The sequence below is a fragment of the Flavobacterium sp. genome (genome assembly GCF_044357305.1).
Classification (GTDB): domain Bacteria; phylum Bacteroidota; class Bacteroidia; order Flavobacteriales; family Flavobacteriaceae; genus Flavobacterium.
This window is the reverse complement of record NZ_JBIKPS010000002.1, coordinates 115343-230685: the sequence shown is the minus strand read 5'-3', so window position 1 is coordinate 230685 and position 115343 is coordinate 115343. Positions and strand designations below refer to the sequence as shown.

The 115343-nt window shown below is 32.6% G+C and carries 111 protein-coding genes, 2 tRNA genes and 1 pseudogene (2 of these 114 running past the window's edge); 56 read left to right on the top strand and 58 right to left on the bottom strand.

What is annotated here, in order from left to right:
• The 6 genes from ACIQ2J_RS03015 to recR form a co-directional block, all read right to left on the bottom strand.
• Positions 1–562 carry the 5' portion of a nucleotide sugar dehydrogenase gene (locus ACIQ2J_RS03015; RefSeq protein ID WP_396166527.1) on the bottom strand. Its footprint begins 716 nt before the window's first position, so 562 of the gene's 1278 nt are visible here — the first part of the coding sequence; its start codon is at positions 560–562; the stop codon falls past the left edge of the window.
• A gap of 27 nt (positions 563–589) precedes the next feature.
• Positions 590–1981 (bottom strand): UDP-glucose 6-dehydrogenase, encoded by a 1392-nt coding sequence (locus ACIQ2J_RS03010; RefSeq protein WP_396166525.1) that lies wholly within the window; start codon positions 1979–1981, stop codon positions 590–592.
• Positions 1982–1987: 6 nt separating this feature from the next.
• Positions 1988–2953, bottom strand: coding sequence for an SDR family oxidoreductase (locus ACIQ2J_RS03005; RefSeq protein WP_396166523.1), 966 nt, complete (start codon positions 2951–2953; stop codon positions 1988–1990).
• A 2-nt stretch (positions 2954–2955) separates the two neighbouring features.
• Positions 2956–5421 (bottom strand): polysaccharide biosynthesis tyrosine autokinase, encoded by a 2466-nt coding sequence (locus ACIQ2J_RS03000; protein WP_396166520.1) that lies wholly within the window; start codon positions 5419–5421, stop codon positions 2956–2958.
• 11 nt (positions 5422–5432) lie between these two features.
• Positions 5433–6215, bottom strand: coding sequence for a polysaccharide biosynthesis/export family protein (locus ACIQ2J_RS02995; protein WP_396166517.1), 783 nt, complete (start codon positions 6213–6215; stop codon positions 5433–5435).
• A gap of 72 nt (positions 6216–6287) precedes the next feature.
• Positions 6288–6908 carry a recombination mediator RecR gene (gene recR / locus ACIQ2J_RS02990; protein ID WP_396166515.1) on the bottom strand — a complete coding sequence of 207 codons (621 nt, stop codon included), beginning with the start codon at positions 6906–6908 and terminating at the stop codon, positions 6288–6290.
• Between the two features lie 146 nt (positions 6909–7054).
• Between recR and ACIQ2J_RS02985 the strand changes: the two genes are divergently transcribed.
• Positions 7055–8593 carry a sodium:solute symporter gene (locus ACIQ2J_RS02985; protein WP_396166513.1) on the top strand — a complete coding sequence of 513 codons (1539 nt, stop codon included), beginning with the start codon at positions 7055–7057 and terminating at the stop codon, positions 8591–8593.
• Between the two features lie 223 nt (positions 8594–8816).
• Here ACIQ2J_RS02985 and ACIQ2J_RS02980 read toward each other — a convergent pair whose 3' ends face one another.
• Positions 8817–9182, bottom strand: a complete 366-nt coding sequence (locus ACIQ2J_RS02980) for a CoA-binding protein (RefSeq protein ID WP_396166510.1) — start codon at positions 9180–9182, stop codon at positions 8817–8819.
• Between the two features lie 32 nt (positions 9183–9214).
• Between ACIQ2J_RS02980 and ACIQ2J_RS02975 the strand changes: the two genes are divergently transcribed.
• Positions 9215–9349: a hypothetical protein gene (locus ACIQ2J_RS02975; RefSeq protein ID WP_396166506.1), complete on the top strand. Its 135-nt coding sequence runs from the start codon at positions 9215–9217 to the stop codon at positions 9347–9349.
• A gap of 62 nt (positions 9350–9411) precedes the next feature.
• Here ACIQ2J_RS02975 and ctlX read toward each other — a convergent pair whose 3' ends face one another.
• The 8 genes and pseudogenes from ctlX to ACIQ2J_RS02935 all read right to left on the bottom strand — a co-directional run.
• A complete protein-coding gene (gene ctlX / locus ACIQ2J_RS02970) occupies positions 9412–10350 on the bottom strand; it encodes a citrulline utilization hydrolase CtlX (protein ID WP_396166503.1) in 939 nt (312 codons plus the stop codon).
• Positions 10351–10366: 16 nt separating this feature from the next.
• Positions 10367–10690, bottom strand: a complete 324-nt coding sequence (locus ACIQ2J_RS02965) for a hypothetical protein (RefSeq protein WP_396166500.1) — start codon at positions 10688–10690, stop codon at positions 10367–10369.
• The gene (locus ACIQ2J_RS02960; RefSeq protein ID WP_396166497.1) at positions 10678–10875 is read right to left on the bottom strand and encodes a hypothetical protein; all 198 of its coding nucleotides are present in this window, start codon (positions 10873–10875) and stop codon (positions 10678–10680) included. Before ACIQ2J_RS02960 ends, ACIQ2J_RS02965 begins: the two co-directional genes overlap by 13 nt.
• A gap of 54 nt (positions 10876–10929) precedes the next feature.
• Entirely contained in the window at positions 10930–11844 is a 915-nt protein-coding gene (locus ACIQ2J_RS02955; RefSeq protein WP_396166495.1) for a dimethylarginine dimethylaminohydrolase family protein, read from the bottom strand.
• 149 nt (positions 11845–11993) lie between these two features.
• On the bottom strand, positions 11994–12293 hold the full coding sequence (locus ACIQ2J_RS02950) for a type II toxin-antitoxin system RelE/ParE family toxin (protein ID WP_396166492.1): 300 nt from the start codon (positions 12291–12293) through the stop codon (positions 11994–11996).
• A complete protein-coding gene (locus tag ACIQ2J_RS02945) occupies positions 12294–12527 on the bottom strand; it encodes a hypothetical protein (protein WP_396166490.1) in 234 nt (77 codons plus the stop codon). It lies immediately after the preceding gene.
• A 62-nt stretch (positions 12528–12589) separates the two neighbouring features.
• Positions 12590–13873: a citrate synthase gene (locus tag ACIQ2J_RS02940; protein ID WP_396166488.1), complete on the bottom strand. Its 1284-nt coding sequence runs from the start codon at positions 13871–13873 to the stop codon at positions 12590–12592.
• 283 nt (positions 13874–14156) lie between these two features.
• Positions 14157–14279, bottom strand: a pseudogene (locus ACIQ2J_RS02935) (hypothetical protein); the annotation flags it as partial.
• Positions 14280–14813: 534 nt separating this feature from the next.
• Between ACIQ2J_RS02935 and ACIQ2J_RS02930 the strand changes: the two are divergent.
• Together ACIQ2J_RS02930 and ACIQ2J_RS02925 are read left to right on the top strand one after the other, a co-directional pair.
• Positions 14814–15041 (top strand): DUF433 domain-containing protein, encoded by a 228-nt coding sequence (locus tag ACIQ2J_RS02930; RefSeq protein WP_396166486.1) that lies wholly within the window; start codon positions 14814–14816, stop codon positions 15039–15041.
• A 47-nt stretch (positions 15042–15088) separates the two neighbouring features.
• Positions 15089–15403: a DUF5615 family PIN-like protein gene (locus ACIQ2J_RS02925; protein WP_396166664.1), complete on the top strand. Its 315-nt coding sequence runs from the start codon at positions 15089–15091 to the stop codon at positions 15401–15403.
• Between the two features lie 102 nt (positions 15404–15505).
• On the opposite strand, the gene eno is transcribed toward ACIQ2J_RS02925, so the two are convergent.
• From eno to ACIQ2J_RS02885, 8 genes are all read right to left on the bottom strand, one after another.
• Positions 15506–16798 (bottom strand): phosphopyruvate hydratase, encoded by a 1293-nt coding sequence (eno, locus tag ACIQ2J_RS02920; protein ID WP_396166485.1) that lies wholly within the window; start codon positions 16796–16798, stop codon positions 15506–15508.
• A 290-nt stretch (positions 16799–17088) separates the two neighbouring features.
• On the bottom strand, positions 17089–20070 hold the full coding sequence (gene secDF, locus ACIQ2J_RS02915; protein WP_396166482.1) for a protein translocase subunit SecDF: 2982 nt from the start codon (positions 20068–20070) through the stop codon (positions 17089–17091).
• A gap of 224 nt (positions 20071–20294) precedes the next feature.
• Complete coding sequence (locus ACIQ2J_RS02910) at positions 20295–21227, bottom strand: malate dehydrogenase (protein WP_396166480.1); 933 nt, start codon at positions 21225–21227, stop codon at positions 20295–20297.
• A gap of 28 nt (positions 21228–21255) precedes the next feature.
• Positions 21256–22305 (bottom strand): DUF6588 family protein, encoded by a 1050-nt coding sequence (locus tag ACIQ2J_RS02905; protein ID WP_396166476.1) that lies wholly within the window; start codon positions 22303–22305, stop codon positions 21256–21258.
• Complete coding sequence (gene gyrB / locus ACIQ2J_RS02900; protein ID WP_396166473.1) at positions 22277–24217, bottom strand: DNA topoisomerase (ATP-hydrolyzing) subunit B; 1941 nt, start codon at positions 24215–24217, stop codon at positions 22277–22279. The genes ACIQ2J_RS02905 and gyrB overlap by 29 nt, the downstream gene beginning before the upstream one ends.
• A 192-nt stretch (positions 24218–24409) precedes the next feature.
• Complete coding sequence (locus tag ACIQ2J_RS02895; protein ID WP_396166470.1) at positions 24410–24781, bottom strand: sulfite exporter TauE/SafE family protein; 372 nt, start codon at positions 24779–24781, stop codon at positions 24410–24412.
• An 11-nt stretch (positions 24782–24792) separates the two neighbouring features.
• The gene (locus ACIQ2J_RS02890; RefSeq protein ID WP_396166468.1) at positions 24793–25686 is read right to left on the bottom strand and encodes a lytic transglycosylase domain-containing protein; all 894 of its coding nucleotides are present in this window, start codon (positions 25684–25686) and stop codon (positions 24793–24795) included.
• Positions 25687–25736: 50 nt separating this feature from the next.
• Positions 25737–26432 (bottom strand): alpha/beta hydrolase, encoded by a 696-nt coding sequence (locus ACIQ2J_RS02885; protein WP_396166466.1) that lies wholly within the window; start codon positions 26430–26432, stop codon positions 25737–25739.
• 50 nt (positions 26433–26482) lie between these two features.
• On the opposite strand from ACIQ2J_RS02885, the gene ACIQ2J_RS02880 reads away from it, so the two are divergent.
• From ACIQ2J_RS02880 to ACIQ2J_RS02855, 6 genes are all read left to right on the top strand, one after another.
• Positions 26483–26794 carry a GNAT family N-acetyltransferase gene (locus ACIQ2J_RS02880; protein ID WP_396166465.1) on the top strand — a complete coding sequence of 104 codons (312 nt, stop codon included), beginning with the start codon at positions 26483–26485 and terminating at the stop codon, positions 26792–26794.
• Between the two features lie 94 nt (positions 26795–26888).
• A complete protein-coding gene (locus tag ACIQ2J_RS02875; RefSeq protein WP_396166463.1) occupies positions 26889–27230 on the top strand; it encodes a hypothetical protein in 342 nt (113 codons plus the stop codon).
• Positions 27231–27301: 71 nt separating this feature from the next.
• Positions 27302–27949 (top strand): hypothetical protein, encoded by a 648-nt coding sequence (locus ACIQ2J_RS02870; RefSeq protein ID WP_396166461.1) that lies wholly within the window; start codon positions 27302–27304, stop codon positions 27947–27949.
• A 76-nt stretch (positions 27950–28025) separates the two neighbouring features.
• The gene (locus tag ACIQ2J_RS02865) at positions 28026–28553 is read left to right on the top strand and encodes an RNA polymerase sigma factor (RefSeq protein WP_396166459.1); all 528 of its coding nucleotides are present in this window, start codon (positions 28026–28028) and stop codon (positions 28551–28553) included.
• Between the two features lie 33 nt (positions 28554–28586).
• Positions 28587–29492 carry a FecR family protein gene (locus tag ACIQ2J_RS02860; protein ID WP_396166457.1) on the top strand — a complete coding sequence of 302 codons (906 nt, stop codon included), beginning with the start codon at positions 28587–28589 and terminating at the stop codon, positions 29490–29492.
• Positions 29492–31783 (top strand): TonB-dependent receptor plug domain-containing protein, encoded by a 2292-nt coding sequence (locus ACIQ2J_RS02855; RefSeq protein ID WP_396166454.1) that lies wholly within the window; start codon positions 29492–29494, stop codon positions 31781–31783. The genes ACIQ2J_RS02860 and ACIQ2J_RS02855 overlap by 1 nt, the downstream gene beginning before the upstream one ends.
• Positions 31784–31794: 11 nt before the next feature.
• Here the strand turns inward: ACIQ2J_RS02855 and mtaB are convergent, their stop codons facing one another.
• From mtaB to ACIQ2J_RS02835, 4 genes are all read right to left on the bottom strand, one after another.
• A complete protein-coding gene (gene mtaB, locus ACIQ2J_RS02850) occupies positions 31795–33114 on the bottom strand; it encodes a tRNA (N(6)-L-threonylcarbamoyladenosine(37)-C(2))-methylthiotransferase MtaB (protein ID WP_396166452.1) in 1320 nt (439 codons plus the stop codon).
• A gap of 104 nt (positions 33115–33218) precedes the next feature.
• A complete protein-coding gene (locus ACIQ2J_RS02845) occupies positions 33219–34421 on the bottom strand; it encodes an ATP-binding protein (protein WP_396166450.1) in 1203 nt (400 codons plus the stop codon).
• A 159-nt stretch (positions 34422–34580) separates the two neighbouring features.
• The gene (locus ACIQ2J_RS02840; RefSeq protein WP_396166448.1) at positions 34581–35756 is read right to left on the bottom strand and encodes a GlmU family protein; all 1176 of its coding nucleotides are present in this window, start codon (positions 35754–35756) and stop codon (positions 34581–34583) included.
• A 129-nt stretch (positions 35757–35885) separates the two neighbouring features.
• On the bottom strand, positions 35886–36137 hold the full coding sequence (locus tag ACIQ2J_RS02835; protein WP_396166445.1) for a type B 50S ribosomal protein L31: 252 nt from the start codon (positions 36135–36137) through the stop codon (positions 35886–35888).
• A 224-nt stretch (positions 36138–36361) separates the two neighbouring features.
• On the opposite strand from ACIQ2J_RS02835, the gene ACIQ2J_RS02830 reads away from it, so the two are divergent.
• From ACIQ2J_RS02830 to ACIQ2J_RS02800, 7 genes are all read left to right on the top strand, one after another.
• Entirely contained in the window at positions 36362–36901 is a 540-nt protein-coding gene (locus ACIQ2J_RS02830; RefSeq protein ID WP_396166441.1) for a DUF4199 domain-containing protein, read from the top strand.
• 5 nt (positions 36902–36906) lie between these two features.
• Positions 36907–37866, top strand: coding sequence for a glycosyltransferase family 2 protein (locus ACIQ2J_RS02825; protein WP_396166438.1), 960 nt, complete (start codon positions 36907–36909; stop codon positions 37864–37866).
• Between the two features lie 78 nt (positions 37867–37944).
• Complete coding sequence (locus tag ACIQ2J_RS02820) at positions 37945–38433, top strand: ORF6N domain-containing protein (protein ID WP_396166436.1); 489 nt, start codon at positions 37945–37947, stop codon at positions 38431–38433.
• 135 nt (positions 38434–38568) lie between these two features.
• Positions 38569–40296, top strand: coding sequence for a phospho-sugar mutase (locus ACIQ2J_RS02815; RefSeq protein ID WP_396166434.1), 1728 nt, complete (start codon positions 38569–38571; stop codon positions 40294–40296).
• Positions 40297–41349: a YhcG family protein gene (locus ACIQ2J_RS02810; RefSeq protein ID WP_396166432.1), complete on the top strand. Its 1053-nt coding sequence runs from the start codon at positions 40297–40299 to the stop codon at positions 41347–41349.
• Positions 41333–43180 (top strand): ABC transporter ATP-binding protein, encoded by a 1848-nt coding sequence (locus tag ACIQ2J_RS02805; protein ID WP_396166429.1) that lies wholly within the window; start codon positions 41333–41335, stop codon positions 43178–43180. The genes ACIQ2J_RS02810 and ACIQ2J_RS02805 overlap by 17 nt, the downstream gene beginning before the upstream one ends.
• On the top strand, positions 43180–43881 hold the full coding sequence (locus ACIQ2J_RS02800) for a hypothetical protein (RefSeq protein ID WP_396166427.1): 702 nt from the start codon (positions 43180–43182) through the stop codon (positions 43879–43881). Before ACIQ2J_RS02805 ends, ACIQ2J_RS02800 begins: the two co-directional genes overlap by 1 nt.
• Here ACIQ2J_RS02800 and ACIQ2J_RS02795 read toward each other — a convergent pair.
• From ACIQ2J_RS02795 to ACIQ2J_RS02780, 4 genes are read right to left on the bottom strand one after another with little or no spacing between them, the layout of a single operon-like run.
• Positions 43878–44609: a hypothetical protein gene (locus ACIQ2J_RS02795; protein WP_396166424.1), complete on the bottom strand. Its 732-nt coding sequence runs from the start codon at positions 44607–44609 to the stop codon at positions 43878–43880. The genes ACIQ2J_RS02800 and ACIQ2J_RS02795 overlap by 4 nt on opposite strands.
• Before the next feature lie 19 nt (positions 44610–44628).
• A complete protein-coding gene (locus ACIQ2J_RS02790) occupies positions 44629–45288 on the bottom strand; it encodes a hypothetical protein (protein WP_396166422.1) in 660 nt (219 codons plus the stop codon).
• The gene (locus ACIQ2J_RS02785; protein WP_396166420.1) at positions 45289–47757 is read right to left on the bottom strand and encodes a TonB-dependent receptor; all 2469 of its coding nucleotides are present in this window, start codon (positions 47755–47757) and stop codon (positions 45289–45291) included.
• Positions 47758–47767: 10 nt separating this feature from the next.
• Complete coding sequence (locus ACIQ2J_RS02780; protein WP_396166418.1) at positions 47768–49456, bottom strand: M23 family metallopeptidase; 1689 nt, start codon at positions 49454–49456, stop codon at positions 47768–47770.
• 193 nt (positions 49457–49649) lie between these two features.
• On the opposite strand from ACIQ2J_RS02780, the gene ACIQ2J_RS02775 reads away from it, so the two are divergent.
• The 3 genes from ACIQ2J_RS02775 (at position 49650) to rny (ending at position 52024) form a co-directional block, all read left to right on the top strand.
• Positions 49650–49940 (top strand): hypothetical protein, encoded by a 291-nt coding sequence (locus ACIQ2J_RS02775; protein ID WP_396166416.1) that lies wholly within the window; start codon positions 49650–49652, stop codon positions 49938–49940.
• A 4-nt stretch (positions 49941–49944) separates the two neighbouring features.
• A complete protein-coding gene (locus ACIQ2J_RS02770) occupies positions 49945–50235 on the top strand; it encodes a cell division protein ZapA (RefSeq protein ID WP_396166412.1) in 291 nt (96 codons plus the stop codon).
• 226 nt (positions 50236–50461) lie between these two features.
• Positions 50462–52024: a ribonuclease Y gene (rny, locus tag ACIQ2J_RS02765; protein ID WP_396166410.1), complete on the top strand. Its 1563-nt coding sequence runs from the start codon at positions 50462–50464 to the stop codon at positions 52022–52024.
• A gap of 57 nt (positions 52025–52081) precedes the next feature.
• Here rny and xerD read toward each other — a convergent pair whose 3' ends face one another.
• Together xerD and ACIQ2J_RS02755 are read right to left on the bottom strand one after the other, a co-directional pair.
• Entirely contained in the window at positions 52082–52978 is an 897-nt protein-coding gene (gene xerD, locus ACIQ2J_RS02760; RefSeq protein WP_396166408.1) for a site-specific tyrosine recombinase XerD, read from the bottom strand.
• Between the two features lie 80 nt (positions 52979–53058).
• A complete protein-coding gene (locus tag ACIQ2J_RS02755) occupies positions 53059–53835 on the bottom strand; it encodes a hypothetical protein (RefSeq protein WP_396166405.1) in 777 nt (258 codons plus the stop codon).
• A gap of 546 nt (positions 53836–54381) precedes the next feature.
• On the opposite strand from ACIQ2J_RS02755, the gene ACIQ2J_RS02750 reads away from it, so the two are divergent.
• A complete protein-coding gene (locus ACIQ2J_RS02750) occupies positions 54382–55404 on the top strand; it encodes a substrate-binding domain-containing protein (protein ID WP_396166662.1) in 1023 nt (340 codons plus the stop codon).
• A 34-nt stretch (positions 55405–55438) separates the two neighbouring features.
• On the opposite strand, the gene ACIQ2J_RS02745 is transcribed toward ACIQ2J_RS02750, so the two are convergent.
• The 8 genes from ACIQ2J_RS02745 to ACIQ2J_RS02710 form a co-directional block, all read right to left on the bottom strand.
• Complete coding sequence (locus ACIQ2J_RS02745; RefSeq protein ID WP_396166403.1) at positions 55439–56851, bottom strand: sialate O-acetylesterase; 1413 nt, start codon at positions 56849–56851, stop codon at positions 55439–55441.
• Positions 56852–56857: 6 nt separating this feature from the next.
• A complete protein-coding gene (locus tag ACIQ2J_RS02740) occupies positions 56858–57970 on the bottom strand; it encodes a T9SS type A sorting domain-containing protein (protein ID WP_396166401.1) in 1113 nt (370 codons plus the stop codon).
• An 18-nt stretch (positions 57971–57988) separates the two neighbouring features.
• Positions 57989–60460: a TonB-dependent receptor domain-containing protein gene (locus tag ACIQ2J_RS02735; protein WP_396166399.1), complete on the bottom strand. Its 2472-nt coding sequence runs from the start codon at positions 60458–60460 to the stop codon at positions 57989–57991.
• A gap of 8 nt (positions 60461–60468) precedes the next feature.
• Positions 60469–61257, bottom strand: a complete 789-nt coding sequence (locus ACIQ2J_RS02730) for a fibronectin type III (protein WP_396166396.1) — start codon at positions 61255–61257, stop codon at positions 60469–60471.
• 26 nt (positions 61258–61283) lie between these two features.
• Positions 61284–62180, bottom strand: a complete 897-nt coding sequence (locus tag ACIQ2J_RS02725) for an alpha/beta hydrolase fold domain-containing protein (protein WP_396166394.1) — start codon at positions 62178–62180, stop codon at positions 61284–61286.
• A 79-nt stretch (positions 62181–62259) separates the two neighbouring features.
• Complete coding sequence (locus ACIQ2J_RS02720; RefSeq protein ID WP_396166391.1) at positions 62260–66537, bottom strand: T9SS type A sorting domain-containing protein; 4278 nt, start codon at positions 66535–66537, stop codon at positions 62260–62262.
• Between the two features lie 405 nt (positions 66538–66942).
• A complete protein-coding gene (locus ACIQ2J_RS02715; protein WP_396166388.1) occupies positions 66943–68520 on the bottom strand; it encodes an NAD(P)/FAD-dependent oxidoreductase in 1578 nt (525 codons plus the stop codon).
• Between the two features lie 97 nt (positions 68521–68617).
• Entirely contained in the window at positions 68618–70138 is a 1521-nt protein-coding gene (locus tag ACIQ2J_RS02710) for a T9SS type A sorting domain-containing protein (RefSeq protein WP_396166385.1), read from the bottom strand.
• Positions 70139–70224: 86 nt separating this feature from the next.
• Here ACIQ2J_RS02710 and ACIQ2J_RS02705 point away from each other — a divergent pair, with 86 nt between their 5' ends.
• Positions 70225–70461, top strand: coding sequence for a hypothetical protein (locus ACIQ2J_RS02705; RefSeq protein WP_396166383.1), 237 nt, complete (start codon positions 70225–70227; stop codon positions 70459–70461).
• 117 nt (positions 70462–70578) lie between these two features.
• On the opposite strand, the gene recQ is transcribed toward ACIQ2J_RS02705, so the two are convergent.
• Positions 70579–72774 carry a DNA helicase RecQ gene (gene recQ, locus ACIQ2J_RS02700; protein WP_396166380.1) on the bottom strand — a complete coding sequence of 732 codons (2196 nt, stop codon included), beginning with the start codon at positions 72772–72774 and terminating at the stop codon, positions 70579–70581.
• A gap of 86 nt (positions 72775–72860) precedes the next feature.
• Here recQ and ACIQ2J_RS02695 point away from each other — a divergent pair, with 86 nt between their 5' ends.
• The 6 genes from ACIQ2J_RS02695 to ACIQ2J_RS02670 all read left to right on the top strand — a co-directional run bounded on the left by ACIQ2J_RS02695 (position 72861) and on the right by ACIQ2J_RS02670 (position 76217).
• A complete protein-coding gene (locus ACIQ2J_RS02695; RefSeq protein WP_396166378.1) occupies positions 72861–73826 on the top strand; it encodes an SIS domain-containing protein in 966 nt (321 codons plus the stop codon).
• Entirely contained in the window at positions 73826–74650 is an 825-nt protein-coding gene (gene tatC / locus ACIQ2J_RS02690; RefSeq protein WP_396166376.1) for a twin-arginine translocase subunit TatC, read from the top strand. Before ACIQ2J_RS02695 ends, tatC begins: the two co-directional genes overlap by 1 nt.
• A gap of 37 nt (positions 74651–74687) precedes the next feature.
• Positions 74688–74831 (top strand): hypothetical protein, encoded by a 144-nt coding sequence (locus ACIQ2J_RS02685; protein WP_396166374.1) that lies wholly within the window; start codon positions 74688–74690, stop codon positions 74829–74831.
• Between the two features lie 96 nt (positions 74832–74927).
• The gene (gene lptB / locus ACIQ2J_RS02680) at positions 74928–75668 is read left to right on the top strand and encodes an LPS export ABC transporter ATP-binding protein (RefSeq protein WP_396166372.1); all 741 of its coding nucleotides are present in this window, start codon (positions 74928–74930) and stop codon (positions 75666–75668) included.
• A gap of 137 nt (positions 75669–75805) precedes the next feature.
• The gene (locus ACIQ2J_RS02675; protein WP_396166659.1) at positions 75806–75997 is read left to right on the top strand and encodes a hypothetical protein; all 192 of its coding nucleotides are present in this window, start codon (positions 75806–75808) and stop codon (positions 75995–75997) included.
• Positions 75981–76217, top strand: a complete 237-nt coding sequence (locus ACIQ2J_RS02670) for a DUF5808 domain-containing protein (RefSeq protein WP_396166370.1) — start codon at positions 75981–75983, stop codon at positions 76215–76217. The genes ACIQ2J_RS02675 and ACIQ2J_RS02670 overlap by 17 nt, the downstream gene beginning before the upstream one ends.
• 115 nt (positions 76218–76332) lie before the next feature.
• On the opposite strand, the gene lpdA is transcribed toward ACIQ2J_RS02670, so the two are convergent.
• The 5 genes from lpdA to truA all read right to left on the bottom strand — a co-directional run bounded on the left by lpdA (position 76333) and on the right by truA (position 82101).
• A complete protein-coding gene (gene lpdA, locus ACIQ2J_RS02665; protein WP_396166366.1) occupies positions 76333–77721 on the bottom strand; it encodes a dihydrolipoyl dehydrogenase in 1389 nt (462 codons plus the stop codon).
• A gap of 113 nt (positions 77722–77834) precedes the next feature.
• Positions 77835–78374: a phosphatase PAP2 family protein gene (locus tag ACIQ2J_RS02660; protein ID WP_396166364.1), complete on the bottom strand. Its 540-nt coding sequence runs from the start codon at positions 78372–78374 to the stop codon at positions 77835–77837.
• Between the two features lie 94 nt (positions 78375–78468).
• Entirely contained in the window at positions 78469–79296 is an 828-nt protein-coding gene (locus tag ACIQ2J_RS02655; RefSeq protein WP_396166361.1) for a phosphatase PAP2 family protein, read from the bottom strand.
• Positions 79297–79517: 221 nt separating this feature from the next.
• On the bottom strand, positions 79518–81278 hold the full coding sequence (locus ACIQ2J_RS02650) for an ABC transporter ATP-binding protein (protein WP_396166359.1): 1761 nt from the start codon (positions 81276–81278) through the stop codon (positions 79518–79520).
• A gap of 70 nt (positions 81279–81348) precedes the next feature.
• On the bottom strand, positions 81349–82101 hold the full coding sequence (gene truA, locus ACIQ2J_RS02645; protein ID WP_396166357.1) for a tRNA pseudouridine(38-40) synthase TruA: 753 nt from the start codon (positions 82099–82101) through the stop codon (positions 81349–81351).
• Positions 82102–82539: 438 nt separating this feature from the next.
• On the opposite strand from truA, the gene ACIQ2J_RS02640 reads away from it, so the two are divergent.
• A complete protein-coding gene (locus tag ACIQ2J_RS02640) occupies positions 82540–83034 on the top strand; it encodes a metallophosphoesterase family protein (RefSeq protein WP_396166355.1) in 495 nt (164 codons plus the stop codon).
• Between the two features lie 172 nt (positions 83035–83206).
• Here ACIQ2J_RS02640 and ACIQ2J_RS02635 read toward each other — a convergent pair whose 3' ends face one another.
• On the bottom strand, positions 83207–83620 hold the full coding sequence (locus ACIQ2J_RS02635) for a DUF4293 domain-containing protein (protein WP_396166353.1): 414 nt from the start codon (positions 83618–83620) through the stop codon (positions 83207–83209).
• Between the two features lie 183 nt (positions 83621–83803).
• Here ACIQ2J_RS02635 and rho point away from each other — a divergent pair, with 183 nt between their 5' ends.
• Positions 83804–85528, top strand: a complete 1725-nt coding sequence (rho, locus tag ACIQ2J_RS02630; protein ID WP_396166351.1) for a transcription termination factor Rho — start codon at positions 83804–83806, stop codon at positions 85526–85528.
• 233 nt (positions 85529–85761) lie between these two features.
• Here rho and ACIQ2J_RS02625 read toward each other — a convergent pair whose 3' ends face one another.
• A complete protein-coding gene (locus tag ACIQ2J_RS02625) occupies positions 85762–86925 on the bottom strand; it encodes a helix-turn-helix domain-containing protein (protein WP_396166349.1) in 1164 nt (387 codons plus the stop codon).
• Between the two features lie 305 nt (positions 86926–87230).
• On the opposite strand from ACIQ2J_RS02625, the gene ACIQ2J_RS02620 reads away from it, so the two are divergent.
• A complete protein-coding gene (locus tag ACIQ2J_RS02620; RefSeq protein ID WP_396166346.1) occupies positions 87231–87593 on the top strand; it encodes a hypothetical protein in 363 nt (120 codons plus the stop codon).
• A 145-nt stretch (positions 87594–87738) separates the two neighbouring features.
• Here the strand turns inward: ACIQ2J_RS02620 and ACIQ2J_RS02615 are convergent, their stop codons facing one another.
• From ACIQ2J_RS02615 to hpt, 5 genes are all read right to left on the bottom strand, one after another.
• A complete protein-coding gene (locus tag ACIQ2J_RS02615; RefSeq protein WP_396166344.1) occupies positions 87739–89031 on the bottom strand; it encodes a zinc-dependent metalloprotease in 1293 nt (430 codons plus the stop codon).
• Between the two features lie 73 nt (positions 89032–89104).
• Positions 89105–90139 carry a GTPase ObgE gene (gene obgE, locus ACIQ2J_RS02610; RefSeq protein WP_396166341.1) on the bottom strand — a complete coding sequence of 345 codons (1035 nt, stop codon included), beginning with the start codon at positions 90137–90139 and terminating at the stop codon, positions 89105–89107.
• Positions 90140–90244: 105 nt separating this feature from the next.
• Positions 90245–91522 (bottom strand): hemolysin family protein, encoded by a 1278-nt coding sequence (locus tag ACIQ2J_RS02605; protein WP_396166338.1) that lies wholly within the window; start codon positions 91520–91522, stop codon positions 90245–90247.
• Between the two features lie 119 nt (positions 91523–91641).
• Complete coding sequence (locus ACIQ2J_RS02600; protein ID WP_396166336.1) at positions 91642–92214, bottom strand: adenylate kinase; 573 nt, start codon at positions 92212–92214, stop codon at positions 91642–91644.
• Positions 92215–92277: 63 nt separating this feature from the next.
• The gene (hpt, locus tag ACIQ2J_RS02595; RefSeq protein ID WP_396166333.1) at positions 92278–92808 is read right to left on the bottom strand and encodes a hypoxanthine phosphoribosyltransferase; all 531 of its coding nucleotides are present in this window, start codon (positions 92806–92808) and stop codon (positions 92278–92280) included.
• A gap of 284 nt (positions 92809–93092) precedes the next feature.
• Between hpt and ACIQ2J_RS02590 the strand changes: the two genes are divergently transcribed.
• The 13 genes from ACIQ2J_RS02590 to ACIQ2J_RS02530 all read left to right on the top strand — a co-directional run bounded on the left by ACIQ2J_RS02590 (position 93093) and on the right by ACIQ2J_RS02530 (position 102580).
• Positions 93093–93257 (top strand): hypothetical protein, encoded by a 165-nt coding sequence (locus ACIQ2J_RS02590; protein ID WP_396166331.1) that lies wholly within the window; start codon positions 93093–93095, stop codon positions 93255–93257.
• The gene (locus ACIQ2J_RS02585) at positions 93254–93472 is read left to right on the top strand and encodes a hypothetical protein (protein ID WP_396166328.1); all 219 of its coding nucleotides are present in this window, start codon (positions 93254–93256) and stop codon (positions 93470–93472) included. The genes ACIQ2J_RS02590 and ACIQ2J_RS02585 overlap by 4 nt, the downstream gene beginning before the upstream one ends.
• A 113-nt stretch (positions 93473–93585) precedes the next feature.
• Positions 93586–93831 carry a DUF6364 family protein gene (locus ACIQ2J_RS02580; protein WP_396166325.1) on the top strand — a complete coding sequence of 82 codons (246 nt, stop codon included), beginning with the start codon at positions 93586–93588 and terminating at the stop codon, positions 93829–93831.
• Positions 93821–94243: a type II toxin-antitoxin system VapC family toxin gene (locus tag ACIQ2J_RS02575; protein WP_396166322.1), complete on the top strand. Its 423-nt coding sequence runs from the start codon at positions 93821–93823 to the stop codon at positions 94241–94243. Before ACIQ2J_RS02580 ends, ACIQ2J_RS02575 begins: the two co-directional genes overlap by 11 nt.
• Positions 94244–94263: 20 nt before the next feature.
• Entirely contained in the window at positions 94264–95418 is a 1155-nt protein-coding gene (locus tag ACIQ2J_RS02570) for a 5-(carboxyamino)imidazole ribonucleotide synthase (RefSeq protein ID WP_396166319.1), read from the top strand.
• Positions 95419–95428: 10 nt separating this feature from the next.
• Positions 95429–96202 carry a TlpA family protein disulfide reductase gene (locus ACIQ2J_RS02565; RefSeq protein ID WP_396166317.1) on the top strand — a complete coding sequence of 258 codons (774 nt, stop codon included), beginning with the start codon at positions 95429–95431 and terminating at the stop codon, positions 96200–96202.
• Positions 96203–96214: 12 nt separating this feature from the next.
• Positions 96215–96700 carry a 5-(carboxyamino)imidazole ribonucleotide mutase gene (gene purE, locus ACIQ2J_RS02560; protein ID WP_396166315.1) on the top strand — a complete coding sequence of 162 codons (486 nt, stop codon included), beginning with the start codon at positions 96215–96217 and terminating at the stop codon, positions 96698–96700.
• A gap of 169 nt (positions 96701–96869) precedes the next feature.
• Entirely contained in the window at positions 96870–98897 is a 2028-nt protein-coding gene (locus ACIQ2J_RS02555) for a M3 family metallopeptidase (protein WP_396166312.1), read from the top strand.
• A 139-nt stretch (positions 98898–99036) separates the two neighbouring features.
• Complete coding sequence (locus ACIQ2J_RS02550) at positions 99037–99546, top strand: GbsR/MarR family transcriptional regulator (protein ID WP_396166310.1); 510 nt, start codon at positions 99037–99039, stop codon at positions 99544–99546.
• A 139-nt stretch (positions 99547–99685) separates the two neighbouring features.
• Entirely contained in the window at positions 99686–100396 is a 711-nt protein-coding gene (locus tag ACIQ2J_RS02545; RefSeq protein WP_396166307.1) for a YqjF family protein, read from the top strand.
• Complete coding sequence (locus ACIQ2J_RS02540) at positions 100393–101220, top strand: hypothetical protein (protein ID WP_396166305.1); 828 nt, start codon at positions 100393–100395, stop codon at positions 101218–101220. Before ACIQ2J_RS02545 ends, ACIQ2J_RS02540 begins: the two co-directional genes overlap by 4 nt.
• Positions 101217–102128, top strand: a complete 912-nt coding sequence (locus tag ACIQ2J_RS02535) for a TIGR01777 family oxidoreductase (protein WP_396166303.1) — start codon at positions 101217–101219, stop codon at positions 102126–102128. Before ACIQ2J_RS02540 ends, ACIQ2J_RS02535 begins: the two co-directional genes overlap by 4 nt.
• Positions 102125–102580, top strand: a complete 456-nt coding sequence (locus tag ACIQ2J_RS02530; protein WP_396166300.1) for a cell division protein — start codon at positions 102125–102127, stop codon at positions 102578–102580. The genes ACIQ2J_RS02535 and ACIQ2J_RS02530 overlap by 4 nt, the downstream gene beginning before the upstream one ends.
• On the opposite strand, the gene ACIQ2J_RS02525 is transcribed toward ACIQ2J_RS02530, so the two are convergent.
• Positions 102560–103333 (bottom strand): hypothetical protein, encoded by a 774-nt coding sequence (locus ACIQ2J_RS02525; RefSeq protein ID WP_396166298.1) that lies wholly within the window; start codon positions 103331–103333, stop codon positions 102560–102562. The genes ACIQ2J_RS02530 and ACIQ2J_RS02525 overlap by 21 nt on opposite strands.
• A 172-nt stretch (positions 103334–103505) precedes the next feature.
• Between ACIQ2J_RS02525 and gcvP the strand changes: the two genes are divergently transcribed.
• The 9 genes from gcvP to ACIQ2J_RS02480 all read left to right on the top strand — a co-directional run bounded on the left by gcvP (position 103506) and on the right by ACIQ2J_RS02480 (position 111882).
• Positions 103506–106349, top strand: a complete 2844-nt coding sequence (gene gcvP, locus ACIQ2J_RS02520; RefSeq protein WP_396166296.1) for an aminomethyl-transferring glycine dehydrogenase — start codon at positions 103506–103508, stop codon at positions 106347–106349.
• A gap of 283 nt (positions 106350–106632) precedes the next feature.
• On the top strand, positions 106633–106842 hold the full coding sequence (locus tag ACIQ2J_RS02515) for a DUF2683 family protein (protein WP_396166294.1): 210 nt from the start codon (positions 106633–106635) through the stop codon (positions 106840–106842).
• Positions 106833–107096, top strand: a complete 264-nt coding sequence (locus ACIQ2J_RS02510; RefSeq protein WP_396166291.1) for a Txe/YoeB family addiction module toxin — start codon at positions 106833–106835, stop codon at positions 107094–107096. Before ACIQ2J_RS02515 ends, ACIQ2J_RS02510 begins: the two co-directional genes overlap by 10 nt.
• A 108-nt stretch (positions 107097–107204) precedes the next feature.
• Positions 107205–107591, top strand: coding sequence for a group III truncated hemoglobin (locus ACIQ2J_RS02505; protein ID WP_396166289.1), 387 nt, complete (start codon positions 107205–107207; stop codon positions 107589–107591).
• 115 nt (positions 107592–107706) lie between these two features.
• Positions 107707–108765, top strand: coding sequence for a 3-oxoacyl-ACP synthase III family protein (locus ACIQ2J_RS02500; protein WP_396166287.1), 1059 nt, complete (start codon positions 107707–107709; stop codon positions 108763–108765).
• A 127-nt stretch (positions 108766–108892) separates the two neighbouring features.
• Positions 108893–109417: a methyltransferase gene (locus ACIQ2J_RS02495; RefSeq protein ID WP_396166286.1), complete on the top strand. Its 525-nt coding sequence runs from the start codon at positions 108893–108895 to the stop codon at positions 109415–109417.
• Complete coding sequence (locus tag ACIQ2J_RS02490) at positions 109418–110266, top strand: glycosyltransferase (RefSeq protein ID WP_396166284.1); 849 nt, start codon at positions 109418–109420, stop codon at positions 110264–110266.
• A 105-nt stretch (positions 110267–110371) separates the two neighbouring features.
• Positions 110372–111118: an MlaE family ABC transporter permease gene (locus ACIQ2J_RS02485; RefSeq protein WP_396166281.1), complete on the top strand. Its 747-nt coding sequence runs from the start codon at positions 110372–110374 to the stop codon at positions 111116–111118.
• A complete protein-coding gene (locus ACIQ2J_RS02480) occupies positions 111118–111882 on the top strand; it encodes an ABC transporter ATP-binding protein (RefSeq protein ID WP_396166278.1) in 765 nt (254 codons plus the stop codon). The genes ACIQ2J_RS02485 and ACIQ2J_RS02480 overlap by 1 nt, the downstream gene beginning before the upstream one ends.
• Positions 111883–112178: 296 nt before the next feature.
• Here ACIQ2J_RS02480 and ACIQ2J_RS02475 read toward each other — a convergent pair.
• From ACIQ2J_RS02475 to ACIQ2J_RS02465, 3 genes are all read right to left on the bottom strand, one after another.
• Positions 112179–112253, bottom strand: a tRNA-Val gene (locus ACIQ2J_RS02475).
• Between the two features lie 33 nt (positions 112254–112286).
• A tRNA-Val gene (locus ACIQ2J_RS02470) sits at positions 112287–112364 on the bottom strand.
• A gap of 74 nt (positions 112365–112438) precedes the next feature.
• Entirely contained in the window at positions 112439–113659 is a 1221-nt protein-coding gene (locus tag ACIQ2J_RS02465; RefSeq protein WP_396166275.1) for a bifunctional folylpolyglutamate synthase/dihydrofolate synthase, read from the bottom strand.
• 126 nt (positions 113660–113785) lie between these two features.
• Between ACIQ2J_RS02465 and ACIQ2J_RS02460 the strand changes: the two genes are divergently transcribed.
• From ACIQ2J_RS02460 to ACIQ2J_RS02450, 3 genes are all read left to right on the top strand, one after another.
• Complete coding sequence (locus ACIQ2J_RS02460) at positions 113786–114496, top strand: MotA/TolQ/ExbB proton channel family protein (RefSeq protein ID WP_396166272.1); 711 nt, start codon at positions 113786–113788, stop codon at positions 114494–114496.
• On the top strand, positions 114480–114875 hold the full coding sequence (locus ACIQ2J_RS02455) for an ExbD/TolR family protein (protein WP_396166269.1): 396 nt from the start codon (positions 114480–114482) through the stop codon (positions 114873–114875). The genes ACIQ2J_RS02460 and ACIQ2J_RS02455 overlap by 17 nt, the downstream gene beginning before the upstream one ends.
• Positions 114876–115230: 355 nt before the next feature.
• A protein-coding gene (locus ACIQ2J_RS02450; protein ID WP_396166267.1) for a helix-turn-helix domain-containing protein crosses the window boundary here: on the top strand, positions 115231–115343 show its 5' portion. The gene runs 136 nt beyond the window's last position; only the first 113 of its 249 coding nucleotides appear in the window; it begins with the start codon at positions 115231–115233; the stop codon falls past the right edge of the window.

The following is a 115343-nucleotide window of genomic DNA, read 5'->3' as shown; positions in this document are numbered from 1 at the left end:
TTACTTTAATTCCTGCTTCGGGGGTGGAACCTGCGGTAATTTTTAAAATTTTATCTACAGTATGTTCCTTATCGCCTGGGTTGATTCGTTCTGGAGAATATCCTGCAAAAAAATCAACATTGAATTGCAATCCGCTTACTTTTTCTAAAACAGGAACACATTCTTCTTCGGTTAATCCAGGATACACAGTAGATTCGTAAATTACAATATTTCCTTTTTTCAAAACCTTTCCAACGGTTTCACTGGATTTATACAATGCAGTTAAATCAGGACGATTGTTCTTATCTACAGGAGTTGGAACGGTAACAATATAATAGTTACAATCTGTTAAATCCTGCATGCTGGTGGAACAATAAAGTCCGATTTTAGAAAGTGGTGCATCAATTAATACGGATTGCAACACCTCTTTATCTACTTCTAAAGTGACATCCAAACCAGAATTCAATTCGTTCACGCGTTGTTGTTGAATGTCAAACCCTACCACCGAATATTTTGTAGCAAAAAGCCGTGCTAGAGGCAATCCAACATATCCCAAACCAATTATTCCAATTTTTATGTCCATCTAAAAAGAGATTACTCCAATATATTATTAAGAACCTATTCCTTGGTAATTAAACCCAATTGCTCGCAATTTAGCAGCATCCAAAACATTTCTTCCGTCAAAAACGAAAGCAGGTTTTAGCATACCATCGTATATTTTTTGCCAATCGTAATTTTTAAATTCCTCCCATTCGGTTAGAACAGCTATAGCATGGGCACCATTACAAGCATCGTAAGCATTATCGCAAGTGGAAATATGTTTGCTATTTTGCTCTTCACTTCTAGTTTCTAGATAATTCAAATCGAAAAGAATTTGTGTATGATTTACCTTAGGATCGTAAACGGAGATTTTTGCTTGTTCGTTTATCAAATCATCGGCAACATAAATTGCAGGAGATTCTCTCGTATCGTTGGTGTCTTTTTTAAATGCCCAACCTAAAAATGCAATTTTCTTATCGGAAATGGTATTGTAAAGTGTACTTACTATATTCTTAGAAAAACGTCTTTTTTGGTGGTCGTTCATGATAATCACTTGTTCCCAATAATCAGCAACTTCGTGCAAACCAAACGATTTTGAAATATAAACTAAATTCAAAATATCTTTTTGAAAACAAGAACCTCCAAAACCTACAGATGCTTTTAAGAATTTAGGTCCAATTCTACTATCCATTCCAATTGCTTTGGCTACTTCATTTACATCGGCACCTGTTTTTTCACACAATTCTGACATAGCATTGATAGAAGAAACACGTTGTGCTAAAAATGCATTAGCAGTTAATTTAGACAATTCGGAAGACCAAATATTAGTAGTTAATATCCGCTCTTTAGGAACCCAGTTGGCATAAACATCCACCAAACATTGAATGGCATTTTGTCCTTCGGGAGTAGTATCGCCTCCAATTAAAACCCTATCCGGACTTAATAAATCTTCTACAGCAGTACCTTCTGCAAGAAATTCTGGATTGGATAAAATTTGAAATTGCACCCCGTTTCCAGTATTATCTAAAATATTTTTTATTGCTTCTGCAGTTCTTACTGGCAAAGTAGATTTTTCTACAACAATTTTATTGTCTTTAGAAACTCGGGCAATTTGTCTTGCACAAAGTTCAATATATTTTAAATCGGCAGCCATTCCTTTTCCAGAACCATAGGTTTTCGTTGGCGTATTTACCGAAATAAAAATTAGTTGCGCATCGGCAATTGCTTTATCCACCTCCGTCGAAAAGAATAGATTTTTACCTCTTGATTGTGCAACGATAGCTCCCAATCCTGGTTCGTAAACCGGAATATTATCTACATCGGCATCGTTCCATTTGGCAATTCGTTGTTCGTTCAAATCGACAACAGTCACTTTTATATGTGGACATTTTTGGGCGATAACTGCCATGGTTGGTCCTCCAACATATCCAGCACCAATACAACAAATGTTTGTAATTTTCATTCTAATTTATTTTAAATTTTCCCAATACCATTGCACGGCCTCTTTCAAGCCATCCTGAAATGAATACTTAGGATTATAGTTTAAATTGTTTTTTGCTTTTTCTATACTTGCCAACGAATGTGGGATATCCCCTGCTCTGTTGGGTCCGTGAATAATTTCTATATCTGCAATGGAACTGTCCAATTCCGAAAGGTATTTTTTTAAATACAACACCATATCGTTTAAAGTGGTTCGGTCACCAAAGGCCGTATTGTAAACGGTATTTATCGCCAACGGATTTTGAGTAGTCATCGCCAATTCATTCATTTGAATCACATTATCAATATAGGTGAAATCTCTAGAATACATTCCGTCACCATGAATTATAGGGCTTTCGCCTTTCATGAATTGCATTACAAATTTAGGAATAACCGCTGCATAGGCTCCGTTAGGATCTTGTTTTCTTCCAAAAACATTAAAATAACGCAACCCAATAGTTTCCAAACCATATATTTTACTGAAAATCTCCGCATATAATTCGTTTACATATTTCGTAATAGCATAAGGCGACAATGGTTTCCCGATGTTCTCTTCTACTTTTGGAAGTGCTTCTGAATCGCCATAAGTCGAAGAACTAGCAGCATAAACAAATCGTTTTACACCTGCATCTCTCGCGGCAGTCAACATATTTAGAAACCCGGAAACGTTCACCTCATTCGTAGTAATTGGATCACTTATAGAACGTGGCACCGAGCCCAAAGCTGCTTCATGCAATACATAATCGACACCAGTTACTGCCAATTTACAATCTTCTAAGTTGCGAATATCTCCTTCAATCAAAGAGAATTTTTCATTGGATAAAAAAGGTGCAATATTATGCCGATGCCCTGTTGAAAAATTATCCAAACAGACCACTTCTTTTCCTTGTGCTAAAAAATATTCGCACAAGTTAGATCCAATAAATCCTGCTCCACCAGTGATTAGTATTTTCATTTTTAATTGCTATTATTAGCAAACATTTTTTTTATTTTTTGGAATAGTTTCTTCAAACTATTTTGCGATTCTTCTTCTTCATGATATCCATTAGCATAAGCCCCGTAACCATAACCATAGGCATGTCCATAACCATATTTTGCTTTGTTTTCAAATCCGTTTAGAACAATACTTACATTCACAAGCTCTTCGCGTTTTACTCTATTGTTAAGCAAGGTTACCATTTCTTTTTTGGTAAAATTTTGACGCATAATATACAGCGTTACATCGGCAAACATTGAAAGTTCTACAGCATCGGTTACTAAACCAACCGGCGGGGTATCTAGAATAATATAATCGTATTTTTTCTTTAATTCGGCCATAAATTCTTTCATGGATTCTCCCATAATAAGTTCGGAAGGATTTGGAGGAATAGGCCCGGATGTAATTACATCTAAATACGGAATAACAGAGGATTGGGTTACTTCTGCAAGGGTTTTACTTCCTATTAAGTAATCAACAATTCCTACTTTATTATCCAAATTAAAATCATCAAATATTTTTGGTTTTCGTAAGTCTAATCCTACAATAACCGTTTTCTTTTCGCTTAAAGCAAATACGGTAGCGATATTGATACAACAAAAGGTTTTTCCTTCCCCACTCACCGAAGAGGTAAGCATTAAGGTTTTAGTTCCCGTGACCGATTGCTTTTTATATAAAAATTGCAAAGACGATCTAATCGCTCTAAAGGATTCTGATAAGGCCGATTTTGGTTTTTCAAAAACAGCTAAATTACTTTCTGTATTTTTAACTCCTATTACACCTAATAATGGAAGGTTAGTTAATCTAGAAACATCCTCGGTATTTTGAATGGAATTATTGATAAAAAACAATAAGAATATTATTACCAATGGTCCAAATAATCCTACAAAAATAGCTAATACGTAATTCACACTTGTGCGTGGGCCTATTAATCCTTCGCCAATATCTTTGGCAGGATCGATAAACTGAATATCGGATAAATTGGCCGCTTTAACAATTTGAGCTTCACTTCTTTTTGCAAGATAGGTTTCGTAAATACCATTACTTAAATCATATTTTCGCATGATTTTAATGTACTCTTGTTTCTCTTCAGGAAGGGTCATGATTTGACCTTCTACTTGACTAATTTTACTTTTAACTTGGGAGGCATCCAACTGAATAGCAGCTTTGGCAGAATTAATATTTTCTAATAAAACTCTTTTTACAGAGGCTATTTCATTATCAATATTATTAAACATTACTTCACTTTTAACCGAATACACCATTTCGGATCTTCTTACGGAAAGCTCCACCAATTTAGTAACATTAAAAACAATATTAGGATCTTCAATACCCGCTACTGATGGCGCTGGAAGTTTAGAAAAATCGGTACTCTTTTTTAAATAATTATTAAGAGTAGTGTAGTAATTTAATTTGCGAGTTACCTCATTATTTGTTTTATCTAAATCTTGAATTTGATTTTGAAATATTTCTCCTCCATTTTCAATTTGGGAGATGTTTTTATTTTTGCTAAATTCTTTTAAATCAATATTGGCCTTTTTTAAATCTCCTTCCATAATCTGCAAGGTAGTATCAATGTATTTTATGGTATTTTCGGCAAATAAATTTTTATTATCTAATTGTTTTTTAATAAGCGTCTTTACAGTTTCGTTAAGATAATCTACAATCCTAGCTTTATTTGCACCATCTAAAGATAATTTCATGATAGATGGTGCTTTTTCATCTATAGTAATTTTTATATTTTTATATTTAGAAACTACTTCATCAAAAGAACTAAAAGAAACCATATACTCGCTTCCTACATAATCTCCCGGATTGCCTTTTATATTCAAAACCCAATTTAAAAATGGCAAATTTACTTGTTGCCCAACTTTAAATCTTTTAACGATTTTAGAATCTACAACAGAAACCGCATTTTTGGAATTTTCCAAATAATTAATTACCGCTAACGAATTCGAATTCGCATTTATTGTAATTTCATATTCGGTTTTAGAAAGAAATTTAATAGTTACCGGAACGTCAAACAATTGATTTTTAGACTTATCTATAGCAACTGAAAATGGAGTGTTTCCATAAACATCTTCTATAAAATATTTTTTCTGCTGCAAATATTCTACATAAAACTGTAATTTATCTACCACAATTTCATTATGAGAACGCGACTTAATAGTGGTTGCAATATTTTGCACCTGATCTGAGCTTCCTCCCCAATTAAAGACCAAACTAGTATTTGAAGTAAACAACGGATTATCTTGCTCCTTAATAGCAATTGTAGTTTCAAGGGAATAGATCTTTTGTTTGCGAATATTAATCTGGTGGGCAACTATTAAACAAAACACCAACCCAAAAACAAACCATTTCCAATAGCCTCCTATTTTGATTAAGAAACCTTTAAAATCAAAGCTGTTTTGGTTTTCAAAAAAAGAAAAATCTTTAATGTCTAACATTAATTTGTGGTTTATTTAAGTAGTAAAAATGTGGTGGTTGCTAAGGATAATATAGTAATGATGGTTCCTAATGACTCTATACCCGTTTTTCCTGTTCCCCAAGATTTTTGTTTGAGAGGTTTTACATATATATAATCGTTAGGTTGCAAATAATAACATGGCGATTGCATAGCCCTAGAATCCGTTAAATCAATGCTAAAAGTTTCGGTTCCTTGCGGAAACTGACGAATTACTTTTACATCTTTTCTATCGCCAATGATGGTAATATCTCCAGAATTAGCAATAGCTTCTAATATGGTCACTTTATCTTGGTATAGAATTTTGCTCCCTGTAGTTCCAACCTCTCCGTTGACAGTATATCGAAAACCAGATAGTTTAACATTCACATAAATTCCTGCTTCTTTTTTAAAGTGGTCTTTAAGCAATAACATTTCTATTTTTTGTCTTGCTTCTTCAATGGTGTAGCCTAATACGTTAACTTCTCCAAGAATTGGCATTCTAATATTTCCATGGTCGTCAATGGAGTATCCCTTTAAATATAATAATTGATCGGAAATAGCGGTTTGGGTTGTAGCATCACTATTAAATATCTCAACTAATTTTGGATCAATAGCTTTAACAGTTAGGCTCAAAATATCGTTGGTTTGTAATCTATATGGTTTTGAAGCAACAGGATTAATCGCGTTTTCGGTAGTAGTACCTTTTTTTTGAAGATAAATTAAATCCTGCGTTGGCACACAAGAAGTAACTATTACTCCAACAAAAAACAATAAGTACAGTATTCGATTATTCATTCTTAAAACTAATTTAGCAAACAAAGATAGTTTTTCAAATTTAAATACAAAAAAGTTGCAATAGAATATTGTTTAAATATTTTTTAGGGAATTTTCAAACGGAACCCTTTGCACAATACTTCTCCCTAAAGTCACTTCATCGGCATATTCCAATTCGTCGCCAACGGCTATTCCGCGTGCAATGGTAGAGGTTTTAATTTCGAAGTTTTTGAGTTGTTTGTAAAGGTAAAAATTGGTAGTATCGCCTTCCATAGTAGAGCTTAAAGCGAATATAATTTCTTCCACTTTGCCCGTTTGTACTTTATCTACCAAAGTAGTAATATTTAACTGACTTGGGCCAACGCCATCTATTGGAGATATTTTTCCACCAAGAACGTGGTAAACACCTTTAAATTGGTTGGTATTTTCAATTGCCATTACATCGCGAATGTCCTCAACAACACAAATTATGGCGTGGTTACGAGAAGCATTGGAACAAATTTCGCATACTTCCACATCGGAAATATTGTGGCAATTTTTACAAAACTTCACTTCTTCCCGCATAGTTGTTAATGCTTGCGACAAATATTGCGTTTGCTCTACAGGTTGTTTTAATAAATGCAAAACCAATCGAAGGGCGGTTCGCTTACCAATTCCGGGTAACTGCGCCATTTCGTTGACTGCTTTTTCTAATAGTTTTGAAGAAAATTCCATGGGGCAAAAGTAAAAAATAAAGTTGGAAGATGGAAGATGGAAGATTACCTAAATTGAAAACAAAAATGCTATTAGCAACATTCTTCTCACTCCCAACTTCGAACTTCCATCTTTTTTACTATTTTAGCACAACCAAAAAACTACTTATGTCTCCACTAGCGATATTAGCCCTTATTGTAATTTATTTCGGATTATTAATTTTTATATCCTCTATGGTAAGTAGGAAAAGTTCGGATAACGATACTTTTTTCAAGGCAAATAAAAATTCCAAATGGTATTTAGTTGCTTTTGGAATGATTGGAACTGCGATTTCGGGTATTACTTTTATTTCGGTTCCTGGAGAAGTTGGAAATCCCGATTTGCAATTTAAATATTTTCAGTTTGTATTGGGCTGTGCCATTGGTTTTATTATTGTTGCCAAGGTTTTACTGCCACTTTATTACCGAATGAATTTAACCTCTATTTATGGTTATATTGAACAACGTTTGGGCGTGACAAGTTATAAAACTGCTGCTAGTATTTTCTTGATTGGACGAACTATTGGTTCGGCATTTCGATTGTATTTGGTGGTTTTTGTATTGCAAAGATACGTTTTCGATGCCTTTCACGTTCCGTTTGCGATGACGGTTTTGGTTTCCCTTGGGTTGATTTTTGCTTACACCTACCGAGGTGGTTTGAAAACGATTATCATTACGGATACCTTGCAAACTTTTTTCTTAATATCTTCTGTGTTTTTAACGATATTCTTTATTTGCAGAAGTTTGAATTTTGATGTGGTTGAGGCTTTTGAGCAAGTAAAAAACAGTAACTATTCGAAGGTATTTTTCTTTGAAGATTATTTAAAAGGGACTTATTTTTGGAAGCAAATTTTGGGTGGAATATTTGTAACTATTGCTACCGTTGGATTGGATCAAGATTTAATGCAGAAGAATTTAAGTTGCAAAAATATTGGCGAAGCACAAAAAAACATGTTCACTTTTACAGGAATTTTTGTTTTGATTAACATCTTCTTTTTAAGTGTGGGTGCCTTACTTTATATTTATGCCGAAAAGAATGGCATCGCGGTTCCGCAAGTGAATGGGGTTGCTAGAACGGATTTACTTTTTCCAGAAATTGCAATTCACCATTTAAGTAGTATTCCGACGATAGTTTTTTTATTGGGATTGACCGCAGCTACTTTTGCTACAACGGACAGTGCTTTAACGGCATTAACGACTTCGTTTTGTGTGGATTTTCTTGGGATGGACAAAATAAAGGAAATTCCAAATAGTGAAAATCCAAATTCCAAGGAGGCAATGGAAAGAAAGGAACAAAAATTAGTTAGAACAAGACATTTTGTTCATGTTGGATTTTCGATTTTGATGTTTTTGGTGATTATTGTTTTCAACGCTATTAATGATGATTCGGTGGTAAAAATGGTTTTTAAAATTGCAACCTATACCTATGGTCCACTCTTGGGATTGTATGGTTTTGGATTGTTTATGAAATCGAAAACGGTGCACGATAAATTGGTGCCCATTGTTTGCTTGGTTTCTCCTGCAATTTGTTTTTTGATTACTCAAAATTCGGAATTGCTTTTAGGGAAATACGTAATTGACAATGAACTTATTATTGTAAACGGATTAATAACCTTTTTAGGATTGTTATTGATTAGTAAACCTGCTACTTCAGAAACAAGGTTTTAAAACAATTGCTACTTATTTTTTTTAAACCATTAAGAGATTTAAGTTCATTAAGATTGGGTTGTTTTGAACTTTTATTTTCACTCTTTATGTTTGGTTTTTAGCCCCGATTGCAGTGAAAATCCTGGCATTGTGAGATTGCTTCGCAAGCTCGCAATGACAGATTGTAACGGAAAGCGGGAATTGCCTTAATCGAAAAAGCCCAAACCATTCGCTTCTTATAAAATTAATATTGATTGGTAGTTAATAAAACCAAGGTGCAGGCTTCTTCAACCTTAATATTATTGGATTTTAACAGTTGGTAAAACTCCGGATTTTCGGTTCCGGGATTGAAAATAACCCGTTTTGGTTTTGTTTCGATGATGTAATTGTAGTATTCGCGCTGACGCAAAGGGTTTAAATACAAACTAACGGTATCGATATTTTTTAGGGGTATGTTTTTAGTTCGTATGGAAATTCCGGCAACTTCCCCTTGGTTTTGGCCTATTGCAAGCACCGAATGCCCTTTTTCAACCAACATAGTTATTGCTTTAAAAGCATACCTTTCTGGTTTGGTGGAGGCGCCAAGTACGAGTGTTTTCTTATTTTTCATGGTGCAAAAGTACGGAAAAAATTGATACAAAGTTGGGAGAGGGAAGTTGGGAGATGGGAGTTGGAAGTTGGAAGTTGGGAGATGGGAGATGGGAGATGGGAGAGGGAAGTTGGAAGTTGGAAGTTGGAAGATGGGAGATGGGAGATGGGAGATTTTGGTGCAAATAGAAAATTCCAAATTTCAACTTATAAAAATTGGAATTTGGAATTTTTCTATTGGGATTTTATTTCTAATTCTTTGGCAAGAAAATCTCTGCCATCATGCAACGGGCACTTCCACCTCCGCAGGCTTCGATGGTGTCTAAACTAGAATGCAAAATGGTAATATGCTCTTCTAGTTGTGCTATTTGTTTTTTAGTTAATGAGTTGTAGGCTGAGGAACTCATGACTAAATAGCGACGATCGTCTGACCCCAAAACTTCCAGCATGTTTCCAGCAAAGTTGTTCATTTGGGCTTCGGTAATCAAAATGATTTCTTTTTCGTCGGATTTCAAACTGTCCAGAACCATTTTGCGCTCTTTTTTGTCGTCAATACAATCGGCGCAAATCACGGCAAAAGTATCTCCAATGCACATCATTACGTTGGTATGGTAAATTAATTTTCGTTCGCCATCAACGGTTTGGTAGGCTTCAAAAATTATGGGATTTAAATCAAAATCTTCGCAGAATTCGATAAACAATTCTTCGTCAGCACGAGGAGAAAGGGCGCAATAGGCTTTTCCGTTTTCGCGGTCTAACACTATACTTCCAGTTCCTTCAAGGTAAAAACCATCTTCTTCTGCGGCTGTATAGTCCATGATTCCTTCGTTAATCTCGAAACCGTTATCTTCCAAGATGTCTAGGATGTCTTCTCTTCGTTCAGCACGTCGGTTTTCGGCAAACATTGGGTACAAAACCACATCGCCATTCTCATGGAAAGAAATCCAATTGTTAGGAAAAATACTATCGGGAGTATCTGGACTTGCGGTATCTTCTACCACGTTTACGTCAACGCCTACCATTCGAAGTTTTTTTACAAAAGCATCAAACTCTTCTTGTGCTTTGGTGTTTACATTTTCTGGTGTTAATCCGTCCAGAACCTTTTGGTAGTAGTTGTTTACGGCTGTTTGTTCGTTCATTCGAAACGCCACTGGGCGAATCATTAAAATAGAATTGGTGGTTTGGTTCATTTTTGTTTGGTTTGTTTTATAACCACTTTGCCTCTTCGCAATGGTTGTTTATAATATGGGTTATTAAATAATTCGATTTTTTATATTCAAAAAAAACATACCAAGTTGTTCGGGAATTACTTTTGTAGAAAATATAATTAGTTCCAATATTTTGAAGTTCTATTGGCGTTTTCTTAGATGGAAAATTTGCAATATTTTCTTCAATAAAATCAATTATTTTATCTTTATATTCTTCAGCATTTTCAATGTAAGAGAAATAATCTTTGTTGAAAAGAACTAAAACTAAATCAAATAAATAGTTTTCTACTTTTGGAAGATAAACTATTTTTATTTTTTCCACGGCAACGATTTTAAGCGTTCGGATAATCTTCTTTTTAGTTCTTCTCCCGAAATTCCTTTTTTAAATTCTTCCTCAAAATCAAAAGTAGCCTTTCGTTTAATGTTTTCTAATTCCAATAAAACTTCCTTGTCTTCCAATTTTGAAATCCAATCCATAAGTTCTGTTTTTGAAGTTACTGCTTCCATTTTAATTCGATTTGAATATCAAATATAGTGAATATTTCTATAAAAAAATAAAGTTTAATCTCTTATTAAAGGAAGAGTTGAGCAACGTAACAAACCCTCTTGTTTTGCTATTTCGGCATAAGGAATCTCTTCTACAGTAAAGCCTTGTTCGCGAAGCCATGTGTTTAATCTTGTGAAGTTTTTTTCGGAAACCACAACATTTGGTGCGATGGAAAACACATTGGAATTCATATTGTACATTTCCTCACGGGTGATGTGAAATAGATTTTCTTTTCCGAAAAGCTTTACCAAATAGCGGTAATCTGCTTCTTCACGGAAACCACTTTTGTAAATAATTCCTTTATTATCGCCAACGGGTTGAAAGCAACAATCGAGATGCAAGGCATTATCACGTGCTTCCATTTTAGATTTCACTAGGTCAAATTCTTTTACAATTTTGTTAGGAAACAATTCTTTGATATAATTTACCCCAGCCATATTGGTTCGGGCAGTGATATAGTCTTTATAATCCGATCCTTTATAGGTTCCTATAAAAATATAGTCATTCCAAAGCATCACATCGCCACCTTCAATATGTACTTCTTCTGGAGGACGAACAATTTTAGCGGGATTTATTTGATCTAAAACATATTGAATTGCATCTAATTCTCGTTCTCTATCGGGCAAGATATTGGCTTTGATGAACGTATCATCAATTACAAATCCGATATCGCGAGTGAAAATTTGATTATAGTTTTCAATCCTTTCTGGACGAAATACTTTTACATCGTATTTTTGGAAAACCTTATTGAAGGCTTCCATCTCATTAACCATGTCAGCTTCTACAGGATAGGTTCCTGCGAGAATGTGTTCTAAGGATTTTGGATCGTAGGCTTCTTCAGCAGTTGGAGTTGGACCGTTATCTACAGCAGATCCTAAGACCACTGCTCTTAATCTTGAAGTCTCGTTTTTTACATTTAATTGTAACATATATTTTGCTTTTGGCACTTGGCAAATATAAAAAAGCTCCGCTGAATAGCGAAGCTTTTGTTATAAGTATTTAAAGTTTTTTAATTACAAACATTTAGTTGATTCTCTTCAAAATTTCATATCCGTTTTATTACAAATATAAATACCTTTTATTTATTCATTTTCCTTAACTTTTCAGGATTTTGTCGGCTATCAAAAACTCCAAAAATTACGATTTCATTAGTAACAACTCTGTATACAATTTTAAAATGTCTAACAAAAATTCTTCTATAATTTGAATTAATTTCATCAACTTGAAATTCTTCTAAAAAAACTATTTTATCAGTTTCTAAAATTATTTCAGAAATAATTTTTAATGCTATTTTATCGGAAACTTGCAAATAAAATTCATAAATTTCATCTAAATCCTTTTCTGCTTCAAAAGTCCAGATTACATTTAAATTAAACATTTACAAAATTTTATATTTTCTTTTTAATTCTTTTTGAGATATTACATTTCGATTCAATAAATCTTCTTCCGACTTAGCTAATTTTTTGTTGAATAAATTAATACTTTCAACTGAATAATTATTTTCTTTAAAAATTTCTCCTCTTAATAATTGTTCAATTTTATCTAAAACAGAAATATCTTTAGAAAGTAAAAGTAATTCCACTAATTCCACTTTTTTTTCTGTAAATGTCATCTTTTTTATTTATTTAAATCAAATTTACAAAAAAAGTGTTTCAAATGAAACACTTTTTTTATTTATCTTTTGTCCATTGCAACAAAATCTCTCAATGGATATCCAACATAAACTTGTCTCGGTCTTCCTATTGGCTCTTTGTTGATACGCATTTCTTTCCATTGTGCAATCCAACCTGGTAAACGGCCGATAGCAAACATTACGGTAAACATTTCCGTTGGAATTCCTAAAGCACGGTAAATAATACCCGAATAGAAATCTACATTTGGATATAATTTTCTGGAAACAAAATAATCGTCAACTAAAGCGGCTTCTTCTAATTTTTTAGCAATTTGAAGAATTGGATCATCAACACCTAAAGTTCTTAAAACTTCATCGGCTGCTTTTTTAATGATTTTTGCTCTTGGGTCGAAATTTTTATAAACTCTATGTCCGAATCCCATTAAACGGAACGGATCGTCTTTGTCTTTTGCTTTCGCCATGTATTTATCGGCATCACCCCCATCTTTTTGGATGGCTTCTAGCATTTCAAGTACTGCTTGGTTTGCTCCACCATGAAGTGGTCCCCAAAGTGCAGAAACTCCTGCAGAAATTGAAGCGAATAATCCAGCATGAGAGGAACCAACAATTCGTACTGTAGAAGTTGAACAGTTTTGTTCGTGATCGGCATGAAGGATGAATAATTTATCTAAAGCGTCAATTATAACTTGATTTTTTGCGTAAGGTCCTGTAGGTAATTCAAACATTAAGCGCATGAAGTTCTCTACATATCCTTTCGTATTATCGTAATAATTTAATGGGAAACCCATCATTTTTCTATAGGTCCAAGTTGCAATAACAAGAAATTTACCCATTGTTTTACAAACGGCCTCATACATTTCTTTCTCGTTATCTACGTTTACTACTTTTGGATTAAACGCAGTTAATGCAGAAGTTAACGAAGCCAAAACTCCCATTGGGTGGGCTGTTTTTGGAAAACCATCAATGATGTTTTTCATTTCTTCATTAACAAGCGTGTATTTACGGATGTCGTTTTCAAACTGTGCTAATTGTTCTTTAGTTGGCAATTCTCCAAAAATCACTAAGTAGGAAACTTCTAAGAAATCGGCTTTGTCTGCTAGATCTTCAATAGCATAACCTCTGTAACGAAGAATTCCTTCTTCCCCATCTAGGAAGGTTATTTTGCTTTCGCAAGAACCAGAGTTTTTGTATCCTGGATCTAGAGTGATAGCACCTGTTAAATCGCGTAGTTTGTTGATGTCGATAGCAGGTTCATTTTCAGTTCCGATAATTATTGGGAACTCGTATTTTTTGCCTTCGTACTCTAAAATTGCTGTTTTTGACATGATATATTTGGAAATTAAGTCTGATAAATTTTAATTTAACAAAAATATGGAATTCTAAATGAATTATAAAAGAAAATTTCTAACGATTTCGTTAATGTTTATATAAAAAGTGCAAGATTAGTATATACTGGCTTTTGTTGTAACTAAGTTGGTGAATTGATTCTACTAATATCAGATCTTTTTAATTAATGTTGCAAAAATAAATTAGATAAAAATAATAAGCCTCAAAAGTTTAAAACTCTTGAGGCTTATTAAATTGTAAAATTTTTAAATCTTAATACTTTTATTTCTGTTTAAAAGCGTTCAATCCAGGGAAGTAAGCGGTATCGCCTAATTCTTCTTCAATACGCAACAATTGGTTGTATTTAGCCATACGATCCGAACGGGAAGCCAAACCTGTTTTAACGTCTAAATCGGCACTAGATTCTTTTTCAAAAAGTTGTTGTACTTTAGCAAAATAGGATAATGCTTTAGGATAATTCCCCGAAATAATATTGTAATTTCCAAGATTAAGATAGGCATTACCTTGAGCAATTGGAAAGTTAATTTTAGTAGATAATTCTAATGCTTTGGTGGCATAATCCAACATTTGTTTGGGGTTGGATGTTTTGTACTCATCGGCAATTGCGTTCCAAGTTTTGGCTCTATCAATATCATTTTTAGTTTGGCGGGCTACCAAAAGTAAACTATCTATGGTTTTACTCTGCGAATGAGCAAAAGAAAAATTTAGTATTACGAAAAACAAAAAAAGTTTTAGTTTCATCTATTTGAAAATTGATATTCAAATGTACTACTTCCTTTTTGTAAAAAATAAGTAAATTAGAATTTGATGGATTACGATTAGAATTTGAATGAAGAAAATGGTAAATCCAAAATATTTTATTTAATGAATATTAAATCTTATTAATAAAAAATGTAATTTTGAATAAAATAAGAAACAATGAACCTTCTAGATAGAATTACAATTAACCCCGAAATAGTTCACGGCAAACCATCTATAAGAGGTATGCGCTGGACTGTAGAAATGATTATTGACTTACTTGGTTCAGGAATGTCTAATGAAGAAATTCTAGAAGACCATCCAGAACTAGAAAAAGAAGATATTATGGCGTGTCTGAAATTTGCTAAAATGTATTTATCAGGACAATCTATTCAAAGTGTTGCTTAATGAAATTTCTCTGTGATGTTCATATTTCTTTTTAACTAGTAAAAACGATTCAAGTTTTGGGTTTTGAATGTATTCATGTAAATGATATTTTAGATAAGTGGCATACCAAAGATGCAGAAATTGCAAAATACGTTGACGAGAATAATTATATATTAATTACCAAAGATGCCGATTTTAGAGATAGTTTTTTTATTAAAAATTCTCCTGAAAAATTAATCAAAATTAATTTAGGAAATATTTCAAACAGAGAATTAATCACTATTTTTGAAAATAATTTGTCTAAAATAGACACTATTTCAAACAATAACTCCAATTTTATAATTGAAGTTAATTCAACTGAATTAACTTTTATAAAAAAATAACCTAATCAGATATTAAAAAAGCCTCAAAAGTTTAAAACTCTTGAGGCTTATCAATTTGAAAATTTTTAAATCTTAATACTTAATACTAAAATCTTAATACTTTTATTTCTGTTTAAAAGCATTCAATCCAGGAAAGTAAGCAGTATCGCCTAATTCTTCTTCAATACGCAACAATTGGTTGTATTTAGCCATACGATCCGAACGGGAAGCCGAACCAGTTTTTATTTGACCACAGTTTAACGCTACTGCTAAATCGGCAATAGTATTATCTTCTGTTTCTCCTGAACGATGTGACATTACAGAGGTATATCCAGCATTTTTAGCCATATTCACTGCTGCAATAGTTTCCGTCAAAGTACCAATTTGGTTCACTTTAACCAAAATTGAATTAGCAATTCCTTTTTCAATTCCGGTTGATAAACGCTCTACATTGGTTACGAATAAATCGTCTCCTACTAATTGTGTTTTATCTCCAATTAATTCGGTTAAATATTTCCAACCATCCCAGTCGTTTTCTTGCATACCATCTTCAATAGAAATAATTGGATATTTAGTAGCCAGTTCCGCCATGTATTCCGCTTGTTCTCTTGAAGTTCTAACTTTTCCGTTTGGACCTTCAAATTTTGTGTAATCGTATTTACCATCTACATAAAATTCAGAAGCAGCACAATCTAAAGCAATCATTATTTCGTCACCAAATTTATAACCTGCATTTTCAACAGCTAGTTTGATTGTTTCAATAGCGTCTTCCGTTCCACCAGCAAGGTTTGGTGCAAAACCACCTTCATCACCAACTGCAGTTGAAAGACCTCTATCGTGTAACACTTTTTTCAAGTTATGGAAAATCTCCGTTCCCATTTGCATGGCATGGGTGAATGAAGTTGCTTTTACTGGCATAATCATAAACTCTTGAAAAGCAATAGGCGCATCCGAATGGGAACCACCATTAATGATATTCATCATTGGAACAGGCAAGGTATTAGCAGAAACACCACCAACGTAACGGTATAAAGGCAATCCTAATTCGTTAGCAGCAGCTTTGGCAGCAGCCAAAGAAACGCCAAGAATAGCATTTGCACCCAAATTACCTTTGTTAGCAGTTCCATCTAGATCAATCATTAATTGATCGATATGATTTTGTTCAAAAACAGAAACTCCTAATAATTCGGGAGCGATTTTTGTATTTACATTTTCAACTGCTTTTAGAACTCCTTTTCCCATGTAGGCTTTTCCACCATCACGAAGTTCCACCGCTTCATGTTCTCCTGTAGAGGCTCCACTTGGAACCGCTGCACGACCAAGAACGCCGTTTTCTGTTACTACATCTACTTCAATTGTAGGATTACCTCTTGAATCCAAAATTTGTCTTGCGTGTACTTTAATAATAATACTCATTATATGTGCTAATTTATTTGTTATCTACTAATTATTTACCTTGAAAGGGAACACAAATTTAAGCATATTGAAAAACATATCGTTTATTTTTATAAAAACTTATAAACTCAAACGATTTAGTTGTTGTTTTTATAAAAATAACTATTTCTTTATAAAATCAACCAATCCTAAAGAGAAAATTCAGTTTGCATTCATTTATTTGGAAGCAACTAAACTATTGGAATAAAAAAAAGACTGTCTAAATTGACAGTCTTTTATGAATTTTTTGTTATTAAAAAATAAACTATTTATTATTCTTTAAAATGTCTCTCTTCAATATCATCAATATCACCTTTAGTCATGGTATCAACCAATACTGGAGTTGCTATGAATAAAGAAGAATAAGTTCCTACAATAATACCTACTAACATAGCAAAGATAAATCCTCGGATAGATTCTCCACCAAATAAGAACATCGTTAATAACACTAAAATCATCATTAAAGAAGTATTTAATGTTCTAGATAAAGTACTATTAATAGAAGCGTTTACTACATCTTTAAAGTGACCTTGTTTGTTTCCACCAAGATATTCACGGATTCTATCAAATACAATAACGGTATCGTTCATAGAATATCCAATTACGGTTAAGATAGCAGCAATAAAATGTTGGTCCATTTCCATATGGAAAGGCATCACTTTGTATAACAACGAGTAAAGTCCTAATACGAAAATAACATCATGAAGTACAGCAGCGATAGCTCCTAATGAATATTGCCATTTACGGAACGAAATCACTAAGTACAACCCTACAACAAGCATAGCACCAAGTACCGCCCAGTAAGAGTTTGTTTTAATATCTTCAGAAATTGCCGCTCCAACTTTAGACGCTTGCAATACTCCTAATTGTTTGCCATCATAAGAATTAATGAATTTATCATAAGTCATATTAGTATAATGTTTACCTAATACTTTAAATAATTTTTCATTTACTTCTTTATCTACTCCAGCACTTTCTTCTTTAATTTTATATTTGGTAGTCAATTTCAATTGATCTGAATCTCCAAATACTTTAGCTTCAACAGCAGTACCAAATTCTTTAGATAATTCTTCCGATATTAGTGTAGGTTCTACAGTTTTTTCAAATTTAACTTGGAAAGTTCTTCCTCCAACAAAATCAACACCTTCATCTAATCCATTTACAAAGAAAATAGAAACTAAACTTCCAATTACAACTATAGAAGAAAACAAATACGTCCATTTTTTCATTCCAACGAAATCAAAATGGAATCCTGTAAACCAATTTTTAGTTAATGGCGTTGAGAATGTTAATTCTTTATTGTTCGCTACATCTCTGTCGATGAAAATTCTAGCAATAAAAATAGAAGTGAATAATGAAGTAAAAATACCTATTAATAAGGTCGTAGCAAAACCTTGAATAGGTCCTGTTCCAAATATAAATAAGATAGCTCCTGTCAAAACGTGTGTTACGTTCGCATCAATAATAGATCGCATTGCACCTTTCCAACCATAAGAAGTTTTTACAGCATCGGTGAGGGTTTTACCATCACGTAATTCCTCCTTGGCTCTTTCATAGATAATAATGTTCGCATCTACCGCAGTACCTAAGGTTAATACGATACCTGCAATTCCAGGTAAAGTTAATACAGCACCTAAACTTGCTAAAATTCCAAATAAGAAAAGTAAGTTAACTAATAAAGCAATATTAGCATACCAACCTGCTCTACCATAATAGAATACCATCCATAAGAATACTAGTAAGAATCCAACAATAGAAGAAATAAATCCAGCATGAATTGCTTTTTCTCCTAAGGATGGCCCTACTACTTCCGATTGTATAATTTCTGCTCTAGCAGGTAATTTACCAGCACGTAATACGTTAGCTAAATCTTTAGTTTCTGCAATATCAAAGTTTCCAGAAATTTCTGATCTTCCTCCAGCAATTGGTCCAGAAGAAACCCCTGGTGCAGAATAAACAACATTATCCAAAGCAATAGCAATGTATCCTTTAGTAGTAAAAGCATTTCCTGTTAATTCTTCCCATTTTTTAGAACCTTGCCCGTTCATTTGCATAGAAACAGCAGGTTTTCCTAATTGGTCAAAAGTATCTCTTGCATCAGTAATTACTCCTCCACTTAAAGGAGCTGCATTATCTTTATTTCCTTTTAAAGCATAAAGCTCAAAAGTTTCTGTTTCTTTTTTAGTTTTTTCGTCTTTAGTTGTAGTTGGTTTTCCCCATACTAATTTCACAAAACGTTTGTCTGCAGGAATTAAAGCACGAACATCTGCTCTTTTAAAATAAGAATTGATAGTGGCAGTATCTTTTACAGAAACGATTCCTAAAACAGGACCACCACCTTGAGATACAAATTTATCCAATAATGGATTGCTTCCTTTTTTATCTGCAACAGAATCCTTCGATTTATCCGTTAACATTGCAGTTAACGAATCTTTAGCTGCAGTTTTAACTTCTTTAGCTGCAACTGGAGTTTCCGATTTTTTCAATAAATCGTTAGTAGCCATTAAGAAGCTACCCATCTCGTCTATTTTGTAAGTTTCCCAGAACTCTAATTGTGCTGTTCTTTGTAATAAAAGTTTAATTCTATCTACATCTTTAGCACCTGGCAATTCCACAAGAATTCTTCCTGTTTGACCTAATTTAGCAATGTTTGGTTGGGTAACTCCAAATTTATCAATACGTTTTCTCAATACTTCAAAAGCACTTTCTACTGATTCGTCAACTTTTTTGTTGATTACTTTTTTAGTTTGTGCATCGGTCATATTAAAATTAATCTGATCGGATAAATTTCTATTAGCAAAAATACTAGGATCTGCAAGTTTTACAGTTCCATTAGAATTTTCTTCAAATGCTTCGTAAAATGCATCCAAATAAGATTGATTTCCTTTTTGGTTATTTTTCGCATCCTCTAAAGATTTATTGAAGATTGGATTTTTGGAGTCGTTTGCAAGACCTTTTAAAACATCTTTAACCGAAATTTGAAGTATCACGTTGATACCTCCTTCAAGGTCAAGACCTTTATTGATTTGTTTCCCACTCACTTCGGCATAAGTATAGTCTACTAAACCAAACAAACTGAAAACATTTTTGTTTTTCAAATCGTTTAAATAGTTAACTTCCTTTTGCTGATTTCCTTTGGCGAATGCTTTAGCATCGTTTTGAATTCCATTTGAAACAAATGTGAATGTTAATTGGTAAATACTCACCAATGCAAATAGAATTGCGAAAAATTTAATAAGTCCTTTATTCTGCATTATTACTAAAAATTAATTAATTTTTGTTTGTTGGGTTTATAAAAACAAGTAAATATAGATTAATCTATTGATTTTCAAATGAAATCAAAAAAAAATACCGCTTACACGTTTTTACAAACGTGCAAATATATAATTTAGATAAAGATTAACAAATTATTTACCAATTAATATCAAAAAAAAGACTGCAAAAATGCAGTCTTTAAAAAGATTATACTTTTATTTTATTATAATACCGATTTTAAATCGGCATTCATAGCTCTAACAGCATCTGCACTTTTAGCAAATTTTGCTTTTTCGTCGTCGTTTAATTGAATATCTACAATTTTTTCAACGCCATTTCTTCCAATAATACATGGAACACCAATACAAATATCGCTTTGACCATATTCTCCATCAAGCATAACGGAACATGGAATCATTTTCTTTTGGTCGTTTAAAATAGAATCTACTAAGAAAGCAACAGAAGCACCTGGTGCATACCAAGCAGAAGTTCCTAATAAACCTGTAAGTGTAGCGCCACCAACCATAGTATCTGCAGCAACTTTAGTCAATTCATCTTCCGATAAAAATTGAGAAACTGGAACGCCATTATAAGAAGCCAATCTAGTTAATGGAATCATTGTAGTATCACCATGACCACCAATAACCATTCCTTGAATATCGTTAGCTGGTTTATTTAAAGCCAAAGATAAATAGGTTTTGAAACGAGAACTGTCTAAAGTTCCGCCCATTCCTATAATTCTGTTTTTAGGTAAACCTGTAGCTTTTAATGTTAAATAAGTCATCGTATCCATAGGATTAGAAACTACAACTACAATTGCATTTGGCGAATGAACTAATAAATTTTCAGCAACTGTTTTCACAATTCCTGCATTAATACCAATTAGTTCTTCTCTTGTCATTCCGGGTTTTCTTGGTATTCCAGAGGTAATTACAACTACATCACTTCCTGCTGTTTTAGAATAATCATTAGTACTTCCCACCATTTTAGTGTTAAATCCTAAAGTGGTTTGGGTTTGCATGATATCCAATGCTTTTCCTTCTGCAAAACCTTCTCTAATGTCTAATAATACGATTTCACTCGCAATTCTTCTGTAAGCAATAGCGTCTGCGCATGTAGCTCCTACGTTTCCTGCTCCTACTATGGTAACTTTCATTTTGTTGTGTATTATATTTATAAAAAAATTAAAATTCGTATTGTAAAGATAAGTTTGTGTTTACAAATTTACCAAAAGCAACGGAAGATTGCACATAAAATTTGTTAAATTGGTATCTACCGGATATTTCCCAGATGCTATTAAATTTGGCCTTGTAAATATCCTTAAGCTTTTCATTTAATATATATTGTACAGGAATAATATCTTCTATTTGCCCTTTTTCTCCAGTTAAAAAATATTTAAAATCACTTCGATTTGTAATGGAACTTAACATCAGTTCCAATTTTTTCCATTCTTTGGATGCACTAATTTGAAATTGACATGTTTCAACCTTACCAGTAATTCTATTAATACCTAGATTTCCATAAGAAGTATAAGTATCTAAAAAATCAAAACTAATATCTTCTTTAGAAAAAGCAAAGAGTGCCGCTAGGTTAATTTTATGTTTGGTCAACGAAGATATATATTGACTAAAATTGTGTTTTAATCCTAAACCATAAACTTGATAGTTTCCCCTTTTTAATTTTACTTTCGAAGAATATTTACCAACTACTTCAAATCCTTTCCACAAAGAAATAGAACCTTGTATGTATGGATATATAATAGATTCCTGACCAACTCCTTTGGGAGTCTGCATCTTAATTTGGTTATTGCTATCTAATTGACCAACTAAATAATATTGTTCTTCATTTCCTAAAGCTGTTGGAACCGTTGCAGAAGAAATTGGTTCGGAGTTGGCATTTTGAATGGTAAAAAAAGAAAAATCGGAATTTTTTATTTCAAAACTTCTATCGCTTTTTGGCACTAAGAAAGCATTTCCATAAACCCCTAAAGTCACTGCAAATAATTTTCGCTTTTTAGCTGAACTCATCCATCCAGCAGAAGACTGGTAAACAGCTGCATCCGTAGCTGGCGTGACGTATTTATCGGAATAAACAGTTGCATCATTTAAAAACAAGCCAATCTGCGCTAGGGTTTGGGGGGATTGAGAAAAGGATTTACCTGAAAAAATCAAGCAAATCCCTATCACAATATATTTTGAAAAAAGATTACGCATCAATATTTGCGTAAACTGCATTTTTTTCGATAAATTCTCTACGAGGCGGAACTTCATCTCCCATTAACATAGAGAAAACTCTGTCGGCTTCCGCTAGGCTATCAATAGTTACTTGGCGCAAAGTTCTAAAACTAGGATCCATTGTAGTTTCCCATAATTGCTCCGCGTTCATTTCTCCTAGACCTTTATAACGTTGGATCGCTGCGCTACCTCCCATTTTTTCATTGGCAATATCGCGTTGATTATCCGTCCAAGCATATTCTTTTTTATTTCCTTTTTTAACTAAATATAAAGGTGGTGCTGCAATATAAATATGTCCTTGCTCGATTAATTCTCTCATAAATCTAAAGAAGAATGTTAGAATCAAAGTTGCAATGTGACTACCATCGACATCGGCATCACACATAATAATTACTTTATGGTAACGTAATTTTTCAATATTTAATGCTTTACTGTCTTCAGGAGTTCCAATAGTTACTCCAAGTGCTGTAAAAATATTTCGAATCTCTTCGTTTTCAAATACTTTATGATGCATTGCTTTTTCTACATTCAAGATTTTACCACGTAATGGCAAAATAGCTTGAAATGCTCTATCACGACCTTGTTTAGCTGTACCACCAGCCGAATCTCCCTCGACAAGATACACTTCACAACGTGCAGGATCTTGTTCCGAACAATCGGACAACTTCCCTGGTAATCCACCACCACCAAGTACTGTTTTACGTTGTACCATTTCACGCGCTTTCTTAGCTGCGTGACGGGCTTGAGCCGCAAGGATAACTTTTTGAACAATGATACGAGCATCGTTTGGATTTTCTTCCAAATAATTCTCAATCATTTCACTCACCGCTTGACTTACTGGCGAAACAACCTCTCTATTTCCAAGTTTGGTTTTCGTTTGTCCTTCAAATTGTGGTTCAGAAACTTTAACAGAAATAATTGCAGTTAATCCTTCACGGAAATCATCTCCAGAAATTTCAAACTTTAATTTGTCTAACATTCCCGAAGCATCGGCATATTTTTTCAGAGATCGAGTAAGCCCCGTTCTAAAACCTTGTAAATGCGTTCCTCCTTCGTGTGTATTAATATTATTTACGTAAGAAAATATATTCTCGGTATAACTAGTATTATAAATCAAGGCAACTTCTACTGGAATTTCGCCCTTATCGTGATCCATTGAAATCACGTGAGAAATAATTGGCTCACGGTTACCATCCAAATAACGGATATATTCTTTCAAACCTTCATCGGAATGAAAAACTTCACTTACAAAATTACCATCTTTATCGACTTCTCTTTTATCCGTAAAAGTTATTGTAATTCCTTTGTTTAAGAAAGAAAGCTCACGCATTCTAGCCGACAAAGTATCATAAGAAAATTCAATAGTTTGAGTGAAAATTGTACTATCCGGATAGAACGTAACAATAGTTCCTCTTTTAGTAGTCTCTCCTATTTGTTTAACAGGATAAAGTGCTTTTCCTCTTTCGTATTCTTGTTCGTATACTTTTCCATCTCTATGAACTGTTGCAGTTAAATGTTCGGATAATGCATTTACTACCGAAACCCCAACTCCGTGAAGTCCTCCAGAAACTTTATAAGAATCTTTGTCAAATTTACCTCCAGCTCCAATTTTAGTCATTACAACTTCTAGAGCAGAAACGCCTTCTTTTTTATGAAGATCTACCGGAATACCACGACCATTATCTTCTACAGAAACGGATCCGTCTTCATTTATTGCCACCCCAATGGTATCACAATGGCCTCCCATTGCCTCATCAATAGAGTTATCTACAACTTCATAAACTAAATGATGTAAACCTCTTACACCAATATCTCCAATATACATAGATGGTCGCATTCTTACGTGCTCCATTCCTTCTAATGCCTGAATACTATCTGCTGAATAATTGTTCTTTTTGATTTCTTCGCTCATATATTTTTATTCTATAATGTATTTTTTGTATAACACGCAAATATATTAAATCACGAAGGATTACAAAGTCCTTTTAAGTATTTTATACAGCAAGTTATTAACATTATCCTTTAATAAATAGTGCAAAATGAAAAGTAGAGAATTAAATTAAGAAAAATTCAACTTTGTTTTTAATAAGCAGAAAAATAGCGGTTATTTCCCGAAAATCATTTTTCCGGCGATTGCTAATAAAATAAAACCGAAAATTTTCTTTAAAATTTTTTGGTCAATATTTATGGCTATTTTACTTCCAAAATAGCCTCCTATTACAAAGAATAGGGAAATTATAATAGCATATTTCCAATCAATAAATCCTGCTTTGTGATAATTGAGTACCGCTAAAATGGTAACTGGCGGTAATAAAGCAGCTAAACTTGTACCTTGAGCCTGTTGTTGTGTAAATCCAAGAAGCAATAGCATTGGAACCATTATTATTCCGCCACCAATACCTATCAAACCGCTTAATACACCAGCAACTATACCTATACAGATTAAAATTATTATGGTTTGAAAAGTCATTTTCATTGGTTGTTATATTAATATCCTTCTGTTGGGATTTCAATTTGGTATTTTTTCTTTGTTGGATTGGATAATTTTTTATCGCGCAACCACGGATTGTGAATCTTTAAAATCTTATAATTAATTCCTTGTTTTTTAGCAAAAATCGCCAAATCGGTAATGGAACTATCAACTTCTAAAGTTTTGGTTGGAATATTTTCATACAATTCATTTTTAGCAACTTCAAATCCATAAAGTTCCGGATGTTTCATGATTTCTTTAAGTGCTAAAATTCTAAAAACATATCTTGAAGTTTCATCGGTGAGTAGTAAATCATAATAATCAGAAACTTGTTGTTCGGTAATTTTGGTGTTAACGCCATTCATTCCGCTATTGTAAGAAGCAGCAGCTAGTGTCCAATTTCCAAATTTTTGTTTGGCGGCCAATAAATATTTGCAAGCTGCTTCGGTAGATTTTTGCAAATGGTAGCGCTCGTCTACGCCATCACTAACCTCCATACCTTTTTCTTTGGCAGTTTCGGGCATAAATTGCCAAACACCACGTGCTCCAGCAGAAGAAACGGCATTAGTTAAAGCGCTTTCTATAACGGCTAAATATTTAAAATCATCTGGAACTCCATATTGTTTTAATATTGGTTCTATAATTGGAAATGCGCGATTGGCTCGTTTTAATATTAAAATAGTAGAAGAATGCAGATTAGCGTTAACTAATAGTTCACGATCAAAACGCTCCCGCACATCGGCTATTTGCAACGGAGCTTTTTCGCCAGCGAAATCTACCGAAACTGGAAAATACTGGGAAGTTCCTTCGTGCAACAATTTCTTTTTATCGTCTCCCGAAAGAGCAAACACGAACAAACCACAAGCAAAAACTAGTACTGCCAAGATTCCAAAAATCTGTATCTTTTTCATTTTCATTTCTTTTTATTAGTTTGCAAAGTTACAATAATCGAGCCTAAAAATTAAAGAGCTTCTCCTAAAATTATTTTGGGTAAATTTTGATTAAACCATCTAAAACGGTTCAAAATCATAAGGTGTGTACCTCCTTTAACATTGATAAAGGATTTAATATTTTTAGAAGGAAAAACCTCATCGGCATCTCCATGAATGTGAATTACATTAGCGTCAATCTTTATTCTTTCCCAGCATACCACTTGTTCAATCGCCCAATCTAAATACTCCTTATTTCGTAAGTGCAAAAACTGTTCGTACAACTTTAACCGTTGTTTCATAACGTCTCCAAAAGCGTATTTTACAAGCTTTTCGACATCTTGCAAAAGACCGGTCGGTACTAATTTATAAGCCAAAGTGGTTTTAGCAATTTTCATTCTACGGGGCAATTCGGTATTCGATTTAACACTAGAAACGATTATTAATTTTCTTAATTCTAAAAATTGAGCCATTTCTTGAACTAAAATTCCACCAAAAGAAACGCCCAATAATACAGCATTTTCATGGACCACTTTTTCTGCCATTCGCTTGGCATAATTTGTAAGAGTTTCCTGATTTTCAGGCTGGAACCATTCTAAAAGATGGATTTCAAAAGTATCCTTTGGTAAGTCAATTCTTTCAAAAATTGAGGAGCTAGCTGCCAAACCAGGCATAAAATAAACGGGGATCTTACTCATATTTTTATCTATTTCGATGGTATTATCCATTATTTATTCCGAAATTTGCATAAAATTAATTCAATTTTATTGATTTATATATGAACACAGAGATAATTTTAGAAAAAATGGAAATTAAAGACAATACCTTCGCTAGACAATTTGAGACTTTGGTGGATGGGAAGTTGGTTTCCCTTGAATATTCTTTTCAAGAAAAGAAAATTTTTCTTACTCGTATCAACGTGCCTGAAGGTTTTACTGATGAAGAATTTATCAATGACTTATTGAAAAATATTATGGAAATAGCTTACGACCGCAAACTAAAAGTTGTTCCTATCCTTCCTAAAATTGCATTGTTTTTTAGAAAAAATGTTACTTATAGAGATTTACTACCTCCGGGGATTAAGATATAATTTATAAAATTCCAAATTTAAAAATTCCAAATTCCAATTGTATCGTCATAATTGAAATTTGGAATTTTATTTTGGAATTTATTATATTTACCAAATGAATCCTGAAGAACTAAACCTTAACATCCTTGCTTTTTTCGAATCTATCGAAAAATATTATGGTTGTAAAACGGAAATTACAGAAGGTTTATTTTCAGAATTAAACAATTTAGATGCTAATTTATCCACTTGGAATTTATCTAAATTTGATTTAATACGATCTGCCTATCGAAAAAATGGTGGGCGATTTATGTTGGAAGGCGACAGCATGTACTATGAAATATCTGGTGAACGAATTGTAGATTTTAAGCAACCCGGAAGGCATAAATTTGAATTTATAGAACAATATAGTGAAACCGTTTTTAGGATAACTAAAATTCGATTTCATAATAATTATTAATTATTTTACATAAATAAGTAGGGTGTTTACTTTTTAAGTTGTCTTAACTAAGAACATTAAAATTATTTATTATGAAAAACATTAAACTATTACTTGTATTAGTAACATTATCATCTGTTACTTTATTCTCCTGCTCTGACAACAATTCTGTTGAAAAAGAAGCTGTAGTCCCTTCAAAAAGTGTGTCGCTTAGAACGCATCTTAGCAAAATGAAAATCAACCATAACATTCATGGTAAAAGCGCAACAGACACATTTACGTTTTTATTTCCTGTAACTTTTTCTTATTCTAACGGAACCACTGTTACTGTAGATTCTAATCAAGCGTTATTGAATTTATTAGAAAATGAAACCCAAACACTTTATTTAGATGGTGTAGCATTTCCTTTTCAAATTGTTGTAGCGAGTGATAATAGTACTACAACTGTAACCACTGAAAGTGGATATGAAACTGTATTGGAAAACAACAATATTCCAACAGTTAATAGTATTGCAACGCAATCAACTTGTTTTAATTTCATTTATCCTATTTCTGTTATTAATCAAAATAATCAACCAGTAGTTATAAATAATGACACCGAACTTGCTACTTATGCAAGCACTCACAATCCAATTAATTTTGTATATCCTTTTACTGTACTTGCAATAGATAGTCAAGGAGTGACAACTGTTATAGTAGATAATTTATACGATTTCTTGAATTTAAACATTTGCAACTAATTTAGATTCTTCATAAATTAATTTAGATTACCACATATTTAAACAGCTAAATATGTGGTAATTATTTAAAAAAAATATGGAAATAATTGACATAAAACCTACACTTCCTTTATGTTCTGACACTATTTTTAGTTCGGTTTTCGAATCTTATTTCAAATTATTAAGGAATTTTTTAATTTATAGATATAAAAACACAGAATTCGCCGATGACATTGCTCAAAATGCCTTTGTTATTTTGTGGGAAAACTGCAATTCTTTAAAAACCGAACAAGCAAAAAGTTTTTTATATACCACTGCTATACGCCTTTCTTTAAATCAAATAAAACACAATAAAGTGGTTTCTAATTTTGAAATTATATCTAAACCAAAATCAATAACTGCTGAATCTCCAGAGTTTTTATTAGAAGAAAATGAATTGAAAATTTTACTAGAAAAAGCAATAAATGATTTGCCTGAAAAACAAAGAACTGTTTTTTTAATGAATAGATTTGAAAACCAATCTTACTCTGAAATTGCAATTATTATGAATTTATCTGTTAAAGCAGTTGAAAAAAGAATGCACCAAGCGTTACTATCACTAAGAAAAATTGTACAAAATGTTTAAAAGATATAAAAACTATTAAACAACCTACTATCTATGAAAAATAAAAATGACATCTTTCTATCGGATTGGTTAGCAAATAAAATTACAGATGAAGAACTTAAAAATGTTGTTTCAGAGAATGATTTTCTTGCCTATAAAAAATTAAGAGAAACCTTAGATCAGTTTGAAATTGAAAGTCCAAATATGACAGAGAATTTCAAATCTATTAATCAAAAAATAAATAGGAAAAAAAATGATTTAAAAGCAAAAAAGGCAATTTCTATTTGGCCTTATGTATCTATTGCAGCAAGTTTTATTTTACTATTTGGTTTGTACCAATTTACATATAATGCTAATACTATTGTTTGTGAGGCAGGAAAAACCAAGTCTATTGTATTAAGTGATAATTCCCAGGTTACATTAAATACAAAATCAAAAATTTCTTATCCAAATCTTTTCAAATTTCATAGAACACTACAGCTGGAAGGCGAAGCATTTTTTGAAGTCAAGAAAGGAAGCACTTTCACTGTTAAAACATCTCTAGGATCTATTAAAGTTCTTGGAACAAAATTCAATGTCACATCGGCTAATGGTTATTTTGAAGTGGTTTGTTATAGCGGTAGTGTAATGGTTGAACACCTAAATAACAAAACGGTATTAAAGGCAAACGATGCAGTACGTTTTTACGAAAAAACTAAAGAAAACTGGAAAGAAACATCCTTAGCTACACCAGATTGGATGAATGGTGAATCAACATTTAAAAATATACCCGTTAAATATGTAATTGAAACTTTTGAAAGACAATATAATGTACAGATTAATCGTCCGAAAAAAATTGATACTATAAAATTCACAGGAAGTTTTACAAATAGCAATATTGAAACTGCCTTAAAATCAATTTGTTTCCCTTTAAACTTGAAATATAATAACAACAATAACGGAACAATTACAATTTATTAATGAGAATAGTAACCATTCTTAGTTTGTTTTGTCTTCTTTTTCAAACTTCATGGTCACAAAAAACCGAAAAATACCAATTTAAATTTTCGGATACCAAAGTTGAAAAAGTACTGCTAGATATTGAACAAAAATTCAATATCCGATATTCCTATGTTGATAGTATATTAACTTCAAAAACCATTTCGATTCCTAAAAAAAGGCTTTCAATTAAAGAGATTAACCTCAGTATAGAAAACCAAACAGGTCTAAAAATAATTAATATCGACAATCATTTTTATTCTATTATAGCACCCGAAAACATTTCTAAAACATATAAATTAGAGGAAGTTCTTATTGAAGGGTTTTTATCAACTGGAATTAATAAAATTGACCAAAAGCTCACCCTTAAACCATCTAAAATAGCAGTTTTACCTGGAGTTACCGATACCGATTTACTTTTGTCCCTTCAACAATTGCCAGGCGTAAAAAGTCCTAATGAAACAGCTACTAGACTGCACATAAGAGGAGGCACTCCCGATCAAAATCAAATAACATGGAATGGAATAAGACTGTATCATTCGGGACATTTGTTTGGCATGATTTCCGGAATAAATCCAAATATTGATCAAACGGTAACTTATTTTAACAAAGCTACAAGTCCAAAATATGGCGAAAAAATAGCCAGTATCATTGACATACAAACTACCGATGCTATTCCTGAAAAAGCAAAATATAACCTTGGAATAAATGCGCTCAATACCGACTTATGCGTTCAAACTCCACTAGTAAAAAAGAAGCTTGGGCTTCAATTTTCTGCACGAAAATCATTCACAGAATGGGTACAATCGCCAACTTTTACTCAATTAGCCGAAAAGGTTTTTCAAAATACTAATTTGAACCAATTTGATACAAAAAATCAATTTAGTTTTCAAGATTTCTCTGCTAAATTAATTTATAAACCAAATACTAAAAAGGAAATTTCTCTATCAAGCATCTATATTGACAACAATTTAAACTTTACCACAGAAAATCAAGAAGGTACTATTAACAATCAACTGATGAATATTTTAAACTATGGTTTAAGTTTGAATTGGATGCAAAATTATGGTCCTAAATTCAGTCATAAGATAGTTCTCTTCTACTCCTTATACGATTTTTATTATGAAAAAAGACAAGAATATCCGTCAACAAAATTTGAAGCATTTAAAAAACTAAATAGAATTTTAGACTCTGGTATTGAATTGAATTTTTTATCTTCCTTACATAAAAATTTAAATTTAGACTATGGTTATCAAATTTTAGGAAATGATGCCTCACACCTTTTCAATAACTACAATCAAGAATTTGGAATCGATTTAAGCACCAAACATCTTTACAACATAAATCATGTTGTATATGCCGATTTAAAGTACAAACCCGAAACTTGGACTATTAATCTTGGAATGCGGTATGTGAAATTTAGCACCTTAAAAGAGCAAAATATTGAACCTAGAATTTACATTCAGAAAAAGATTTTCCGACCATTTTTTTGGCACATTTCTTACGAAAATCGAAGTCAAACATTAAGTCAAATAAGAGAAAACTTTGCCAATGATTTGAGTTTAGAAAATTATATATGGGTACTTTCAAGTAAGGAAGGCTATCCAATAATTAAATCCAATCAAACAGCAACTGGTTTCATTATTAAATCAAAAAAATGGCTTTTAGATTTAGACGCTTATTACAAAACCATTAACGGTATAAGTTCTTTCACTTTTGGATTTCAAAATCAAAACGATTCTAATATTCTAAAAGGAATTGGTTTTACAAAAGGAGTAGATGTTTTATTACAAATGACAACTCCAAGCACTAGAATATGGTCAACCTATACCTTTCAAGATTCGAAAAATAAATTTGAAAATATTAACGATGATAATTATTTTCAAACCAATACCAACATAAAACACGCTTTCAGTTTATCTATAAATCAAAAATGGACTAATTTTAACGTTGCTGCAGGTTGGTTTATTAATTCTGGGAAACCTTATGGATTATTAAATGATGCTAGTAAAATTGCTACTTACAATTCAGAAAATTTACCAAATTACCACCATTTAGACATTTCTTGTGCCTATCAAATTCGAAATTTAAAAGAAAAACAAATAAACGTTGGATTCTCTTGTTATAATATCTACAATAACCATAAAATAATTAGCAAAGAATTCCAAAGAAGGTACATTACTCAAGATGATTTTGACAATCCAAAATACACCATTCAGAATTATTATTCCTTAGGAATAACCCCAAATGTTTTTATGCGAATTATTTTCTAATCATTTACCTTTTAATTTCTAAACTCCATTCGAACGCTTCCGTCTTCATCAATTCTGGTAAGATTAATTTCGTGTAAGGTATTGACCAATTCCGGATTCCAAGGGGTTTTTACTTTTACATAATTTTCAGTGAAACCATGAATGTAGCCTTCTTTATTTTCGCTTTCAAATAAAACGGTTCTGTTGGTTCCAATTTGACTTTCATAAAAAGCACGACGTTTTTTAACGGATAGTCCGCGTAACATTTTGCTTCTTTTGGAACGCACATTCATTGCAACTACGCCTTCCATTGTGGCTGCTTCAGTATTATCCCTTTCGGAATAGGTAAAAACGTGCAAATAAGAAATATCCATTTCATTTAAAAAATGATAGGTTTCTAGAAAATCCTCATCCGTTTCACCAGGAAAACCAACAATAACATCAACACCAATGCAGGCATGCGGCATTACTTCGCGAATTTTGGCAACGCGTTCGGTATAAACTTCTCGCAAATAGCGACGTTTCATTTTCTTCAAAATTTCATTACTACCCGATTGTAACGGAATGTGAAAATGCGGCACAAATGTGCGACTTTGGGATACAAATTCTATGGTTTCATTTTTCAATAAATTAGGTTCAATAGAAGAAATACGCAAGCGCTCAATTCCTTCTACCTCATCTAATGCTTTTACCAAATCTAGAAAAGTGTGTTCGTGTTTTTTATTTCCAAATTCTCCTTTGCCATAATCGCCAATATTTACTCCGGTAAGAACAATTTCTTTGATATTTTGTTTGGAAATTTCGGAAGCATTTTTCAAAACATTTTCCAAGGCATCACTTCTAGAAATTCCGCGTGCCAAGGGAATCGTGCAATAGGTACATTTGTAATCGCAGCCGTCTTGTACTTTCAAGAAAGCACGCGTTCGATCGCCAATGGAGTAACTTCCTACATAAAAATCGGCTTCTTCAATCTCGCAGGAATGCACTTCACTCCTATCGTTTTTGGTTAGGTCGTTTATATAATCGGTGATTTTAAATTTTTCGGTAGCACCCAATACTAAATCTACTCCATCCACAGAGGCTAGTTCTTCGGGTTTTAATTGGGCATAGCAACCAACGGCAGCAATAAATGCTTTGTCGTTTAGTTTCATTGCTTTTTTAACAATTTGCTTGAATTGTTTATCGGCATTTTCAGTAACAGAGCAGGTGTTGATAACATACATATCGGCTACTTCTTCAAAGTCAACCCGATCAAATCCTTCGTCTTGAAAATTTCTAGCAATAGTAGACGTTTCAGAGAAATTCAATTTGCATCCTAAAGTGTAGAATGCTACTTTTTTTTTGTTTTCCATAAGTAAACTCAATTAATGAAATCGTTGTCAAAAAATTGAGATTGCAAATTTACAAACATTTTTTTAATAATTTGCCTAACAAATTTTGAAAATCTGTCAGGCAATTATAGTATTAAATCCATTTTTTTCCACCACCAAAATTCCAAAGGAAAATCAGGATAATTGCTAATGAATTTTTTATATTTAGATATTTTAGAATCTTGTTCATTAAACTTAACTTCTACTGCAAAACCTTTTAAATATTGGGTTTCTATTACAAAATCCACTTCATTTCCATCGGCAGTTCTCCAATATTTAACCTGATCAGCATCGTATCTTTCTAAAAGCAATCTACAACATAAATTTTCTAAAATAACACCTTTATCGGCACGTTGCTCTATTGGAGAAAAATGATTTACTAATACGTTCCTCAATCCTAAATCGTTAATATACACTTTAGGCATTTTGGTTAACTCCTTTCTAAGATTATTGTAAAATGGTTTTACCAAAGTAATATGAAAACATTTTTGTAAAACATATAAATAGTTTTCAACCGTTGCGTTCGTAATTCGTAAAGTATTTGAGATTTCATTAACATTCAATAAATTTCCCGATTGACTAGCCAAAAGCAACAACATTCTGTAAAATTTAGTTTCATCTGTAATGCCCGACTCCAAAATATCTCTTTTAATAAAGGAATCTCTAATTTCTTTAAGAAGTTCTTTTTTTTGATCTATATTATTTTCCAAAACTACGGCAGGATATCCACCATAATTTACAAACTCATCCATGTAAGTCCAAAGAAGATTTTCTTTTATAGATTTGGATTTCTTTTTATTTTGTAATGAATTTAATTCCGAAACTAAGTCCGTTCTGCCCTTAAAAAGCAAAAACTCTTCAAAATCAAGCGTTCCCATTTGGAAAATCTTTTTTCTCCCAACTAATGAATCCTTAAATTGTCTATCAATATAAAATGCAGAACTTCCTGTAGCAACTATTTTTAATTGACTAGAATATTCATCAAAAAGCAATTTTATGAAATTTGTAGCATTGTCTAAATATTGAATTTCATCAATAAATACAATGATTCGTTCTCCTTCTTGAAGCGGACAAAACTTAAATAGATTTTCTGGATTTTGATTGAGTTCGTCTAAAATATCTTTTCTATCTAAATTTAGAAAATAAGTAGGTTTATTTTGCTTTTTTAAATCTTCATGCAATTGCTTTAATAGAGTTGACTTCCCTATTTGCCTAGCGCCAATAAGGACCGTAAACTCTTTATTAGAAAGATGTTTTGCTATTATTAAAAGTTTTTTTCTTCTTACCATAATGCAAATATATTAAATTATCGGATAATTTTTAAAATTAAAATAAAAATATCTGATAATTTTATACATATATAATATAAAATATCCGATAATTTACATAGTGCACTATATAAATTATCGGATATTTTATATTATTACCCTTCCAAAAAGTAAGAAATATTACTCTTTTCTATATTTTTTAGTTTCTTCAAAAATGTGTTCCAATATCTTTGCATCGTCTTCTGTAAATTCCACATTACGACGTGCCATTACAATTTTAGCAGTTTGAAATGCTTTACTAGTTAAGTACGTTGAAAATCCGGAAGCACCTCCCCAAGAGAAACTTGGCACAAAATTTCTTGGAAATCCAGCTCCAAAAATATTAGTGCTCACGCCTACTACAGTTCCAGTATTGAACATGGTATTGATTCCACATTTACTGTGATCTCCCATCATTAATCCGCAAAATTGCAAACCTGTTTTAGCAAAATTTTCGGTTTCATAACTCCATAATTTTACAGGTTCGTAGTTGTTTTTTAAGTTTGAATTATTGCTGTCGGCTCCAATATTACACCATTCGCCAAGAACAGAATTTCCTAGAAAACCATCGTGCCCTTTGTTGGAATAGGAAAAAAGAACCGAATTATTTACTTCGCCACCAATAACCGAATGAGGACCAACAGTTGTTGCACCATAAACTTTGGATGCCAATTTTACCCTTCCTGATTCGCAAAGTGCAAATGGTCCACGAATAACGGAACCTTCCATAATTTCAGAATTTTTACCAATATATATTGGGCCGGTAGAAGCGTTTAAAGTTACAAATTCTAGTTTCGCACCTTCTTCTATAAATATGTTTTCAGGAGCAATTACATTAACCGATTTCGGAAAAGGCTGTGAGGTTCTTCCTTCTGTAATCAATTCAAAATCTTCTCGTAAAGCAGCGTCATTTTTGGCAAAAATATCCCAAGTGTGTTCAACCGTAAGGCAATCCTCGGAGAAATCTATGATTTCATAAGTATCAAAATCTACTTCTTCTTGAGAATCGTTGGTATAAAAAGCAACAACCTCATCTCCTTTAAAGATAGCTTGATTTTTCTCAAGGTTTTTCACCATTTCCGATAAAATACCGTTTGGTAAAAAAGAAGCATTAATCATTACATTATTTTCAAGTTCTACCATTGGATATTTTTCTGAGAGATATTCTTCGGTTAAAGTTGTGGTGGTATAACCCAAATATTGTTCCCATTTTTCTCGAATGGTTAAAATTCCGATTCGTATATCTGCTACTGGTCGAGTGAAAGTGAATGGCAAAAGTGCCTCACGAACCGTTCCGTCAAAAAGTATGTAGTTCATTTTAAAAGTTTAAAAGTTTAGGAGTTTAGAAATACTATTAAACCCTGTTCAAAAGTACAAAGATTTAGTAAATAAAAAAACCTCCCAATAAATTGAAAGGTCTTAATAAAATTTGAACACTGTAAAATATTATTTACCGTGTTTAGCGTATTTAGTTTTGAATTTATCAATACGTCCTGCAGTATCGATAAGTTTAGATTTACCTGTGTAAAATGGGTGCGATGTTCTAGAGATCTCCATTTTATAAACTGGATATTCAATTCCTTCGTGAGTGATAGTTTCTTTAGTTTCAACTGTTGATTTAGTGATAAAAACATCTTCGTTTGACATGTCTTTAAAAGCAACTAATCTGTAATTTTCTGGGTGAATTCCTTGTTTCATTGTGTAAATCTTTTATTTGTTATGAGGTAGTTTGTTGTGAAGCTTTTAAAGAAAAGGTATCAACTGACTACAACTTTTAATTATTCGTTTTTATTTGAGAGTGCAAAAATACAATTATTTTTTAATTATCAAACCTTTAAACAACTTTTTTTATTTGAATTATATAATCAGCAATAATAATGGAATTAGTATATTTGTAGATTAATTTTAACTAATTTAAAAAGATGGAAAATAATATTTCACCAGCTAAATCTGGTTTGCAACTTGGTCTATTATTCGGTGTTATAATGGTATTAGAGTTTGTAATATCCTATATTATAGGTATTGAAAAGCTAATTGGAAGTAGTTTTGGAATAGTAATAAATTTATTAAACTATTTAATTCTACCATTTTTATTCATCTTTTTAGGTTGTACTAATTACAAAAAATTGAATGACGGATTAGTATCTTTCTCAGAATGTCTTAAAATTGGTGTTTCTATAACAGTTATAGCAGCTTTAATTTATGCTATTTTTAATTTAATATTTAATTTAATATTTCCAGAATTTGCCTCTCAAATGCTTGCAATCACAAAATCAGAGATTCTTAAAAAGAATCCTAATATGACTACTGAACAAATAGATATGGCGATTTCTATGACCAAAAAATTCATGAGCCAATATATTGTATTTCCAGTAACAATAGCAATGTATGCTTTTTTCGGATTGTTGTACTCCTTACTTGTTGGCGCAATTGTGAAAAAAAATCCTAATCAAAGTTTTTAAATTTAATGAACTTATCCATAATCATCCCATTATTAAACGAGCAAGAATCGTTACCTGAATTGCATTCTTGGATTGTGAAAGTCATGAACGCAAACCATTATTCCTATGAAGTTATCTTTATTGATGATGGAAGTACGGATGATTCTTGGCATATCATAGAGGATCTTAATCTAAAAGATTCCAATGTAAAAGGGATTCGTTTTTTAAGAAATTACGGTAAATCTCAAGCATTACATGCTGGCTTCAACAAGGCTGAAGGTGATGTAATCATTACTATGGATGCTGATTTGCAAGACAGTCCAGATGAGATTCCAGAGCTTTACGACATGGTTACCAAAGGCAATTATGATTTAGTTTCTGGTTGGAAAAAGAAGCGTTACGATAATGCGGTTACTAAAAACCTGCCTTCTAAATTATTCAATTGGGCTGCTCGAAAAACTTCGGGAGTGTATTTGAACGATTTTAATTGCGGATTGAAAGCCTACAAAAATATTGTTATTAAAAATATTGAAGTGTCGGGCGAAATGCACCGTTATATTCCGGTATTGGCAAAAAATGCTGGGTTTGGTAATATTGGAGAAAAAGTAGTCATCCATCAAGCTAGAAAATACGGCGAATCTAAATTTGGAATGAGCCGTTTTATTAATGGTTTTCTAGATTTAATAACCATTTGGTTTCTGTCTCGATACGGAAAAAGACCAATGCACTTTTTTGGTGCGGCTGGAGTTTTAATGTTTATTATCGGACTTTTATCTACTGGATTTATCATTGTTTTTAAATTAATTAAGCTTTTTGTTCTTCATGAACCTACTATTTTAGTAGCTCAAAACCCGCTTTTTTACATTGCATTAACGTCAATGATTATTGGTTCGCAATTATTTCTTGCAGGATTTTTGGGAGAAATAATTCTTAGAACCAAAAACAATGAAGAACGGTATAAAATTGCCAAGGAAATAAATTTATAAATAAGTGTCTGACTATACGTGTTACCCTAAAAAGTAATTCTTTAAGGTAACAAATTGCGACCTTAAACATTTTAAAAGATGGAAATAGAAGTTATTCAAAATAAAATTCATGAAGTAAGAGGATGCAAAGTTATGTTAGACTTTGATTTGGCAGCGCTTTATGAAATTGAAACCAAAGTTTTTAAACAAGCCATTAAAAGAAATTTAAATAGATTTCCAAAGGATTTCATGTTTGAATTATCTCAAAATGAATTTGACAGTTTGAGGTCACAAATTGTGACCTCAAACAGAGGTGGAACAAGATTTATGCCTTTTGCCTTCACAGAACAAGGCGTTGCAATGCTTTCAAGTGTTTTAAAAAGTGATAAAGCAATAGAAATTAACATTTCAATTATGCGAACCTTTGTAGCAATTCGACAATTTGCATTGAATTACTCCGAATTACAAAATAAAATCATGGAAATAGAAGGTCAATTTCCTGAGATTTATAATGTCTTAAATTACCTAGTAGAAAAAGACACTAACAATACCGATAAAGAAAGAACGAAAATAGATTACAAAAAATAAGTTTACAAATAGGCTTAGCCCTGATAGAAGCGGCATCCTTTTCTTGCTTTTTTTTTCAAAAGCAAGAAAAGATAGAGCGGATAGCAGGAATAGCTTCAAAAAAAAAAAAAAAAATTCACGCCTCAAAAAAAAATTATGCAACTTGAAAAAAACATTTTGGACAAAGCAAACGAATGGTTAACTCCAACTTTTGACCAAGAAACACAAGAAGCCATTCGCGAAATGATGGCTAAATCGCCTAAAGACTTAGAAGAAAGTTTTTACAAAAATTTAGAATTTGGTACTGGTGGAATGCGCGGAATTATGGGCGCAGGAACGAATAGAATTAACAAATATACCTTGGGAAAAAACACCCAAGGAATTTCAGATTATCTTAAAAAATCCTTTCCTGGAGAGGCTTTGAAAGTGGTGATTGCTTACGATTGTCGTCATAATAGCAATACTTTGGCTAAAACGGTTGCTGATGTTTTTTCGGCTAATGGAATTCAGGTGTATCTTTTTTCGGATATGCGACCTACTCCCGAATTATCGTTTGCTTTAAAATATTTAAAATGCCATGCAGGAATAGTATTGACGGCTTCTCATAATCCGCCAGAATACAATGGCTACAAGGTATATTGGCAAGATGGTGGACAACTAGTTCCTCCTCAAGATTCGGAAATTATTCAAGTGATTGAGGCGCTTCCGTATGACAATATTAAGTTTGATGCAAATGAAAATTTAATTGAATATATAGATACCGAGGTTGATGCTGCTTTTGCAAAATCTACTATTGAAAATGCAAGTTTCAATACGCCTGTTGCAGCTAAAGAAAATTTGAAGATTGTATATACTTCCCTTCATGGAACTTCGATTAAATCAATTCCTGGAGTTTTGGCTAATGCTGGTTATACCGATGTGAATATCGTTGCAGAACAAGAAGTTCCTGATGGGGATTTTCCTACTGTAATTTCACCAAATCCAGAAGAACCGGAAGCCCTATCTATGGCTATGGCTCTAGCAGATAAAATTGGAGGAGATATTGTAGTTGGTACCGATCCCGATTCGGATAGATTAGGTGTAGCAGTTCGCGATACCAATGGAAAAATGACTTTATTAAATGGTAACCAAACTATGGTTGTCATGACGGCTTTCTTACTAGAACAATGGAAAAGAGCAGGTAAAATTAGTGGAAAACAATTTATTGGAACTACTATTGTTTCTACCCCAATGATGCTAGAACTTGCTGCTGCCTATGATGTGGAATGTAAAGTTGGATTAACTGGTTTTAAATGGATTGCTAAATTCATAAAAGATTTTCCAGAATTGGAATTTATTGGTGGTGGGGAAGAAAGTTTTGGGTTTATGGTTGGCGATGCAGTTCGCGATAAAGATGCTGTTGCAGCAACTTTGTTAGTATGTGAAATTGCAGCACAAGCCAAAGCGGCAGGCAGTTCCTTGTACCAAGAACTTTTAAACTTGTATGTGGATTTCGGATTTTATAAAGAACATTTAATTTCTTTAACCAAAAAAGGAATCTCTGGATTGGAAGAAATTAATCAAATGATGGTAAGCCTTCGCGAAAATCCAGTTGATGAAATTAATGGGGAACGAGTTGTATGCATTGAAGATTACAAAAATGCTACTGCTAAAAATAGGTTTACTGGAGAAGTAGAACCAATTAATATTCCTAAATCGGATGTGTTGATTTATTATCTAGAAGATGGCTCTAAAATTTGTGCTCGACCAAGCGGAACGGAACCAAAAATAAAATTCTATTTTAGTGTAAATGCGCCTTTGGATGCTATAGAAAATGCTGCAGAAGTTGAAAAAGAATTGGACGATAAAATTAAAAATATAATTGCTGCCATGCAGTTGAAGTAAATGTCTGAATTAATCAACACGAGTAATGCTTCTAATTTATTAAACTCTATAGTTAGTTTAATAAATTTAACGCGTCAAAATGTTGCGAAGACCGTTAACCAAGAATTAACCTTATTGTATTGGAAAATTGGAAAAAATATTAATGATGAAATTTTAAATAATAATCGCGCTGATTATGGAAAAAAAATTATTCCAGATTTAAGTTTAAAATTAACAGAATTATATGGTACAGGCTTTAACAAACGAAATTTACAAAGTTTTATAAAGTTAAACACTGTTTTTGAAGACATTACAATTTTGCACGCAGTGAGTACAAAATTGAGTTGGACGCATTTAAGGACAATTATTTATATAGAAAATTCAATTAAGAGAGAATTTTACATACAAATAGCAATCCATGAAAGATGGAGTGTTAGAACTTTGCAAGAAAGGATAGATAGTTTGCTTTTTGAACGAACTGCAATAAGTAAGAAACCAGAAGAAACTATTTTAAATGAATTAGAACAGTTAAAATCAAAACAACAAATCACACCCGATTTAACATTTAGAGACCCTTATATATTAGATTTTTTAGGATTACACGATTCGTATTCCGAAAAAGATTTAGAAAGCACTATTCTGGCGCAACTGCAATATTTTATTACAGAAATGGGAAGTGAATTTGCATTTCTTGCTCGTCAAAAAAGAATAATTATAGATAATGAAGATTATTATATAGATTTACTTTTTTTCCACAGAGGATTAAAAAGTTTAATTGCTATAGATTTAAAACTAGGCAAATTTAAAGCAGGTTATAAAGGCCAGATGGAACTTTATCTTAAATGGCTGGAACATAATGAACAAAAAGATGGGGAAAATAAACCAATCGGACTAATATTATGTAGCGAAAAATCACCAGAACAAATAAATTACTTGACTCTTGATAATAACGAACAAATCAAAGTAGCAGAATACTTAACTCAATTACCTGAAAAACAATTGTTATTAGAAAAACTTGAAAAAGCAATTGCAATAGCCGAAAATAAAACCCAAACTAATGGACGAAAATCTTAAGAAAATATTTCCTTTTATAAAACCTTATAAATTCCATGTGGTGTGGAATGTGGTTTACAATATTTTATATGCTTTGTTTAGTACGTTGTCTTTCATCGCTTTAATTCCGATGATGCAAGTATTGTTTGCGCAAGCAGAAAAAATAACCGAAAAACCAACTTACACTACCATTTGGGAAATACCGACGTTTGCAAAGCAATACCTTTATTTTTACATTACTGAATTAGAAAAAAATAATGGCCCACAATATGCCTTACTTCTAGTTGTAGTGCTTATTATTATTACCTTTTTGCTTAAAAATTTATTTAATTATTTAGCATCCAATCATTTAATGCATTTAAAAAATGGTGTTTTAAAAGATTTACGAAATACGATGTATAACAAAATTATCGATTTGCCCATTTCTTATTATTCAGAAAAAAGAAAAGGAGATATAATGGCTAGGATGCTAGGAGATGTAGGGGAAGTTCAAAATTCCTTTTTTTCCATCTTAGAATTAATTGTAAAAGAACCAATGACAATTATTTTCACCATTGCAGCAATGTTTGCTATTAGTGTGAAATTAACCATTTTTGTATTTATTTTCATTCCTATATCGGGGTATATCATTTCTTTAATTGGTAAATCTTTAAAGTCCAAATCTCAAAAACTACAATACGAAGGAGGTTATTTAATCTCCATAGTAGAAGAAAGTCTTTCCGGATTAAAAGTGGTTAAAAGTTATAATGCCGAAAATAGTTTCAAGAAAAGATTTAATGAATCAGTGGATAGACTATTAAAATTATCCAACAGCATTGGCAGAAAGAACAATTTAGCCTCTCCATTTAGTGAGTTTATGGGAATAATTGTAATTGCCGTACTGTTATGGTTTGGTGGAAATATGGTTCTTGTAGATACTCTTCCTAACGGGAAAGCAATTTTAGAAGGCGCACAATTTTTAGCCTATATGGGACTGGCCTACAATATCTTAACTCCTGCAAAAGCTATTTCAAAAGCAACCTATTCGGTGAAAAGTGGCATGGCGGCAGCGCAACGCGTTTTTGAAGTTTTAGAAGTTGAAAACGCTATTACCGATAAACCAAATGCTATTGTAAAAGCATCTTTTGATACGGATATTACTATTGAAAATATTAATTTCAAATACGAAGAAGAAAACGTATTAAAGAATTTTTCTTTACAAGTTCGTAAAGGGAAAACAGTTGCATTGGTTGGACAATCGGGTAGCGGAAAAAGTACCATTGCTAATTTGTTGACTCGTTTTTATGATGTTCAAGAAGGCACCATAAAAATTGATGGCATCGATATTAAAGACATGACGATGAATTCTCTTCGTCACTTGCTAGGTTTAGTGACGCAAGATTCGATTTTATTTAACGATACTATCAAAAATAATATTCTTATCGGAAAAGAAAATGCTACCGATGAGGAAATTTTGGATGCATTGAAAGTGGCTAATGCTTATGAATTTGTACAAGATTTACCAAACGGAATCTATACCAACATTGGCGATGCTGGAAACAAACTTTCAGGTGGACAAAAACAACGTTTGAATATTGCTCGTGCAGTTTTGAAAAATCCACCAATTATGATTTTGGACGAAGCTACTTCGGCATTGGATACCGAAAGTGAAAAATTCGTTCAGGTGGCGTTAGAAAACATGATGCAAAATAGAACTTCTATTGTTATTGCGCACCGTCTTTCAACCATCCAAAAAGCAGATAAAATTGTGGTAATGCACCGTGGTGAGATTGTAGAGCAAGGTACCCACGACGAATTATTAGCAATTAATGGCACTTATTCTAAATTGGTACTGATGCAAAGTTTTGAATAATGTATACCAACAATCCAAATATTACACTTCCTGAAGATGCCAACACGATAGTTTGGAAGTATTTGGATTTGTCAAAATTTTTGGATTTACTGATATCCAAAAAATTGTTCATGTCCCGTTCGGATAAATTTGAAGACCAATACGAAGGGACTTTTAGCGAACCTACTTTTGAAGAAATAAAAAAATTATCGGTAAACAATCCGGAGTTTTTAGATTTTTATAAATCCCACAGAGAAAAAGTAGTAGTTAGTAGTTGGCACATTAACGAATACGAATCGTTTGCCATGTGGCAAATATTTACCCAAAATAGTGAAGGCATAGCCATTCAATCTACCATTGGAAGGTTGCAAAAAGCACTGCAAACAGAAAAGGAATTTAATCAATATATAGGTGAAGTAAATTATATTGATTACAAAAAAGAATACATTCCGTTTGACGATATGTTTTTTCCCTTTTTGTTTAAACGAAAAAGTTTCCAATACGAAAGGGAAGTTCGAATTCTATCGGATTTAAATGATAAAGATATCAAAATCAACGATGGTTTAAAGATTAATGTAGACCTCAACCAATTGATTGAAAAAATTTACATCCATCCAAAATCAGAAAACTGGTACAAGAAATTAGTTATTGAATTAGTTTCGAAATTGGATTTTGATTTTGAAATAGAAAAATCCGATTTGGAAAGTGATATTTTAATTTAGTTCACCGGAAAATACTCCTGCACTTTCCATTCTTTTGAAAGTAAGTCCAAATAATGGTAATGCACTTTGTCCTCTTTATCAAAAGCACCGTTTTTATTGATGTCTTCTATAGTTCTGAAATACAATCTAGAGGTAGATTCCATACAATTCCAATTGATTAACTCTTGAAAATCTTGTGACAATTTGGTGAAATTTTCTCCTTGAATGGTACTAATATAAAGCGTTTTAATATCGTTACTGTCCATTTTTCCGTCCTTATTGGTATCGGCATCGGCTAGAGTATAAACCAAAAATTGTTTCTTAGTTTTGTCGGCAGTATTTTTCAAATAAGTGGCCGTTTCAATCAAAATTTGCTTATCCGTTAAGGCTTTAATAGAATCTTTTCCTATCTCTTGGAATTTAATATTTTGTAAATAACCCGTAATTTCAAATTCTCTGTTATCGGAAACTGCAAAACTTTGTTGCGATTCGCCTCGTGAGGAAGAATCATAAGCAACATTTTTCTCTCTACTGTAAATACTCAAATCCCCAATTGGATGGATTAGGATATTGGTTCCGCTGAAATTAATTGGTAAATCAGCAACTTTTATAGAAGACGCATCCGTTTTAGCAACTGGTTTTGCTTTAGCGTTGGTATCGTAAGAAACTTTTGGTGTTTCTTTTTCTTGTTTGCAACTCACTAAAAGTGCAACGACTGAAAGAACGATATATTTGGTTATGTTTTTCATTGGAAACTAATTTTGATTATCAAAGATATGATTTTTGAATGTATTTTCTATTTCTATTAAATTTAAATGTGATAAAAACATTAAGAATCACTATACCTAAAAAAGCAAATAAAATAGTCTTATTCTGTTTTAAAAGTTTAATGAATAATTCAAATTTTAATTTTCTTTCTTTTTCAGCAAAAAATTCATTATTAGCATCAGCGTAGCAACATAAATACCCTCTCTTTTCATTACTCTTTAGGTGTCTTTTTATATTACCTAAAATATACAAATCATTCTGCATTTGATAATAAGTATTTGTTTTCTCTATATTTATAATATCCAACAAACGAATAAAAACATCATAATTCATATGCTTTCCTAAATGAATTTTAATGCCATTTATAGAGTCATTAGAATTATGTAATTTTCTTAAATCAAATTGAAATTGAAGTAACTTAATCGAATCTCGTTCAATTGATGAATCAAATTCATACAATGAATTATTTCGCAAAATGAGTTTTGGAGTTTCCTTTATAATTTTATTACAATACGCTTCATCAATTGCATAATTTATTGACCCATATTCTTTTAAATAATTCCTGGAAAATATAAACCAACAAAACATCATTGGCAAAACCACCAAAGAAATCATTCCAGGGACATAAAATATTTTTCTATGTTTTTTATGATACTGCATTTACAATCTCGCAGTCAATTTTATATTAAAAACTCGTGTCGTCATGTAATTCGGAATTCCATATTGACTCTTAGAATAGGCATCACGAACCCAAGTATTGGTAATTGCATTTTGGTTGTTGAACAAATTATAAATTTCAAAACCAAGAGACAAATCGTTGAATTTTTTCAACCAATGTCCTTCGGGACGTTCGTTATTTTTTTCAGTAAATAAATACGAAAATCCAACATCGGCACGACGGTAATCGCGCAAACGACTTTGGTATTGGTATGCATCTGCATAAGAAGGAGAACCTCCTGGCAAACCAGTATTGTAAGTTAAATTCAAATACAATTTCACATTAGGAATGTTGGGCATATAATCTTGAAATAAGATTCCGAATTTCAATCGTTGGTCGGTTGGACGAGCAATATAGCCTCTACCATCTTGGTTTTCTTCGGTTTTCATGTATCCAAAACTAAGCCACGATTCGGTTCCTGGAACAAAAGCACCATTCAATCTACAATCAAATCCGTAAGCATAGGCAACAGCATCATTATTGGCACGGTAACGTATTCTCACGTTTTCTAAAGTGTAAGTATTTACATCACTCATTGTTTTATAATAGGCCTCACTTACCAACTTAAATGGTCGGTTCCACATTTTGAAATTATAGTCGTTGCTCAACACAAAATGTATTGATTTTTGGGCTTTAACATTCGGATTTACTGCTCCATATTGATCGCGTAATTCTCTGTAAAATGGTGGTTGGTAATAAAATCCTGTTGAAAAACGGAAAAGCATGTCTTTTTTCCAATCGGGTTTTAAAGAAACTTGAGCCCTAGGACTAAAGACGGTTTGGCTTTTGGCATCGGAAATAGCATCCCCAGAAACCAACCAATTTTGTGCTCTAACTCCAGCATTTAACCACAATTGGTTGTCGCCTAAATTAGTTTTAGTACTCCATTGGGCATAACCCGAAAATCTATTGATATTTACAAAATTCAACGCTCTCACATTTTGATAAGGAACTAATGGCCCTGAATACGCAGGCGGATACGGATCGTCTCTTGGCGGAACGCTCGGTGGATTCACATTGAAACCAGAATCATTCAGTGCTTCCCATTCTACAATGCGGTCACGAATACTTTCGTGGGTGTATTTCAGTCCCCACTCGATTTGGAATTTCTTCTTGAAATTGTGATTTCCTTTTACTTCTCCATTGAAAATTACAGCATCCAAATCATTTCGTGCATGGTTCAATTGCGAACCGATAGCGCGATTGTACGTTACATTTCCGAAAGTTTCCGAACCAATATTGGTATCCACTTCCCCTAAATAATAGGCAGCATCAATATCGTAATGCTCTTGTTCTTGGGTATGGTATGCCGAAGCAATGACTTTGTATGTACTCGTTTTGTTCGCAACATAATTGGTTTTGAATGCTCCAAAATACGTTTGGTATTGGTCTTTCTCTTGCCCTTCGTAAAATATTTGAAGCGCAATAGGATTACTCAATGTTCCAAAATTAGTTTGACGTGTTAAAGGTTGGTAATTGTATTTATTTTGTGAGATATTTCCTAAGAAACTAAACTGTAATTTTTTATTGGCATTGAAATTAATATTCGTTTGAATATCCGCAAAGGTAGGTCTGTAATTGGATTGTGTTTCTTGGCTATTTACCAAAAGAGAGTTGTCGCGATAGCGAATACCTGTAATGACACTCCATTTTTTATTTTTAGAAATTCCTTCGGCAGAAACACTTCCCCCTAACATACTGGCTTCCATAGAGGCACCAAATTTGGTTGGTTTTCTATAAGTAATATCCAAAACAGAAGACATTTTATCGCCATATTTTGATTGAAAACCTCCTGCAGAAAAATCAATATTCTGAATTAAATCGGTATTGGTAAAACTCAATCCTTCTTGTTGCCCTGAACGCACTAAAAACGGACGGTAAATTTCAATTTCATTTACATAAACTAAATTCTCGTCGTAGTTTCCACCACGAACTGAATATTGTGAACTCAATTCGGTATTGGAAGTTACTCCCTGCAAGGTTTTTATGATGCCTTCTACCCCACCCGACAAACTAGGGACTCTTCGAATCACATCTGTATCAATGCTAATAATTCCTTGTACTCGCTTTCTGCTACTAGTAATTACAACGTCTTCTAGTTGTTCGTTTTTCCCGTTCATTATCGGATTATAATCCAATACTTCTTTGGGTTTTAATTGAAAAGTAGCGGTAATACTTTTTAATGAAACATGGGTGTAAACCAAAACTACTTTTTGATTGGAAGGGATTTCTATTACATAAAAACCATTGGAATTAGTTACCGAGGATTTGCTTTGGTAACTAACATTAACACCTTCAACTGGATTCTTGTTTTCATCTAAAACGATGCCGGTAACTTTTGCGTTTTGAGCAACTACCACTGCACTAATTAGAAAAAAAAGCAGCGATAAAACTTTGTTTCTTGTTTTCAAAAGGATTGTATTATTTTTGACTTCTATTAAATTGCGTTTCAAAGATAGTAGAATTTCCTACATTATCAGTAACTATCACTTTCAATTTATTGGCGCCCTCTAATAGTAGATTATCCTTAAAAACATGCGTGATTTTATTTAGTTTCGGCTCGTATTCGAACAAAACCCAAACATCATTAAGGTAGCCATTGTAGGTTTTTACACCCGAAAAATCGTCCGAAATAGTAAGACTTACACTTTTTTGACTGGTAATCCATTTGTCTTCTATACTTTTTGCGATTTTAATAGTTGGTGCATTGGTATCTTTCATCAAAGTGAACTGTCCTAATGTTTTGGTTCTACAAGTAAACGTAGTACCAACTAGTTTTGTTGCATTGTAGGTCCATTTTTTTCCATTTAACGAAGCAAGAAACATTTTTTTCTTGTCCTCTTCGCTTGAATTTGTATCTTCTACAGTTATTGTAAAGTTAGAATTTGCAGGGACTGTGTCGTCGTGCAGGTACAAAACGTTGTTTTTTACATCAAAATTCAAATAAAAATCGTCGTAAAAAGTTCCTGCAGGAAAAGAAACCGAAAAGTTCTCTTTTTCAAAATTGGCATCTACTTTGGCCTTTACAAAATATTTGGTAGGTTTTATTGGATTCAAAACAATTGCTGCTTGGTTAGAATACTGAATTGGTATAGAAATTATAGTTTTATTCTGAAAAAAATCAGAAACTTCAATGCGTCCCAAACCAGTAAAATTTGGAATGACATTGTAAATTCCGTTATCGACATTCTGATAGATATTACTCCAATTATAAGGATATTTCATGAATAATTTCTGAACTCTTTGGTGCGTTTTTTTATATCTATAATAATCAATAAAGGCATTTACAGAACGAGCTTCGTCAAAAACCATCTGATCCAATTGATATCCAAAAACAGGAATGCCATTTGAAATTAATTGTGTTTTATAGGTTCCGTTGGCATTATAGGAAACATCGTCCCAATCTACAGTATTAATTCCGAAACCGATTCTACCCGTTGCTAACACTTTCTCTGAAAGATACGTGCCGTCTTTTTGCAAAGATAAATTCAACATCACGGGGATTTTAGATTCATTGGCTGTAGAGTTAGCATCTATGGGATAAACTAAAAGAGAGGATACAATAGGTTTTTTGGTATCTTTTAAATCCAATCCAAAAAATAATGGGTTGATTATTTTTTCGGTTTTATTATCTCTAAATTCAAAATGAAGATGTGGCCCTTCCGATCCACCTGTATTTCCGGACAAAGCAATTATCTGACCTTTCTTAACAGGTAATTCATTAGGTTTAAAAAATGCCTCTATCTCATAACTCTTTCCAGAATATTGCAATTCTTCAATTTTATCTTGAAGGACACCAACTGCTTTTTGTAAATGCCCATAAACAGTGGTATACCCATTGGGATGCGTAATATAAATTGCTTTTCCATAACCTGCAGTTGAAATTTTTATACGAGAAACATAACCCTCGGCTGCAGCATGAACATTTAGTCCTTCCCGTTGATTGGTTTTAAAATCAAAGCCTGCATGAAAATGGTTGGGGCGAAGTTCTCCAAAATTTCCCGACAATTGCATTGGAATTTCCAAAGGCAGTGTAAAAAAATCTTTAGGATACTGATTTTGACCCAAACAAACTAACGACATTAAGTAAAAACAAAGAAAATATCTCATAGAAAATGGATTTTAGCAAAAATATAGATTACTGAAGATATAAAAAAATCTTCAAAAAAAGTAATTTTTAACTACCTATTTTACAAAATGTTATCTCCTTACAAAAAAATAAATATTTTTTTTCGTTAAAAATATTGCTTTAATAGAATAGGAATTATAAATTTGTAAGATTAAGTATAGAATACTGTTATAGATGAGTGAAATTACAGAAATAATGGATACTCTTGAAAATAAAATTCAAAAATTGTTTATTAAAATAAATAGTTTAGAACAAAAAAATCAAGCGTTACAAAAAGAAATTACCATTTCTGTGGCTTCTCTGCAAAATCAAAATTTAGTTTTAGAAACGCTAAAGAAAGATATGGAGACCTTAAAAATAACAAATTCTCTGCTGGGCAGTGAAGATTATAAAAGAGATACGAAGCTTAAAATAAATTCATTAATTCGGGAAATTGATTACTGTATAGCACAGATAGCAGATTAAAACTATGAATGAAAAGCTTAAAATTAAAATATCAATTGCCGACAGAGTTTACCCGTTAACGGTAGACATGTCGCAAGAAGAAGGAATGCGAAGCGCTTCTAAGAAGATTGATGTAATGATAAAGCAATTTGAAGAAAATTATGCTGTTCGTGACAAGCAAGATGTTTTAGCCATGTGCGCGCTACAATTTGCTTCTCAATTGGAACAAAAAAAAGTGGATAATGCCATTGATGGTTCTGAATCAATAGAGCGATTAACAAAAATTAATGAATTATTAGACCAATATCTCAAATAAATTACAAAAAAAAACGTTCTTTTAAATAAGCTAAAAATACTGCCTACATTAGTTCATTTTTGGTAAACTCAACACTAACAAATTAAAATGAGTGAATCGTCGCTTCTATAGTATGCCCTCTTTATGTGGGAAACTTGAACAGCGAGTTAGCTCAAAACTTGTCTTTACGAGTTTATACAAGCAATTAATGTAGGTTTTTTTATATATAAATTTTTTCAAACAAACCATGGACATAGTATCAATAATTATCGGAATAGTAGGCGGAATAGTAGGCGGAATAGCAATTTCCAAAGTATTGGAAAAAAGCAATGTATCCAATTTATTAAAAAATGCTAAAAAAGAAGCAGCTTCTATTTTGAAGGATGCTAATCTAGAAGGCGAAAACATTAAAAAGGATAAATTATTACAAGCCAAAGAGAAGTTTCTGGAATTAAAATCAGAACACGAAAAAGACATTTTAACGAAAGATAAAAAAATGGCTGAAGTAGAAAAACGAATTAGAGACAAAGAATCTCAAATTTCAAGCGAATTATCTAAGGCTAAAAAAGTTAATGACGACTATGAGGCTAAGACCACGGAATACGAATCTAAGCTTGAAATATTAGATAAGAAGCAACAAGAAGTTGAAAAAATGCACAAAAGTCAAGTAGTACAACTGGAAGTTATTTCAGGCCTTTCTGCTGATGATGCTAGAGAACAATTGGTAGAAAGCCTTAAAGCAGAAGCCAAGACTAAGGCAATGGCGCACATTCAAGAAACTATTGAAGAGTCAAAACTAACGGCACAACAAGAAGCTAAAAAAATAATCATCAGTACCATTCAACGCGTTGGAACCGAAGAAGCAGTAGAAAATTGCGTTTCGGTTTTCAATATCGAATCGGATGATGTTAAAGGTAGAATTATTGGTCGTGAAGGAAGAAATATCCGTGCCCTAGAAGCTGCAACCGGTGTTGAAATCATTGTAGATGATACTCCAGAAGCAATTATACTTTCTTGTTTTGATCCTGTTAGAAGAGAAATTGCACGTCTTTCGTTACATAAATTAGTAACTGATGGCCGTATTCACCCAGCTAGAATTGAAGAAGTAGTTGCTAAAACTACCAAACAAATTGATGATGAAATCATCGAAGTTGGTAAACGAACTGTTATCGATTTAGGAATTCACGGTTTACATCCAGAATTGATAAAAACTATTGGTAGAATGAAATACCGTTCTTCTTATGGTCAGAATTTATTGCAACACTCGCGCGAAGTATCTAAACTTTGTGGAATTATGGCGGCTGAATTAGGCTTGAACGTAAAACTTGCTAAACGTGCTGGATTACTTCACGATATTGGTAAAGTGCCCGATGCAGAAAGCGATTTACCTCACGCATTATTAGGTATGCAATGGGCTGAAAAATATGGTGAAAAAGAAGAAGTTTGTAATGCAATTGGAGCCCACCACGATGAGATTGAAATGAAATATTTAATTTCTCCAATCATTCAAGTTTGTGATGCTATTTCAGGTGCAAGACCAGGCGCTCGTCGTCAAGTATTGGATTCGTATATCCAACGTTTGAAAGATTTAGAAGAAATTGCTTTTGGATTTAATGGTGTTAAAAACGCCTACGCTATTCAGGCGGGTCGTGAACTACGTGTTATTGTAGAAAGTGAAAAAGTCAGTGACGATATGGCTTCTAGTTTATCATTTGAAATATCTCAAAAAATTCAAACCGAAATGACCTACCCGGGTCAAGTGAAAATTACAGTAATTAGAGAAACTAGAGCTGTAAATATTGCGAAATAATTTGCGAAAGCTATTACTATAAAATTGAAAGCTTGTCCTAACCGACAAGCTTTTTTTTTATTTTCTAGGATGGTATGTATTTACTATTTGCGTCAAATGTTTTCTATCTAAATGCACATAAATTTCAGTAGTAGTTATCGACTCATGTCCTAAAAGCAATTGAATAGAACGTAAATCGGCGCCGTTTTCAAGCAAATGAGTCGCAAAGGAATGCCTTAGCGTGTGGGGACTTATAACTTTATTTAGATTAATAGCAACTGCCAGGTCTTTGATTATCGTGAAAATCATTGCTCTTGTAAGTTGTTTCCCACGACGGTTTAAAAAAAGTGTATCCTCATGCCCTTTTTGAACCACAAGATGACTCCGAATTAAATTTTTATACAAGAGTATGAATTTCTGTGTAACGTTGCTTATTGGCACAAAACGTTGTTTATTTCCTTTTCCTGTGATTTTTATAAAACCTTCATCAAAAAACAAATCGGATATTTTTAGAGTTACCAATTCGGAAACTCGTAAACCACAACCATATAGAGTTTCTAGGATAGCTCTATTGCGTTCGCCTTCAGGTTTCGATAAATCAATGGCCGCAATTAAATTATCAATATCCTCTATTGAAAGAGTATCCGGTAATTTTCTACCTAATCGCGGGGATTCTATTAATTCCATTGGATTATCGGTTCGGTAATCTTCAAAAATTAAATAAGAAAAAAAGCTTTTTAATCCCGAAATTATTCTCGCTTGCGAACGAGCATTTACCTCTTTGGAAACCGAGTAAATGAATTGCTGAATGGCTTCTTCGGAAATTTTAATAGGAGAAACTGTTATAGCATTTACTTCTAAATACATACAAAGCCGTTCTATATCTAAAGAATAATTATCTATAGTATTTTTAGATAACCCTCTTTCAATTTTGAGATACGATTGATAACTTTTAATAAAGGTGTTCCAATTCATGAAAACAAAAGTAGCAATTTATAAGCATAAAAAAACCACCCGATTTCTCGAGTGGTTATCAAGTAATAATCTAAATTAGATTAGAAATGTAAAGTCAAATTCATTGAAGCAACTCCTACATTACCAACTCCAAATGTTGTTGATTTAGCACCTTTAGATTCAGAAGAAATACCTGTAGTACCATTTGTGTCAGTTGTAGTACTTGCACCAGCAATGTTAAGATTAACTCCGTAAGTATATTGAGCACCAATAGCAATTTTAGGAAAAATGAAATATTCAGCTCCTAAAAATCCATTAGCTCCTACACCAAATCCAAATCCTCCTTTAACATCTTTAACATCTTTAGAAACTGTGTAAGTTGTTTTTGCATTATCAGCTAAAGTAAGACTAGCGACTAAATCGTAACCGTAAAAACCTTGAAGACGAGTTTTTCCTTTTCTCCATTCTTTACCAATACCAGCGGCAATTTTAATTTTAGTTGTTTTTGTTTCATTTGCCAAAACAGCAGCTACTGCAGGAGTTGTAGGTGTAGCAGGAATTTGAGCTGCATCAAGAACCGTTGCAGAACCGCTACTTAATTCAAATCCAGCTGTATATCTATCAGCTTTACTTGCAGTAATGAATTTTTTTCCAGTAAAATAACCACTTGAATTACTATTAGACACAGAATTAATTTCATTAGTTCCAGCAGAACTAAAAGCATTTCCAACATATTTAAATAAGTTGTTTGAATTGAAGCTAATAGCCCAATCACCCGCTTCTGGTAAATAATTTTCACCTTTTTTAGACTTTAAGTCTTGTGCGTTAGCTAATCCGAAAGCGAATACTGCCGCAACTGTTAAAATAATTTTTTTCATGTTTTTGTTTTTGTTTAAAATTAATAATGACAAACTTATAGGTATTTTAATTTAGTTTATCATTGATTTTTTCTACTTATCAACAAGAAAAGTAAGATAATTCTTATACTAAAATACTGATTAACAATTTTATATAAAAAAAAATGTTAATAACATAATAAAATTATAGGTTTAAATAATTGAAAAAAAACTACTTTTCAACAATTCAATAATAAAATATAGATATTTTTTCGAATTTATCACTTTATTAATACTAATATCTCAACATCCTCAATAGTAGTATTAAAACACAATCTTCAATATGTTTTTTACATAAAAATATTTAATCAACTATAATAGAAGGGACTAATATAAATCAACGTAAAAAACTTACTAAACCTAGAGTATAAGGTTTAAACAAAAATGACTTGTTTGAATTTATTCACATCTATTTATTAAAACATTATTGTCCAATTAAAATATATATCTTTACTTTCTAGAAAGTTTAGGAGGATATAACTAAATAAAAATATTCTAAACAAAATGTATAACTTAAAATAAAAGGCTATCATAACAATAAAAAAAATAGCAAAACTAGCAAACATATCCGTTGGAACTGTGGACCGTATACTTCATAGTCGTGGGCAAGTTACACAAGAAAATATTGACAAAGTAAATGCTATTGTTAAAGAATACGGATACCAAAGAAATATATATGCTAGTAATTTAGCCTTTAATAAAAAATTTCGAATAGCGGTATTTTTACCACAGCATGAAGGATTAGAATATTGGGCAGCTCCCTTATTAGGTGTTAAAAAAGCAGCAGAAGAATTTGAAAGATTTGGAGTGAAAATTGAATATTTTTACTATAAATATAGTTCTTCGGCTTTTAAAAAACAAGCTGAAAAAGTAGTAGAGGAAGATATTGACGGGTTGCTTTTTGCTCCAATATTTTATGAAGAATCCGTTGTTTTTTTAAAAGAATTCAAAAAGAAAAACATTCCAATTGTAATGATTGATTCTAATATTCCAGAAATTGAAGGGATCGACTATATTGGACAAGATGCATACCAAAGTGGTTATTTAGCAGGAAAACTAATTAGTTTTGGAATTAAAACCGAAACTACCGTTTTAATAATAAAAATCACTCGTGAAATAGAAAGCACATCTGTTTATTTGCAAAGGATAAAAGGGTTTTACTCCTTTTTTAAAGAAAATAAAGAACTAACTAATTTTAACTTTTCTGAAATTAACTTCAAAGCTTCGGAGTCCAACCTACTAACTGAAAAAATGTTTGAAGGAATAAATTGTGTTTTCGTTCCAAATTCTAGAGTTTTTATTGTAGCTGAGTTCCTTAAAAACAACAATTTAAAAGACATACGAGTAGTTGGATATGATTTATTAAAACAAAATTTAGACTATTTGAACGAAGGTTATATTGATTTTTTAATCAATCAAAAACCAGAAGAACAAGGGTACTCTGGAATTAACCATCTTTATAAAAAATTAGTTTTGAAGGAAGAAATTGAAGTAACAAAGTATATTCCTTTAGAAATTATAGTTAAAGAAAACGCTACTTCTATTAAATAAAAAGGTCCCTGAACCGAAATAGCTACTTTTCTTATTACTCCCAATTATCCGTTCTAAAAGAAGATGCAGGAAGCATATTATTATCGTATAATTTTCCTACAAACCAATTGCTCCAGCCATAACGAACTGCCACCGGAACTTTAACTTCTACACTAGAAACTTTAAGTTGTTTGTGCGCAATAATTTCGGCTTTGGCAGGATAAAAAACTTTGTCCTCCCCTGCTATTTCAAAATTACTTAATTCGGTTTCAGGAGAAAACAAACCAGTTTCGGCATTATCAAAACTCAATAGCAAGGCACAATCTTTTTCAATCATGGATTTGTAAACGGGACTTGCACAATCCACATCTTTCATGCCGTAGGTTTTATTTAAGGCATTAAATAGCAACCGTTCTGCCACTTCTTTTTTTCTGGGTGGATGAATGGTAGCATCCGAACCAATATCGGAAAGGACTGCCATACCCGAATTGGGAATTAAATCCAATGCTTTAAGCTGCACTTCTCGAAGGTGTTGCGAATTGGATTTGTCTGTGTATTTATTGGGCGCAATCTGAACGTAATAAAAAGGGAAGTCGCCAATATTCCATTGCTTGCGCCAATCTTTCACCATTTCAGGAAATAACTGTTGGTATACTTTGGGTTCGTCGCGATTCGTTTCTCCTTGGTACCAAAGCGCTCCTTTAATAGTATAAGACGTTATCGGATTTATCATAGCATTATAGATTGCCGAAGGAATCCTTTTGTACTTTTGGGTGGTGTCTTTTTTTACTTTATTTACATCCAAATAAGGAGTTATTGCCTCCTTACTCATCCAAGGTTGAATTCGGGTTCCTCCCCAAGAAGTCATTATTAATCCTACAGGAACATCCAAAATTTCTTGTAATCTTTTTCCATAAAAATAGGCAATCGCACTAAAGTCTTTTACGCTTCCGGAATTGGCATTATCCCATTTTTTATAATTACTAACGGTATCTAAAGGCGTTGGAAAACCATTTTCTGTAATAGAAAACAATCGTAAATTTGGGTTATTAGAAGTGGCCATTTCCAAATTTCCATCAAATGTTGGTTGGCCTGTATATCCTTTTAAGGGCATTCGCATATTGGATTGACCCGAACAAAGCCAAACTTCACCAAACAAAATGTTTTCTAATTGTATGTTAGAATCTTTACTTTTTAATTGAATCGTTTGGGCTTCTTTACTTAAATTGGTGTTTAGAGAAATTTCCCAACGACCATTATCTGGAGTTGTAACTTTTACTTTTTTGTAAATCCAACTAGTAGTAATAATTATCTTTTCGCCAGGATTTGCCCAACCCCATAATTTAATAGTAGTATTACGTTGGAGAACCATATTTGAGCCAATAATACTAGGTAGTTTTATTTTTGCAAAACTATTTTGGTTGCTTATTATCATTAATATTACCAACAATAAATATGTTTTCTTCATTAGCTTTTATTGTTTTATAATTTTTATATATTTAATTGGCTTTCCATCTTTACTAAAAGCAGCAAAATACATTCCTGAATTTAAAAAAGAAACATCCAAAGTATTAGAAGCTATAGCTTGGTTAAGCACCATTTTACCAGTTAATTCGAAAATTTTAATGCTATCGTACTTTTGCAAAATAGTTTCCGAAAGATACATTTTATCCAAAATAGGATTGGGTATAAAAAGAGATTCTTCCTCAATAGCATTGGGATTTACTCCTAAAACAGCTACTTCTTGAATACTAAAATCTGAAAATCGAACTGCTTCATCCCGTAAATTGGCAATATCACTCAAACTACGATAAATTCCCCATTTAGGACGAATAAAAGTATTATCTGGACGAATAGTTGCAATATTAGCATTACTATAAGACAATAAAACCGTTCCGTCACTATGTTTTTTTAGCATAATGGAATAGGTTCCTGAACTTCCAACGTTAATCATTTCTACAGCATCCACCCAATTTCCTTCAAATGAAGAAAGGTCAACAATGCTTAATTTATCAGTTCCAGAAGTAGCATTGGCAACATAAATTAATTCTAATTTATTTGGGTTACCAAATCTTGGAGTTAATGTAAATAACGGACTACTATCATCCCCATCAACTGCTTTTATTTGGTGTAAATGTGTGAAATTAGAAGATGGCTGAAAACCAATAGGTATTTTAAAACTCCATTTATATATTATGTTTTCTCCAGTAGTTCCAATTAAATTATTTGGTGAGGCAGCATAGGTTTTAATTTCTATACGTTGCCTATCTGAAGATAAAGTAGCAACATCATTATCTATATCATAATGAGAATAAAATTCGAATACATATTTATTTAACTCATTATCAAATACTTCGGCTATATGCCTTCCAAATACTTGGTGCGAACCATCTGGTGTTTCATCTGGCGCTTCTACAGCGCCTGTACCGTTTCCGGGAGCAAGAACGTTTGTAATTAATTCATAAGTATTTCCAGGACCATTGGCATTTAAGGTAACTTGCGAATACGTAACTAAGTTAATAGACATTAGCAATAGTGATAATGCTGTTGTCAATTTAATTCTTCTATTTAGTGAATTTTTATTCATAATTAATTTCAAATAATACTAAAATTCTTTTTCTCCAATCTCACTAAATGGCAGTTTATTTTTGCTGCTCAGTTTATTAAAATTATAACTAAAATTAACAAGTAATACATTGGTTTCGTAGATATAATTTGTTGTCGTATAAAAATCAGAACCAAAAGTGGTAATGCGTTGCTGGTTGGAACCCATGCATCCAAAATTGATGTTTTGCCATTGCAATCCCAAGGTTCCATTGCCTTTTAAAATGGTTTTCTTTAGGGATAAATTTGGAGATAAAAATCGGGAATCTTCTCCTTGGGCTGTTGGCTTAGCCGAAGTATAATTTACATTGGCAGTTAGGTTCCAATTTTGATGTAAAATAAACGTACTATTTGCATTCAAATTATATACCCAATTTGAATTATCTATAGTGGATGTTTTTCCTAAAACATTCAAATTTCCAGAAATTTTATAATTGTAAATGTTTCCGCCTGCATAAAGCGATAGCCATTTTACAGGTTTTACATTGGATCCAAATTCGAATCCATAAAGTCGTGCTCTATCGGCATTAGTAAAAACTCTATTCAAAATGGTATCGGCATAAACGCTGTTAACCCTTTGAATTGGGTTTTTAATATTCTGATAATATAAAGTGGTAAATATATTTCCTTTTTTGAAAGTGTAGTTCATTCCTAATTCGACTAAATCTACAAATTGTGGCAATAAATCTGGGTCGCCTTGTTCTAATGTTTCCGAATGTTCTCGTTCTGGAATTGGATTCAACTCAAAATTATTGTTGCGTTGCACCCTTTTACTGTAACCTAATTTTACATTCCAAGAATTATTGAAGGTATAAAGCAAATTTGACGAAGGAAATAAATTGCTTAAATTCAATACATGGGTATTACTATCTGTTGACAATACCACTTGTCGTGCCGAATATTCATAGCGCAATCCGGCCACATAAGTTAATTTGTTGGTTTTACCACTGTATTGCGAATACACTCCATTAATATGATTTATGGATTTGGCCGTTCCTCTAAAACTAGCAGCATCGGGCTGGGCGGTTAATGGATAAACAATATAATCAAAATTCCCATTTTGTTTATCAAAACGATATTGATAACCACTTTCTAATTTTCCGGAACCAATGGCAATAGAATAATCTAATTTAAAACGAAGTCCATTAATTGGATTACTATACGGATTACTAACTTGTTGCAATACAATAGATTTTGTAGGTAAATCTAAATTGTTGTTAATTGTATTTCCGTATAAATTTGCATTTTCATATAAAAGTGAAGTAATCAAATTGGATTTATTGGCAAAAGTATGGGTGTAATCAAAATTAGATAAAGTGAAAGTTCCTTCTTTAGTTTGTAAATTAGAATTAAAATAAGTGTTTTGATTTATTAATGCATCGGTAGATAAATCGGAAGTGGTATTGCTATAAACCAAATCAGCGCGTCGGGCTTGGAATTTTTTTCCAATATAAAATCCAAAACTAAACGCATCGTTTTTATTTGCAGCATACGAAATTGCTGTTTTGGTTCCGTAATTGTATTTGTCAAAACTTCGTTCGCCATTCGATGGAAATCGAGTAATGGTATTATTGGCAAAGTTTTTAGTGAACACATCTCCTTCTCTATAGCCATTAACATCGTTTCGAAGATAATTTGCGCTTACTGTAATATCTAATTTATTTTTTTTATAATTAAAAGTTAGGTCGCCACCAAAGCGTTTTGGTTTTTCCAGATTGTTGTAATCTCCGGTACTTGGCAAACCTCCTGATAAATTGGTAGTCAGGGCCACTCCGTTGGTCGTTCCTTTTTTAGTAACAATATTTATTATCCCTCCTTTACCATCGGGATCGTATTTGGCAGAGGGAGCAGTTATTAATTCAATGTTTTCAATGGTATTAGAAGGCAATTGACTCAATACGGTTTGGGCATCCGTTAAAACAGGTTTTCCATCTATCAAAACCATAAATCCATTGGAGCCTCTTAGGCTAATATCCCCTTGACCATTAACTGTAACAGATGGTAGATTCTTAATTACATCTATAGCGGTTCCTCCTTTTGCTGTAGCAAATTGATCGGATTTGTATTGTTGTTTGTCTATTTTATTATAGGAATTGGATTTAGAGCCTTTAATAGCAACATCTTCCAAAACTTTACTACTTCGTTTTAATTGGATGGTATCTAAATTCAAAACTTGGTTTGGAGAAACTAGGATAGCATCCATAAATCTATTAGAATAACCAACAAAGTAAATTTTGATTTTATAATTTCCGGGCAAGACATTTGAAATTAAAAAAGAACCATTTTTACTTGCAATTTCACCAGCAATTACCGAATTATCCATAGGATTCAATAAGGCAATGCTTGCATATTTTATAGGTTGCAAATTTTGACTATCTAAAACAACTCCTTTTATGCTGCTTTTTTGAGCAACAATTATTTGGAATGAAAATAAAATTAGTATTAAATAAAGAAAAGAATTAATGCGAATCATTTTTTAAACTATTTTGCTTCTTCGTTAATAGAAAACTCATTAAATCGAACTGCTTCATCTCTTAAATCTTCTGCTTTTTTAAGGCTTCTATAAATTCCCCATTTTGGACGTATAAAATCATTATCGGGTCTAATGGTTCTTATATCTGCACTACTAAAAGAAAGTAATTCTTTTCCGTTTTTTGCTTTTTTAATGGATATAGAATAGGTTCCGTTAGGTCCAATTTTGATTTTCTCTGTAACTTCCACCCAAACACCTTCAAATTCAGAAAGATCAGCACTTGCAACTGTTGTTTCATTATCATGGATAACAATTAATTGATTGACTTTGGCTTTTCTTGCAGTGATAGTAAAAATTGGTAAATCTTGCGAGCCTCCAACGGCTTTAATTTGATGCAAATGCGTGAAACTACTTGATGGTTGAAATCCTATAGGGAGTTTAAATTTCCAATTATAAGTAACTGTTTCGCCTAAAGTTCCTTTTAAATTATCTGGTGATTGCTCATACGTTTTTATTTCTACACGCTGCCGATCTTCTTTTTCGCATCTATCATTATCGGGTTTTACATGGGAATAAAATTCGAAAATATTCGCTTTTAAATCGGCATCCCAAACTTCGGCAATGTGTCTTCCAAAAGAAGCGTGTATACATTCTGGATGTTCAACAGCTTCACTTCCTGGGGCTAAAACACTATTAATTAATTCATAAGTATTTCCGGGACCGTCTGCTTTTAAAATCACTTGTGAATGACAAACAATAGGAAATGCAGCAATTAAAAGGGCATGATGTAATTTCATTTGGGGTAATTATCTAATTTCTAATTTTATTTAAATGGGGCTAAACTAGCTATGAATTTTAGCATCGCTTCGTTAATTTCGGTGTTTTTATCTTTATCAAATTTTCCGTGTAATCCTCCTGGAACGGTAAAAAATTCGGACTTAACCCCTAGTTCTTGTAATTTTTTATACAAGTCAACCGACTGGTGATAAGGAACCGTTGGATCGGCATCGCCATGAACAATAAAAATTGGCGGACTATTTTTAGTAACATAAGTAATAGGAGAAACCGTTTTAATAAATGCTTCATTTTTAGCATTGTCTCCAAGCCAAAATGCAGGAGAAGAACTTTTATGATCTGGTCCGTAAGTCCAATCCCAAACATCCATAATGCCATATTTATCAATAATTGCAGCAACTTTAATATTTTCAGTTCCTTTGCAATTTGTATCAAAACGGTGGTCATTACCTAATAAACCTCCCATTAATGCCAAATGCCCTCCGGCACTTCCGCCCATAATAATAATTTTGTTGGGATCAATATTAAATTTTTTGGCATTTTGAATTAAATAAACCAGCATACAGCGAGTATCTTCAATTGCAGCAGGAGCCTTGGCTTGATCACTCATTCGGTATTCCATATTGGCAACGGCAAATCCTGCTTTGAAAAAAGGAGAAAATCCTCCTTGGGTATCTTTGGATCCTGTTTTCCATCCACCACCATGAATGTTTATAATAATTGGAGTAGGTTTGGTTTCGTTAAGAGCCAAATACAAATCGGCTTTACCTTCCCAATCTTTTACTTTGGTATAAACAACGTCTAGTTGTGCTATATAATTTTTAGGAATTGCAACTGTTTTTTTCACAATTGAATCTTTAATTTGTGCCGAACTAATTGAAGTAATTAGAACTATTGCAAAAGCTAGAAGAAAGTTTTTTTTCATTTGATAATTGAGTTTTAAATAAAAATGCGATATCTTTTATAAAAAAATACCGCATTTTCAATTTGTAGTGAATTAATAATTATTGTACAATCAATTTTTTTGTAGCCGTATTTCCAGCTTCTGTTATTTTTACAAAATAAGTTCCTTTGCTTAAATTAGAAACATTAATTGCTTCGGTTGTAGTTGTAGTTTTAAGTACTTCTTGACCTAAAGTGTTATAGATAATCACTTGTTTTTCTAAATCTGTTGAAGAAACTATGAATAATTTTCCGTTAGTAACTGGATTTGGATACATTTTAAATTCAGATACGTTCATGACATTATTAGTTCCTAAAGTAGTCTCTAAATAAGCATCTGCAAAGTTAGTTCCAACTCTAATTTCATCAATAACAAGTAACGGAGTAGAAGAAGATGAAGCTTGTAATAATTTAATTCTATCTAAATTATCTCTACCTACAGGAGTTGTTGGATTATTTTGAGATAAAGTAGGTGATGTAAAAGCAGAAAGAGGATCTACCCATAATTTCGACACTTGATTTAAGGTATCCACATCTCCAATATTTTCATAACTAATAACTATAACATGTTGGCTATTAAAGTTATATTCCGTTGGGCTCCAAACACATTCAGTACCACTATTTGATTTCGATAAACCAAGATTAAATTTACCTGTAACCATATTTTTTCTAAACATAACATCCGATGCATATCCTGTAGTTACTATACCTGAAACAGGATCTACAGTTTCTGATACAAAACCATAAAATCCGGTAGGAGTTGAATAGTTAGGATCTGTAGTAGTAGACGCTACAATAGAAGGTGCATCTGCAACATTAAATACAAAAGAAGAAAACAAATTTCCACTGGTAGTATTAGTAAATTTTAATTCAGGATCAATTCCAGAACCAGCAAAAGAAATTGCATTTCCTGTAGCTACAGGAAGTATATCCCATACTGGAGAAGCAACAATAGTTACATCATCCGTAATGTTACTGCTTGGAGATATTGACCAAGAACCTAGTCCAACGCCGTTATTAGTGGTAAGAACAGCATTAGAATTATTATTCATTAAAACCAATTTATCTTCAATATTGTAATCGCCAAAACTTTCATAAAAAGGCAATGTTTTTAAAGCAATGTCGCCTACAAATACTTCCGTTCCAACTCTAGGACTTTCAATTCCATTATTGGTTTGCGATACATAATACTTAGCATATGTTAATGGTGTTGCAGTAGCTAATTCAACACCTCCAGTAGATGCAGTGTACCATTTTAAATTAGTTCCAATAGCAACTAAATCGGCAACTGTTGGGTTGGTATTGCTATTAAATGCTTGTCTAGCCTCAACAGTAGGTAAAGGAGCAAAAGTTGAAGCTCCGCCTATCGCTTCTCCCCAGTTATTTGCAACTCTTATCTCATCAATAATAATTAGTGGTGTAGAAGAAGAAGAAGCTTGTACTAATTTAATTCTATCTAAATGACTTCTGCTAATAGGTGTTACAGGACTATTTTGAGTCAGTGTAGCAGCAGGTTGAGCAGTAGTTGTTGGGTCAATCCATATACTAGATATTTGATTTAAAGAATTTGTAATTCCAATATTTTCATAGCTAATTACTATAACATGCTCGGTATTAAAATCATATTCTGTTGGACTCCAAATACATTCCGTATTACTATTAGATTTTGACAATCCTAAGTTAAATTTACCAGAAATCATATTTTTTCTAAACATAATACTGGAAGCATATTCTGCAGAAACAGAACCTGTACCAGAATTAATTGATTCTCCTAAGAAACTATAAAATCCAGTTGGAGTAGAATAGTTAGGATCTGAAGTAGTAGATGCTACAATGTTAGTTGTATCAGCTGCGGTAAATACAAAAGAAGAAAATAAACTTCCACTAGTGGTGTCTGTAAATTTCAATTCTGGATCTATACCAGAGCCTACATAAGTTAATGCATTTCCTGATGAAACAGGAAGTATAGAAGTTGCCCATGAAGGAGAAGCTGCAATAGTAACATCATCTATAATATTTGAACTAGGTGTAATAGACCAAGAACCAAGTCCAACACCATTATTAGTGGCAACAGCTGCAGATACACCGTTGTTCATTAAAATCAATTTGTCTGAAACGTTATAAACTGCAAAATTTTCGTGTAATGGTAACGTTTTTAATGCGGTATCTCCTACAAATACTTGTGTACCAACTCTTGGACTTTCGTTACCATTAACTGTTTGAGAAACGTAATAATTGTTATAAGTTAAAGGTGCTGAAGTTGCTAATACAGAACCTCCTGTAGAAGTTGTATACCATTTTAAATTACTGCCAACAGCAACTAAGTTAGCGACTGTAGGGTTTGATGTACTATTAAATGCTTGTCTTGACTCCACAGTGGGTAAAGCAACATAAGTAGAAGCTGCTCCAATTGCTTCACCCCAGTTATTTGCTACTCTAATCTCATCTATAATAACTAAAGGGGTAGAAGCTGAAGAAGCTTGTAGTAATTTTATTCCGTCCAAATGATCTCTAGTTATAGAAGTAGTTGGGTTATTTTGAGATAAAGTAGCAGTAGGTTGCGTTGTAGTTGTTGGGTCTATCCATAAATTAGACACTTGGTTTAAAGCATTTGCATCACCAATATTTTCATAACTAATTACAATAACATGTTCGGTATTAAAGTCATATTCTGTGGGACTCCAAACACATTCGGTACCGCTATTTGATTTTGACAAACCAATATTGAATTTACCTGTTACCATATTTCTTCTAAACATCACATCGGATGCATATCCAGTTGAAACTAGACCTGTAACTGCGTCAGTAGTTTCCGATATAAAACTATACAAACCTGTAGGAGTTGAAAAGTTAGGATCTGTAGTAGTTGAAGCGACAATTGAAGTGGCATCTGCAGCTGTAAAAACAAAAGAAGAAAATAAACTTCCTGTTGTTGTGTTAGTAAATTTTAGTTGCGGATCAATTCCTGAACCTGCAAAAGTAAGTGCATTTCCTGTAGCTGTTGGAAGTATAGAAGGTGCCCAAGAAGGTGAAGTTGCAATGGTAACATCATCCGTAATATTAGTACTAGGAATAATAGACCAAGAACCTAGTCCAACACCTGCATTAGTAGCAACTGCAGTAGAAGCACCATTATTCATTAATATTAATTTATCTGCAATGTTATAACTTCCAAAATTTTCGTGTAATGGTAACGTTTTTAATCCTGTATCTCCAACGAATACTTGCGTAGCAACTCTTGTACTTTCAGTGCTATTCATAGTTTGAGAAACATAATAGTTAGCATAAGTTAATGGCGTATTGGTTGGTATAGCACTACCGCCTGTAAGAGCAGCGTACCATTTTAAATCTGTACCAGTTGCAACTAAATTAGCAATAGTTGGATTGGAAGTACTATTAAAAGCTTGTCTTTTTTCTACAACTGGCGGAGCTGTGTAGGCTGGTAATGGACTTAGAGCGATTTTGAAATTATCAAATTGATAGGAATTTTGAGCGCTTGTACTGGTTTGTAATCCAACAGCGTATCCAAAATTGGTCATTGGTGTTGTAGTTGGAACATCTGTAGCAGTACCACCTATAGTTAAAGTTCCTGAAGTTGGATCTACAAAAATAGTACCAGCATCTTCACGATAAGAAAGCTCCCAAAGATCTATTGAAGGGTTATAAGTAACTTTGATACTTAAATTATTAGGTGTAGTAAGAGCAGGAGCTTGAATTAATTCAGGAGTCTCTATTAAACGCTGAACAATAGAAGATTCAGGAGCAACTCCATCTCCAATACCATTTGTAAATTTAATTAAATTAATAACAGCACGAGTTGTACTGGGCGTACTACTTTTTTGAACAATTACAGCATAACCAGTTCCTGGAGATGCACCATTGGACAATAAACTACTATTAGTTGCACACAATATAGTAGCATTAAAATATTTAGCCACAGGATAAGCTGTTGAAGCAGAAAAAGTGTTGGTTGATAATCTTGCTGCTTTCATGTTAAAGGTCCATGAAACTAGGTTTGTATTGGAGTGTAATACCCCATTTAAAGCAGTACCCGAAGGCAAAGCACCTGCTAAACTTACTCTATTAGCGGTACCATTTGAAACGAAATTTAAAAAACCATTATTATTAGTATCTAAACCTACTGCACTATAGCCGGCAACATTGGTAGTATAATTAACGGAAGGATTTGAAGTTCCTCCAGAATAGCTGTTAGCAGCAGTAACCGCAGTAGATCCGAATGTCTCTTCAAATACTGTTTGGCTCCAACCAACATTAGCGCAAAAAAGCATTCCAAGGAAAGCTAACTTTAACAATTTTCGGTTAAGTAATAGTTTTTTCATAATTGTTTTTTTAAATTCAATTTAATTAATCTTTATTAAAATAGTTTTGGGTTAAATTGTACATGAAATTTCGAACTAATAATTTATAAAATTAGCATTAATTCTTCCAACTTATAATAAATCAAAAATAAGAACTTATATTTTTTTTAAAATACGAATTTAGGGGTAAAATTGTACAGAAATAATTATTGCACACCAGAACAAAAACATTAAAAACAACTGAATTTCAGTTTATTATAATATAATAAATAGCTAAAATTAAAATTAACAATATCCGAATTGAACTTTATACAAATTCCTGTTAAGATTATTACTATATCGTTTACGCCAGGAATACAATAATCTATTGGATAAATACCTAAGTAAATTTATCACTGCTAATTTGGTTTTAAAACCAACTAAATACTATCTAATTATTGGTAAATGTTTTAAAACCTCAGCAATTTTCAAAGCGCATTTTTCACCATCAATTGCGGCAGAAATAATTCCACCTGCATACCCTGCTCCTTCTCCGCAAGGATACAATCCTTTTATTTGAACATGCTCTAGTGTTTCTTCATTTCTAGGAATTCGAACTGGTGAAGATGTTCTACTTTCAGGTGCGTGCAAAATTGCCTCATTAGTCATATAACCACGCATGGATTTTCCGAATTCTAGGAAACCTTCGCGCATAATTTGGGTTAAAAACCCTGGAAAAACTTGTCCCATTTCTACCGAAGTAGTTCCAGGAACATAAGACGTTTTAGGAATATCTGTAGAAATTTTATTTTGAGTAAAATCTACCATACGTTGTGCAGGAACTTTTTGAGTTTGTCCTGCTAAATGCCATGCTTTTTGTTCGATAGATTTTTGGAATTCCATTCCGGCCAAGGCACCAAATTTGGCAAACGGTTTATAATCTTCGAGTTTTAATTCGACTACAATTCCGGAATTGGCAGTACTTTGATCGCGTTTGGAAGGCGACCAACCATTGGTTACTACCTCACCTGGGCTAGTGGCGCAAGGCGCAATCACCCCACCCGGACACATACAAAACGAATACATGCCACGTCCATTAACTTGTTTCACTATAGAATATGGTGCTGGAGGCAAATAGTCTCCACGGAAATCACACGAATACTGAATTTTGTCAATCAATTCTTGCGGATGTTCTGCTCGAACCCCAAGTGCGAAGGGTTTGGCTTCTATAAAAATTTTCTTTCTATCTAATAATTCAAAAATATCTCGTGCCGAATGTCCTGTGGCAAGAATGACTTTATTTGCAGAAATTGTATCTCCTTTTTGGGTTACAATTCCATGGATAGCATTATTTTTAATTAAAAAATCGGTTACTCGAGTTTCAAATAAAACTTGGCCACCACATTCAATTATTTTTTCTCGAATATCTTGAATAATTTGAGGTAATTTATTGGTTCCTATATGCGGATGGGCTTCTACTAAAATATCCGAAGATGCTCCAAAAGCCACTAATAATTGTAAAATTCTATCAACATCCCCTCTTTTTTTAGAACGAGTGTATAATTTTCCATCCGAATAGGTACCTGCGCCACCTTCGCCAAAGCAGTAATTGGAATCTTCGTTTACCAAATGGTCAACGTTAATTGCTTTTAAATCACGACGGCGGCCACGAACGTCTTTACCGCGTTCGAGAACAATTGGCTTTAAGCCCAATTCTATTAATTGCAAAGCAGCAAATAAGCCTGCAGGCCCTGCTCCTATTATAATAACTTCTTGAGAATTGGAAACCTTTTTATACTCTGGAAGTTCCAGTTTTGGTTCGATATAAACCTCATCATTAAAGAAAACAGAAGCCTTAATATTGAATTTTATGGATTTTTGACGCGCATCAATGGATCGTTTTAAAACCACCACTTTTTGAATTTCCTTACCCGAAACATGAAATAACTTAGCCAGATGTTCTTTTAGTAAAGATTCATTGGCAGCAACTTCTGGGGCAACTTGGGTTTGGATTTCGCGTGGCATAATTGGTTTTTTGCAAACTTAATTTAATTTCCGTAAAGTCTTAGCATAAAAAAAGGTTTAGCATGAACTAAACCTTTTAAAATTTTAAAAATAATTTTTATTTTTTGATGAACTTGAAGTTTTTAACCTCTTCATTGACTTGAATTTTAACAAAATACAATCCGCTTTGTAAATCGGAAACCGAAATAGATTCGATAGTATCCACAGATTTTAAATCTTTTATCAAAGCTCCACTTATAGAATAAATAGATACATTAGAAATAATTTCATTTGAAGTAGTAGCAATATGTAACACATCCGAAGTAGGATTCGGATACAATTTAATTGAATTATCTAATGAATTGACATCTGTTCCTAGAATATTAGAAGGATCTAAATAATCAGCTACTCCGTTGCTATTGGTATCATCATCTGCTGGATTACCATTGCCGTTGTAGTCTTCCACAAATGTAAGAACACCATCACCATCATCGTCATTATCTAAATAATTAGGTTTTCCGTCGTTATCGGTATCGATTAAAGCAGAAGTAGAATTCTTAGTAGTAAATACATATTCTACGCTAGTCAAAACTAAATCTCCATCATCATCATTATCTAAATAATTTGGCAAGCCATCCATATCGGTGTCATCGTTGGCAAGATTAGTATCGTTATTGGCATCTTCCAAATTTGTTGCAACAGTATCTGTATCATAATCTACAGCACAATCAATTACACTTAAAACCACTGATTTTACCACACCATTCATCATGGTATATAAAGTTTGTGGATTTGTCATATTGGTATACGTCAAACCAGAAATAGGATTGGTCTGTGTTTGCAAATCAGTTGGATTTGCATAAAAAACAAGTCCAGTAGTAGCATTTGGCGCTAAATCATTTTGTACTACTTGCAAATTAAATTCTTCAATTCCATCCGAATTACCATCACATTTTACATAAGAATAAGTTCCCGTAGAATAATTAGGTCTTGTAAATCTCCATCCTTCGTGGTAGGCAGTCCAAGCTCCAGTATTTCTTCCAGGCGCTGTAATACCTATATCTCCGGCAAGATTTATTAATCCAGTAACGGCTCTACCTCCATTCCATGCGGTACAAACTTGTTTATCAATTAATTGAACATCAATAATACTTTTGGATTCATATAATACCATTTGAAATGTACTAAAAGCATTAGAACAACTAAAATGTGCATTGTTATTGAAAACAACTACAAATTTTCTATAAGGTGCTGTCCCATAAATTCCGTAAGTGATAAAACCTTGTGTAGTATTATTATACATATCGTGGTAACATCCTAAAATAGAATTTTTTACAGGAAAAGTTAAATTAGGAACCGATTGGGTAAACGACCATGCTGAAAATTGATTTGCAGTGGTATATCTAAAATCAATATAACCATTGGTGCTAACTACTATTTGATTGTAATTTGCTCCATAAAAATCAAAAGTAAAAGGAAGTGCAATAACATTGGAATTCATATCATCTTGTGTTCCTAAAACCGGAAGAGTTGCAGTATATTGTTGAAAAGGAATGGAAGTTACTGCATAGTTAGATTGTCCGTAATTGATTTGACAAAATAAAACAGAAAACAGTATAAGAAAGTAGTTTTTAATCATAATATTTGTTTTTAATTTGGAGTTAGGCAACAAATATATAATAATTAGTCAAAATATTGATTTTTAGACAATAAAACATTATTAAAATGAAAAAAATAAAATTAATTTGGGATTTTAGAGGATCGGATGCAGCAAAAATTGCCGAACATCATGAAATACATTTGAAAGAATATATTAATCTAGAAAAAAAATCGTTGAATATCACAGGCTATGAAATTATAAACGAACTGCATGCTATTGCTTTTATGGTAGTATTGGAAGATAATATGATTGCAGTTCGAGATGCTTTGAAACCGCATCGTGGTGCGATTTATACCGATTAAAATTCCAATGAAAAAAATTCCAAATTCCAATGTGCTTTAAAATTCCAATAAAAAAATTCCAAATTCCAATGGTGTTAGCATCTTGGAATTTGGAATTTTATACTTGTGATTTATATTTTAATTCGCTACTTCACTTATAAATTTAATTCGCATTAATCGAAGTTCTTCAATATCGTATTCGCCATCAAATTCTTTTAAGGCTTTTTCAATATTATCCGATTCGGAATCCATGAAATAATCGTGAATTTCTTCTTGTTGGTCTTCATCCAACATTTCATCAATCCAATATTTGATATTCAATTTAGTTCCAGAATTAACAATTTGTTCCATTTCTTTTAACAAATCATCCATCTTTAACCCTTTTGCGGAAGCAATATCCTCTAAAGAAAGTTTACGGTCAATATTTTGAATAATGTATAATTTATTGATAGAATTGGCTCCTGTAGATTTAACTACCAAATCGTCAGGTCGAATAATATCATTATCGGTTACATATCTATTAATCAATTCTATAAATTCTTTTCCGTATTTCTTAGCCTTACCTTCACCTACACCATGAATATTAATTAATTCAACCATGGTAATAGGATATTTCAATGCCATATCTTCTAAAGAAGGGTCTTGAAAAACTACAAACGGAGGTACTCCAAGTTTTTTGGCTACTTTTTTTCGCAAATCACGCAACATTGTCATCAGTACCTCATCGGCGGTTCCTGAAGATTTAGCTGCTGTAACAATTGCATCATCTTCTGCTTCATTGTACTCATGATCTTCCGACATCATAAATGAAGTTGGATTCTTGATATAAGCATGACCTTTATCGGAAACCTTAACAATACCATAGGTTTCAATGTCTTTAGTTAGCATTCCATCTACTAAAACTTGACGGATTAATGCCATCCAATAGCGTTCTTCTTGGTCTTTTCCAGATCCGAAAAAACTTTGTGCATCGGTTCGATGGGCTTTAATGGTTGCGTTAACCCTTCCTATTAAAGTATAAACAACTTCTTTCGATTTATATAAATATTTGGTGTTTCTAACTACTTCTAATAGTTTCTTAACATTATCCTGCGCTTCAACTTTCACTTTAGGATTACGAACATTATCGTCCATATCAGCACCATCGCCTGTTTCTCCGTCAAATTCTTCTCCGAAATAATGCAATAAAAATTTACGTCGCGACATCGAAGTTTCGGCGTAAGCCACAACTTCTTGCAATAATGCAAAACCAATTTCTTGTTCGGCAACGGGTTTCCCCGACATAAATTTTTCTAATTTTTCAACATCCTTATACGAATAATAAGCCAAACAATGGCCTTCGCCACCGTCACGACCTGCACGACCCGTTTCTTGGTAATAACTTTCTAATGATTTTGGAATATCGTGGTGAATTACAAACCGAACATCGGGTTTGTCAATTCCCATACCAAATGCAATGGTAGCAACTACCACGTCTACATCTTCCATAAGGAACATGTCTTGGTGTTTGGCACGCGTTTTAGCGTCTAAACCAGCATGATAAGGTACTGCGCTAATTCCGTTTACTTGCAAAACTTCGGCAATTGCTTCCACTTTTTTACGGCTTAAGCAATAAATAATTCCCGATTTGCCTTTGTGTTGTTTGATAAACCGAATAATATCCGATTCAATATTTTTAGTTTTAGTGCGTACTTCGTAATATAAATTTGGTCTATTAAAAGATGCTTTAAAAGTATTTGCATCCGACATGTCTAAGTTTTTCAGAATGTCTTCTTGCACTTTAGGAGTTGCAGTAGCGGTTAAACCAATAACAGGAACATCGCCTAAATGTTTTATTATAGTTCTTAAATTTCTGTATTCTGGACGAAAATCATGCCCCCATTCGGATATACAATGCGCTTCATCAATAGCAACAAAAGAAATTGGAACGGTTTTTAGAAATTCTATATATTCTTCTTTAGTTAACGATTCTGGTGCAACATATAATAATTTGGTAATTCCAGAGGTAATATCTTTTTTTACCTGATTAATTTCGGTTTTAGTCAAAGAGGAATTTAATACATGCGCTATTCCATCATTTGTGGAAACACTACGTATGGCATCCACTTGATTTTTCATCAAAGCAATTAAAGGAGAAACAACAATAGCCGTTCCTTCTTGAATTAAAGCAGGTAATTGGTAGCACAATGATTTTCCGCCTCCAGTAGGCATAATAACAAAAGTATTTTTTTGGGCAACAATACTTTTTATCACTTGTTCTTGCAATCCTTTAAATTGGTTGAAACCAAAATATTTTTTTAATTCTTTGTGTAGGTCAATTAGATTTGGATTCATTATTACTTAATAGTATTTTTACATAAATTTGCAAGGTTAAATATACAAATTTCTTTTACTCATACAAACTTTATAACAAATCTATTTTGATTACTAAAGAATCCATACTTGCATCGGCAAAAAAAACAATTCTCTCGGAGAGTCAATCTATTGCTAAACTATCTGATTACATAGACAATAACTTCTTTGAAGCGGTTACTATGATCCACAATTTAAAGGGTAGACTAATTATTACTGGGATAGGGAAAAGCGCTATTATTGCTCAAAAAATTGTAGCAACCCTAAATTCTACAGGCACTCCTGCTTTATTTCTTCATGCATCCGAAGCGATTCATGGCGATTTAGGCATGCTTCAAGCAGGTGATGGCGTAATTTGTATTTCTAAAAGTGGAAATAGTCCTGAAATTAAAGTCTTGGTTCCGTTATTAAAACGCTTCGGAAATAAACTTATCGCAATTACTGGAAACGTTACTTCCTTTTTAGGAAAAGAGGCACATTATACCTTAAATACTTTTGTAGATGCAGAAGCCTGCCCTAATAATTTAGCGCCTACTAATAGCACCACAGCACAACTAGTTATGGGCGATGCTCTAGCAGTTTGTTTAATGGAAATGAAATCATTTACTGCAGAAGACTTTGCCAAATACCACCCAGGAGGTGCTTTGGGTAAAAAATTATTGCTCCGTGTGATTGATATGTTGGACGCCTCTAGAAAACCTATGGTAAACCCGGATTCTAGCGTTAAAAATGTAATTGTAGAAATTTCTGAAAAACGATTGGGAGTTGCCGCAGTTATTGAAAACAACATTGTAGTTGGGATTATAACTGATGGAGACATTAGAAGAATGCTTAATAAAACCGAAACTATTGCAGGCTTGACGGCCAAAGATATTATGACGGTTAATCCAAAAACCATCCAATCTACCGATATGGTGGTAGATGCTTTGAATATTATGGAAGATTTTTCTATAACCCAATTGGTAGTGGTAGACCATGGCGAATACCAAGGCGTGGTTCATTTACACGACATATTAAAAGAAGGAATTGTATAATGGCGAAGAAAGAAAGTAAAGAAATGTCTTTCATGGACCATCTGGAAGATTTGAGATGGTTGCTTGTTAGAAGCACCCTTGTAGTAATAGGTATTGCAGGAGGTTGTTATTTTATAGATGATTTTATTTTTGATACCATAATCTTTGGTCCAAAGGATCCAAGTTTTATTACCTATCGCTTTTTTTGTGAAGTAACCCATTTTTTTGGTGTTGACGGAACGTATGCTTGTGCTCAAGAATTTAATTTCAAAATTCAAAATCAAAATGTAAGCGGACAATTCTCTATGTATTTATGGACTTTAGTAAGCGCCGGATTTGTAATTGGATTTCCTTATATTTTATGGGAAGTTTGGAAATTTATAAGTCCTGCATTATATGAAAAAGAACGTAAAATGGCCGGAAGATTTATTGTAGTTTCTTCTATCTTATTTTTTATTGGTGTTCTCTTTGGATATTATGTAATTGCACCATTATCGATTAACTTTTTCGCCACTTTTAATGTGAGTAAAGAAGTAGAAAACCTATTCACCATAGATTCCTATGTTTCTGTTATTAAAACCTCCATTATTGCAAGTGGATTAGTATTTGAATTGCCTATAATTATATATTTTCTTGCCAAAGTAGGAATGGTAACTCCAGAATTTTTAAGAAAATACCGAAGATTTGCAATAGTAATAATATTAATTTTAGCAGCTATAGTTACCCCTCCTGATATTGCAAGCCAGATAATTGTTTCTATACCTATTTTTATTTTGTATGAAGTAAGTATATTAATTGCTGCAGTAGTAGTAAAAAACGCAAAAACTGAAGAGCAATCTAGTTAAAGATGGGAGATGGAAGATGGAAGATGGAAGATGGAAGATGGGAGATGGAAGGTGGGAGATGGAAGTTGGGAGATGGAAGTTGGGAGATGGAAGTTGGGAGATGGAAGATGGAAGATGGAAGATGGAAGATGGAAGATGGAAGAATATAGAATGTAGACGAAAGAATGAAGCAACTAAATAATTGTTAAATATAAAGTAGTTAAAAACGTTTATTTGTTTATTTGCAAAAGTTTAAAACTTAGAACCTGAGTAACTCAGAACCTTAGATCCTTAAAAAATGAAATTAAGAGCCGAAAATTTAGTAAAAACCTACAAAGGAAGAAGCGTTGTAAAAGGCATTTCGGTAGAAGTTAACCAAGGAGAAATTGTTGGACTTTTAGGTCCTAATGGTGCCGGAAAAACAACTTCCTTCTACATGATTGTAGGTTTGGTTAAACCAAATTCTGGCCATATCTATCTAGACGATACCGACATTACCGAGTTCCCAATGTACAAACGTGCCCAAAACGGCATTGGTTATTTGGCACAAGAGGCTTCTGTATTTAGAAAATTGAGTATTGAAGATAATATTTTAAGTGTTTTACAATTAACCAAACTATCCAAAGAAGAGCAAATTGCCAAAATGGAAAGTTTAATTGCCGAATTTAGTTTGGAGCACATTCGCACCAATCGTGGCGATTTGCTTTCGGGAGGAGAACGAAGACGAACCGAAATCGCTCGTTGTTTGGCCACCGATCCAAAATTTATTTTATTAGATGAGCCTTTTGCAGGAGTAGATCCTGTTGCTGTGGAAGACATTCAACGAATTGTAGCCCAACTAAAAAACAAAAATATTGGTATCTTAATTACCGACCACAACGTACAAGAAACTTTAGCCATTACCGACAAAACCTATTTAATGTTTGAAGGCGGAATTCTTAAAGCAGGTATCCCAGAAGAATTGGCTGCCGATGAAATGGTGCGAAAAGTATATTTAGGACAAAATTTTGAATTGCGTAAAAAGAAATTGGAGTTTTAAACTTTTAAATTATCTTTGAATATGTTTCCAATCAATCCCTATAGAAAAAACATTGAAATGTTATGTAAATCGCATAATGTAATAAACTATACCTATTTGGATCGGCAACCAATACTGATTTTAATGATTCAAGTGATATCGATTTTCTTGTGAAATTCAAGCCATTTGATTTGAAAAAATATTTAATCAACTACATTGACTTAAAAGAAAAATTAAAAATTTTATTGGAAAGGGATATTGATTTACTTGAAGAACAAACTTTAAAAAATCCTTATTTAATAAAATCTATTGATAAAAATAAAGAGTTGATTTATGGAAAAACCTACTAAAGAAACCCTCGAAAAATGGCGCAAAGACGACAAATATTGGAAATTAGGCTGTTTTTATTATAATCCCGAAGACCAACGCATTTTACCTCCAAAACGAATTGCTTGGATGGGTTGGACGGTTAATTTTGCCAATAAAAAATCACTTTTAATATTTATTGCGATAATGGTTATTACAATAGTATTAATTGCATTTTTACCCCATCATAAATACCATTTGTAGTCAACAAAAATCCGCTTTGCTTTCACAAAACGGATTATTATAAATCTCGTACTTCGTAAATCTTAACTCGTACTTCGTACATTTTACCTCGTACTTCGTATTTCTAAACTCGTACTTATAAATGTATTACTTCGCCATAAGCATCAGCAACAGCTTCCATAACAGCTTCACTCATAGTAGGGTGCGGATGAATTGCTTTTAATATTTCGTGTCCTGTTGTTTCTAGTTTACGTGCAACAACTGCTTCAGCAATCATATCGGTAACACCAGCACCTATCATGTGACAACCCAACCATTCGCCATATTTAGCATCAAAAATTACTTTTACAAATCCATCGGGAGTTCCAGAAGCTTTTGCTTTTCCAGAAGCCGAAAATGGGAATTTTCCAATTTTTAATTCGTATCCTTTTTCTTTTGCTTGTTTTTCGGTTAAACCAACCGATGCAATTTCAGGAGTAGCATAAGTACAACCCGGTACGTTTCCGTAATCAATAGGTTCTACATGCAAACCTGCAATTTTCTCCACACAATTAATTCCTTCTGCCGAAGCAACGTGCGCCAATGCTTGACCCGGAGTTACATCGCCAATAGCGTAATAACCTGGAACATTAGTTTGATTGTAATCGTTAACCAAGATTTTATCTCTGTCGGTAGCAATACCTACTTCTTCTAAACCTATGTTTTCGATGTTGGTTTTGATTCCAACTGCCGAAAGTAAAATGTCTGCTTCAAGAACTTCTTCGCCTTTAGCTGTTTTTACATAAGCTTTTACTCCAGCACCAGTAGTATCAATTCGTTCTACAGAAGAATTTGTCATTATTGTAACTCCTGCTTTTTTCATAGAACGCTCCATTTGTTTCGAAATGTCTTCATCTTCAACTGGAACAATGTTTGGCATGAACTCTACTATAGTAACTTCTGTTCCCATAGCATTATAAAAATGTGCAAATTCTACTCCAATTGCTCCAGAACCAACAATAATTAATTTCTTAGGTTGTGTTGGCAAAGTCATCGCTTGACGGTATCCAATTACTTTTACCCCATCTTGTGGAAGGTTTGGCAATTCGCGAGAACGAGCACCAGTTGCTATGATAATATGATCTGCTGTATATTCAGTAACTTTTCCTTCTTTATCGGTAACATCCACTTTTTTACCTGGTTTTATTTTACCAAAACCATCAATAACGTCGATTTTATTTTTCTTCATTAAGAATTGAACTCCTTTACTCATACCATCTGCAACGGCTCTAGAACGTTTTACAACGGCTGTAAAGTCTTTGTCAAATTCTTTAATGGTTAATCCATAATCGGAAGCATGTTTTAGGTAATCAAAAACCTGAGCAGATTTTAAAAGCGCTTTTGTAGGAATACATCCCCAATTAAGGCAGACTCCACCAAGATTTTCTTTTTCAATAATCGCTACTTTAAAGCCCAATTGCGAAGCACGGATAGCCGTAACATAACCGCCTGGACCACTTCCTAAAACAATAATATCGTATTTCATGTGTTGTATGATTTTCTAAATTAATTGAGATTGCAAATTTAGAAAAAAGATTATAAGTTTGGCTTTAAAAGTATAAGAGTTTATAAATTTAGGATAATTTCGTTAAAAACTCTTTAAAAAGTATAATTCAGGCCAACAGTATATCCACCATTTATTCGGTTAACAGTTACATCTACCTTGTTTTTTTCGTAAGGTTTTGTAAAAACAAAGGACGTTCCAACACCAATTACTGCTCCTGCAAGCACATCCCAACCATCGTGTTTTTTTGCTTGAATACGACTATATCCAACAAAAGAAGCTAATACATAAGAAGGAATTCCATATTTCCATCCATATCTTTTTTGAATAAATGAAGCGCCAGAAAAGGCACAAGTTGTATGTCCGGATGGGAATGAATAATTATCGCATCTATCTGGTCTAGGTTTTAATACAATGCGTTTTAATGCTTGTTGTATAATTAATCCAGAACCGTAAGCTTTAATTAATTGCCAAGTAGGCTTGGTGTTATCGTCTTTCCAAATAAAGGTCGACCCAAGAGCAACCGCCGGAAGTGCTAGTTGTAGTATGTCGCCACTGGTAGTGATGGATTTATTTTGTGCAATTGAATTTGAGAAACAAAAAAACAAAACGAAAAGTGGGGCTATTTTTTTCATATTTGCAAAATTTATTTGGAATTATTTTGATTTGGAATTACATTTTTAGCTCTTTTTTTTAGCTTTTGTAAACTTGAAGTTGGTGGTGGCATGATTAAAAAGTTAGGATTACTCCCGCAATATTAATATTGTTATAGCGGTTGAAACTAAAATTGGTTTTGTAGGTAGTTTTATTTTTATCAAAATCTACTATCTTTTCCTGTTTGATAATTCTTCTATTGGCAATTGTTTTACCCATAACATATCCCATAAATATTGCTATAGGATAGTCGGAGGTCCAATGTACTTTTCCACTTACCATATTAAAAGCAAGTAAACTTCCAACGGAATATCCAACCGGTTTAATCCATTTTATTTCTGGATAATTAGTTGCAATGATAGTAACAGTTGCTACATAGGTTGCCATATGTCCTGAAGGCATAGCATCATAATTTGGAGTGTGCGATTGAAAAGCATGAAAACTCGGAAAGGGATTCCAAGCACCATTAGTAACAGAAGCCTGGTTAGGACTTTCTCTTCCCGTGACTCTTTTTATAGTTTGAGTAACTGCACCTATAGATGCTAATGCCTCAACCAATTCGTTAGAAGTATTTAGTGCTCGATAATCGTCTTTACCAATTTTACCAATACACCAAAACATTCCGCTTAAAAGTAAGGTCGTACCTCCATTACCAACATAATATACTGCCGAAGGTATATTTTGAGGAACGATAGATAATAAGCCGCCTATTTTTTTATACTTAGCATCTTCATTCCATATTCCTATTTTTCCACCAAGTAGATCTGCATCTTCAGTAATTTTTTGATCGAAAGGAATTATTGCTAATGTTGATCCAACAGCCAAAGCATCCCATTTTAAGTTTTCTTTTTGGATTGAAAATTTGCCAAGAGCCACAATGTCTTTAGGTAGATATTGAATCATTTCCAATGTTTTAGGCTTTTTAAATCCGTAAGTTACATTTGGATTAATTTTGAAATAGTGTATTTCAGTATTTAAGGAATCTTTTATTTGAGAGAAAGACTCTAAATAAAATAAAAGAAATAACAGAGGCAATTGTTTAATAATCATGAAGATATTATAATAATTGCTGCGAATGTAAATCTTTTAAATAAAAATTTATCTCCTTGTAAGTTAAATCAATATTAAGTTATAGGTATGTTGGTAAACTGCGAATCGTAAAGCTTCTTGTAAAAACCATTCTTTTGAATTACCAATTCGGCGTGGGTTCCAGCTTCTACAATTTGTCCTTTATCCATTACAATAATTTTATCTGCTTTTAATATGGTTGCCAATCGGTGCGCAATAACAATTGAAGTTCTGCCTTGGGTAATGGTTTCGGTGGCTTTTTGAATTAATTCTTCCGAATAGGTATCAATGGAAGAAGTCGCCTCATCTAAAATTAAAATACTCGGGTTACTAACGTAAGCACGAAGAAAAGCAATCAATTGGCGTTGCCCGGAAGATAACATTACACCACGTTCTTTCACATTATAATCGTAGCCTTCTGGAAAATTCATAATAAATTCGTGCACTCCAATTTTTTGAGCTGCAAGCACCACAGTTTCTCTAGTAATTGCAGAATTGTTTAATGTGATATTATTTAAAATAGTATCGGCAAAAAGAAAAACATCTTGCAAAACCACCGCTATTTGGGTACGTAAACTATCAAGTGTAAAGATGTCAATATTTTGATTATCAACATAAATGGCACCCGAATTGATTTCGTAAAATCGATTTAATAAGTTAATAATAGTCGATTTTCCTGCACCTGTAGCGCCAACAATAGCAATAGTTTGTCCAGCTTTCACTTCTAATGAAATGCCTTTAAGTACTTCTTCGTCTTTAATATAACTAAAATGCACTTTATCAAAAATAATATTTCCCGCAAAATGATTGGCAACCACAGTTCCAGTTTGTTGAATTTCTTCGTTTGTATCTAAAATATCAAAAACCCTATTGGCTGCAATCATTCCCATTTGCATTTCGTTGAATTTATCTGCAATTTGTCGCAACGGATTGAATAACATCCCAATAAACATAGTATACGCCGTCATTTGACCAATAGTGGTAAATGGATTGCCATTTAATATTTGAAAGCCGCCATAAATTACAATAACTCCTAAGGTTATAGAAGAAATAATATCGGCAATAGGAAAGAAAATAGAGTTGTATAAAATAGTTTTAATCCAAGCCACATTGTGCTTTTGGTTGATTTCTTTAAACTTTTCAAATTCAATTTTTTCTCTATTAAAAAGTTGAACGATTTTCATTCCCGTAACTCGTTCTTGCACGAAAGTATTTAAATTGGCAACTTGATTTCGAACTTCTTCAAAAGCAACCTGCATTTTCCGTTGGAAAATTCGAGTGATATACACCAATATTGGCATAGCCAAAATAACTATTAAAGTCAGATGCCAATTCATATAAAACATGATCAATAAGCAAACAAACATTTTCATTATGTCACTCATAATCATGAACAAACCTTGACTGAAAATACGTGCGATTTGCTCAATATCCGAAACCGAACGAGTAACCAATTGCCCAACTGGAGCAGTATCAAAATACTTCATCCGAAAAGAAAGCATGTGTTGGAACAATTTAGTTCGGATGTCTTTCACGATATCTTGCCCAAGCCAGTTGGCCCAAAGTACAAAATAATATTGCGATAAGCCTTCCATCAACAAGGCAAATCCCATAATAACGGCATACAACAATAACCCCGATTTGTTTCCGGGTTTTATAAAAGTATCTACGGTAATTTGAAGAAACAAAGGGCGCAACGCAGCAAAAAGTGACAATAAAACCGCAAACCAAATCACACCTCGAAACCTAAAAGTATAAGGTTTGGTGTATTTTATGATGCGTTTAAATAAATTTATGTCGAATGCTTTTGCTTTCATTTTTTCAAGGAAATTCCTTTTTTAGGTCTTGGGTTTTAGGTCTTGGGTTCTTGGTCTTAATTCTTAATACTTAAATCTTAATACTTTTTTCTAAAAACGGATACTCCACTTTAGTCAAATACAATCCGTGTGCTGGAACCGAAAACCCTGCTTTATTGCGGTCTTTGCCCTCTATAATAGTACTGAATTCTTGCAAAGATACTTTTTCCAAACCTATATTTACCATCGTTCCAACAATTGCACGTACCATATTTCGTAAAAAACGATCGGCAGCAATAGTAAAAACCAATCGATTTTCTATTTGTTGCCAATGTGCCTCGTATATCTTGCAATTAAAGGTATTTACATCGGTATGCACCTTCGAAAAACACTCAAAATCAATATAATTAAAAAGTATTTTACAAGCCTCATTCATCAACTCAATGTTTAAGGAATTAGGGTAATACCAAGAATCATTACTTTCAAAGGCGTCTTTGGTAGTGTGAATGTGGTATTCGTAAGTTCGTTTGGTAGCATCAAATCTTGCATGAGCTTCCTCCTGAACTGGATAGATATTCAAAACCGCAATGTCCTTTGGTAAAAACGAATTCAGTTTATGGATGTAATATGGAACCTCAATTTCCACATCCAAATCAAAATGCGCAAACATTTGTTTGGCATGCACTCCAGCATCTGTTCGTCCTGCACCAACCAAATCAATTTCTTTCTTGAAAATAGTAGAAAGTGCTTTATTCAAAGTTTCCTGCACAGACGTTGCGTTGGGCTGGTATTGCCATCCGTGGTAGTTGGTTCCTTTGTAAGCAAATTCTAGAAAGTATCTCATTTTTGGGTTTTGGGTTGTGGGTTCTAGGTTTTGGGTTTTGGGTTTTGGAATTGCAAATTTACAAAGATTTTAATAGATAAAAGATTTAATAAATAATCATTATTGTCCGATTAAAATATTTATTGCTAAAAACCATTATATGTTTTTTCTCGCAAAGGCGTGAAGTAGCAGTTTATATCTAAGTGCTTTGCGACTTTGTGTCTTAGCGAGAATATATTAAAAATTAAATTGAGTTTAAAATTTCACCATATTTATAAGACTTAACTAATCAAATAGTTAGTTTTATTGGACAACAATGATAAATAATTAACTTTGCGTGACATTATTTTTAGAAACTTAAAACAAAGTTTTAAAATTAGTGCAATTTGAAGATTTCTTATTTGTGTGAATTAGTGCAATTCGTGTAAAAAAAAACAGAGTGCCTTTGCGGCAAATAATATGAAAAAAATTCTTTTACTTTCCGATACCCACAGTCATATAGACGATGTAATATTAAAATATGTAAACCAAGCTGATGAAGTTTGGCATGCTGGTGATATTGGAGATTTATTGGTTACCGATACCATAAAAAAACTAAAACCACTTCGAGCAGTTTACGGAAACATCGATGACGATAAAGCCCGAATGGAATTCCCATTAAACAATCGTTTTATGTGCGAGGGAATTGATGTTTGGATTACCCACATTGGCGGTTATCCCGGAAAATACAACCAAGCCGTTCGAGAAGAACTGCGAAACAATCCTCCAAAATTATTCATCTGCGGCCATTCGCACATACTAAAAGTGCAGTTTGATAAAAGTTTAAATTTACTCCACATGAATCCAGGCGCATGCGGAATTTATGGTTTTCACCAAATAAGAACCATGCTGCGTTTTGAAATTGATGGGGATAAAATTCAGAAACTAGAAGTAGTCGAGATTGGGAAGAAGTAGGCCGTGTTCAGTATTCATAGTTCAGTAATCAGTGCTCAGTTTTCAAAATATCCCTTTATGCAACTTGGTGTTTTCTTTGTGAATCTTAGTGAAATTACAAACCTTAGGAAACAAAAAAATCCCAAACTTTCGTTCGGGATTTTCTTCGCACTAATAAACTAAGTTTATAGGTTTATCTCAATCGGTCCACAGATTTTACGAGATCTTCATCCTTCTTAATAGCCTTGTTGGCCAAGACTAGAAAAACGATAGAAAAGATAGGTAGAAACATCCCAATACCCTTCTCAGAAACTGCAAGAGTTTCTCCGGATAGATTTAGGGAACGATAAACAAACAATCCTAATAAAATTAAATTTAATATCATATTCAATCTGTTCAATACAAATTGTTGTTGTCTTTTTTTAAACGTAATAATACTAATTACCGCTAGGGTAGTACTCAACCCAAACAAAATTTGATACCCAACAGTGCCCATAAAATAATATTCTTTACCATCGGTCATTTTCCACAACGGAAAAACAAACGGAAGAATTCCGGCAAGTACAAATACCAAAGTTAAATAGATGGTTTGAATTCGTTGTAACATTATTACTTATTTATAACGCAAAAATATATTTTCTTTTTATAAAAAACTATTGCTTGAATGAAAATTATTCGTATTATTGCATTAGAAATCCGTAAGTACTTCAAAAACACGGATGTTTCACCAAAAAAAATTACCCCAAATTTATATTGTCACTCAATTACCAAAAAATTTATATAAACATTTATGTTTGATAGTTCTGCATTAAAAGGAATGAAGTTAACTGAACTTCAAGAAATTGCCAAATTGGCGAAAACCATAAAATTTAACGGCGTTAAAAAAGAAGCGCTAATCGATCAAATTTTAGCACATCAAGAAGCGTCTTCTAAGGAAATTCCTTTAGAAAAAGTTGTTGTTCCCAAAGTAGAAAAATTAAAAAGAGCGCGAATTGCTCCTGATAATGGCCCTAAAATTGGAAAAAGCACTAACGATTTATTTTCAGACGAACCTGTAAAAGCAGCTCCTCAAGAAGAAGAACTTCCGATTCAAGAAGCACAAGAACTTCCTGCAAAAGAAGAAAAATTTCAAAAGAAACCAAAGTTCATTAAACCGAATAAAGCCGTTTTTGAAGAAAATACAATAGAAGAAGACCCTAATCAAGAAGTAATATCTACACAAGAGCCTTCTGATGAAAACGGAGAACCTGCCGAAATAGCAACTGCTAAACCGCAAAATCCGAATCAAAAGCATAAAAATCCCAACCAAAATCCCAACCAAAACCCAAACCAGAATCCCAATCAAAACCCTAATTTTAAGGCCAAAAAAAGTCCGAATTTTAGAGATTCCGATTATGAGTTTGACGGAATTATAGAAAGCGAAGGCGTTCTAGAAATGATGCCCGACGGTTACGGATTTTTACGTTCTTCCGATTATAATTATTTAGCATCTCCAGACGATATTTATTTATCTACTTCCCAAATTCGTTTGTTCGGATTAAAAACCGGAGATACCGTTAAAGGAGTAGTGCGTCCTCCCAAAGAAGGCGAAAAATTCTTCCCTTTGGTTAGAGTTTTAAAAATAAACGGACACGATCCGCAAGTGGTTCGCGACCGAGTTTCCTTTGAACATTTAACACCAATTTTTCCACAAGAAAAATTCAACATAGCCGACAAACAAGCCAGTGTTTCTACCCGAATCATCGATTTGTTTTCCCCAATCGGAAAAGGACAACGTGGTATGATAGTTGCCCAGCCAAAAACTGGTAAAACAATGTTGCTAAAAGACATTGCCAACGCCATTGCTGCCAACCATCCCGAAGTATATTTAATTGTTTTGCTTATTGACGAACGTCCAGAAGAGGTTACCGATATGCAACGCAGTGTGCGAGGTGAAGTAATTGCTTCCACCTTTGATAGAGAGCCGCAAGAACACGTGAAAATCGCCAACATAGTGCTAGAAAAAGCAAAACGTTTGGTAGAATGTGGTCACGATGTAGTCATACTTTTAGACTCTATTACCCGTTTGGCAAGAGCCTACAATACCGTGCAACCCGCCTCAGGTAAGGTTTTGAGTGGCGGTGTAGATGCCAATGCCCTACAAAAACCAAAACGTTTCTTCGGAGCCGCTCGTAATGTAGAAAACGGTGGTTCGTTAAGTATCATCGCAACCGCACTTACCGAAACAGGTTCTAAAATGGACGAAGTTATCTTCGAAGAATTTAAAGGAACCGGTAATATGGAGTTACAATTAGATAGAAAAATTGCCAACCGAAGAATCTTCCCAGCAATCGATTTAACTTCTTCTAGTACCCGAAGAGACGACTTATTGCTAGACGAAAAAACCCTACAACGCATGTGGATTCTAAGAAAATTCTTAGCCGACATGAACCCAGTAGAAGCCATGTCTATCATCAACGATAAAATCAAAAAAACCAGAACCAACGACGAATTTCTGATTTCTATGAACGATTAGAAGCGAACCGCTTGCGCATTACCGTAAACGTCTTTCCCGCTATTCATTACAACAAAAAATGTCCCGAAACAATCGGGACATTTTTTGTTTTCATTTCTATCGGGGCTATATAGGTTATGTCTTTTGTGAAATAAGATTTTCAGAAGAAAATACCACCATCCTGAAATTCCGATGCAAGAAGAATTTCTTCGAACTAGCGGAACATGTTTGTTCTGCTCGCAAAATACTAATAACTATAAAACAGCAATTTTTTCTTTATTCAAAAAGTATTCTTGTGGAGTTAAACCAGTATTAATTTTGAAACTTGTATAAAATGGGCTATACGATGAGAAACCAATATCCTTTGCTAAAGATTCAATTGTATTAGTTTTTAAATATCCTTCTTCTATTAGCTTGACAGCTTCATTAATTCGAACAGCATTTTTATAATTGGTAAAAGAAAGAGTACAATGGTGTTTAAATAAAAAGGATAAATGGCTTTTTGGAATGGATAATAAATTTGATAAATCTATTAAACCGAAATCAGGATTTTTGTAATTTTTATAAGAAAATTCTAATGATTCAATTTCTGAAATATAGTTATCTAAATTTTGAAATACAATTTCACTCAAATTATTTTCTTGAACATTCGCAATATTTAAAGCCAATTTCTTAATCCAAATGTTTGTAATCAATATATTTTTTTTATTTACATCCGTTAACCTATTTGTTAAAAAGGTATACCCATATAATATTTCAGGAGTCATTAATACTTTTATAAATATCATGGACGCAATAATACTTGATATTATTAAAAATATATCGGAATGTTTAAAATTAACATTTAATTCATAAATTACAAATTCAATTAATGTACGAATAAAAACAAAAACCATACAAATAAATAAAAATAGCATCCAATGTCTTAATATAGTATGCTGTTTATTCTTAATAGTTATATTGTTAGTGTCACGGCAATATTTATTTTTCAATATTAAATAACTCATTACTAAATAATAAAAGAAATAAATAATAAATAATCCAACACAAAATTTAATTGAAATATTTAATATTCCTTGGTATATTAATAAGGTTAAAAGATACAAGAAAAAAAATGCGAAGAAATGTAAAAGATCATTAAATATAGTCCGTTTCTTATTCTTAACTAAATCTTCAAAATAAAGATAAAGCAGAATAATTATTAATAATCCTGGTAGATTTGTAATTAAATCGAAGTTGCTACAATACTCAGAAAAGAAAATATCTCTAATACCTAGTAAAAAAAATTTAACGGTTATCAAGAAAAAAGACATTAGTAGGTACTTATTTAAAAAAACATTGTTTTTTGCTCTTGAAATCAACAATAGTAACGTTACAAAACCAATACTACTAGTAAATAAAAAAAGTATTTTAAACATACGATACGGGGTTGGAGTTTAAATCTTAATGCAAATTTATGCTAACCCAACTTTTACTTAAAAGGTTTAAAAAAAAAGGTATTGTTAAAAAGTAAAAAGAAGTCGTTAAAAAGTATAAAAAGAACTTTCTAATTTTTAAAAAATTCAATAATGTTGTTAAATTTTAAAAAAAACTAATTATTAATTACAAATTAAGAGTCCCGATATTGTTTGTAAAAAAAATCAAATAATTTTACAAAATTAATTCACCAAAAAATAGATTTGATTTTTTAATAATTAATTACAATGATTTTAACAATATATAAATGAAATCAATAACTGATGTAATCGTAAAAAACATGTTAAGTATTAATCAAGAGGAAACTTTAGTTTTAATTAAAATAGATATTACTCTTTTAAACTTAGCTCCAATAAAATCGGATTTCAGTGTTATTCAACTTGCTTCTTTAATAGATTATCCAACCGAAAAGATTTCTATTTTACTTAAAAAAGCATATGGAAAAAACTTTAATCAAATAGTTAACTTATATAGACTAGATTACATGGAAAAATTGATATTTCAAGAAGTTTTTAATAAGAGAAAAATAAATATATCAGAATTAATAAAACTGTCAGGTTTTAAATCTAGAAACTCTTATTATGTCACTTTAAAAGCAAACAAGTATTAAAACTAATACTTCCTAAAAAAATCTACGCTTTTGTGATTTTCAATCCATACACTTTAAGAAATTAAAAAAAGCCACATTTAAACAATGTGGCCTTTTTATGAAATAACGATAACAACCAATGTAAATTCTTAAAAAAATAGATTAATTATTGTACTAAAATTTTCTTAGTTAAAGATGCTCCATTACTTTGTATAGTCACAAAATATAATCCACTTAATGCGCTTTCGATTTGAATTTCCTGAACCAAATCAGATGTTTGATTAAAATCCATATTGTAAATCTCTCTTCCTAATGAATCAATAATGGAAACTGAATAATTTTCTGTTTGCTCCTTTAATTGAATTGAAAAAATACCTTTACTTGGATTTGGTGCTATAGAAAAATTAGAAACAATAAAATCATTATTTGCCAATGTATTCAGGTGTAATTGAGAACCAATTGTATTACTCCATGCCGTCATTCTAGTTGCCTGACCTGCCGTAAACATATACATACAAGAATCTTCTACATAATCCATATAATTCATAGTCAACTGTGTAGTTCCACAATTAGTAAAAATTGAACCTGATGGATCACAAGTATAATGTGGTGTATCTGCTGATGGTGTATCGCATACTTTATCTCCAGATGTTGCACAATTAGCACCATCACATGCATTAAAAGTATGATTTAAATTAAAGAAATGCCCTAACTCATGTGTTAGTGTTCTTCCTTTATTATATGGTGCACCTGGAACATAACCTGTACATGAAGTTGGAGTAGATCCAACCATTGTTGCTCCAAAAGCATTATTATCTATAACTACAGTCATTCCTGCAGAAGGAGAACCGCCTAGAGGGGAATACCCTAAAATACCACCAGTAATATTTCTAACTACTAAGTTGCAATACCCGGCCCAAGTAGTGTCGGAATCAGCATTGGATAAAAAATCTGTACCAAAAGTTACAGCTGGACTGCCACTAACAGGAAATCCAAGACCTGTTCCAGTAGGATGATTAAGTGTTGCTATTTCAAAAACAACATTCATAACACCATTATTTGTTCCTGGATAAAAAGAAATATCATTTGCCCAATTTGAAATATCAGTATTTGTAGCATTATAATCTGCATTTAAAATTGCCACTTGTTTTTGAGCAAGAAGTGTTAAACAACTTCTTAATGCAACATTTGCTGAAGAAGCAACAACTGATGGATAGTGCACTGCAACGGGAATTCTAATTGGATTAGCTGCTATTGCAACTTTATTCATAGTGTTAGATTCTTGAGCTAAAGAAAGTCTTTGCAATTCACTTTCAAACTGTTGCTGCAAATCTAAATATTGTTGTTTTAATTGAGAATCTGCCATTATGCGTTGCATTTGTTGCTCCATCCCACATGTTCTATGTTGTGCAAATCCTATTTGAACTATAAAAAATGCTAAAATTAATTTTAATTTCATAAAGTATTATTTGTTATTTTTTGTAAAAGTAAAAAAAAAATATTTATTTATTTACATAATCAATACTGTTTTATTAAATATTATGACTATTCTCCGGTTTATCATCTTCCACATTAAGCATTTCCCAAAGTTTGTCTTTTAACTCGGTTAAACCTTGTTGTGCTACCGAAGATATAAACAAATAGGGCATTCCTTTAAAATCTACATCCAATTGTTGTTTCATTTCGGCTTTCAATTCGTCGTCTAGCATATCGCATTTCGATATTACTACCAAACGGTCTTTATCTAGCATTTCGGGATTGTAACGACGCAATTCATCCAATAAGATGTCGTATTCTTTTTTGATATTATCGGCATCTGCAGGAACTAAAAACAATAGGGTGGAGTTTCTTTCGATGTGACGTAAAAAATAATGACCAAGTCCTTTTCCTTCGGCTGCACCTTCAATAATTCCTGGGATATCGGCAATTACAAACGATTGGAATTCGCGGTAGGCTACAATTCCTAAATTTGGTTTTAAAGTTGTAAACGCATAATCGGCAATTTTTGGTTTTGCAGAAGTTAAAACGGAAAGCAAAGTAGATTTTCCTGCATTTGGAAATCCAACTAAACCAACATCGGCAAGTACTTTAAGTTCTAAAATAACATCCAATTCTTGAGATGGTAAACCTGGTTGGGAATATCTTGGCGTTTGGTTGGTAGAACTTCTAAAGTTCCAGTTTCCTAATCCGCCTTTTCCTCCTTGAGCTAGAATTCTAACCTCATCGTGTTCGGTAATTTCAAACAAAATTTCTCCGGTTTCAATATCTCTTACCACGGTACCTAGAGGCACTTCTACAAATTTATCTTCTCCGTCGTGACCGGTACTTCTGGAACTTCCTCCATCGCCACCATGACCACCACGCATGTGTTTTACAAATTTTAAATGAAACAAGGTCCAAAGACTTTTGTTTCCTTTTAAATAAACATGGCCTCCACGACCTCCATCTCCTCCATCTGGACCACCTTTTTCAATAAATTTTTCTCTATGCAAATGCGTAGATCCTTTACCTCCTCTACCGGAAGTAACATATATTTTTACGTAGTCTACAAAATTTCCTTCTGTCATTTTTTTGGGTTTTGGGTTTTAGGTTTTAGGTTTTGGGTTTCGGGCACTGGAGATAAATTACTACTTACTCCTTGAACCTCAAACCCTAAACCTTATACCTCAAACCTAATTTTCTTTATATGCTTTTATCAACACTTTGTCAATTTTAGCGCCGTCCATCTTTTGGGCTTCTAACTCTAGTTTATTCCAAATTAACTTTTCGCCTTGTTTTGGAATAGTTCCTAATTCGGTGATAAAAAATCCACTTACGGTTGTTACTTCGTAATCATTGGTATGGTCATCCATATCGAAAAAAGTAAGAAAATCGTGTAACGAATATGGGCCATCTACTAACCAAGTCCCATCGTCATTGGTAACTAGTTTGTATTCGTCGTCGTCAAAATCGGAAGCATCTCCAACCAAGGCTTCGAGAATATCATCTAACGTAATTATCCCTTGAAAAACGGCATGTTCATCAACAATAAAAGCATAGTGTATTCTTGTTTTTTTGAAGTTTTCTAATGCTTTATAAACCGAAGTTTGCTCAATTAAATAAGCAGGTTCTTTGGCAATATCTTTTAAATTAAAATCTCCTTTATCAAAATTGGTAAACAAATCTTTAAGAGAAACTACTCCAATAATAGCATCTAAACTTTCTCCACAAACCGGAAAAACAGAATGCAATTCGTCTAACACTTTTGCTTTTATTTCCGCTAGAGATTCATCAACAGACAAATACACAATATTGGATCGGTGTGTCATCAAGGAATTAATCTTTCTATCGCCAATATGAAAAACACGTTCTACAATTTCTTGCTCAATTTCTTGTACCTCACCTACTTCGGCACCTTCTTTAATAATAGCTTTAATTTCTTCTTCCGTAACTTTTCCGTCGGCAGTAGGTTTTATATTGAATAATTTCAAAAGTGAATCGGTAGAAATGGTAAGCAACCAAATGAAAGGAGCAGTTAATTGCGAAATGATTTTCATAGGAACCGCAATTCCTTTGGCAATGGCTTCGGGATAATTCAATCCAATTCGTTTTGGCAATAATTCGCCTAAAACTAAAGAGAAAAAGGTTAATATTACCACTACAATTCCAACCGCTAAAGAATGGGCATAAGGTTGGAATATTTCGAAACTGGAGACAAACATTTGTACATCTGTGGTTATTTTATCTCCAGAATAAATACCTGTTAAGATACTAATTAAAGTAATTCCTATTTGAACTGTAGAAAGCAGTTTGTTAGGAGAATTGACTAAATCTAAAGCTACTTTGGCATTAGCATTTCCTTTTTTTGCAGCAGTTTCTAACCGACTTTTTCTTGCCGAAATCAAAGCGATTTCCGACATAGAGAAAATGCCGTTAAGCAGAATTAAAAAAAGTATTATTAAAAGTTCCATAATGTAAAATTACAAAAAAAAGAGCCTGAATCCCGAGTTTCGGAAATTGCTCTTTTTCTGCTTGCAAATATCGAAAAAAAAAATGAATGTTCGAAATTTATATTAGCCTGCTAAATTGACTATAAATTATCGAAAACCAAGTTCAATCTTTCGTTAACTTCTGGTATGGTTCCGATACCATTTACAGCATGAAATTTACCTTGCCCTTTATAATAATCCATTAAAGGGGCCGTTTTTTCATTGTATTCTTGGTAGCGGTTTCTAATTTTTTCTTCGTCTTGGTCATCTGGTCGTCCAGAAGTTTTTCCTCTTTCAAGTAAACGTGCAACCAAAACAGAATCATCGGCATCTAGCGCTACTGTTGCAGTAATGCTTTGTCCTTTGGATTCTAAAAATTGATCTAATGCTCCAGCTTGTGCCAATGTTCTTGGAAAACCATCGAATAAAAATCCAGCAGATTCTGGGTTTTTATCTACTTCGCTTTGCAACATTTGAATAGTTACTTCATCTGGAACTAAATCGCCTTTATCCATAAAGGTTTTGGCAAGTCTCCCTAAATCGGTGTCGTTTTTAATATTGAATCTAAAAATATCTCCTGTAGAAAGATGTGTTAAATTGTATTTTTCTTTTAAAAATTCTGCTTGTGTGCCTTTTCCTGCACCTGGTTTTCCGAAAAGAACGATGTTAATCATAATGTAGTTATTTTAAATTCCAAATTTGGAAAGTCTTAATTCTTAATACTCTAATCTTAATACTTATTGTGCTAGTTGATAAACATCGGCTAAGTTTCTTCCTAAACCATCATAGTCTAAACCATATCCTACAATGAATTTATTTGGAATTCGAATTCCGATGTAATCAATTTTTATGTCTTTTTTGTATGCTTCTGGTTTAAAAAAAAGCGTTGCAATTTTAAGATGTTTTACCTTTTTTTCTTTGAAAATTGCTTTCAATTCTTCGATTGTATTTCCAGTATCTACAATATCTTCAACGATTACCACAGTTCTTCCTTCGAGGTTTTCGTTGATCCCAATAAGTTGTTTGACAGTATTAGTTGATTCTGTTCCTTCGTAAGAAGCCAATTTCATGAAACTCACTTCACACATTCCTCGATAATGTTTCATCAAATCCGACAAAACCATAAAAGAACCATTAAGAATTCCTACAAAAACAGGAATTTCGTCAAAAAAATCGTCGTCCATTTGTTTGGCCATATTTGCAATTGCAAAATCAATTTCTTCTGAAGAAATAAAAGGCACAAAAGATTTATCGTGAAGGTGTATCATTTTGTTTTAGATTTAAGTGCAAATTTAAAGAAGTAAAAACTATTACGTTGCAAGTATTTCTGTTTTTTTGCTAAATTGATATATTTCAAAATGAATAAGTTAATTCTATGAGATAATTATTCGACCTTGATTTTTTTTGAAGTGGAAGAAATTTTGAAGAATTTGAAATAAATTGTATATTTGAAAATCAAATAATTACAAATTTAATTATAACAATTCAAGAAAAAAAACAGGCCATAATAGAAAAAGTTACTAATTCTAATTCTGATGAATTTATTACTTTGTTGTATTACAACTTAAATAAAGAAATAAAATGGAACGAAACCGATGAAGGTAAAAACCTGATAAATGTTCTTTTAGAAAAGTCCCAACAAGAAACAAGAGAAGGGAAAACGTCCTCATTTGAAAATGTTTTAAATGATGTAAAAGAAAAATATGGTTTAAAATGATTAGAATTGAAATATCAGATTTAGCAAAAATCACATTTCAAGAAGTTTCAGCATTTATATATTTTTTATGGAGCAAAAAAATACTTCAAGATTTTGTTAATATTGTTTCAAACACTAAAAATCTATTGCTAACAAATCCTTATTTAGGAAAACCATATTCCAAAAACATTCGCAAAATTATTCTTCATAAAAATGCCTCAATGTTTTATGAATAGGATAAAGAAAACGAAATAATTACGATCTTACTTTTTAATGACAATCGCCAAAACCCAGAAAGTTATTTGAAATTAATTTAATTATTACGTACATTTGTAAAAACTACACGTATATGAATACTAAACTCACCTTATCGTTAGAAAAAGAAGTCATAGAAAAAGCAAAAATCTATGCTAAAGGAACCGGTAGAAGTTTATCTGAAATGGTAGAAAATTACTTTAAAAGTTTGGTTGTGAAACCTGAAGAAAAAGACATTCATCCTAAGGTTAAAAAATTGATAGGAAGAATAACACTTCCTGAAGATTTTGATATTAAAAAAGCAAGGGAAGAACATTATAAAGAAAAGTATGGAATATAAACATATATTCTTAGATACTAATATTTTAGTAGATATTGTAGCCAATAGAAATCCATTTTCAAAGTCTGCTATTGCCATTTTTGATTATTGTGAAAGAAAGAAAATTAAACTATATTCAACTTCTCATTCTGTTGCGACTATGCATTACATCGCAAAAAAAATGGTTGATGAAAAAGAATTACGTTCCATAATCGAGGATTTATTAGATACTATTTCTATCATTGCGGTTACAGAATTAATACTACGAAAAAGCCTAAAATCGAATCATAAGGATTTTGAAGATGCTATTCAAATTATTTCTGCGCAATCTATTCACAACATGGATTGCATCATTACAAGAGATTTGAAAGATTATAAACATGCCGAAATAAACGTATTAACTCCAGATGATTTTTTAAATACAATAAACTAAACAACTACAACAACACAACAATGAATTATTTCTCTTCCGATTTTAAACTAGGGATTCTTGGTGGCGGACAATTAGGCAAAATGCTATTGGCCGAAACGCGAAAATTTGACATCCAAACTTATATTTTAGATTCAAGCAAAGAAGCCCCTAGTCAATTTGGAGCAACTCAGTTTTTTATTGGCGATTTAATGGATTTTGATGCCGTTTACCAATTTGGCAAACAAGTTAATCTCTTAACCATTGAAATTGAAAATGTAAATTTGGATGCTTTAGATAAATTGGAAGTCGAAGGATTGCCTGTATTTCCTTCTCCAAAAACCTTGCGATTAATCCAGAATAAAGGAATCCAAAAAGATTTTTATGTTGCAAACAACATTCCAACTTCTAAGTACAAACGATTTGAAAATTTATTAGATTTAAAATCAGATTTAGACAACTTACAACTTCCTTTCGTATGGAAATGCACGCAATTTGGATACGATGGTACTGGCGTAAAAGTAGTTAGAACGGCTTCCGATTTAGAAAATCTTCCCAATGTGGAATGTATTGCCGAGGAAATGATTCCTTTTAAAAATGAACTTGCAGTTATTGTTGCACGATCCGCATCGGGAGAAGTAAAAACCTATCCGGTAGTAGAAATGGAGTTCCACCCCGAAGCAAATCAAGTTGAATATGTGCTTTGTCCTGCCCGAATTAGTGATGCCGTTGCACAAAAAGCACAAGAAATTGCCTTACAAGTTTCCAAAGCATTTAACCACGTTGGTCTTTTAGCAGTAGAAATGTTCCAAACCCAAGACGATGAAATTTTGGTAAACGAAGTAGCGCCAAGACCTCACAACTCAGGGCATCACACCATTGAAGCCAGTTACACCTCGCAATTTGAAAACCATTTACGAGCCATTTTAAACCTACCATTAGGAAATACTGCTAGTAAAGTTGCCGGAATTATGGTAAATTTGGTCGGTGAAGAAGGATTTTCTGGACCTGTTATTTATCAAAATATTGAAAAAATAATGGCAATTGACGGCGTAACTCCTCACATTTACGGAAAAAGAGAAACTCGCCCTTTTAGAAAAATGGGACACGTTACTATTGTAAATGAGGATATGAAACAAGCACGAAAAATTGCGGAAGAAGTTAAGAATAGTATTAGGGTAATTAGTGTTTGGTCATAATAAATTAATAATGAGAAATAAAAAATTTTTATTTATATTTTTATTTAGTCTTCTAAATTATGGACAAGAATATCCATTTATAAGCAAAGAATTTGTAAAGATTGATAAATATAAATATCTGGATTTTGTTCAAAAAAAGGCAGAAAATAAAATTTTTAATGAAAACGGATTAATAATTCCTTTAGTCAAAATGGATTCTATTAACAAAACTTATTTGAAGAACCCTTATAAGCCAATTTATTTTGTTGATTCCATTAATAACAAGTCTATTACAGTAATTAAATACCTTTCTAAAGAAGAATACAAAATCATTAATGATGAACTTCAAGATAAACAAAAAAAGGATTCTAAAAATAGAAAACAATTAAATGGAAGTCATATTGAAAATTTAGAATTAACGGATACAAATGGAAGCAAATACTCCTTTGAAAGTTTAAGTGGAAAAATAATTGTGCTAAACTTTTGGTTTACTAAATGCGCTCCATGTATCAAAGAAATGCCTGATTTGAACGATTTAAAAGAAAAATACAAAGACAAACCTATCGCTTTTTTTGCTGTTACTTATGATAAAAAAGCCTTAGTTGATGACTTTTTAAAAAAAATAAAATTAGATTTCACCGTAATTCCAAATGACAGAAAAACAATTAATCAATTTGGAATTCAATTTTTCCCAACAAATCTTGTCATTGATAGTAATGGAAAAGTAGTTTACGTCAATGAATTTTTTGGCGGATGTGGAATTAAAGAAATAGATAAAATCTTAAAGAAACTGACAAAAGATTAAAAACAAAAAATTATGAGCAAAGTAGCAATTATAATGGGTTCCATATCCGATATGCCCGTAATGCAAGAAGCAATCGATATCCTAAAAGGATTTGATATCGAAATTGAAGTCGATATTGTTTCGGCACACAGAACGCCTGAAAAACTTTTTGATTTTAGTAAAAACGCACACACTCGGGGTATCTCTGTAATTATTGCAGGCGCTGGTGGAGCTGCCCATTTACCAGGAATGGTCGCTTCAATGTCGCCTCTTCCTGTGATTGGAGTTCCCGTAAAATCCAGTAATTCTATTGATGGTTGGGATTCGGTTTTGTCAATTTTACAAATGCCCGGTGGAGTTCCAGTAGCAACAGTAGCCTTAAACGGAGCAAAAAATGCCGGAATTTTAGCTGCTCAAATCATTGGAACCTCAGACAAATGTGTTCTTGATAAAATCATTTTTTATAAAGAAAGCCTAAAAGAAGCCGTGAATAAAGCCGCTTCTGAATTGAAAAAATAATTTTTTTCAGGAGCTAATCCCGCTATCCGTTGCAATCTTTTCTTTTTTTAAAGAAAAAAAAGAAAAGGATTTCCACTTCTATCGGGGCTAAGACACCAGCAAACACCAATCCTAATACAAAGAATTATTCTTAATCCTTAAACTTTGCGCCTTTGCGCCTTTGTTAGCAATGAAAATACTTACCCAAAAATTCAACACAAAACACAATACTGCACCATTTTCACAAATAAAATTAGAAGATTATCAGCCTGCATTTATTGAAAACATTGCAACTGCAAGAGCGGAAATTGATGCCATAACCAACAATCCTGAAGCGCCAACCTTTGAAAACACCATCGTTGCTTTGGATTTTTCTGGAGATGCATTGGATCGACTTTCTTCTATATTTTTCAATCTAAATTCTGCTGAAACTTGTGACGAAATGCAAAAAATAGCGCAAGAAGTTTCACCACTTATAACTGCATTCGGAAATGACATTTCGTTAAATGAGGATTTATTTAAAAGAGTTAAAGCAGTCCACGATCAAAAAGAAAATCTGACTTTAACTACAGAACAAGCTACTTTATTAGACAAAAAATACAAAAGTTTTGCCAGAAATGGGGCTTTACTTCCCGAAGATAAAAAAGGAAAGTTACGAGAAATTGACACCGAATTAGCCAAATTAAAATTGACGTATAGTGAAAACGTTTTGGCAGAAACCAACAACTATCAATTACATATTACTAACGAAGAAGATTTAAAAGGTTTGCCAGATGGTGCAAAAGAAATGGCGCATTCCTTAGCAAAATCTAAAAATCTAGAAGGCTGGGTTTTTACCTTAGATTTTCCGAGTTATTTGCCGTTTGTAACCTATGTTGACAATAGAAAATTACGAAAAGAAATGGCAATTGCAGCAGGAAAAAAAGCATTTCAAGGAAACGAATTCGACAATAAAGAAATCACTTTAAAGATTGCTAAATTACGATACGATCGCGCCAATTTATTAGGCTATGCAACCCATTCGCATTTTGTTTTAGAAGAACGAATGGCACAAAATCCAGATAAAGTAAAATCGTTTTTAAAAGATTTACTAGAAAAAGCAAAACCAGCAGCTGAAAGAGAAATGGCGCAATTAACTGCTTTCGCAAAAGAGTTGGATGGCGTTGAACTTTTAGAAAAATGGGATGGTTCTTACTATTCTGAAAAATTGAAACAAAAATTATTCAGTTTGGACGATGAATTATTAAAGCCTTATTTTAAATTAGAAAATGTTTTAAACGGCGCATTTACAGTAGCTGAAAAATTATTCGGAATCAGCTTTAAAGAAGTTTTTGATATTGACAAATACCACGAAGAAGTACAAACTTTTGAGGTTTTAGACGAAGAAAAAAATCTCGTTGCGATCTTCTACTCCGATTTTTTCCCAAGAAAAGGAAAACGAAATGGCGCTTGGATGACTTCCTATAAATCACAATCGGTAAAAAATGGCATTAATGAAAGACCTCACGTTTCGATCGTTTGCAATTTCACTCCACCTACCGTGACAAAACCTTCGTTATTAACCTTTAACGAAGTAACTACCTTATTTCATGAATTCGGTCATGCGCTTCATGGCATGTTGGCCAATACCATTTACCCAAGTTTATCTGGAACTTCCGTGTATTGGGATTTTGTGGAATTACCAAGTCAGGTGATGGAAAATTGGTGTTACGAACCAGAAGCATTAGCATTGTTTGCTAATCATTATGAAACTGGTGAAATTATTCCGCAGGTTTATGTAGAAAAAATCAAAGAAAGTGCGAGTTTCCTAGAAGGAATGGCAACCTTACGCCAATTGAGTTTCGGAATTCTAGACATGGCTTATCACAGCAACAATCCTAGTGAAATTACCAATATCAAAGCATTTGAAAAACAAGCCATGGAAGGCACTACTTTATACCCCGACGTTGCTGAAAACTGCATGAGCGTTTCTTTCTCACATATTTTTGCTGGTGGCTATTCCTCTGGATATTATAGTTACAAATGGGCCGAAGTTTTAGATGCCGATGCCTTTGCATATTTTCAAGAAAAAGGAATTTTCAACAAAGAAGTGGCTACAAAATTCAAAGAAAATGTACTTTCCAAAGGTGGCACCGAATTGCCAATGGAATTGTACAAACGTTTTAGAGGACACGAACCAAATGCAACTGCGTTGCTAAAACGTGCAGGTTTGGTTTAGACTTCTTAGACTTCTTAGACTTTTAAATATAAGCCGAAGTTACTACTTCGGCTTATATTATAAACAAACTTTCATTTATTTTTGAAACTTTAAAAACTTTTATATATCTTTGTCTCATCAAAAGAGATTTAATAACAAAATGGAATACCAAGAAGCCAAAAATAAATTCGTTCAAACCTGGGGGGCACTAGGTTCCCAATGGGGAATTAACAAAACCATGGCGCAAATTCATGCGTTTTTAATGGTGAGTTATGAGCCCGCTTCTATGGAAGATATTATGGAAGAATTGCAAATTTCGAGAGGAAATGCTTCTATGAATTTGCGAGCATTAATGGATTGGGGAATTGTTTATAAAGAATACAAAGCTGGAGAAAGACGTGAATATTTTACAGCTGAAAAGGACTTAGACGAATTGGCTGTCAAGATTTCAAGAGAAAGAAGCAAACGCGAAATTAAACCAGCGTTGAAAGTGCTTAAAGAAGTTTCTTCTATCAATGCAAATGCAACAGCAGAAGAAAGACATTTTGTAGATCAAACCACTAAATTATATGATTTTGTTTTACAAGCAGATAATGTTTTAGATAAAATCACCGAATATAAAGACAATTGGTTGGCACAACTACTTGTTAAATTCATGAAAAAACCTTAACGGGGAAATTAATAAAGAGAAAAAAGTAAAAAGGTTTTTCAATGAGACAAATAAAAAATAAATAAAAAACCGAATTAAAAGTAAAAAAAATTTAAACAAAACTTTCATTTTTTTCTGAAAGTTTAAAACAAAAATAATTATGAGTTTCTTAACCGCACAATGGAATGATTTGGCTTTATTCAATTATGAAATTGATCCTGAATTACTAAAAGAATATGTTCCAATAGGAACCGAAATCGATTTATGGAACAACAAGTGCTACATAAGTTTGATAGGTTTTATGTTTGAAGAAGTGAAAATTTTAGGGATGAAGATTCCACTTCACACCAACTTTGAAGAAGTCAATTTGCGCTTTTATGTAAAAAGATTGGAAAATGGAATTTGGAAACGTGGGGTGGTTTTCATTAAAGAAATTGTTCCGAAACGAGCAATTTCTATTGTTGCTAACACCCTATATAAAGAACATTATCAAACCTTGAGAATGAGAAATTCAAGAAGCGAAAATGAAACATCCAAAATATTTAAATACAGTTGGAGGAAAAATAAAAAATGGAATTCAATTGAAATGATAACAGCAAAAAATCCAATTCCAATAGATATAAATTCCGAAGCAGAGTTTATCACCGAACATTATTTTGGATATACCAAATATAACAAGAACACAACAATTGAATATGGTGTTACGCATCCAAGATGGGAGCAATTAAAAGTACTAAATTACACCATTGATGTAGATTTTACAAGTACTTATGGAAACGAATTTAGTTTTCTTCAAAACTTAAAACCAACATCTGCAATGCTAGCAAAAGGATCTAAAATTACGATTGAAAATAAAAAGATACTATCATGAAAAAATTAGAAAACCAAACCCTACTTTACGATGAAGATTGTCCAATTTGCAACATTTACACATCAAAACTTATTAAAGCCGGAATGGTAGATGAAAACGGTAGAAAACCCTATTCTGAAATAAATGAAAATGAAGAAATATACATCGACTTAAAAAGGGCAACTAATGAAATTGCTTTGGTAGATTCCAAAAACAAAACGGTACTTTATGGTGTTGATGGTTTACTAAAAGTATTTGGACATTCTTATCCATTAATTGAAAAAATAGGCACCATAAAACCAATCAATTATGTGCTTAAAAAAATGTATAAATTCATTTCCTATAATAGAAAAGTAATTGCTCCAAGTAGAGAAAAAAAGGAAATTACATTAAAGTGCATTCCAGATTTTAATTATAAATATCGATTTTTATACCTAACCTTCGCAAGTATAATTACAACATTAGTTTTATATAACTATTCTTACTTAATTCCTTTTTTACCAAAGGTCAGTATTGGAAGAGAGTTACTTCTAACTTTGTGTCAAATGGTGTTTCAAGGAGTATTTTTGATAAATCAAAAAAGAGAAAGAATTCTAAATTACTTAGGAAATTTAATGACGGTTTCCTTAATGGGATCGTTACTATTATTACCGATATTACTAGTTTCGATATTTATAAAAATACCAGAAACTTTATCTATAGTATGGTTTGTAGTAACTGTATTTCTAATGTTATTTGAGCATCACAGAAGAATAAAAATTTTAGAATTGCCTTTTCATTTAACTTTTACATGGGTAGTTTATAGAATAATTGCTCTTCTATTAATTTTAAATTTACACTTATGAATAAATTAATTATTGCAGCGGGTACAGGTTTTTTAGGACAGGTTTTAGCAAATTATTTCAAAGATAAATTCCAAGAAATTGTAATATTAACTAGAGGGAAATCTGAAATAAAAGATGGGATTCGTTATGTAAAATGGGATGGCAAAACACTATCCGATTGGAAAAACGAACTAGAAAATTCCAACGTATTAATAAATCTTGCAGGAAAATCAGTAGATTGCAGATACAACGAAACTAACAAAAGAGAGATTTTAGCATCTCGAATTGATAGCACAAAAATCTTAAACCAAGCCGTATCACAATGTAAAAACCCTCCTATACATTGGCTAAATTCTTCAACATCTACCATATATCGATTTTCATTAGACAAACAAATGGACGAGGTTTCTGGAGAAATTGGTGATGATTTTTCGATGAATGTTGCAACACAATGGGAAAAAGTGTTTTTGGAAACGGAAACATCCAAAACTATAAAAACAACTTTACGAACTTCAATTGTATTAGGCAAAAAAGGTGGTGCTTTTATCCCGTTAAAAAGATTGACCAAATTTGGTTTAGGAGGAAAACAAGGAAAAGGAAATCAATTCATAAGTTGGATTCACGAAACAGATTATGCCAGAGCAATAGAATTTATTATTGAAAAAGAAATAAGTGGTGTTGTAAATATTGTGTCGCCAAAACCAATTTCCAACAACGAATTTATGTTTAAATTACGGAATGCGTTAAAAATTCCAATTGGTATTCCAACCCCAACATTCTTACTTACCATTGGAGCCAAATTGATAGGAACCGAAACCGAATTAATCTTAAAAAGTAGAAATGTTATTCCGAAAACATTACTTGAAAATGGTTTTCAATTTGAATATGAAACCTTAGAAAAAACGTTCCGAAATTTAATAGCAAAATGACAACCATAAACCTCATCACCAAAATAAAAGCATCCAAACAAATTGTTTTTGATTTATCTAGAAATATTGATGTCCATCAACTTTCAACTTTTCAATCAAAGGAAAAAGCAATTGCAGGAACAACTTCAGGATTAATCAACTTAAATGAAACTGTAACATGGCGTGGAAAACATTTTGGAATATATCTTACCCATAAAAGTAGAATTACCAAGATGGATTTATATGACTATTTTAGTGATCAAATGGAACGAGGAAGTTTCAAATCTTTCTACCACCAGCATTACTTTTCAGAGGAAAACGGAATAGTAACAATGAAAGATACTTTACAATACGAAACGCCTTATGGTATTTTCGGGAAACTATTCAATAAGTGGATTCTTAAAAAATACATGACCTTTTTTTTATTAGAAAGAAATAGAATTTTGAAAGAATTAGCAGAAAAACAACACTAAAACCCACCATAAAATCGGCACACTTTCCACCCAAAATGAAGTATAATATTTATTGCGATGTGTCGAAGAAAAGTGAATTAAAATTACGGTTACTGGCCCAATTAAAATAGAAACTAATGAACTATTGGATTTCGAAAATTCTAATATTACAAAAGGAATAACCAACAACATTCCGAATAACTTGGATTTATTAATACCGAATTTTTGCGGAATTGTTTGCAACGAAATAGGATCAAAAGGACTGTCAATTATTTCAAATGGAATTAATAAACTTGAGACAATTAAAAACCTTTGAAACAAATTTATTTCATAATCTTGCAAGAAAAATTTTGTGTTTGCATATGGAATACAAACAGTTATAAAAGTAACCACTACACTAACAAAAAACAATTTCACAAGCCCAAATTTTCTTAACAAAGGATATAGTAACACCAATAAACCAGAAAATAGAATATAAATCTGGATGGTGTTTTTTAAATTAATGAAAGTAAAAAACAATCCAATACAAGAAAAAATTGAAACCAAAAGAATGGAATAATATTTTGTTGAATGAAAGTTTCCGTTACGGAATACCTCCAAATATTTTAAAAAATTATATCCCAAAATTGTAGCAAAGAAAACACAAGCAGAAAAAAAAGGTATCGGATGTAATTTAGCCGTTATTTCTGTGATTTTCACCAAACAAAAAACTGCAAAACCAACATGAATGGAAGATTGAATATAAAAATCAAGAAGTCTTTTCAGAAATTTCATGAAACAAAAATAAGCAATCTGTTAATAAACCCTCAATTTGGTTAACAAATTCTCAAAACATTACCACTTGTTTAAGAGAAAAATAGAAGTATAATAATTACTTTTGTGTTCTTTAAATTTTATCTATAAATATAAAGACAACACACAACAAACTTACCCTTATTTCTATTTAATGAAAACAGACGCATTTGCTTTACGCCATTTAGGTCCACGTGAAAGTGACCTTCAAAATATGTTTAAAACCATTGGAGTTGAAACATTAGACCAATTAATCTCTGAAACCGTTCCAAGCGCTATACGTTTAAAAAAGGATTTAGATTTGGATGCACCAATGACCGAATACGAATATTTAACTCATATTCAGGAATTAGGAAACAAAAATAAAGTTTTTAAATCGTACATTGGTTTAGGATACCACCCAACCATTATACCTGCAGTAATTCAGAGAAATATTTTTGAAAATCCAGGTTGGTACACGGCTTATACGCCTTACCAAGCAGAAATTGCTCAAGGTCGTTTGGAGGCTATTTTGAATTTTCAAACTACTATTATTGAGTTAACAGGAATGCAAATTGCCAATGCTTCGCTTTTGGACGAAGGAACTTCTGCTGCCGAAGCGATGGCATTATTATTTGATGTTCGTTCCCGTGATCAAAAGAAAAATAATGTAGTTAAATTCTTCGTTTCCGAAGAAGTTTTACCACAAACTATATCGGTTTTACAAACGCGTTCTACTCCAAAAGGAATTGAATTAGTTATTGGAAATCACGAAACTTTCGATTTTTCATCGGATTTCTTTGGTGCTATTTTACAATATCCAGGAAAACACGGTCAAGTAAACGATTATGCAGGATTTATTTCTAAAGCACATACTGCCGAAATAAAAGTTGCCGTTGCTGCTGATATTTTATCCTTAACAACCTTAACTCCTCCAGGGGAAATTGGTGCGGATGTAGTGGTTGGAACTTCCCAACGTTTCGGAATTCCGATGGGTTATGGTGGGCCACATGCTGCCTATTTTGCAACTAAAGAAGAGTACAAACGTTCCATGCCAGGAAGAATTATTGGCGTAACGATTGACGTTAACGGTAATCGTGCTTTGCGTATGGCTTTAGGAACTCGTGAGCAACACATTAAACGTGAAAAAGCGACTTCTAATATTTGTACTGCTCAGGTTTTATTAGCCGTTATGGCCGGAATGTATGCGGTATACCATGGTCCAAAAGGTTTAAAAAATATTGCTAATAAAGTTCATGCTTCGGCAGTTACTTTGGCAGATGCCTTGAATAAATTAGGCGTTTATCAAACGAATACTTCCTTCTTTGATACTATTTTGGTAAAAGCAGATGCTACTAAAGTAAAAGCCGTAGCCGAAAAACACGAAGTTAATTTCTTTTATGTAGATAACGAAACTATCTCTATCTCTCTAAATGAAACCACTTCTTTAAAAGACTTAAATCAAATTGTTTCCCTATTTGCGGAAGCATTAAATAAAGATACTTTTACAATTAGCGAATTAGTTAATTCTACTAATTACCCTACTTCGTTAGCAAGAACTTCTACTTTTTTAACGCACGATGTTTTCAATAACCATCATTCAGAATCGCAATTGATGCGTTATATAAAAAGATTAGAACGCAAAGATTTATCGTTGAATCATTCGATGATTTCTCTTGGTTCTTGTACGATGAAATTAAATGCTGCTGCCGAAATGTTGCCGTTATCCATGGCGAACTGGAACAGCATTCACCCTTTCGCGCCTATTGAACAAGCAGAAGGATACCAAATAATGCTTAAAAAATTAGAACACCAACTGAATGTGGTTACTGGTTTTGCTGGCACAACTTTACAACCAAACTCTGGTGCACAAGGGGAATACGCTGGTTTAATGACCATTCGTGCGTACCATTTATCTAGAGGAGACCACCACAGAAACATCTGTTTGATTCCATCTTCGGCACACGGAACCAATCCGGCTTCTGCAGCAATGGCAGGAATGACAATTATTGTTACTAAAACTACTCCCGAAGGAAATATTGATGTAGAAGATTTAAGAGCAAGAGCAATTGAGCACAAAGATAATTTATCTGCATTAATGGTTACCTATCCATCTACCCATGGAGTTTTTGAAAGCACTATCATTGAAATCACAGATCTTATCCATGAAAACGGAGGTTTAGTTTATATGGATGGAGCCAACATGAATGCCCAAGTTGGATTAACCAATCCTGCGACTATTGGTGCTGATGTGTGCCACTTAAACTTGCATAAAACGTTTGCCATCCCTCATGGTGGTGGAGGTCCGGGTGTGGGTCCTATTTGTGTAAACGAAAAATTAGTTCCATTTTTACCTACCAACCCTATTATCCCAACAGGAGGAAGCCAGGCAATTTCGGCAATTTCGGCTGCTCCTTACGGATCGGCTTTAGTATGTTTGATTTCTTATGGTTATATCACGATGCTTGGTGCTGAAGGTTTGAAAAAAGCTACACAATATGCCATTTTGAATGCCAATTATATGAAAGCCCGTTTGGAATCTAGTTATCCGGTTTTATATTCTGGAGAAATGGGAAGAGCGGCTCACGAAATGATTTTAGATTGCCGTGCTTTCAAACAACAAGGTGTTGAAGTTACCGATATCGCGAAACGATTGATGGATTATGGTTTTCATGCGCCAACAGTTTCTTTCCCGGTTGCTGGAACTTTGATGATTGAACCAACAGAAAGTGAAGACGTTGCCGAATTGGATCGTTTTTGCGATGCCATGATTTCAATCCGTAAAGAAATTGACAAAGCAACTGCCGAAGACCACAACACGGTTTTACACAATGCACCACATACTTTAGCAATGCTTACCGCAGATACTTGGAATTTCCCATACACTCGCGAGCAAGCAGCATTTCCGTTAGAATACATTGCCGATAATAAATTCTGGCCAAGTGTTCGTCGTGTAGACGATGCTTATGGCGATAGAAATTTAGTTTGCAGTTGCGCTCCAATTGAAGCGTATATGTAAATCAAGGTACGAGGTTATAAGTACGAAGTACGAGATAGAAAAGGTTTCAAATATTTATTTGGAACCTTTTTTTATTTGGGCAGCTATTCCGCCTTCCGTTCCCGCTTTTTTTTCTTGCTTCAAAAAAAGAAGCAAGAAAAAAAGAGCTCCACTCAAGTCGGGCTGCGGGCGGCAGTGCATAACCTAGAAATTTGGAAAACAACAAAGAAAAAATTGAAACCTTTTTTTAGGCATACTTTCTTTGAATTGAAATAATTAGTATTTTTGTGTAAAATACCATCCTATGAAAACCTTAATTATTCACGCAGAAGCAGATAAAGTTCAAATAATTAAAGATTTTTTGAACTCTATTAAAGTGAAATTCGAAACAAAACCAACTTCAACAGATGAAACCCCTTACGATCCAGAATTTGTTGCCAAAATTGAAAGAAGCAGACAGCAACTGAAAGAAGGAAAAGGAAGAATTATCAAAATTGAAGATTTATGGAAATAAAATTGCTTGAAGAAGCTGATGAAGATTTACTATTTTGGATAAAAACAGGAAATAAATCTATTCAAAAGAAAATCAATCAATTATTAACTTCAATTCAGGCAACTCCTTATTCTGGAATTGGTAAACCCGAAGCCTTAAAACATCATTTATCTGGTTTGTGGAGCAGACGCATCAATTCCGAACATCGATTAGTTTATGAAATTGATGAAAATCAAAATCTCATTATAGTCCATTCTTTAAAAGGACATTATTAAAAGGTTTCAAATGGCTCATTTGGAACCTTTTCTATTTTATAAAAAATGATAAAAATCAAGTTATTCAACTTCTAATAAAGTAACTTTGCAAAATCATTTTTCAATAATATGAACGACATACTAACCCAAGAAGATTTATATAAAATTGTAGATGATTTCTATAAAAAATTATTATCGGATGACGCAATTAGCTATATTTTTACCGATGTGGTAAAAGTAAAACTAGAAGAGCACTTGCCTATTTTGGTAACGTTTTGGTCACAATCTATTTTAGGAACAGGAGGTTATTTTAATAATCTTACACAAATTCATTTAGATTTAAATGCCAAATCCTATTTATCCAAAGAACTATTTGAAATATGGTTAAATCACTTTGAAACAGCAATAAATGAAAATTTTCAAGGGATTAATTGTGAACGCATGAAAAACCAAGCGCACAATTTATCTACTATTATGCAGATTAAAATTGCAAAAGAAAAAGAAGGAAAATTATAGTATTGCTAATTTAACATTGTATTTACTAAAGATTTCATAATTAAGAAACATTTTTCAAACTCAATATACAATTTTTAAATATTTTTTAATAAATTCGTGTAGTAATTCTTTTAAAATGAACATAAAAATAACAGGATCTGGAAGTTATATTCCTACCGTAACTGTAACAAATAAAGACTTTTCGAATCATGTTTTTCTTAACGAAGATGGTTCTAATTTTGCACTTCCAAACGAAGTTATTACGGAAAAATTCTACGGAATTACTGGTATTCAGGAACGAAAATACGTTTCCGATGATTTATCGACTTCCGATATTGGTTCTATCGCAGCAAAAAAAGCAATTGAAAACGCTAAAATAGACCCAGAAACCCTTGACTATATCATTTTTGCTCATAATTTTGGAAACGTAAAAAAAGGTACTATTCAAACCGATTTGCTTCCTAGTTTATCTAGTAGAGTAAAGCATAATCTACGAATTAAAAATCCAAAATGTGTTGCTTACGACATGCTTTTCGGATGTCCTGGATGGGTGGAAGGTGTAATACAGGCACAAGCCTTCATTAAAGCTGGAATGGCTAAAAAATGCCTAGTTATTGGAGCCGAAACCTTGTCGAGAGTCGTTGATCCTCATGATAGGGACTCCATGATTTATTCGGATGGTGCTGGGGCAACTATTATTGAAGCTACGGAGGATGAAGGTGGAATTTTAGCCCACGAAACTGCAACATTCACTTATGACGAGGCCTATTTTTTATTCTTCGGAAAATCATTTAATAACGATCACAATCCGGATGTTCGCTACCTTAAAATGCACGGCAGAAAAATTTACGAATTTGCCTTAGTCAACGTGCCAAAAGCAATGAAAGAATGTTTAGACAAAAGTGGTGTTGACATTAGCCAATTGAAAAAAATACTTATTCATCAGGCCAATGAAAAAATGGACGAAGCCATTGTGCAACGTTTTTATAAACTTTACGATCAAAAAATGCCCGATGGAATAATGCCTATGAGCATCCATGAACTTGGAAACTCTAGTGTAGCAACGGTTCCAACACTTTACGATTCTTTAGTTAAAGGCAAAATAAAAGACCAATCTATAAACAAAGGAGATGTTATTTTGTTTGCTTCTGTTGGATCTGGAATGAATGTTAATGCTATCGTTTACAAAATGTAAAGCAAGGTGTGAAGTACAAATTACGAGGTACGAAATAAAAGTAATTTTAAGTTTTATGGTTTATATAGTGTTAATACTTAATTTTGCACAACCATAAACAATAAACTCAAAACCATAAACATTTAGAATGTACGAAAAAACATTTCCAAATAAACGATTCAAACATACTTTAGAATTTTTACAAAAACACGTTGCTACTTCCGAAACGATATTTGATTTAGGGGTGCCTAATCCTTTTTCCAAAATCATGGAAGAAAATGGATATACTGTAAAAAATACTACTGGAGAAGATCTAGACAACAATCCAACTGCTTTACAAACAGAAGATTATTCGGTTTTTACTGCCTTTGAAATATTCGAACATTTATTAAATCCGTATACCATTTTGCAAAATGTAAAATGTGATAAATTACTAATTTCCATTCCGTTGCGCTTGTGGTTTTCTCCGGCTTATCGCAGTAAAACGGATATGTGGGACAGGCATTACCATGAATTTGAAGATTGGCAATTGGATTGGCTTTTAGAAAAAACAGGGTGGAAAATAACAGCAAGGGAAAAATTTACCCATCCGGTTAAAAAAATTGGTTTCCGACCATTGTTACGCTATTTCACACCGCGATATTATATTATTTACGCTGAAAAAGTAAAATAAATGAAATTTCACATCGTAATACCTTCCCACAACGAAGAAGATTTTATTGCCCTTACTTTACAATCGTTAGTAGAACAAACCGTTTTACCAAATAAAATTGTAGTAGTTAATGACAATTCTACCGATAAAACTGCTGCTATTGTTTTGGAATTTGCAGCAAAATATTCCTTTATTTCTTTGGTAAATAAAACTTCCAATGCGATTCATTTACCAGGAAGCAAGGTAATTCAGGCCTTTCAAAAAGGATTAGAAACTTTAGATGAAAATTATGATTTCCTAGTAAAAGCGGATGCCGATTTAATTTTCCCTGCTAATTATTTTGAGACTATAATTTCCCATTTTCAATCGGATGAAAAAATTGGAATGGCAGGCGGATTTGCTTACATCGAAAAAAACGGCGAATTTATTTTAGAAAATCTAACCGATAAGGACCATATTCGAGGGGCATTTAAAGCCTACAGAAAAGAAACTTTTAAACAAATTGGAGGTCTAAAACCTGCTATGGGTTGGGACACAGTAGATGAATTGCTTTGCAAATTTTATAATTGGAAAGTTGTTACCGACTCTTCATTAAAAGTAAAACACTTAAAACCAACTGGTGCCAATTACAATAAAACGGCCCGCTACAAACAAGGGGAAGCCTTTTATTCTCTAGGATATGGTTTTTGGATAACTGCAATTGCATCGGCTAAATTGGCAATGATGAAGAAAAAACCATTGCTGTTTTTAGATTATATTAAAGGTTTCTGGATGGCTAAATTAGCCAAAAAACCATTATTAGTTACCGAAGAACAAGCGCAATTTATTAGAAATTATCGCCTAACAAAAATGAAGGAAAAATTGTTTTAGAAAACCGTAATTTCCGTAAAAACAAAATCTTAAATCCCAACAAAATAGAGTATTTTTGCAATGGAATATTCTTAATTAGAATATAATTAAATGAAACTATAATAAATGATGCTTCTTCGTTATATATCGCAAATTGGAAAGTACTTTTTGATGATCAAAGAAGTATTTAATAAACCCACCAAATGGTCTGTAATGCGTGGATTAATTTTTAAGGAAATTGATGATTTAATCATTGGTTCCTTAGGAATTGTAGCATTTATTTCGTTCTTCGTTGGAGGAGTTGTTTCTATACAAACCGCATTAAACTTAAACAACCCGTTAATTCCGAGAGAAATAATTGGCTTTGCAACTAGAGAGTCCATTATATTAGAATTTGCTCCTACCTTTATCTCTATAATAATGGCTGGTAAAATGGGCTCATTCATTACTTCTAGCATTGGAACGATGCGAGTAACTGAACAAATTGATGCCTTAGAAGTTATGGGGGTTAATTCCTTAAATTATTTAGTTTTTCCTAAAATTATCGCTTCCCTTTTGTATCCATTTATTATTGGTATTGCTATGTTTCTTGGCATACTAGGTGGCTGGATGGCTGGTGTTTATGGAGGATTCGTTTCTAGTAATGAATTTGTTGCTGGAATTCAAACCAATTTTATTCCGTATCACATTACCTATGCTGTAATTAAAACTATAATTTTTGCATTATTTCTTTCCACAATACCTTCTTTTCATGGATACTATATGAAAGGCGGCGCATTGGAAGTTGGTAAAGCCAGTACTGTTGCTTTCGTTTGGACGAGTGTGGTAATCATCTTGGTAAATTATATTTTAACCCAATTATTATTAGCCTAATGATAGAAGTAAAAAATATAGAAAAATCGTTTGACGGTGTTAAAATTCTGAAAGGGATAAGCACTACTTTCGAAACTGGAAAAACCAACTTAATTATTGGGCAAAGTGGCTCTGGAAAAACAGTTTTATTAAAATCATTATTGGGGATTTTCACGCCAGAAGTTGGAACCATCTCATTTGATGGACGAATTTACTCGGAATTGTCTGCAGATGAAAAAAGAGCATTACGAACCGAAATTGGAATGGTTTTTCAAGGAAGTGCCTTGTTTGACAGTATGACTGTTGAAGAAAACGTAGGTTTTCCATTAAAAATGTTTACTGAAAAAACACCTGCAGAAATAAAAGAACGAGTTAACTTTGTTATTCAAAGAGTTAACTTAGTTAATGCCAATCATAAAATGCCTTCTGAAATTTCTGGAGGAATGCAAAAACGAGTTGCTATAGCACGGGCAATTGTGAACAATCCAAAATATCTTTTTTGTGACGAACCTAACTCAGGATTGGATCCGAAAACTGCAATTTTAATTGACAATTTAATTCAAGAAATCACCGAAGAATACAATATCACTACGGTTATAAATACCCACGATATGAATTCGGTAATGGAAATAGGTCAAAAAATCATATTCATAAAAGAAGGAGTTTTAGCTTGGGAAGGAACAAAAAAAGACATCTTTAAGACCGATAATGAAGCAATTGTAGATTTTGTTTACTCGTCTAATTTGTTTAAAAAAATTAGAAAAGCACAAAATAAGGAGTTGTAATTAACATTAGAAAAAGGTATTAGACTAAAATTACAGCTTCTGAAAATGTATTTAGAAGTATAAGAAAAATTGATTTTTCTTCACAGATTATGTAATCTTTTTGCACAATCCCTAAGTTTTAAAATCACTACTGGATCCTCCAAAAAACCATTTATATAAAAAAAACTTCAACATTTCTGTTGAAGTTTTTTGTGGGCGATATTGATTTATCTTCGAACCAAATGTTATATTTTCTTGAATTTTTTATTAAGGAAATGTCATAAAAAAAACTCCAACATTTCTGTTGAAGTCTTTTGTGGGCGATGAGGGGTTCGAACCCCCGACCCCCTCGGTGTAAACGAGGTGCTCTGAACCAGCTGAGCTAATCGCCCGATAAGGTTAAATTATCAGTAAAAGGATAAAAGTGGTGGGCGATGAGGGGTTCGAACCCCCGACCCCCTCGGTGTAAACGAGGTGCTCTGAACCAGCTGAGCTAATCGCCCTTTTATCATGATTTAAGATTTCTGCTTAATCAGGGTGCAAATATAAGGCTTATTTTTAATTCTGCAACTATTTTTCACAAAACTTCTGCTACTACAAAGGTGCTCCCTCCAATATAAACAAAGTCGTTTTTACCAGCTTTATTCATAGCTGTTTGATAAGCATTTGAAACAGAATTATATACTTTTCCGTTGAGTTGAAAATTGGCAGCTTTTTGTTGTAAGATTTCAGCATCAAGACCACGTGGAATATTAGGTTTACAGAAATAATAATGCGCATTTTTAGGAAACAAAGGCAAAATTTCGTCTAAATCCTTGTCATTAACCACTCCCAAAACGAAATGTAATTCATCAAATTTCTCTTTTTGTATTTGATTTGAAACTATTTTTAAACCGTGCGAATTGTGAGCCGTATCACAAATTACTTTTGGATCCGATTTTAGTTGCTGCCATCTACCCTGCAAACCCGTATTGCCAATAACATTTAAAAATCCGTTTTGGATATTTTCTTCTGTTATTGCAAAATTACCTTGCATTTGTAAAACAAGAATGGTTTGTATAGCCGTCTTTTTATTTGAAATTTGATAATCGCCTAATAGCGCGGAAGGATAATTTTCTTTTATTAGATCGGAAGCAAAAAATAATTCCGAATGAGTTTCTTTAGCTTTAGCTACAAAGACTTCTCTGGTTTCTGAAGTATATTCACCTATCACCACAGGAATGTCCATTTTAATAATTCCAGCTTTTTCCATAGCTATACTTTGTAAAGTATTTCCAAGAAATTGGGTATGATCTTTTGCTATATTGGTAATCACCGAAACCAATGGCGTAATAATATTAGTGGCGTCTAGCCTCCCTCCCATTCCAACTTCAATAATATTGATGTCGGTTTTTTCTTTTGCAAAATATTCGAAAGCCAATCCAACAGTCATTTCAAAAAAACTAAGTTCGTTTGCTTCAAAAAAGGATTTATTATTTGCTACAAATTCGCACACAAACTCTTCTGATATTTCTTCGCCATTTATTTTAATACGCTCCCTAAAGTCTTTTAAATGCGGTGATGTATACAAACCTACTCTATAACCAGCTTCTTGCAAAACAGAGGCTAGTAAGTGAGAGGTAGAACCTTTTCCGTTGGTTCCGGCAACGTGAATATATTTTAAATCTTTTTCTGGATGATTTAAGTATTCAGAAAGCAAAAGTGTATTGGTTAAATCTTCTTTATAGGCCGATGCTCCTTGCAGCTGAAAGACAGGAAGTTGCTTAAATAACCAATTTGTGGTTTCTTGATAGTTCATTATTATTAGAAATAAAAATTCGAAAACAAAATATTTTTACAATTTTGTAGTTTACTATAGTATTAGAATTTATCTTTAGTGCAAATTTGAGATTAATTTTAATAACTAAATCAAAAATATAAATATATGATTAATTTTTTTCTACAAGCACAAAACGATACAATTGCTAAAGCTGCAGGCGTGGTAATTGAAGGCACCGTAAAAACAAATGAAATATCGGTTTTAGGATTTATTTTAAAAGGAGGGTTTTTCCTTATTCCAATTGCGCTTTTATTGTTTTATACGTTTTATTTGATAATTGAACGCTATTTATATATTCATAAACGTGCCAAAATGGATCCTAATTTAATTCGGGACATTAGAGATAACTTAAACTCTGGTAATTTAGACGGAGCAGTTTCTATTGCAGAACGAAACGGAACCGCCTCTGGATATGTACTTCGCGAAGGAATATTAACTATTGGAAGACCAATTGCTGAAATTGAATCGAATATGGAGCGTGCTGCTAATATAGAAATTGGCGGAATGGAACGTAAATTAGGTCAATTAGGTTTAATTGCTGGTATCGCTCCAACTTTTGGATTTATTGGAACAATTTCGGGGGTTATTAAAATTTTCTATAGCATTTCTCAAACCGAAGATATTAGCATTGGAAATATTTCTGGTGGATTATACGAAAAAATGATTAGCTCTGGAGCTGGGCTTGTGGTAGGAATTATTGCTTACTCAGCATACCACTTATTCAACGGAAGAATTGATAGTTTTGCTTTAAGTATTCAAAAACAAGTGTTAGATTTTGTTAATATAATTCAACGACCAAATGGTAAAACGAAATAAACGATTTCATGCTGAAGTAGCTACTTCTTCTTTGAGTGATATCATGTTTTTCTTGCTTTTGTTTTTCTTGATAATATCTACATTAGCAAATCCGAATGTGATTAAAATGACGTTACCAAAATCAAAAACCAATGAGAAAACGAATAAGCAACTCATTAGTTTATCGGTAACGGAAGACAAACGATTTTATTTAGATAAAGATGAAGTTCCTTTTGATCAATTAGAAACTACTTTGCTATCTAAAATGGGAACTTCCAAAGACCAAACTGTTGTGGTTAGAATTCCTTTTAACCTTCAGGTTCAAGATTTGGTAGACGTATTGCAAATTGGCGTGAAGAACAAATTAAAGTTTGTTATTGCTACAAATAACAAAAATTAATTATTTAGTTATAAATTAAACAAGATTGCCTCCAAAAAGCTAGACACTATTTGGGGGTTTTTTTGTGGTGAAAAATCCAATAAGATTATGCGTTTAAACTTGAATGCATAAAAACAAGTAAATAGAAAAAAATAATGGATATCTAGAAAGTCCTTTCCGAAGGTGAATCTAAAAAAAATGAATTTAATTCAAAATTTTGGTTGTATTTTCTTCGATAAACACTTAAAAAAACAAAAAAACAATATTTAACACAATAATAATTTTACTAATTGGAATTATATAACATTTTTATATAAATTTGTAATAACAAGCTTAAGATTTTTTATTAGAGAATATAAAATTAAGAAACTACTATATGGATTTAAAAGTATATAGGAATATAAAAAAAATCAGGGAATTGAAGAATTTCACAAGAGAATATGTTTCCTGTGAATTAGGAATGAGCACAAGTGGCTATGGAAAAATTGA

What these genes read in the sequence shown, in the direction of transcription:
- ACIQ2J_RS03010 (WP_396166525.1), bottom strand. Translation starts at nt 1,981, where the DNA reads ATGAAAATTACAAACATTTGTTGTATTGGTGCTGGATATGTTGGAGGA.
- ACIQ2J_RS03005 (WP_396166523.1), bottom strand. Translation starts at nt 2,953, where the DNA reads ATGAAAATACTAATCACTGGTGGAGCAGGATTTATTGGATCTAACTTG.
- ACIQ2J_RS03000 (WP_396166520.1), bottom strand. Translation starts at nt 5,421, where the DNA reads ATGTTAGACATTAAAGATTTTTCTTTTTTTGAAAACCAAAACAGCTTT.
- ACIQ2J_RS02995 (WP_396166517.1), bottom strand. Translation starts at nt 6,215, where the DNA reads ATGAATAATCGAATACTGTACTTATTGTTTTTTGTTGGAGTAATAGTT.
- recR (WP_396166515.1), bottom strand. Translation starts at nt 6,908, where the DNA reads ATGGAATTTTCTTCAAAACTATTAGAAAAAGCAGTCAACGAAATGGCG.
- ACIQ2J_RS02985 (WP_396166513.1), top strand. Translation starts at nt 7,055, where the DNA reads ATGTCTCCACTAGCGATATTAGCCCTTATTGTAATTTATTTCGGATTA.
- ACIQ2J_RS02980 (WP_396166510.1), bottom strand. Translation starts at nt 9,182, where the DNA reads ATGAAAAATAAGAAAACACTCGTACTTGGCGCCTCCACCAAACCAGAA.
- ctlX (WP_396166503.1), bottom strand. Translation starts at nt 10,350, where the DNA reads ATGAACCAAACCACCAATTCTATTTTAATGATTCGCCCAGTGGCGTTT.
- ACIQ2J_RS02960 (WP_396166497.1), bottom strand. Translation starts at nt 10,875, where the DNA reads ATGGAAGCAGTAACTTCAAAAACAGAACTTATGGATTGGATTTCAAAA.
- ACIQ2J_RS02955 (WP_396166495.1), bottom strand. Translation starts at nt 11,844, where the DNA reads ATGTTACAATTAAATGTAAAAAACGAGACTTCAAGATTAAGAGCAGTG.
- ACIQ2J_RS02950 (WP_396166492.1), bottom strand. Translation starts at nt 12,293, where the DNA reads ATGTTTAATTTAAATGTAATCTGGACTTTTGAAGCAGAAAAGGATTTA.
- ACIQ2J_RS02945 (WP_396166490.1), bottom strand. Translation starts at nt 12,527, where the DNA reads ATGACATTTACAGAAAAAAAAGTGGAATTAGTGGAATTACTTTTACTT.
- ACIQ2J_RS02940 (WP_396166488.1), bottom strand. Translation starts at nt 13,873, where the DNA reads ATGTCAAAAACAGCAATTTTAGAGTACGAAGGCAAAAAATACGAGTTC.
- ACIQ2J_RS02930 (WP_396166486.1), top strand. Translation starts at nt 14,814, where the DNA reads ATGAACCTTCTAGATAGAATTACAATTAACCCCGAAATAGTTCACGGC.
- eno (WP_396166485.1), bottom strand. Translation starts at nt 16,798, where the DNA reads ATGAGTATTATTATTAAAGTACACGCAAGACAAATTTTGGATTCAAGA.
- secDF (WP_396166482.1), bottom strand. Translation starts at nt 20,070, where the DNA reads ATGCAGAATAAAGGACTTATTAAATTTTTCGCAATTCTATTTGCATTG.
- ACIQ2J_RS02910 (WP_396166480.1), bottom strand. Translation starts at nt 21,227, where the DNA reads ATGAAAGTTACCATAGTAGGAGCAGGAAACGTAGGAGCTACATGCGCA.
- ACIQ2J_RS02905 (WP_396166476.1), bottom strand. Translation starts at nt 22,305, where the DNA reads ATGCAGTTTACGCAAATATTGATGCGTAATCTTTTTTCAAAATATATT.
- gyrB (WP_396166473.1), bottom strand. Translation starts at nt 24,217, where the DNA reads ATGAGCGAAGAAATCAAAAAGAACAATTATTCAGCAGATAGTATTCAG.
- ACIQ2J_RS02895 (WP_396166470.1), bottom strand. Translation starts at nt 24,781, where the DNA reads ATGAAAATGACTTTTCAAACCATAATAATTTTAATCTGTATAGGTATA.
- ACIQ2J_RS02890 (WP_396166468.1), bottom strand. Translation starts at nt 25,686, where the DNA reads ATGAAAAAGATACAGATTTTTGGAATCTTGGCAGTACTAGTTTTTGCT.
- ACIQ2J_RS02885 (WP_396166466.1), bottom strand. Translation starts at nt 26,432, where the DNA reads ATGGATAATACCATCGAAATAGATAAAAATATGAGTAAGATCCCCGTT.
- ACIQ2J_RS02880 (WP_396166465.1), top strand. Translation starts at nt 26,483, where the DNA reads ATGAACACAGAGATAATTTTAGAAAAAATGGAAATTAAAGACAATACC.
- ACIQ2J_RS02875 (WP_396166463.1), top strand. Translation starts at nt 26,889, where the DNA reads ATGAATCCTGAAGAACTAAACCTTAACATCCTTGCTTTTTTCGAATCT.
- ACIQ2J_RS02870 (WP_396166461.1), top strand. Translation starts at nt 27,302, where the DNA reads ATGAAAAACATTAAACTATTACTTGTATTAGTAACATTATCATCTGTT.
- ACIQ2J_RS02865 (WP_396166459.1), top strand. Translation starts at nt 28,026, where the DNA reads ATGGAAATAATTGACATAAAACCTACACTTCCTTTATGTTCTGACACT.
- ACIQ2J_RS02860 (WP_396166457.1), top strand. Translation starts at nt 28,587, where the DNA reads ATGAAAAATAAAAATGACATCTTTCTATCGGATTGGTTAGCAAATAAA.
- ACIQ2J_RS02855 (WP_396166454.1), top strand. Translation starts at nt 29,492, where the DNA reads ATGAGAATAGTAACCATTCTTAGTTTGTTTTGTCTTCTTTTTCAAACT.
- mtaB (WP_396166452.1), bottom strand. Translation starts at nt 33,114, where the DNA reads ATGGAAAACAAAAAAAAAGTAGCATTCTACACTTTAGGATGCAAATTG.
- ACIQ2J_RS02845 (WP_396166450.1), bottom strand. Translation starts at nt 34,421, where the DNA reads ATGGTAAGAAGAAAAAAACTTTTAATAATAGCAAAACATCTTTCTAAT.
- ACIQ2J_RS02840 (WP_396166448.1), bottom strand. Translation starts at nt 35,756, where the DNA reads ATGAACTACATACTTTTTGACGGAACGGTTCGTGAGGCACTTTTGCCA.
- ACIQ2J_RS02835 (WP_396166445.1), bottom strand. Translation starts at nt 36,137, where the DNA reads ATGAAACAAGGAATTCACCCAGAAAATTACAGATTAGTTGCTTTTAAA.
- ACIQ2J_RS02830 (WP_396166441.1), top strand. Translation starts at nt 36,362, where the DNA reads ATGGAAAATAATATTTCACCAGCTAAATCTGGTTTGCAACTTGGTCTA.
- ACIQ2J_RS02825 (WP_396166438.1), top strand. Translation starts at nt 36,907, where the DNA reads ATGAACTTATCCATAATCATCCCATTATTAAACGAGCAAGAATCGTTA.
- ACIQ2J_RS02820 (WP_396166436.1), top strand. Translation starts at nt 37,945, where the DNA reads ATGGAAATAGAAGTTATTCAAAATAAAATTCATGAAGTAAGAGGATGC.
- ACIQ2J_RS02815 (WP_396166434.1), top strand. Translation starts at nt 38,569, where the DNA reads ATGCAACTTGAAAAAAACATTTTGGACAAAGCAAACGAATGGTTAACT.
- ACIQ2J_RS02810 (WP_396166432.1), top strand. Translation starts at nt 40,297, where the DNA reads ATGTCTGAATTAATCAACACGAGTAATGCTTCTAATTTATTAAACTCT.
- ACIQ2J_RS02805 (WP_396166429.1), top strand. Translation starts at nt 41,333, where the DNA reads ATGGACGAAAATCTTAAGAAAATATTTCCTTTTATAAAACCTTATAAA.
- ACIQ2J_RS02800 (WP_396166427.1), top strand. Translation starts at nt 43,180, where the DNA reads ATGTATACCAACAATCCAAATATTACACTTCCTGAAGATGCCAACACG.
- ACIQ2J_RS02795 (WP_396166424.1), bottom strand. Translation starts at nt 44,609, where the DNA reads ATGAAAAACATAACCAAATATATCGTTCTTTCAGTCGTTGCACTTTTA.
- ACIQ2J_RS02790 (WP_396166422.1), bottom strand. Translation starts at nt 45,288, where the DNA reads ATGCAGTATCATAAAAAACATAGAAAAATATTTTATGTCCCTGGAATG.
- ACIQ2J_RS02780 (WP_396166418.1), bottom strand. Translation starts at nt 49,456, where the DNA reads ATGAGATATTTTCTTTGTTTTTACTTAATGTCGTTAGTTTGTTTGGGT.
- ACIQ2J_RS02775 (WP_396166416.1), top strand. Translation starts at nt 49,650, where the DNA reads ATGAGTGAAATTACAGAAATAATGGATACTCTTGAAAATAAAATTCAA.
- ACIQ2J_RS02770 (WP_396166412.1), top strand. Translation starts at nt 49,945, where the DNA reads ATGAATGAAAAGCTTAAAATTAAAATATCAATTGCCGACAGAGTTTAC.
- rny (WP_396166410.1), top strand. Translation starts at nt 50,462, where the DNA reads ATGGACATAGTATCAATAATTATCGGAATAGTAGGCGGAATAGTAGGC.
- xerD (WP_396166408.1), bottom strand. Translation starts at nt 52,978, where the DNA reads ATGAATTGGAACACCTTTATTAAAAGTTATCAATCGTATCTCAAAATT.
- ACIQ2J_RS02755 (WP_396166405.1), bottom strand. Translation starts at nt 53,835, where the DNA reads ATGAAAAAAATTATTTTAACAGTTGCGGCAGTATTCGCTTTCGGATTA.
- ACIQ2J_RS02745 (WP_396166403.1), bottom strand. Translation starts at nt 56,851, where the DNA reads ATGAAGAAAACATATTTATTGTTGGTAATATTAATGATAATAAGCAAC.
- ACIQ2J_RS02740 (WP_396166401.1), bottom strand. Translation starts at nt 57,970, where the DNA reads ATGAATAAAAATTCACTAAATAGAAGAATTAAATTGACAACAGCATTA.
- ACIQ2J_RS02735 (WP_396166399.1), bottom strand. Translation starts at nt 60,460, where the DNA reads ATGATTCGCATTAATTCTTTTCTTTATTTAATACTAATTTTATTTTCA.
- ACIQ2J_RS02730 (WP_396166396.1), bottom strand. Translation starts at nt 61,257, where the DNA reads ATGAAATTACATCATGCCCTTTTAATTGCTGCATTTCCTATTGTTTGT.
- ACIQ2J_RS02725 (WP_396166394.1), bottom strand. Translation starts at nt 62,180, where the DNA reads ATGAAAAAAAACTTTCTTCTAGCTTTTGCAATAGTTCTAATTACTTCA.
- ACIQ2J_RS02720 (WP_396166391.1), bottom strand. Translation starts at nt 66,537, where the DNA reads ATGAAAAAACTATTACTTAACCGAAAATTGTTAAAGTTAGCTTTCCTT.
- ACIQ2J_RS02715 (WP_396166388.1), bottom strand. Translation starts at nt 68,520, where the DNA reads ATGCCACGCGAAATCCAAACCCAAGTTGCCCCAGAAGTTGCTGCCAAT.
- ACIQ2J_RS02710 (WP_396166385.1), bottom strand. Translation starts at nt 70,138, where the DNA reads ATGATTAAAAACTACTTTCTTATACTGTTTTCTGTTTTATTTTGTCAA.
- ACIQ2J_RS02705 (WP_396166383.1), top strand. Translation starts at nt 70,225, where the DNA reads ATGAAAAAAATAAAATTAATTTGGGATTTTAGAGGATCGGATGCAGCA.
- recQ (WP_396166380.1), bottom strand. Translation starts at nt 72,774, where the DNA reads ATGAATCCAAATCTAATTGACCTACACAAAGAATTAAAAAAATATTTT.
- tatC (WP_396166376.1), top strand. Translation starts at nt 73,826, where the DNA reads ATGGCGAAGAAAGAAAGTAAAGAAATGTCTTTCATGGACCATCTGGAA.
- ACIQ2J_RS02685 (WP_396166374.1), top strand. Translation starts at nt 74,688, where the DNA reads ATGGGAGATGGAAGGTGGGAGATGGAAGTTGGGAGATGGAAGTTGGGA.
- lptB (WP_396166372.1), top strand. Translation starts at nt 74,928, where the DNA reads ATGAAATTAAGAGCCGAAAATTTAGTAAAAACCTACAAAGGAAGAAGC.
- ACIQ2J_RS02670 (WP_396166370.1), top strand. Translation starts at nt 75,981, where the DNA reads ATGGAAAAACCTACTAAAGAAACCCTCGAAAAATGGCGCAAAGACGAC.
- lpdA (WP_396166366.1), bottom strand. Translation starts at nt 77,721, where the DNA reads ATGAAATACGATATTATTGTTTTAGGAAGTGGTCCAGGCGGTTATGTT.
- ACIQ2J_RS02660 (WP_396166364.1), bottom strand. Translation starts at nt 78,374, where the DNA reads ATGAAAAAAATAGCCCCACTTTTCGTTTTGTTTTTTTGTTTCTCAAAT.
- ACIQ2J_RS02655 (WP_396166361.1), bottom strand. Translation starts at nt 79,296, where the DNA reads ATGATTCAATATCTACCTAAAGACATTGTGGCTCTTGGCAAATTTTCA.
- ACIQ2J_RS02650 (WP_396166359.1), bottom strand. Translation starts at nt 81,278, where the DNA reads ATGAAAGCAAAAGCATTCGACATAAATTTATTTAAACGCATCATAAAA.
- truA (WP_396166357.1), bottom strand. Translation starts at nt 82,101, where the DNA reads ATGAGATACTTTCTAGAATTTGCTTACAAAGGAACCAACTACCACGGA.
- ACIQ2J_RS02640 (WP_396166355.1), top strand. Translation starts at nt 82,540, where the DNA reads ATGAAAAAAATTCTTTTACTTTCCGATACCCACAGTCATATAGACGAT.
- ACIQ2J_RS02635 (WP_396166353.1), bottom strand. Translation starts at nt 83,620, where the DNA reads ATGTTACAACGAATTCAAACCATCTATTTAACTTTGGTATTTGTACTT.
- rho (WP_396166351.1), top strand. Translation starts at nt 83,804, where the DNA reads ATGTTTGATAGTTCTGCATTAAAAGGAATGAAGTTAACTGAACTTCAA.
- ACIQ2J_RS02625 (WP_396166349.1), bottom strand. Translation starts at nt 86,925, where the DNA reads ATGTTTAAAATACTTTTTTTATTTACTAGTAGTATTGGTTTTGTAACG.
- ACIQ2J_RS02620 (WP_396166346.1), top strand. Translation starts at nt 87,231, where the DNA reads ATGAAATCAATAACTGATGTAATCGTAAAAAACATGTTAAGTATTAAT.
- ACIQ2J_RS02615 (WP_396166344.1), bottom strand. Translation starts at nt 89,031, where the DNA reads ATGAAATTAAAATTAATTTTAGCATTTTTTATAGTTCAAATAGGATTT.
- obgE (WP_396166341.1), bottom strand. Translation starts at nt 90,139, where the DNA reads ATGACAGAAGGAAATTTTGTAGACTACGTAAAAATATATGTTACTTCC.
- ACIQ2J_RS02605 (WP_396166338.1), bottom strand. Translation starts at nt 91,522, where the DNA reads ATGGAACTTTTAATAATACTTTTTTTAATTCTGCTTAACGGCATTTTC.
- ACIQ2J_RS02600 (WP_396166336.1), bottom strand. Translation starts at nt 92,214, where the DNA reads ATGATTAACATCGTTCTTTTCGGAAAACCAGGTGCAGGAAAAGGCACA.
- hpt (WP_396166333.1), bottom strand. Translation starts at nt 92,808, where the DNA reads ATGATACACCTTCACGATAAATCTTTTGTGCCTTTTATTTCTTCAGAA.
- ACIQ2J_RS02585 (WP_396166328.1), top strand. Translation starts at nt 93,254, where the DNA reads ATGATTAGAATTGAAATATCAGATTTAGCAAAAATCACATTTCAAGAA.
- ACIQ2J_RS02580 (WP_396166325.1), top strand. Translation starts at nt 93,586, where the DNA reads ATGAATACTAAACTCACCTTATCGTTAGAAAAAGAAGTCATAGAAAAA.
- ACIQ2J_RS02575 (WP_396166322.1), top strand. Translation starts at nt 93,821, where the DNA reads ATGGAATATAAACATATATTCTTAGATACTAATATTTTAGTAGATATT.
- ACIQ2J_RS02570 (WP_396166319.1), top strand. Translation starts at nt 94,264, where the DNA reads ATGAATTATTTCTCTTCCGATTTTAAACTAGGGATTCTTGGTGGCGGA.
- ACIQ2J_RS02565 (WP_396166317.1), top strand. Translation starts at nt 95,429, where the DNA reads ATGAGAAATAAAAAATTTTTATTTATATTTTTATTTAGTCTTCTAAAT.
- purE (WP_396166315.1), top strand. Translation starts at nt 96,215, where the DNA reads ATGAGCAAAGTAGCAATTATAATGGGTTCCATATCCGATATGCCCGTA.
- ACIQ2J_RS02555 (WP_396166312.1), top strand. Translation starts at nt 96,870, where the DNA reads ATGAAAATACTTACCCAAAAATTCAACACAAAACACAATACTGCACCA.
- ACIQ2J_RS02550 (WP_396166310.1), top strand. Translation starts at nt 99,037, where the DNA reads ATGGAATACCAAGAAGCCAAAAATAAATTCGTTCAAACCTGGGGGGCA.
- ACIQ2J_RS02545 (WP_396166307.1), top strand. Translation starts at nt 99,686, where the DNA reads ATGAGTTTCTTAACCGCACAATGGAATGATTTGGCTTTATTCAATTAT.
- ACIQ2J_RS02540 (WP_396166305.1), top strand. Translation starts at nt 100,393, where the DNA reads ATGAAAAAATTAGAAAACCAAACCCTACTTTACGATGAAGATTGTCCA.
- ACIQ2J_RS02535 (WP_396166303.1), top strand. Translation starts at nt 101,217, where the DNA reads ATGAATAAATTAATTATTGCAGCGGGTACAGGTTTTTTAGGACAGGTT.
- ACIQ2J_RS02530 (WP_396166300.1), top strand. Translation starts at nt 102,125, where the DNA reads ATGACAACCATAAACCTCATCACCAAAATAAAAGCATCCAAACAAATT.
- ACIQ2J_RS02525 (WP_396166298.1), bottom strand. Translation starts at nt 103,333, where the DNA reads ATGAAATTTCTGAAAAGACTTCTTGATTTTTATATTCAATCTTCCATT.
- gcvP (WP_396166296.1), top strand. Translation starts at nt 103,506, where the DNA reads ATGAAAACAGACGCATTTGCTTTACGCCATTTAGGTCCACGTGAAAGT.
- ACIQ2J_RS02515 (WP_396166294.1), top strand. Translation starts at nt 106,633, where the DNA reads ATGAAAACCTTAATTATTCACGCAGAAGCAGATAAAGTTCAAATAATT.
- ACIQ2J_RS02510 (WP_396166291.1), top strand. Translation starts at nt 106,833, where the DNA reads ATGGAAATAAAATTGCTTGAAGAAGCTGATGAAGATTTACTATTTTGG.
- ACIQ2J_RS02505 (WP_396166289.1), top strand. Translation starts at nt 107,205, where the DNA reads ATGAACGACATACTAACCCAAGAAGATTTATATAAAATTGTAGATGAT.
- ACIQ2J_RS02500 (WP_396166287.1), top strand. Translation starts at nt 107,707, where the DNA reads ATGAACATAAAAATAACAGGATCTGGAAGTTATATTCCTACCGTAACT.
- ACIQ2J_RS02495 (WP_396166286.1), top strand. Translation starts at nt 108,893, where the DNA reads ATGTACGAAAAAACATTTCCAAATAAACGATTCAAACATACTTTAGAA.
- ACIQ2J_RS02490 (WP_396166284.1), top strand. Translation starts at nt 109,418, where the DNA reads ATGAAATTTCACATCGTAATACCTTCCCACAACGAAGAAGATTTTATT.
- ACIQ2J_RS02485 (WP_396166281.1), top strand. Translation starts at nt 110,372, where the DNA reads ATGATGCTTCTTCGTTATATATCGCAAATTGGAAAGTACTTTTTGATG.
- ACIQ2J_RS02480 (WP_396166278.1), top strand. Translation starts at nt 111,118, where the DNA reads ATGATAGAAGTAAAAAATATAGAAAAATCGTTTGACGGTGTTAAAATT.
- ACIQ2J_RS02465 (WP_396166275.1), bottom strand. Translation starts at nt 113,659, where the DNA reads ATGAACTATCAAGAAACCACAAATTGGTTATTTAAGCAACTTCCTGTC.
- ACIQ2J_RS02460 (WP_396166272.1), top strand. Translation starts at nt 113,786, where the DNA reads ATGATTAATTTTTTTCTACAAGCACAAAACGATACAATTGCTAAAGCT.
- ACIQ2J_RS02455 (WP_396166269.1), top strand. Translation starts at nt 114,480, where the DNA reads ATGGTAAAACGAAATAAACGATTTCATGCTGAAGTAGCTACTTCTTCT.